This is a genomic window from Lentzea sp. NPDC004789, from assembly GCF_053601075.1.
Genome location: NZ_JBSGBE010000003.1, coordinates 449436 through 561417 on the forward strand (window position 1 = coordinate 449436; position 111982 = coordinate 561417).

Genomic DNA, 111982 nt, shown 5'->3' on the forward strand with positions numbered 1-111982 from the left:
GCCCGTGAGCTCGGCGCCCTTCGGTGCGGAGGTCGCGGTGACGATCTCCTTGAGCTTGGCGCGCAGCACGCTCCAGACCGGCCGGCCCGCCTTGAGCAGCGGGTCGAGCGAGTCGCCCTGGACGTACTCGCTGCACTTGCCCAGCGCCAGGCTCTTGAGCAGCAGAGCCTGGTCGCCGACGCGGACGGCCACGCCCCCGTCGACGACGCCGTAGGGGAGGGTCTGCGGTCCGAACGGCTGGTCTTCGGTGAAGTTCGGGTCGCTGATCCAGCTCACAGCAGTCCAAGCTCCTCGAGGTCGGCGATCGGTTCGGCGAGCGAGCACGAGCCGTAGCTCGCGAAGACGCCGCGGACGGCGTGCGCGGCCTGGTCGCTGAGCGCCTTGGCCTCGGCGGTGAGCGCCTCCGCGTCGGTGCTCGCCAGTGCCTCGCGGACGTCGCGGCCGGAGAGGCTGCGCGCCGTGGCGACGAGGAGGTTGAGGAAGCCGTGGTGGGTGAAGTTCTGCTCGTCGGTGTAGCGGACGGCCTTGTGCAGGCCCGCGGTCGCCTTGAACGCGACGCCGCCACCGCTGACGACGGACAGGAAGTCCGCGACCTCGTCGACGCTGGGGAAGTTCTCGGTGCTGAGGCCACCGCAGCGCAGCTTGGGCCAGCTGCCGTGCTCGATCACCCTGCGGACGCCGTCGAGCCACTCGGGCCCGCCGCGGCGTGGTTCCACGACGCGGATGACGTCCTCGGGCACGAACTCGGACACGCGCTCCAGCCACACCTCGTCCACATCGGACGGTGCGGGCATCTCGACCATGCGCAGCGCCAGGAGCTCGCTTCGGCTCTCGACGATGGACACGGCCTTCGGCACACCGCCGAGGCCCGTGTCGATCACGAGGCTCAGCGCGATCGGCTTCGGCGGCTTGACCTTGATCAGCTCGGTGATCAGCTCGGCGAGACGGGACGCGGGACACAGGAAGAGGCCCATGACGCCGGACCACTCGCCGACCCGTCCGTCCAGGTGGCCGCGCACCGCGTCGGGCATCGACGCGTTCCCCGGAGGGAAGAGCGCGGCATCGTCCACAAGCCTCGCGAGCAGGGGCGGAGTACCGCGCGGACCGGGCGCACGGAGTTCGACAGCGCTTGACACGGCTGACACGCTAGCTGGGTATCGGTAAGTGAACAAAGATGTCCGATAGTCGAACGCCTCAAGAATGGTTCCGGAGACGTCATGGCCTACTACCGCCAGGTCGGGGAGATCCCCCGAAAGCGCCACACCCAGTTCCGCAAACCGGACGGTGGGCTCTACGCGGAAGAGCTGATGGGGGTCGAGGGGTTCTCGTCCGACTCGGCCCTGCTCTACCACCGGTACCTGCCGACCGCGATCGTGAACGCGGAGACGGTGAAGGACGAACGCGGGACCGTCGCGCCGAACCTGCCGCTGAAGCCGCGGCACTTCAAGACCCAGGACCTGACCTGGGCTTCTGACGAGGTCGACGCGGTCACCGGTCGTCGCCGGTTGTTCGGCAACCCGGACGTGACCATTGGTTTTGTCGTCGCTTCCGCGCCTTCTCCGTTGTACCGCAACGCTTTCGGTGACGAGCTGCTGTACGTGCAGTCCGGTGCCGGGGTCGTCGAGACGATCTACGGGGCGTTGTCCGTCGGTGACGGCGACTACGTGGTGATCCCGACCTCGTGCACCTACCGGGTGGTGCCGTCGTCGCCGATGTCGTTGCTGGTGCTGGAGGCGACCGGGCACATCGGGCCGCCGCGCCGGTACCTGTCGGCGAAGGGCCAGTTCCTTGAGCACTCGCCGTACTGCGAGCGGGACATCCGCGGCCCCGCCGAGCCGTTGTTGGTCGACGGTGAGGACGTCGATGTGCTCGTGCGGCACCGTGCGGGGCTGACGCGCTTCACCTACGCCAACCACCCGTTCGACGTCGTCGGCTGGGACGGGTGCCTGTACCCGTGGGCGTTCAACATCCGCGACTTCGAACCGATCACCGGCCGCGTGCACCAGCCGCCGCCCGTGCACCAGACGTTCGAGGGCCCGAACTTCGTGGTGTGCTCGTTCTGCCCGCGCAAGGTCGACTACCACCCGCTCGCCGTGCCGGTGCCGTACAACCACGCGAACGTCGACTCGGACGAGCTGATGTTCTACGTCGGCGGCAACTACGAGGCGCGCAAGGGTTCCGGCATCGGCATCGGCTCGATGTCGTTGCACCCGTCGGGCTGCACGCACGGCCCGCAGCCCGGTGCGGTCGAGGCGTCGCTGGGCGTGGACTACTTCGACGAGACCGCGGTCATGGTCGACACGTTCCGCCCGCTGGAGCTGGGCGAGGCCGCGGAGGCCTGCGAGGACCCGTCCTACGCCTGGACGTGGGCCCGCCGCGGTCCGGCCTGATTTTTTGTCAGGGGTCCTCGCTACCGTTGGTTCCTGTGAGGACACGAGCCGTTCCGACGCGCTGGCAGGGCCTGGGCAAGGCCCTGCCGGTGCTGTGGGGCCTCTACACCGGTTCGGGCTCGGTGCCGTACCGCGTGTGCGTCGACCTGGCGGCCGGCTCCGCGAAGTGCACGTGCCCGTCCCGCAAGTTCCCCTGCAAGCACGCCGTGGGCCTGCAGGAGCTCGACCTCCCGGACGCCCTGCCGCCGGACTGGGTGCAGGAGTGGACCACCCGCCGCGCGGCCCGCGAGCTCGACACCTCCCCGGAAGCCGTGGCCCGTCGCTTGCGGGCGCGGGAGAAAACGGCCGACCGCAGGGCCGCCGCGATGTCCGCGGGCATCGACGGCCTGCGCGACTGGCTGCGCGACGTGGCGTCCGCCGGCGTGGCGTCGCTACCGGGCCGTCCCGCGTCCTGGTGGCAGTCCTTCGCGGCCCGCATGATCGACGCCCAAGTGCCCGGCGTCGCCGCCGCGGTGACCGAGATCCAGGAGATCGTCGCCCGCTCCGGCCCCCGCTGGACCTCCGACGTGGCCGACCGCCTGGGCGGCCTGCACCTGCTGTGCGCCGTCCAACCGCGCACCCGCCTGGGCGTGACGATCCCCGAGGAGACCGTCCGAGCCGCACCTGGAATCACCGACCACTGGGTGGCGCTGCTCCGCCTGGAAACCGACGACGGCCGAGTCCGCACCGTCCGCCAGTGGTGCCGGGGCCGCCAGACCGACCGCTGGGTGGTCGCCATCCGCCACTCGGCCGTCGGCGCCCCCGTCCCGCTCCTCCCGCACGGCCAGGAGTCCTCGGCCCTGGTCCACCCGTACCCCGGCTCCGACCGAGTGGCCCTCGGCGAGCTCTTCGGCTCCCGCACCCCCGACCCGCTGCCGGCCCCCGAGTCCTGGCGCGCCTCCCTGGCAACGCTGGAACCGATGCTGATGGCCGACCCGTGGCAACGCCTCTTCCCGCTCGGCTGCCGAGCCGTCCGCCTCCACGGCACCGCCCTGACCGACCGGTCCGGCCACGGCCTCCCGGTCCGCGACGACAGCGGCCTCGACCTGGCCCTGGCCCTGACCGGCGGCGCCCCGTTCGACGCGTGGGGCCTCTGGGACGGCCACGCCCTCCGCCTGGGCGCGGTAGCGGTCGACGGCACCCTTGAGGTGGTCACGTGACCACAACGCCTCCACGGCCCGCTCAGCGTCCCGCGCACGCCGCCGCAGCCCGGCCCGCACGCGCCGCCGTGGCTCGCCCCGCACACGCCGCGGAAGCACGGCCTGCGCACGCCACATCGGCCTCACTCGCGTCCGCCGGCCGTCCCGCGTCCGCCGGCCGTCCCGCGACCGCCAACGCCTCCGCAGTCGCCGACCATTCGGCAATCAGTGGCCACCCGTTGACCGCAGCCCATTCCGCGGTCGCAAGCCACTCGACAGCGGCCCGGTTCGTCCGCCACGCCAAGCCCGCGCAGCCGACCCAGCCCCACCCGCCCGCCACAGCCGCGCTGCTAGCCCGCATCCCCGAAAGCTCGCGCTCAGCCCCGTCTCCCGCAGGCTCCCGGCCCGCCCTCCACCGGCCCGCCCTCCACCAGCCCGCCGAGCCCGGCGGCACCCCCGAACAGGCCTCCACCTCCCAGGAGGCGGCGGCATGAAGGCCGACTGGTCCAAGACCGTCCAAGACCTCCTCATCGGCACCACGAGAGGCGGCGGCGACCCGACCGCCCTGCTGGCCGACTGCGCCGCCCTGGGCGTGGCCGCGTTCGGCGCCACCCTCCCCCAGGAGGTGACCGCCGACCCGCTGCCCCCGGCCCCGCCCGAGCCGGCCGCCTTCCCGCGCCCCGCCGCCAGGGCCGTGCTCGAAGCGATCATGAGCGTCGACGACGAGGTGCTGCTCACCGAGTGGTGTGCCCTCGCCAAGGCCAACCACGTCGTCGCCGAGCACCGCGTGCTCCCCGCTCTGCTGGCCATGGGCACCGCCCGCCCCGGGCTGCGTGCCGCCGTGGTCGAGGTGCTCGGCACCCGCGGCCGCTGGCTCGCCACCACTCGCGCGGGTTGGTCCTGGGCTTCGGGGGCCGCGCCGCTGGTGGACGAGGTTCCGCTGGCCGAGGTGCTCGACCTGCCCAGCGCGCAACGGGTTCGGGCCCTCCGTCGCAGGCGCAGGACCGATCCGGTCGGGACCAGGGCCTTCATCGCCGCCGAGTTCGAGGCCTCGCGGCGGTCTGCCGACCGGCAGGTGCTGATCAGCGCGCTCGAAACGGCGCTGAGTCCCGCCGACGAGGACATCCTCGAAGCCGCTCTCGACGACAGGGCCGCGGCCGTCCACGACGAGGCGCTCCGCCTCCTGCGCAAGCTCCCGGCCTCGGCGCTGGCGGTGAGGGCGGCCGAACGGCTGGGGCAAGGCCTTTGGCTCACCGACGAGGGCTTCGACGTCCAGTCCGACGAGCTCTGGACCGCGCAGCCGACCGCGGAAGAGCAGCGCGACCTCATGCGCGACGGCTCCGAGAAGGGCGTGGCCGGCCGCATCCGGGCCGCGGCGGCCAGCGTCGCGCCCGAGTACTGGACCGCTCGTCTGCAGACCGACGACAGAGGGGCGGCCCGCGTTCTCCGGCGCGGGCCCTGGGCGGGTGCTCTGCTGCGGGGCGTCGCCGACCAGTTGGCCGCCGCCACCGATGCCCGGCCGTGGGCGGTGGCCGCCGCCGAGACCCTCACCGGCATGGAACAGCTGGAGATGCTCGCGGCCCTGCCCGCCTCCGTGGCCGAGCAGGCGGTCGTGGCGGTGTCGGTGAACTGGCACTACGACCTCCTCGACCACGCCTGCGCCCAGCTTCCGGCGCCGTGGTCGCCGGAGACCACCCGTGCGCTGCTGCACCGGTATGCCGCGCTGCCGGATCCGCGGTGGCGCGCTGGGCGGCCGCCGGCGGTGTTGCTGGCGAGAGGGGACGCGGACCTGCTCGGCGCCAACTGGGAGGGGCTCACCCGCCGGTGGCCGGAGAACTCGCTGGAGCTGGAGGTGCTCCGGCTCCGCATCCGCCTGCGCGAGTCGTTCGCCCCACCCGCCGGCGACCTCCCGTGACCGGGCACACTTCGAACCAAGGCAACGCAATCCGGGAGGCCCAGTGACCGCCGTGCTCAGGCCGACGGCCGAACAGCAGTACGCCGCCGAGCTGGCAGCCGTCGCGGCCCAGGACGACCGTCAGCGGCCGCCCAACTGGAACCTGTCCCCGCAGGCCGTCGTCACCTACGTCCTCGGTGGCACGCTGCCCGACGGCACCGTCATCACGCCGAAGTACGTGGGCGCCAGAAGGCTCGTCGAGGTCGCGGTGGGCACGCTCGTCACGGACCGCGCGCTGCTGCTCGTCGGGGTGCCCGGCACGGCGAAGTCGTGGCTGTCGGAGCACCTCGCCGCGGCGATCAGCGGTGACTCCACGCTCGTCGTGCAGGGCACGGCGGGCACCAGCGAGGACCAGGTCCGCTACGGCTGGAACTACGCCCGCCTCATCGCCGAAGGGCCGAGCGAGAAGGCGCTCGTGCCGAGCCCGGTGCTCAAGGCGATGCAGCAGGGCGCTGTCGTGCGGGTCGAGGAGCTGACCCGCATGCCGTCCGAGGTCCAGGACTCGTTCATCACGATCCTGAGCGAGAAGTCGCTGCCGGTCCCCGAGCTCAACACGCAGGTGCAGGCCGTTCCCGGCTTCACCGTCATCGCCACGGCCAACGACCGCGACCGCGGCGTGAACCAGATGTCGTCAGCGCTCGCCCGGCGCTTCAACACCGTCGTGCTGCCGCCGCCCGCGACCGAGGACGCCGAGGTCGAGATCGTCGTGACGCGCGCCCAGCAGCTCGGCAAGGCGCTGCAGCTGCCCGCCGAGCCGCCCGCGCTCGACGAGGTGCGCCGGGTCGTGCGGATCTTCCGCGAGCTGCGCAACGGTTCCACTGTGGACGGTCGTACGCAGCTGAAGAAGCCCAGCGGCAGCCTGTCCACGGCGGAGGCGATCTCGGTGATCGCCAACGGCATGGCGCTCGCCGGCCACTTCGGCGACGGCACGCTGGGCGCGGACGAGCTGGCGAGCGGGCTCATCGGGTCGATCATCAAGGACCGCGTGTCGGACGCGACGGTGTGGCAGGAGTACCTGGAGACGGTGCTGAAGGAGCGCGCCGAGTGGCGTGACCTCTACCGGGCCTGCCTGGACGTGAGCGGTGCCTAGAAATGGACACTGACCCGGTCCTGCTGGGCATCCGGCACCACGGCCCCGGCTCGGCCCGGATGGTCCGCCGGGCGCTCGAACAGACCCGGCCCGCGCTCATCCTGATCGAAGGGCCGCCGGAGGCCGACGTGCTGCTCGACCACGTCCACGCCCTCACCCCGCCGGTGGCGATCCTGCTGCACGACGAGGCGGAGCCGGAGAACGCCGCCTTCTGGCCGTTCGCCGAGTTCTCCCCGGAGTGGCAGGCTCTCCGCTACGCCAGCGAGAACGGCGTCCCGGCGCGGTTCTTCGACCTCCCGGCGGCCGCCTCGATCGGTGACGACGGCCCGAGCGGCAACGTCGACCCCATCGGGCTGCTGGCCGAGGCCGCGGGCTTCGACGACCCGGAACGCTGGTGGGAGGACGTCGTCGAGCACAGCGCGAGCGACCCGATCGACCTGGCCGGCGCCATCGCCGAGGCCATGGTCGCCGTGCGCGACGAGTTCGAGGACGAGGTCGGCGAGCGCACGTTGCGGCGAGAAGCGTTCATGCGGCAGACGATCCGCAAGGCGCGCAAGGAAACCGACGGCCCGATAGCGGTGGTCTGCGGCGCCTGGCACGTCCCCGCGCTGCTCGCCAAGCCCACGGTCGCCGCCGACACCGCACTGCTCAAAGGCCTGCCCCGCCGCAAGATCTCCGGCACCTGGGTGCCGTGGAGCCACGGCCAGCTGGCGGCGGAGTCCGGCTACGGCGCGGGCGTCGACTCGCCCGGCTGGTACGCGCATCTCTGGCAGCATCAGCACGACGTCGTTCCGCGCTGGTTCGCCAAAGCCGCGGCCGTGCTGCGCGAAGAAGACCTCCCGGCCTCCACGGCGAGCGCGGTGGAAGCCGTCCGTCTCGCGGAAACCCTTGCGGCGCTGAGGGAACGCCCGTCCGCGGGCCTGAGTGAGGTCAACGAGGCGGCGCTGGCCGTCCTCTGCGGCGGCGACGAGGTTCCGCTGCAACTGGTGCACCGCAAACTGGTCGTGGGCGAACGCCTCGGCGAGGTCGGCGAAGCCGTTCCGCGCTCGCCGCTGGCCGCCGATCTCCAACGGCTGCAGCGAAAGCTCCGCCTCCCCGCGGACGTCCAGCCCAAGCAGCTCAGGCTGGACCTCCGCAAGGACACCGACCGCGAACGCTCGAAACTGCTGCAGCGGCTGGAGGTCCTGGGCGTGCCCTGGGGCAAGCCGGACCGCTCCAACTCGCTCGGCACCTTCGCCGAGGTCTGGCAGCTCCGCTGGGACCCGGTCTTCGCGGTGTCCGTGGCGGTGGCGGCCCGCCACGGCACCACCGTCCACACGGCAGCAGAGAACGTCCTCACGCAGGCGGCCCGGGACGCGACCCGAGTGGCCACGGCCGCGGCCACCCTGAGCAAGGTGGTCGGCTGCGAGCTCCCGAAAGCCGTCATCGAGTCCCGCGACGCCCTGGACCGTTGCGCCGCAATGGCCACCGACGCGCTGGAGCTCCTCGCGGCCCTCCCGGACCTGGCCAGAACGGTCCGTTACGGCTCGGTCCGCGGCACCGATCCGGAGCTGCTGCGCGTGGCTCTGCACGGTCTGCTGACGCGAGGCTCGGTGGGCCTCCCGCTCGCCTGCCGCAACGTCGACGACGAAACCGCCGAGAACGCGCTCGCGATCGTCGACGGCGCCCACGAGGCCACCCGTCTCGCCGCCGACGAGGACCACCAGAAGACCTGGTGGCGGGCCCTGCACGCGCTTGTGAAGGCGGAGGCGCACGGCCTCCCGACCGGCAGGGCCACCCGCCTGCTCTGGGAAGCGGGCGAGCTGACCAGCGACGACGTGGCCGCCAAACTGCACAGAAGCGTCGCCACGGCCTTCGTCGCCGGCTTCCTGCGAGGTTCGGCCACCCTGCTCGCCGCCGACCCGAGGCTGTTCGGCCTCATCGACGAGTGGCTGACGGGCCTGCGCGGAGAGGCGTTCGACGACGCCCTGCCGCTGCTCCGCCGCGCCATCACCGACTTCACGCCCGCCGAGCGGCGCCTGCTCGGTGAACGCGTCGTCGCGGGCGAGACCCCTCAGCCCGCCTCCGACGACGAGTGGGACTCTCAGATCGCGGAACGCCTCGCCGCCCACGTCCGGAGCCTGCTGGCGTGAGTTTGGCGATCGGCGAATCCGCCGATCCTCCAGCCGTGACCGCACCGGACGAACAGCGCCTCGACGAGTCCCAAGAGCTCATCGACGAGGCCAAGAAGATCGCCCGCGACCTCCGCGAGGAGGTCCCGGACACCGAATCGGAGCCCCCGGAAGAGGGCTCGCCGGCGAACTAGCTAGAGCGACCAGGGCGGCGTGACCGTGGTCCCGTCGGCCAGCGTCCCGATGATCCCGACCGAGGTCGCCACCAGCACCCGCGCCGGCCCACCGGTCAGCGACAGCTCGGTGTTCGGCTGCACCACGATCGCGTCACCGGGTCCCGCCGTCTGCCCCTGGATCGTCACCGATCCGGACAGCACGTAGAACACCTCCTCCTTCGACGCGGTGTGCGTCTTGCCGTCGCCGCCTTCCGGCACGTCAACGGTCCACAGCGCGATCTCGGTGCTGCCGCGCGACGGCACGGCCAGCGGCCTGAACTCGAACCCGCCGAACTCGTACGGCTCGACGGAATCCCCCGTAACCAGCAAGACAACCTCCAAAGTAGTCAACCAGGTTGTCTAACAATAGAATGTAGTCAACCCAGTTGTCTAGTAGGAGGTGCGGATGGAACCGGTGCCGATGTTGCTGGTGATGACCTACCGCGCCATGGGAGACCAGTTCCACGACCGCCTGAGGCAGATCGGCCTGGAACCGCTGAGGCCCGCGCACGGCTACGTCTTCCGGTTCCTCAAGGAGAAGCGCGCCACGACCGTCGACATCGGACAGCACCTCGGCGTCACCAAGCAGGCGGCCGCGAAGATCGTCAACGAGCTCGACGAGTGGGGCTACGTCCTGCGCGAGCCGCACCCCACCGACAAGCGCGCGCAGTACGTCACGCTGACCACGAAGGGCCGCGACTACCTGAAGTTCGCGGACAACCTGTGGTCAGACCTGGAGGGGGAGATGGCCGAGGCGATCGGCAAGCCGACCGTGGACGCCATCAAGACCGGCCTCACCGCCTACCTGCAGCACGTGCACGGCGACGACCAGCCGGGAATTCGCCCGGTCTGGTAGCCCTCAGAAGACCTGGGTCAGCGCGATCACGCCGAAGACCGCGAAGATCACCCCGGCCGCCCGCTGGATCCAGTGCGTCGGCAACCGTCCGGCGAGCTTGCGCCCCACCAGCACGGCCAGTCCGGCCACGGCGACCAGCGCCAGCCAGGCGCCGAGCCCGACCGCCAACGGCGCCCCGTACCGGGCCGTGATCCCCGCCGTCGCGAGCTGCGACGCGTCACCCCACTCCGCGGCGAACAGCACGCCGAACGACGTCAGGGCCGCCCGCCAGAACGGCACGTCGGTGCGCACGCCGGCCTCGTCGGCGGAGTCGGCGTCACGCGAGAAGCCCTCGCGGAGCAGCATGAACGCGCCCACACCGAACAGCAGGGCGACCACGCCGGCGACCAGGCGGTCCGGCAGCAGGGTGATGGCCGAGCCGAACGCCGCGCCGACCACGGTCTGCACGGCGAAGGCGGCCACGACGCCGACGAACACCGGCCAGGCGCGGTAGCGCGTGGTCAGCACCAGGGTCGCGACCATGGTCTTGTCGGGGAGCTCGACGAGGAACACCACCGCGAAGGCGGTGATGAAGGCGAGCAATGAGGTGGCCAAGAGTCCTCCACGTCCGATTACGAGCCCGGACGGAGGCGCAACAGACCCCGACCAGGCGTGCTGCAGCCTGGCCGGAGGTCTCGTTCGCCCGCTAAACGGGTGTGGGACCGGATCTGCTCGAAGGCGGATCAGTATGTCGATCACCACGCCACCGGTCGAAAACTCCGGTGGGAACTACTCCCCTCTGGCGCATTCATCGTAACCGACGCATGTCACCCGAAAGGCGTGACTTCGCGCACGGGACCTTGGTCCCGAGCCGGGACGGGACCGTCGTACCTGATAGGGGTCATGATCCGCACATAGGCTCGTTGACGTGGACGTACTCGAACTCGCGCGGTGGCAGTTCGGCATCACCACCGTCTACCACTTCCTGATGGTGCCGCTGACGATCGGCCTCTCCCTGCTGGTCGCGGGGATGCAGACCGCGTGGGTGCGCACGGGCGACGAGCGCTACTACAAGATGACGAAGTTCTGGGGGAAGCTCCTCCTGATCAACTTCGCCATGGGTGTCGTGACGGGCATCGTGCAGGAGTTCCAGTTCGGCATGGCCTGGAGCGCCTACTCGCGGTTCGTCGGTGACGTGTTCGGCGCTCCGCTCGCGATGGAGGGCATCGTCGCGTTCTTCGTCGAGTCGACGTTCCTCGGCCTGTGGATCTTCGGCTGGGACAAGCTGCCGAAGAAGGTCCACCTCGCCTGCGCCTGGGCGTTCTCCCTCGCCACGATGGCCAGCGCGTACTTCATCCTCGCCGCCAACTCGTGGATGCAGCACCCGGTCGGCATCGAGCTGCACGACGGACGGCCGCGGCTGACCTCGATCTGGGCCGTGCTGACCAACAACACGGTGCTCGCCGCCTTCCCGCACACCATCGCGGGCGCGTTCGCGGTGTCGGGCTCCTTCCTCGTCGGCATCGCCGCCTGGCACCTGTACCGGAAGTCCGAAGAGGACCGGGTCTGGCGCGGCTCGCTCAAGCTCGGCACCTGGGTCGGCGTGGTCGCGTTCGCGGCCCTGAGCATCAGCGGTGACCTGCAGGGCAAGCTGATGTTCGAGCAGCAGCCGATGAAGATGGCCGCCGCGGAAGCGTTGTGCCACACCGAACAGCCGGCGAGCTTCTCGGTCTTCGCGATCGGTGACGTCACCCGGCCGGACTGCGAGAACGTCAAGAGCATCACCGTGCCCGCACTGCTGAGCTTCCTGGCGCACAACGACTTCAGCAGCGAGGTCAAGGGCATCCAGGACCTCGTGCCGCTCTACCAGCAGAAGTACGGTACGAACTACCCGGTCGACGAACGGCTCGGCGAGCTCAGCGGCAAGCCGATCGACTACGTGCCCGCGCTGCCCGTGACGTACTGGGGCTTCCGGTTGATGATCGGGTTCGGTGGGATCGCGGCCGGTCTGGGTGTCTTCATGCTGTGGCTGACGCGCAAGAACCGGACGCCCACCGGATGGTGGTTCCCGGCCCTGGGCCTCGCCGGCATCGCGACCCCGTTCCTCGCCAACAGCTTCGGCTGGATCTTCACCGAGATGGGGCGGCAGCCGTTCGTGGTCGTGCCCAATCCGACCGGGGTGGACGGCGTCTGGATGTTCACCGCGCAGGCGGTCAGCAACAGCGCGCCCGGCGAGATCCTGACCTCGCTCGTCGCGTTGACCGCGGTCTACAGCGTGCTGGCGGTCGTGGAGTTCTACCTGATCCGCAAGTACGTCAGAGGCGGGATTCCGGGCGTGTTGCCGCAGAAGACCGACAACGGCGCCCTGGCGTTCGCGTACTAGGGGAGAGGCGACGTGGAAACGCTCTGGTTCGTGCTCATCGCCGTGCTGTGGCTCGGCTACCTGTTCCTCGAAGGTTTCGACTTCGGCGTCGGCATGCTGCTGCCCGTGCTCGGGCGCACCAACGCCGAACGCCGGGTCATGATCAACACCATCGGGCCGGTGTGGGACGGCAACGAGGTGTGGCTCATCGTCGCGATCGGTGCCACGTTCGCGGCCTTCCCGGGCTGGTACGCGGCGCTGCTGAGCGCCGTGTACCTGCCACTCACGTTGTTCCTCATCGCGTTGATCGGGCGCGGGGTCGCGTTCGACTACCGCGGCAAGGTCGAGTCGGACCGCTGGCGCAAGGCGTGGGACACCGTGATCATCGCCGGCTCGTGGACCGCGACGCTGTGCGTGGGCCTGCTGATCTCGACCACGGTGCTGGGCCTGCCGATCGACGCGAACGGCGACCGCGTCGGCTCGGTGTTCGCCGCGTTCCGGCTCGACACGGTCGTCGGCGCGCTGGCGTTCGCCGGCTACGCGCTGGTGCACGGCGCGGTCTTCACCGCGTTGAAGACCGAAGGCGAGATCCGCGACCGGGCCCGCCACATCGCGCTCATGCTGGCGCCCGTGGCGCTCCTTCCGCTGGTCGCCCTGCTGGCGATCGTCGCGGGCCTGTGGGCGGGCGCGGTCGTGCTGGTCCTCGTGGTGGCGATGTGGCGGCTGGCGGCGAACCGCGACGGCCAGTCGTTCGCGTTGATGGGGCTGGCGATCGCGGCGAGCGTCGCGATCCTGTTCGGCTCGCTCTACCCGAACGTCCTGCCGTCGACGCTCAACGACGCGTGGTCGCTCACGATCGCCAACACCGCGTCGAGCCCGTACACGCTGAAGGTCATGACGTGGGTGGCGGCGTTCGGCACGCCCGCGGTGCTCGTCTACCAGGGCTGGACCTACTGGGTGTTCCGCAAGCGCATCGGCGTGCGGCACATCCCGGTGCACTGAGATGAACCGAGGCCCGCTGGGAGCTCTGCCCCAGCTCTCGAAGAACGCCAGGCGCGCCCTCGTCGGGGTGGGCGCGCTGGCGTTCCTCAACGCTCTCGCGCTCGTCGCCCAGGCCGTCGCGCTGGCCAGCGTGATCACCACCCGCGAAGGACTGCCGCTGCTCGCCGTGGCGATCGTGGCGCGCGCAGGTCTGTCGTGGGCAACGGAATCTGCCGCCGCCCGCGCCGCCGCCGGTGCGAAGGAGGAGCTGCGCACGAAGCTGCTCGCCAAGGCGTTCGAGCGCGGTCCCGGCTGGATCGCCGACCGCGGCACGGCCGAACTGTCGGTGCTCGCGACCAAGGGCCTCGACGCGCTCGACGCCTACTTCACCCGCTACCTGCCCGCGCTGGTCACCGCGGTGATCGTGCCGCCGCTGGTGGGCGCGTGGATCCTCTTCACCGACTGGCCGTCGGCGGTGCTGATCGCGATCACCGTGCCGTTGATCCCGGTCTTCGCCGCGTTGATCGGCTGGTACACCGAGAAGCGCGTGCAGAAGGCCGCCGACGTCACCGAGCTGTTGAGCGCCCAGCTCCTCGAACTGCTGCGCGCGCTCCCGGTCCTGACGGTCTTCGGTCGCGCCGAGCAGCAGGCGGCGGCGGTCCGCCAGATCGGCGAGCAGCACCGCAAGGCCACGATGGGCACGCTCAAGATCGCGTTCCTGTCCGCGCTCGTGCTGGAGATCGCCGCCAGCTTGTCGGTCGCCCTGATCGCGGTGGGCATCGGCATCCGGCTGGTGGGCGGCGACCTGACGCTGATGACCGCGCTGGTCGTGTTGATCCTGGCGCCGGAGTGCTACCTGCCGTTGCGCGCGGCCGGTGCCGCCCACCACGCCAGCGAGGACGGCCTGGAAGCCGTCCGCCGAGTCGCCGCCGTCGTTGACGGATCGCACGCGGGGACCTTGCGTGCGCCAGGAGAGTACGAAAGCTCCCCGCGTGCGCTCAGCGGACGGGTATTTGTCGACAATTTGAGAGTGCTTCGGCGTGGGGGGTTCGCGCCGGACGGTCTCAGCTTCGACGTCCGGCCCGGTGAGATCCACCGGCTCGAAGGTGCGAGCGGCGCGGGCAAGTCCACGACGTTCCAGGTGCTCCTGGGCTTCCTGGAGCCGACGGACGGCACCGCGTTCGTCGCCGGGGACATCGCGTACGTGCCGCAGCGGCCGGCGTTCGCCGCGGCCACCCCGCGGGCCGAACTGGAGCTGACGGTTCCCGGGGCGGAGGACGTCGAGGAAGTCGCGCGTGAGGTCGTGGCCGAGCATCTGCTCGATCGGCGGATCACGGACCTTTCGACCGGTGAACGCCAACGCGTTGCAGTCGCGCGCGCCCTGCTGAGGGTTCGTCACGGCGCCACGGTTCTGCTGCTCGACGAACCGACCGCGCACCTCGACCCGGTGACAAGTCGCAAAGTCGACAAAGCGATCAAGAAAGCCAGTGCCACGGCCGCCGTCGTCCTCGCGTCGCACCGCGAGAAGGAAGCGACGGAGGAGGAGACGTTCAGCAGGGTCGTCACTGAGGAGACGCAGCAGGAACGCCCGAAGCGCCTGCCGATCCCGTGGAAGGGCGCCGGGCTGGGGGTGCTCGCGACGGTCGCGGGCATCGCGCTGACCGCGCTCGCCGCCCACCTGATCGCCCGTGCCGCCGAGATGCCGCCGATCCTGACGCTGTCTGTGCTGGTCGTGGGCGTGCGGACGTTCGCGCTGAGCAAGGGCGTGCTGCGCTACGTCGAGCGCCTGGTCACGCACCACGAGGCGTTCCGGCTCGCGACCGATCTGCGCGCCGAACTGTGGTTGCGGCTCGTTCGCACACAACGCCGCGATGGCTTGCAACGGCTCGTGGAGGACACGGACACCGTTCGCGATCTGGTGCCGCGTGTGTTGGTGCCGCCCGTTGTGGCGATCGGCGCGGGCATCGCGACGACGATCCTGTTCGCGTTCATCGACCCGGTGGCCGCGCTGACTCTGGGCGGTCTGCTGCTGGCGGCCGGTCTTGCCGCACCGGCCGTTGCCGTGTGGACCGAACGCCGGGCCAGCACGAAGCTCGCCAGGGGCCGCCGCAAGGTCGCCGCCGACACGATCAACGCGCTGGCCGCGGCACCGGACCTCATCGCGCACGACGCCCACCACCGCCTGCTGGCGCAGCTCCACGCCGAGGACGTCGAGCTGGCGGCACAGACCCGCAAGCAAGCGTTTGGCACGGGCGCGGCCACCGCGATCGTCCTGCTCGCGACCGGTGTGGCTGCCCTCGTCTGCGCCACGACCGGCAACCCGGTGCTCGGCCTGGTCCCGCTCGCGCTGGCCGAACCGCTGGCCGCTCTGCCGCTCGCCGCCCAGCAGCGCAAGGCGCTCCAGGAGGCGAGCGCGCGGCTGCAGTTCGACGCGCCGGAACGCCAGGAGCCGCCCAGGGGCAAGCGGATCAGGCTGGAGAACGTCGACGTCCGCTGGCCCGGGGCGACCGAGCCGACGTTGCGCGACCTCCGCCTCAACATCGAGCCGGGCACGCACGTCGCGATCGTCGGGCCGTCGGGCAGTGGCAAGTCGACGCTGTTCGCGCTGCTCCTGGGCTTCCTGCCGCCGGAACGCGGGATCGTGGAGCTGCCCAACGTGACCTGGTGCCCGCAGGAACCGATGCTGGTCAGCACGACCGTGCGGGAGAACCTGCGGATGTCGGGCCCGCACGACGACGAGCAGCTGCGGGAGGCGCTGGAACTGGCCTGCCTGCCGGAGTGGACCGACCGGCTCGACACGGTGATCCGTCCCGACCAGGTGTCGGGTGGCGAGGCGCAAAGGCTTGCGCTGGCCAGGGCGTTGCTGCACCCCGCCGACGTGGTGCTGCTCGACGAGCCCACGGCCCACCTCGACGAACCGACCGCGCGCAAGCTCCTGGACCGGCTGCGGCAGGACAAGCGCACGATCCTGCACATCACCCACCGCCCTGACGAGGCGGCGAGGGCGGACCTCGTGCTGGACCTCGGCACGCCCGCATACCGTTGAGGACCATGGACCCCTCCCTGGCGCGGCGCGTGCTCGTCGCGTCCACCGAGATCACGTCGGCGGCGCTGGAAGACCCGGAGAACGTGCTGCGGCTCGTGGTGGAGGCGGCCGCGGAGATCGCGGACGCCGACCTCGGGCTCGCCATGCTCGCCACCGGGGACGACGACGGCACGCTCACGGTCGAGGCGTCCAGCGGCGAACCGGTGGTGGCGACGCTGAGCCCGCGCAGTGCCGCCGCGAAGGCCGCGCGCACCGGGGTGCCGGTGATGGCCGACGACGTCACGAGCGACCCGCGCACGGCCCCGTACGTGCCGCAGGCGTTGCGGAGCTACGGGCCGTTCGCGGTGGCGCCGTTCGGCACCTCGGACCGCAAGATCGGTGCTCTGGCGGTTTATCGCCGTAGAGACAAATCGCCGTTCACGCAGGAGACGGTGGACGTGCTGACGGCGTTCGCGGCCCAGGCAGGCCTCGCCGTCGTGCTCGCCGAGGGCTTCACGGCACGGCAGCGCGTCGCGGTCTACGAAGAGCGCGAACGGATCGCCCGCGACCTGCACGACGTGATCATCCAGCGGCTCTACGGCGCCGGCGTGCAGCTCAGCCTGCTGGAACGGCGTCTGGGCAAGAAGCTCGACGCCTCGCAGCGCGCCCGCATCGAGGAGGCCGTCGAGCTGGTCGACGAGACGATCGCCGAGGTCCGCGCGACCGTCCGCAAGCTGCGCAACACCGATCCCGCCGACTCGGCCGACCTGCTCGACTCGATCAACGCCGAGGTCCGCACGGCCGGCGAGCTGCTCGGATTTTCGCCGCGCCTGCACGTCGCGGGCGATCTGGCGAACGTGCCGCGGCGGCACGCCGACGACGCACGGGCGGCGTTGCGCGAGGCGTTGTCGAACGTCGTGCGGCACTCAGGAGCCACGCACGTGCAGATCGACGTACGGCGTGACGAGAAGCATCTGCTGCTGCGGGTCGCGGACAACGGGTGCGGCATCCCGTCCGGGGTTACTCAGCGCGGATTGCGGCACCTCGCCGAGCGGGCGAAGTCCGCGAGTGGCGATTTCCGCGTCGCGAGTTCACCGAACGGGACGACGCTCACCTGGTCCGTCCCCGTTTAGCCACCCAGGCGGCGGCTTGCGTGCGCCGTTCCATGCCGAGTTTGGCGAGCACGGACGTCACGTAGTTCTTCACGGTCTTCTCCGCGAGGAAGAGCCGTTCACCGATTTGGCGGTTCGTCAGGCCCTCGCCGATCAGCTCCAGCACGCGCTGTTCCTGATCGGTGAGGCCGACCGGGGCGGGATTGCGCATCCGTTCGAGCACGCGCGCCGTCGTGGCGGGGTCCAGAAGGGACCGTCCAGCCGCGACTTCGCGCACGGCCGTGACGACGTCCTGGCCCCGCACCTGCTTGAGCAGATAGCCGGACGCGCCGGCCATGATGGCCCCCACCAGCGCCTCCTCGTCGTCGAACGCGGTCAGCACGAGGCAGCGGATGCCGAGATCGCGCAGCGACCGGCAGAGGTCGACGCCGCTGCCGTCGGGCAGCTGAACGTCCACGACGGCCACATCGGGCGGGGTGTTCTGGGCGCCGGTCACCGCCTCGTTCACCGATCCGGCTTCGGCTATGACCGAGATGTCCGACTCGTCGTCCAACATCTCGCGCAGCCCCCTGCGCACCACTTCGTGATCGTCAACCAACAAAACGCGCACTGGCACGAATCCACCGTACGTCGAATGGCTGTTCCTGAGTACGCCTCGTATTGGCAAAGTTCTTGTCATGGCAGAAGGCTCGGTACGACCGGTCGAGGAAGCAGATCGCATAGTTGTCGCCCGATTGGTACTCGAGCTATGGGGAGCACACACAGCCGTCGCGCACGGCGAAGTGTTCTTCCCGGCGAGTCTGCCGGGCTTCCTCGTGGAGAAGCAGGGCCACGTGCTCGGCCTGCTGACCTACGCGGTGGCGAACCACCAGCTGGAGATAGTGACGATCGACGCGCTGCGGCGGGGCCGCGGCGTCGGCACCGCGCTGGTCGACGCCGCGGTTCGCCAGGCGCGCGCACTCGGGTGCACTCGGGTGCGGCTGACGACCACGAACGACAACCTCGACGCGTTGCGGTTCTACCAGCGGCGCGGCTTCAAGCTGGCGGCGTTGAGACCGGACGCGGTGCGCGAGGCGCGCAAGCTCAAGCCGGAGATCCCCGCGGTTGGGGATTACGGCATCCCCATCACAGATGAGGTCGACCTGGAACGATGGGTCGCACCCCGCCAGTAGTCCACAGGTGTCCACAGCTCTGTCCACAGGGTTGTGCACAAGTCAGACGTGCAGCGGGTTGAACGCCTCGTCCCACGCGGCCGCGACCTGATGCGCGCACGTGGACGGCGCGACGCCGCCCACCCCGGTGCCGAGCCCCGGCATCGCGATGGTGTGGACGGCGTCGCGCACCGGCGTGCCGTCGTCGAGGCGGCCTTCGAGCCAGAGCCTGAGCACCGCCCGCGCCGCCAGGTACGGGTGGACGGTGTCGATCGGCAGCCGCTCACCGGGCCGCCGCATGGTCGGCGCGCTGATGAGCCACGCCGGTTCGGTCTCGCCGGTCGCCACGACCTGCGCCTCGCCCACCGGCAGCTCACCGCCGTGCAGCGCGAGGACCGCGCTGCGGACGTTGTTCTCGACCTGGGGGAACGCCGTGGCGTAGACGGCGTCGATGCCGCCGCGCATCCAGCCCTGCGAGTTGGCCGGGCTGACGACGGCCTGCGCGCGGATGTCCAACACGGACCCGCGATGCACCCGCACTCCGGTGCGTCCGTCCGCGACGGCACGCCAGGCGTTCGCCATCGGTTCGTCGACCGCGCACAACACGAGTTCAGGCGCTAGAGCGGGCACGCCCCAAGCATTCCAGTTCGCACGGTCCCGGCGGAACCCAGGTTTGGCCGCTGACACAGGCGTGATTCGCGCCTCTAGGCTGACTCGGTGCCTCGCATTGCGTACTTCGGACCACAGGGGACCTTCACCGAGCAGGCCGCGCTCCGGTTCGGCTCCGATCTCGTCCCCTACGAAACGATCCCGCTCGCCGTCACCGCCGTGCGCAAGGGCGAGACCGACTTCGCGTGCGTGCCGATCGAGAACTCCGTCGAGGGCGCCGTGCCCGCGACGCTCGACGTGCTGATCCGCGACGAGCCGGTGGTCGCCGTCGCCGAGACGGTGCTGGACGTCCGGTTCAGCGTCCTGGTCCGGCCGGGGACGACGGAGATCAGGACCGTCGCCTCGCACCCGCACGCGCTGGCCCAGGTGCGCGACTGGATCGCCGCGGAGCTGCCCGGCGTCACCTCGATCGCGACCTCGTCCACCGCCGCCGCCGCGGCCGCCGTGGAGCGCGGCGAGTTCGACGCCGCCGTGACCGCTCCGGTGGCCGTGAACCACTACAAGCTCGACGAGTACGCCACTGACGTCCTCGACGTGGCCGACGCCCGCACCCGCTTCCTGCTGCTGCGCCGTCCCGGCGCGCTGCCGGAGCCGACCGGCGCGGACCGCACCAGCGTCGTCGTGACCACCCCGAACCGCGTGGGCGTGCTGTCGGAGCTGCTCACCGAGTTGGCGTTGCGTGGGATCAATCTCACCGGCCTCGAATCACGCCCCACGAAGGGCAAACTGGGGGAGTACCGCTTCTACATCGACGTCGAGGGGCACATCGCAGAACCGAGGATCGGTGACGCGCTGGCCGCGCTGCACCGACACTCGCGCGAGATCCGGTTCCTCGGGTCCTTCCCGAAGGCCGACCACGAGCCCGCAGAGGCTCACAACGACGAGTTCGCCGCAGCAGCCGCTTGGGTCGATGCTGTCAGAAAGGGCGAGCGCGGGTGAAGTTGCTGCTGGTCAGGCACGGTGAAACGGCGTCGAACATCGACCGCAAGCTGGACACGGCCATGCCGGGTCCCCCGCTCACCGAGCTCGGCCACAAGCAGGCCCGCGAACTGGCCGACACCCTCGCCGGCGAGAACCTCGTGGCCGTCTACGCCAGCATCGGCCTGCGCGCCCAGCAGACCGCCCTGCCCACCGCCGAACGCTTCGGCCTGCCGGTGCAGATCCTCCAGGGCGTCCACGAGATCCAGGTGGGCTCCCTGGAAGGCCGCAACGACACCGAGGCCTACAAGGCCTACCTCGACACCGTCATCCGCTGGGCCGAGGGCGAGCTCGACCTGCCGTTCCCCGGTGGCGGTGAGACCGGGCAGCAGGTGCTGGACCGCTTCCTCGGCGCCATCGAGTCGATCCGGCAGGACGGCACGGTCATGGTCGTGACGCACGGCGGCGCGGGACGGATGGGCGCGCTGGCGCTGGCGTCGAACGTGCCGGTGGAGCTGGCCGAGAACCTGCTGCCGAACACCGGCGTCGTGGTGCTGGAGAGCGAGGGCGACGGCTGGGTGTGCCGGTCGTGGGCCGGCGTCGAGGTCTAGCCCGGCTTCAGGGCTGGTTGCGAGGCCGCTAACCCCAGCCCAGTTCGTGCAGGCGCGCGTCGTCCACCCCGAAGTGGTGGGCGATCTCGTGCACCACGGTGATCGTCACCTCCTCGACGACGTCCTCCTCGGAGTCGCAGATGTCGAGGATCGCCTCGCGGTAGATGAAGATGTGGTCGGGCAGCGCACCGCCGTAGTCGCTGTTGCGCTCGGTCAGCGCGATCCCCTGGTACAGCCCGAGCAGTGACGGCTCGTCCGGGTTGCGGTCCTCGACCAGCACGACCACGTTGTTCATCGCGTGCGTGAACTCCGGCGGGAGCAGGTCCAGCGCTTCGGAGACCAGCTCGTCGAAGCGAGCCCGGGTCATCTCGACGGTCATCGGTTCTCGGTGGTCGTGGTGGGCGCGCTCGACGACGAGGGCTTGTCCGGCTTGCCGGAGTCCGAGGGCTTGGCCGACTCCGACGGGGGCTTGCCCGACTCGGAGTGCAGCGGGGCGCCGGTGGGCTCGTCCTGCGGCTTGACCGCGGTGGTCTGCGGTGGGTTCGCGGTGGTCAGCGGGGCGCCGTTGGGGTTGCGGACGCTGCCGCTCCACGCGACCAGGTTGTTGCCCTGGGGGACGGCGCCGATCTTGCAGTTGGCCTTGCGGGAGCCGACGGCCCAGCTCTTCTCGGAGCGGGTGTCCCAGGTGACGAGCAGGCTCTTGGCCTTGAGGTCGGCGCCGCCGGTGTACTCGTTGGCGATCGCGGCGCACTTCTCGGACATGGCGGCGTCCTGCTTCTCCACCGTCAGGAACTCGCCCTCGGGGTGCTGGACGACGCCGATGATCTCGAACGCGTGCGGCTGGGCGCAGTCGACCGGGTCACCGACCGTGTTGTTCTCGCCGAGCGCGAGGCAGACGCCGGGGTCGTAGACGTTCGACTGGTCCTGGGTCCTGGCGCTGCCGAACGACGGCAGGGCCGCGCCGGACGGTGCGGTGACCTGCAGGCCGCACCGGATCTGGCGGTAGCCGTCCGACCAGCGGTGCTCGTCCGGGTTCAGCGTGCTGACGCCGTACTTGCCCTCCGGGTCGAGCTTGCCGGACATGTAGCTGTTGCCGGTCTGCGCGCACTGCTCCTCCGCGATCTTCTCCCAGGCCTGCGCGTTCGGGAACGGCGCTTCCTTGGGGTACTTCGCGGTGATGTCGGCGGTGCCGGTGACCTCGAACCGGTGCGCGGCGGAGCAGTCGACCTTCTGCGCGTCGGAGAGGTCCTTGCGCTCCCAGTTCAGGCACTCGCCCGCGACCGCCTGGTAGGCGGCGTTGACCAGTTCGCGCTTGGAGCCCAGCGGGCCTCCTGCCAGCACGGACGTGAACGCGGACAACATCAGCAGCACGAACGCGCCCAGGAATGCCCCGAGCATCACAAGCCGCGTGTCGCGGATGTGACCAGCTCGACTCAACCAACGGGCGCTCGGAGACATCTCATCCATGATGCCCGTGCTGTGTGAGACGGCTGTGCGCCGGGTTGGGTGGAGTGTTGCTATTAGGACACTCGTCACTCAATCGGCCGTGTTTCAGCTGCTTCGCTCGGTACCTTGCCCGCGGGAGTGGTGATGACTGACAACAACTTGCCAGAACCTGGCCAGCCGACGCCCCAGCCTGGGCCACCGCCGGCGCAGTCCGGCGAACCTCTGCAGCCGCCGCCGTACCAGTCGGCGCCGGCGCCGCAGCCGGGCCCGCCCGTCAAGGGCCGCATCCGGCAGCAGCAGGCCGGCGTGACGCAGCCGCGCCCGCCGTCGGTGGCCGAGCAGCGCGCCCGTGCCGCCGCGGTGAAGGCGCAGGAGGAGCGGTTCGCCGCCGAGTCCGCCGCGTTCGAGAAGAAGCGCAAGACGCGCAAGCGCCTGCTCATCGGTGGCGGTGTCACCGTGGGCATCGTGGCGCTGGTCGCGATCTGGTACGCGGCCGCCAGCCCGTCGAACGTGACGGCGCAGTGCACCGACCAGAACAACGTGATCGTCGACGACGACTACTGCTCCGACAGCTACTACCGCAGCCACGGCGGGTACAGCAGCGGCGGCTTCATCTACATCGGCGGCAGCTCGTACCGCTACAACTACGGCGGCTCCGGTGTGGTCGGGCAGAAGGTCACCGGCGGCAGCTACACGATTCCCAAGGGCGCCAACGTCGCCACGAAGTCGGGCACGTCGATCCAGCGCGGCGGCTTCGGCATCAGCAGCGGCTCGTCCAGCAGCGGAGGCTGACCCAGTTGCGTCGTGAAACCTCCCAGCCGCGACCGAACTGGCAGCGCACGGTCTCGGACCAGGGCCTGGTCTTCGGCCTGCCCGCCAAGTACGCGAACGGCACCGACCGGCCCTACTGGGACGAGTCCGTGCACTACGTGTTCGAGATGAGCGAGGTCCTCTCGCTCGAAGCCGACGTCGAGCTCCTCCACTCCATGTGCCTCGACGCGGTCGACAACGTCGTACTCACCGAGCGCTACCGGGACTTCGGCATCCCCGAGTGGGTGTGGCCGCACATCGCCGAGTCGTGGCGGCGCCGCGACCCGCACGTCTACGGCCGCTTCGACCTGCGCTACGACGGTTCCGGCCCGGCGAAGCTGCTCGAGTACAACGCGGACACCCCCACGTCACTGCTGGAGGCCGCGTACATCCAGTGGTACTGGAAGACCGACGCCTTCCCGGACGACGACCAGTGGAACTCGCTGCACGAGCGCCTGGTCGAGCGCTGGACCGAGATCGGCGCCAAGCTGCCGTCCGGTGAGCTGCACTTCAGCTGGTCGAGCGCCGACCCGTCCGGTGAGGACCACCTCACCGCCGCGTGCCTGCAGGAGACGGCCGCCGAGGCCGGCCTGAACACCGTGGGCATCGCGATGGAGGACATCGGCTGGGACACCCTGCTCAACCGGTTCGTCGACCTCGAAGAGGCCCCGATGAACACGGTGTTCAAGCTCTACCCGTGGGAGTGGGTGATCGAGGAGCAGTTCGGCCGTCACGCCGTCGAGTCGCTGCCCGGCACCCTGTGGATCGAGCCGCTGTGGAAGATGCTGCTCTCCAACAAGGCGCTGCTCGCGATCCTGTGGGAGATGTACCCCGGCCACCCGAACCTGCTCCCGGCCTACCTGAACAACCCCGGCATGCTCACCGAGTACGTGCGCAAGCCGCTGCTCGGCCGTGAGGGGTCGAACATCCAGATCGTCGCCCCCGGCTACGAGACGCAGACCGGTGGTGTGTACGGCAAGGAAGGGTTCGTGTACCAGCTGTTCGACCCGCTTCCGGAGTTCGACGGCTACCGCCCCGCGTTGGGCGCCTGGGTCGTCGGCGACACGTCGGCAGGCCTCGGCATCCGGGAAACGGTCGGTCTCGTGACCGACGATGGCGCGGCGTTCGTGCCGCATCGAATTGTTGAGTAAGTCTCCGAAAGGGAACAGCACATGACGACCACGCTGCTGGCGTTGGATCCCGGCTTCGGCGCGACCCTTGGCCGGAACATCGGCGCGATCGCGCTGTACGCCGTCGTGGGTCTCGTCCTCATGGTGTTCGGCTTCTACGCGATCGACTGGACGACGCCGGGCAAGCTGTCGGCCCTCGTCCGCAACGGCTGCCCGAACGCCGTCATCGTGACCGCCTCCGGTCTGCTGTCGATGGCCTTCATCGTGGTCGTCGCGATCACCAGCTCGGTCGGCAAGCTCGACGAGGGCCTGCTGTCGGCGCTGATCTACGGCCTGGTCGGCATCATCGTGCAGGTCGCGGCCGTGCGGCTGCTGGAGTGGGTGACCAAGCTCGACATCGGTTCGATCATCGAGTCGGACCGGTTCGCGCCCGCCTCGGTCGTGGTCGCCGCGGCGCACGTCGCGCTCGGTCTCGTGGTCGCCGTCGCCATCAGCTAGTTCGCCCGCAACGCGAGGAGTCCCCGCCCGCGCCACCTTCCGGATATCCGGATGAGAGGTGGAACGGGCGGGGACTACCCTTTTCAGGGTGATTGACCTCAAGGTGTTGCGCGAGAACCCGGAGATCGTGCGCGCTTCGCAGCGTGCCCGCGGCGAGGACGAGGGTGTCGTCGACTCCCTGCTGTCCGCGGACGAACGCCGGCGGACCGCCATCTCCCGCGCGGACACCCTGCGCGCCGAGCAGAAGGTGCTCGGCAAGGAGGTCGGCAAGGCCAAGGGCGACGAGCGCGCCGCGCTGCTGGCGAAGGCCAAGGACCTGGCCGCCGAGGTGAAGGCCGCCGAGGCCGAGCAGAACGCCACCGCCGCCGAGGTCGACGAGCTGCTCGCCAAGATCCCGAACCTGGTGCACCCGGACGCGCCGGTCGGCGGCGAGGACGACTTCGTGGTCGTCAAGACCGTCGGCGAGCCGCGCGAGTTCGACTTCGAGCCGCAGGACCACCTGGACCTGGGCACCAAGCTCGGCGCGATCGACATGGAGCGCGGCGCCAAGGTCGGCGGCAGCAGGTTCTACTTCCTCAAGGGCGTCGGTGCGCAGCTGGAGCTCGCGCTGCTCAACATGGCGGCGCAGCAGGCCACGGCCAACGGCTTCCAGCTCATGATCACGCCGACGCTGGTGCGGCCGGAGATCATGGCGGGCACCGGGTTCCTCGGTGCGCACTCCAGCGAGATCTACCACCTGCCCAACGACGACCTGTACCTCGTCGGCACGTCGGAGGTGCCGCTCGCGGGCTACCACGCCGACGAGATCCTCGACGGCGAGCGCCGGTACGCGGGCTGGTCGTCGTGCTACCGGCGCGAGGCCGGGTCGTACGGCAAGGACACCCGCGGCATCATCCGCGTGCACCAGTTCAACAAGGTCGAGATGTTCTCCTACGTGAAGCCGGAGGACGCCGAGGCCGAGCACGCCCGGCTCCTCGCGTGGGAGGAGGAGATGCTCGCCAAGATCGAGGTGCCCTACCGCGTCATCGACACGGCGACCGGTGACCTCGGCATGTCGGCGCACCGCAAGTTCGACTGCGAGGCGTGGGTGCCGACGCAGCAGAAGTACCGCGAGCTGACCTCGACGTCGAACTGCACCACGTTCCAGGCGCGGCGGTTGAACGTGCGCTACCGGGACGAGAACGGCAAGTCGCAGATCGCGGCGACGCTCAACGGCACGCTGGCGACCACGCGGTGGATCGTCGCGATCCTGGAGAACCACCAGAACGCCGACGGCTCGGTCAACGTTCCGGTGGCGATGAGGCCGTTCATGGGCGGCCTCGACGTGCTCAGGCCGAACTAGTCGCGAGCTCGGGCTGCTGCGGCTCCACCACGGCGGCAGCCCGGGCCTTCTTCCTGTCGTTCAGCTTCTTGATGAGCGTCCGGCCGACGTTGATCATCGGCTGCTCGACCCAGCGGTACAGCAGGTCCGCGGCGAGGATGCAGCCGATGGTCACCACGACGCCGGTGAGCGTGCGGTGGGCGGCGAGCGCGGGGATCGCCAGCGCGACGACCCAGCCCACGAGGCCCTGGATCAGGTAGATCGAGTACGACCGCTCGCCGAGGAAGACCATCGGCCGCGTCGACAGCGCCCAGCTCACCGGGCCGCGGCTCAGCGTCGCCACCACGAACAGGGCGACCGCCAGGCCGTAGAGGGCGACCGGCACCATGCCCTTCGTGCCGCCCTCGACGAGTGCGGCGTCGATCTGGTCGATGTTCATCTGCACGGCGACGACGATGATGCCGATGGGGAACGCGGCCAGCGGGTGAGTCAGCGGCCGCAGCAGCGCGAAGCCCTTCGGGTTGTGCAGCACGAGCGCGAGCAGGCAGCCGAAGATGATCATGTAGTAGGCGGCGGACGAGAGCTGGCCCGGCATCGTGAACTGGCCGATGAAGGCCAGCACCAGCAGGGCGAGCGTCATCGGCAGGCGCCGCTTCAGCGTGAACGCGCCGATCGTGAACATCAGCGCCGGCCACACCAGGTAGAACTTCTGCTCCACGCCCAGCGTCCAGGTGTGGCCGTACATCATGCCCGGCGGCACCCACTCGTTCATGAACGTCAGGTACTTCACCAGCACGGTGTCCAGGGCCATGGCGCGGTACTCGCCGCGCAGCCAGGCGAACCCGATCACCAGGAACAGCACGACGTAGTAGACCGGCATGATCCGGAAGATCCGGCGCAGGTAGAAGTCGCGCAGCGAGATCTTGCCGTTGCGGGCTTCCTCGCGCAGCGCCAGCGTGGTGATCAGGTAGCCGGAGAGCACGAAGAACAGGTGCACGCCGATCCACCCGTTGAGGCGCGCGTAGGCGGGGCCCGCGAAGTGGAAGACCACCACCATGACGGCGGCGAGCGCACGGATGCCGTCGAGAGCGGGGAACCGCTTCATCCCCAGATACTCAGCGTGCGTGATTGTGCGCATGTTGGCAGATCCCCAATGGGCTAACGGCTGCACCGGACCCGAAGGAGTATGTCAGCCGTCCGTGTTGATCTACGGCGTGGTGTCACCCAACCGAGCGATCGAGGACATTTGCGACATACTTCGCGATCTCCAGTGAACCCGTCGCCGCTGGTGACGGAGCGTTCAGCACGTGCACCTGACGGGGACCGGTCTCGATCAGGAAGTCGTCGACGAGCGAGCCGTCCGGCAGCATCGCCTGCGCCCGCACCCCGCTCTCCGCGCGCACCAGGTCGTCCTCGCGCACGGCCGGCACGAGCCGTGCGAGAGAGGCGGCGAAGCGTTTGCGCGACAGCGACCTGAGCACCTCGTCGACGCCGGTCCGCGCGTACTTGCGCGCCAGCCGCCACGCGCCGGGGAAGCGCGCCACCTCGGCGAGGTCGGTCAGCGACACGTCGCTCCACCGGTAGCCCTCGCGCCGCAGCGCCAGCACCGCGTTCGGCCCGCAGTGCACCGACCCGTCGAGCATCCGGGTCAGGTGCACGCCGAGGAACGGCAGCGTCGGGTCCGGCACCGGGTAGATCAGCCCGCGGACCAGGTCGGTGCGCCGCAGCTCGTAGTACTCACCGCGGAACGGCACGATCCGCGCCGCCGGGTGCAGGCCGGCCAGCCGCGCGATCCGGTCGCTCTGCAGGCCCGCGCAGTTGACCAGGGCATCGGCGCGGACGACCCCCTGCGGCGTCGCCACCTCGACCGACGAGCCCACCGTCCGGATCGCCAGCGCGGGGGACTGCAGCCGCAGGTCGTGGCCGTCGAGCGAGCGCACCAGCGCCGCGCAGACCGCGGGGTAGTCGATGATCCCGGTGCTCTCCACGCGCAGAGCGGCCACGCAGGCCACCTCCGGCTCGTACTCGCGCGCCTCACCGGCGGAGACGAGCTTCGCGGGCACCCCGTTGGCCTCGGCGCGCGCGGCCAGGTCGTGCAGCCTGGGCAGTTCGTCCTCGGAAGTGGCGACCACGAGCTTGCCGCACACCTCGACCGGAACGCCGTGCTCCTGCGCGAACGCGACCATCGACGCGTTGCCGGCCACGGACATGCGGGCCTTCAGCGAACCGGGCTTGTAGTACAGCCCCGCGTGCACGACGTTCGAGTTGTGGCCGGTCTGGTGAGCGCCCCAGCGCTTCTCCTTCTCCAGCACCGTCACCCGAGCACCGCGCGAGGCCAGCTCGGCCGCCACCGCGAGCCCGACGATTCCGCCACCGATCACCACAACAGAGCGCACAGTGACGAAATCTAGTGATCGGCGGCCGGTCGTTACAGGTGCCGGTCGAGCGTGGGCAGCACGTCCGCGGCGACGTCCTCGACGACCTGCTCGCTGCCGGAGTAGATGCCGTCGTGCCGCGGCCAGTGCGCCACCACGTCGGTGAAGCCCAGCTCAGCCGCCCTGCCGACGGCGTCGACGAAGCACTCGACGCTCGACAGCGAGTACACCGGCGCCGAGTCGAGGTTCAGGTACCGGTTCACCCGCGCCGTGCGACCGTGCGTGGCCAACGTCTCAGTGAACCGCGCGGAGAGCTCCGCCACGCCCCGCCACCACGCCTCGTGGTCCTCCGTGGGCGGTCCGGTGGTGACCCAGCCCTGGCCGAACCTGGCCGCCACGGCCATCGCCTTCGGGCCGTTCGCGGCGACCACGAACGGCAGCCGCGGCCGTTGCACGCAACCGGGTGCGCTGCGGGCCTCCTCGGCCGAGTAGAACTCGCCGTGCCACGACGTGCGGTCCTTGACCAGCAGCTGGTCGAGCAGCTGCACGAACTCGCTGAAACGCGCCGTCCGGTCGCGCGGCAGCAACGGCTTCGCGCCGGTCACGACCGTGTCATACCCCGCCCCACCTGCACCGACGCCGAGCGTGAACCGGCCGTCGGAGATGTCGTCGATCGTCAGCAGCTCCCGCGCGAACGGCACCGGGTGCCGGAAGTTGGGGCTCGCGACGAACGTGCCGAGCCGGATGCGCGAGGTGACCAGCGCGGCCGCTGTCAGGGTCGGCACGGCGCCGAACCAGGGACCGTCGACCAGGGTGCGCCAGCCGAGGTGGTCGTAGGTCCACGCGTGGTGGAACCCGTACTCCTCGGCCGCGCGCCACTTGGGTTCGGCGATCCACCATCGGTGCTCCGGGAGAATCACGATGCCTACGCGCACCCACGTACGGTAACCAGCTGTTCAGCTGCTTACGAACTTGGCTCGCGTAGTTGAGGAGGCAAGATGTCGGTGTGGAACAGCCGCGCCTGGTCGCCTCCGACGTCGACGGAACCCTGCTCAACCCTCTGGAGAGCGTGAGCCCGCGCACCGCGCAGGTGGTCGCCCGCGTGCTCGCGGCAGGCGTGCCGTTCGTGCTGGCCACCGGCAGGCCGCCGCGCTGGATCCCGCGCATCGCCGCCGAGGCCGGTCTCGACGGTCTCGCCGTGTGCGCGAACGGTGCCGTGCTCTACGACATCGGCCGTGACGAGATCGTCTGGGCGCGCACGCTCAGCCCCGTGCAGCTGCAGGACATCGCGAGCGCCGTCGACAGCGTGCTGGACGACTGCACGTACGCGGTGGAGCTCGTCGGCACGCCGAAGGACGACCGGACGTTCGTCGCGGAGCTCAGCTACACGCACCCGTGGCCGGAGGGCCCGCACAGCGGCCTCACGCGCGCGGAGACGCTCGGGCACCCGGCGACCAAGCTGCTGATCAGGCACCACTCGCTGACCAGCGCGGAGATGGTGGCGGCGATCGGCGAGGTGCTGCACGGCGAGGTCGACCTGACCTACTCCACCGACCACGGCCTGATCGAGGTCTCGGTCCACGGCGTCACGAAGGCGTCCGGGCTGGCCGACGTCGCGGAGCGGTTCGGCGTCGACCGCGAGCACGTCATCGCGTTCGGGGACATGCCGAACGACGTCGAGATGCTGACGTGGGCCGGGCACGGCGTGGCGATGGCCAACGGCCACGAGGCCGCCCGTGCCGCCGCGGACGAGGTCACCGGACCGAACTCCGAGGACGGCGTCGCGATGGTCCTCGAACGCTGGTTCTGACACCGCGGAAAAGCCCACGCGAGCCGGACGGGTACCGTGAAGCGCTCGCGATACAGGTCATGAGCGCGCCGCGGTGCGGATTCCCCCGGCGTCAGCCCGTAGAACCGAGGGAACGACTTTCAGATGAGTGCACTGGTAATCCTGGCGTTCTGGCTGCCAGGTCTCGTCGTCGGCTACGCGCTGCGGCTCAGGGGATGGGCGCTCTTCGGCGGTGCCCCCGTGCTCACGGCCGGCACGATCGCGGTCGGCACGGTGACGCTGGGCGGCCTCGGCATCCGCTGGAACCTGCTGAGCGTGCTGCTGTGGACGCTGGTGCTGGCCGTCGCGTTCGGCGTCCTCACCTGGCTGGTGCGGCGCAGGAACAACGCGGACGACCCGATCAAGGACCCGCAGCGCACGCTCGGTGAGCACCTGATGATCGGTGCCGGTGTCGTGGCCGGCGCGGCGGTCGGTGTCGTCACCTACCTGCGCGGCCTCAACTTCCGGCTCGACACGATCAACCAGGACTGGGACGCCCCGTACCACGGCAACGCCATCCGCTGGATCGCCGAGCACGGCTCCTCGCTGCCGTCGTCGCTGGCGCCGATCGCGAACCTGCCCGAGGGCTCGACGTACTTCTACCCGAACACGTACCACTCGCTGCTGGCGCCGTTGCTCGACACGGTCGCGCCGATGCCGAACCTGCTGAACCTCGCCGCCATCGCGGTCATCCTGGCGTGGGTGGCGGGTGTCGCGGCGCTCGCGGCCACCTGGCGCATGCCGGTCATCGCGGTCACGGCCGCGGCGGCCACCGCGACGTGGTTCACGGCGTTCCCGTACGACTCGCTGTGGCGCGGACCGTTGTGGCCCTACGTCGCCGGCATCGCCATGATCCCCGGTGCCCTCGCGATCGCCCGCAAGATCCTCACCAACAAGGGCCTCACCGGCCCGCTCGGCCTCGGTCTGGCGTTCGCCGGTCTCGCCGGTCTGCACACCAGCCTCGCGTTCGTGGCCGTGCTGTACGGCCTCGCGCTGCTGACGGCGTTCGTGTTCAAGCTGGAGCCGATCGACTGGCGCAACGCGCGCAAGCGCCTCATCGCCACGGCCGCGTGGGCGGTGGCCTGCATCGTGCCCGTGATGCTGCCCGCGCTCTCGCAGTCCGCCGGCGTGACCTCCGCGCAGTGGCCCGAGTTCGCCTCGCCCGCGGAGGGGCTCGGCCAGGTGCTGCTGTTCTCGCCGACGATCCAGTTCCCGCAGTGGACCCTCGGCGTCGCCGCCATCATCGGCATCGCGCTGATGATCAAGCACCGCCGGCTGGTCTGGATCGTGGGCGCGTGGGCCGTGTTCGGTGCGCTCTACGCCGCGTGCGCGTCGCTGAACAACGCCGTCATCAACATCCTTTCCGGACCGTTCTACAACGACGCCTGGCGCTTCGCCGCGCTGCTGCCGCTCGCGGGCGTGCTCGCGATCGGTGAGCTGACGTGGACGATCTCCAACTGGGCCACCGGGAAGCTCGGTTCGCGCGTCTCGACGCCGCGGGCCGCGTTCGCCGTGCCGGTGCTCGTGGCGCTGGTCTTCGGCCTGCTGCTGGGCGTCTCGGGCAAGGGGGCGTGGGTCGTCCGCAACTCGGATCGCCTGAAGATCAACAACTTCGAGGGTGCCACCGTCATGCGCGGCGAGCGCGACGCCTACCAGTGGCTCGCGCAGCACTCCAAGGACCACCCGGTGATGAACGACCGCTCGGACGGCTCCGTCTGGATGTACGCGCTGGCCGGGGTGACGCCGGTGGAGTGGACGTTCTACGGCGCGGCGGAGGACACCCCCAAGGGGCAGCTCACCCGGCACCTGATGGAGATCGACAAGGACCCGTCGGTCCGCAAGACCGTGGACGAGCTGGGTGTGCGCTACGTCCTGTACGGCAAGGGATACGTGCGGCCCTGGTCGGTGCCGGCGCCCGGCCTGCAGGGCCTGGAGAAGGTCTCCTCGCTGAAGAAGGTCTACGAGAATCCGGACGCGACCGTGTACGAGATCCTCCCGGCCGGTGCCGGCGGACGTTCTTAGGCAGCAACGCAGAAGGGCTCGACCTCAGCGGAGGTCGAGCCCTTCTGCGTTGGTACGGCTCAGACGTAGCCGAGCTGCTGCAGCGTGTCGGCGATGATCTCGCTGGGGTGGTACTTGTCCAGAGTGGACGGACGGCGCAGCGCCTCGTGGTTGTCCAGGAAGTGCTCCAGCTTGGCGGTCTCCATGCCGGTGAGCACGATGTTGGAGCCGATGCCCTGCTGCCGCTCGGTGTGCGTGCGGTGGATGGCCGCGGGCATGCCGATGTAGGAGCACTCCTCCTGCAGGCCGCCGGAGTCCGTGACCACGAACTTGGCGCGCGCCAGGATCGGCAGGAACTTCAGGTAGCGGCGCTTGTGCTGCAGGATGAACCGCTCGCCGTCGAACAGGTCGTGCCACTTGAACCGCTCGATCCGCTCCCGCTCCGGCGCGCCGGCGAGGTAGAGGATCGGGGTCTTCCGCGACGCCTTCTTGAGCAGTTCGAGGACCTCGCGGTACTTCTCCGGCCGCGACAGCAGCTCGAAGCGGTGCAGCGTGGCGAGACCGAACTCCTCGGGGAGGTCCTCGGTCGTCGTCGAGTTGATGGCCAGCCGCATGGCGTCGATGACCGTGTTGGCCTCGGTGTTCACCACGACACCGCGCGCCTTGCGGAGGTTGTGGACCTCCACCTGGGTCGGTGCGAAGTGGACGTCGGTGACCACCGTCGCGATGCGGCGGTTGATCTCCTCGGGGAACGGCGACGCCAGGCTGCCCGAGCGCAGGCCCGCTTCGACGTGCGCGACGCGGGCGCCCAGCAGGCGCTTGCCGACGAGGCTGCCGAACGGGGTCGTGAACGTGTCGCCGTGCACGATGACCAGGCCCGGCTTGCCGTCCGCGGTGAGGGAGGCGCGCAGCTGCTTGCGCTGGCCGAACACCGTGCGCGTGATGGCGGTGGCCCAGGCGGGAACCTGCTTGGGCGTCTCCAGGTTGCGGGCCTTGCCGCGCGGGACGAGCCACAGGTCCGGCTCGGGGAGCTGGAGGTCTTCCAGCACGTCGGCTACCTCGTCCACGTGCTGTGCGGTGAACCACAGCAGCGGCTTCGTGCCGCGGGCGACGAGAGCGTGGTAAACGGGCGCCACCTTGATGAGTTCAGCGGTGGTACCAGCGATAAAGGCGATCACGGGAAGGACCCCTGAAGCTCGGGATCAACGGACCGCCTGGATACTGTCAGGTGTGACGAGCAGGAGCAAATCCCTCGACAACCTCCCCACCCTGAGCATTGTGATCCCGGTCTACAACGAACAGGACTGGATCGGCCGCTCGGTGGGAGCACTCCGCACCGCCCTGGCCCGCGCCGAATGGCCCGCCCAGATCGTGGTCGTCGACGACGGCAGCACCGACGAGACGCCGAAGCGGCTCGCGGAGCTCGGTGGCGTCACCGTCGTCTCCCAGACCAACAGCGGCCGGTTCGCCGCACGCCTCAACGGCCTGCAGGCGGCGGACGGCGAGCTCGTCTTCCTGGTCGACAGCCGCGTCATCGTCGACGAGGACGCGTTCCGGTTCCTGCGCGACCAGCTCGCGGAGCACCCCGACCGGCGGGTGTGGACCGGTCACATCAACATCGACACCAAGGGCAACCCGTACGCGGGCTTCATGCAGGGCCTCGTCTCCGTCGGCTGGCGCCGCTACACCGCGAACCCGCGGCTGGTGTCGTTCGGCGCAGAGGACTTCGACGCGTACCCCAAGGGCGCCGGCGCCTTCCTCGCCCCGCGCGAGACGTTGCTGCGCGCCGCGAAGTCGTTCGAGTCGCTCTTCGACGACCCGCGCCTGGCCAGCGACGACACCCGCATGCTGCGCTCGATCGCCGAGGAGCAGCGGATCTGGCTCGCCCCCGGTTTCGCGGCCCGGTACAACAGCCGCGACTCGCTGCAGAAGTTCGTGCGGCACGTGTACTTCCGCGGCACCACGTTCGTCGACAGCTACCTCGACACGCCAGGCCCGGTCCGCAACGCCCTGTTCGGCGCCGGTGTGCTCGGCGTCGTGGGGCTGTTCGTCCTCGCCAAGTTCCCGAAGATCGGTCTGCTGCTGGGGATCACGGGCTGGGCGGCCGCCGGTGTGGTGGCGCGCAGGTCCGGTGCCACCAGGGACCAGTCGTTCGCCGTGGTGCGCCTGCTGCCGCTGTTCGCGGCGGTGTTCGGTGCCGGTGTGGTGCGGGGGCTGGCGCTGGCCGCGAAGAAGGCTGTCCGCAAATGACCGGGCAGACCGAGCGGACGGCGGGCCGTTCGCTCGGCATCGTCGGCATCGCGCTGCTGGTGTCGGCGGCCCTGGGCTATCCCGTCCTGATCGTCGTCGCCCGGCTGCTGAGCCCGGCCGACAACGCGATCTTCCTGGCGTTCTGGGGCATCGTGTTCGGCGTCGGCAGCTCGCTGAGCCCGGTCGAGCAGGAGGTGTCGCGGCTCTCCGCGCACGCGGGCCTGCGCGGTGAGAGGGTCGGTCCCACGGCCCTGCGCACGGTCGCCGTCGCCGCGGTGACGGTGGGTGTGCTCGCCGCGGTGCTCGCGCTGCCTCCGGTCGCCGAACGGCTGTACGGCGCCGAGAACTCCTCCCTCGGGCTGGTCGCGCTCGCGGCGGCGGTGGCGTTCGCGCTGCAGTTCGGCACCCGAGGCGTGCTCATCGGGTTCGGCCAGGTCAAGCCGTACGGCGGTCTGCTGGTGTCCGAGGCTGCCGTGCGGATCCTGCTGATCGGCGTGTTCCTGGTCATGGGCGCGGCGAACCTGATGCCGATCTCCATCTCGGTGGCGCTCGGCTCGTTCGTGTTCCTGCCGTTCCTGTTCACCGCGCGCAAGCACGTCGACTTCGTCGGTGCCGCGGAGCCGTGGGGTGTGGTGGCTCGCCGCACGTTGCTGCTCATGCTGAGCGCGGGGCTCACCGCGACCGTCCTCACCGGCTACCCGGCGGTGGCCAAGTTCTTCGCCGTCGAGGACGACCTCGACGCGCTGGGCAGCCTGTTCCTGGCGGTGAGCCTGGCTCGCGTGCCGTTGCTGCTGCTCTCGCCGGTGCAGGCGATGGCGGTGCCGACGGTGGTGCGGTTGCTGCAGGAGGAGGACGGGCACCGCAGGCTGGTGGCCCTGTTGACCAAGGGCACGCTGGCGGCGTTCGGGCTGGCGGGCCTCGGTGGGCTGGTCGGCTGGCTCATCGGCCCGTGGGCCGTGCAGCTGCTGTTCGGTGAGAAGCACGTGGTCGAGAGCTGGGCCGTGGCCGGTCTGGTGTGGTCGTCGGTGCTGCTGGGCGCGGTGCTGCTGCTGGCCGCCGTGCTGGTGGCCCGTGAGCAGCCGGGACGCGTGCTGCTGACGTGGGCCGTGGTGGCCGCGCTGAGCGTGCTGGTGCTGGCGTTCGCACCGGGTGACATGGTGTTGCGCAGCGTATTGGGCCTGGTCATCGCACCTACGGTGGGTGTTTTCGTGGCCCTTGGCCTGGTTCTTCGGGCTGGTTCCCGTGACGCCTCCGTGACTGGTTAGGCTGACCCACGTGGCTGACTCGGTCGACTACCGGCGAGTGCTGATCGTTCTGCCGGCTCTCAACGAAGAGCAGAACATCGAAAAGATCATCGCTGAGGTGAAGGCAACCCTGCCCGGCGTCGGCGTGCTCGTCGTCGACGACGGCTCGACCGACCGCACCTCGCAGCGTGCGCGGGAGAGCGGTGCCCAGGTGGCGCGGCTCGCCGTGAACCTCGGCGTCGGTGGTGCGATGCGCACCGGTTTCCGCTACGCGGTCCGCAACGACTTCGACGTCGTCGTGCAGGTCGACGCGGACGGCCAGCACAACCCGGCCGACGTGCCCGACCTGCTGCGCAAGCTCGACAGCGCCGACCTCGTGATCGGCGCCCGCTTCGCCGGCAAGGGCGACTACAAGGCCAGCGGCCCGCGCAAGTGGGCGATGACGGTGTTCGCGCTCGTGCTGTCGGCGTTGTCGAAGGAGAAGCTCACCGACGTGACGTCGGGCTTCAAGGCGGCCGGTCCTCGCGCGGTGCGGCTCTTCGCCCAGCACTACCCGGCGGAGTACCTCGGCGACACGCTGGAGTCGCTGGTGATGGCGGTCCGGGCCGATCTGAAGATCACGCAGGTGCCGGTGGCGATGCGGGTGCGGGCAGGCGGCACGCCCTCCACGTCCCCGGTGAAGTCCGCTGTCTACCTGATGCGGGCCACGCTGGCACTCGTGCTCGCCATCGTGCGGCGCAAGCCCAAGACCACCGTCGTCGAAGCCGCCTGAGGGGTTTGCGGTGTCCGAGTTCCGATTGTTCGCGGTGTTGATCGCGGCGTTCGTGTTCATCGTCGTGATCGAAATGCTTCGGCGTCGAAAGCTTCGCGAGAAGTACGCGGCGTTGTGGCTGATCGTCAGCCTCGGCATCGTCGCGCTGGGTGTCATCCCCGGCCTTCCGACGTGGCTCTCCGGATTGACCGGCATCCAGCTCGCCGCGAACTTCGTGCTGGCTGCCGCCGCGTTCGTGCTGCTCTTCGTCGTGTTGCAGCTCTCCAGCGAGGTGGGTCACCTCGAAGAGGAAGTGCGCACGACGGTGGAGGAAATCGCATTGCTGCGCTGCGAACTGGAAGACGTTCGGGCAAAGCTCGAAGAGCGTGTGACCAGCGCCGAAGAACAGCTTCTGCGCGGCCGGCCCTGATTCGGCCGGTACCATCTGTCCTGTTCGGCTCCCCGATTTCCGCGGTGAGCGCCGACCCGACCCCCTCGAAGAGACGTGACGGACAAGCCAAGTAACCAGAAGCCGACAGCTGTGTTCGAGGTCCTCGACGACAGCGGTGTCGGACTGAGCGACGGCGAAGCCCTGCTCGACGACCGGGAGCGCCGCCTGGTCGAGGGCGCCGCCAACTTCTACGCGCTGGCAGGACCAGGGCAGACCTTCCGCCTGACGGTTCTCCGCGGCCCCGCGGGCACGATGCCCGCGCTCACCGACGAAGAGCGCACGACGATCGAGTGGGAGGACGACCACGAGGTCGTCGGCTCCCTGGTCGTCCGCAGCCTCATGCACACGATCGTCGACCACCCGCCGTCGGACGGCCTGGTCGACATCGCCGTCGACATCGGCGGCCCGCCCGCCATGATCAACGCCTACGACCAGCTCACGGGCGTGCTCGGCAAGGCGCGCAAGGCCGTGCGGTTCCTCGCACCGGTCCAGTTCGACGCGCTGCGCCAGTTCCGCACGGACATGGTCGAGCGCAAGGGCCGCGACGTGCCGCGCAAGGCACCCGTCCGGCTCTCCCGCGGCGCCACGGCGACCCCGCACGGCGAGACGCCGGCGATCCTCTTCGGCCTGCACTGGCTGGAGCTGGGCGGTGCCGAGCGCTGGGCGATCGACACGATCCGCCTGGCGCGGGAGGCGGGCTTCCTGCCGATCGTGGTCACCGACCGCGACTCCGCGCACGAGTGGATCACCCGCCCCGAGCTCGACGGCGCGCTGGTCGTGCCGCTGACCCTGCCGATGGACCCGAAGCAGGAGTCGGCGTTCCTCAACGGCGTGCTGTCGGCGTACGACGTGCGCGGCATCCACCTGCACCACTGCACGTGGCTCTACGACAAGCTGCCGTGGATCAAGTCGGTCCGCCCGGACATCCCGGTCGTCGACTCGCTGCACGTGCTCGAATGGCGGACCGGCGGGTTCGTCGACATCTCCGTGCGGCTGTCGAACATGATCGACCAGCACCACGTGATCTCGCCGCAGCTGCGCGACTACCTGATCGGCAAGCACGGGCTGGAGGCCGACAAGGTCGTCCTCGCCACGCTCGCCGGTCTCACCACCGGCGGCATCGCGGTCGGCGCGGACGACACCGCCGAGAACAACCCGTTCACCGTGGCGTTCGTCGGCCGGTTCACCCAGCAGAAGCGCCCGTACCTGTTCCTGCAGCTCGCGGCCGAGCTGAAGAAGAACTCGCCGCGCGACGTGCGGTTCATCATCCACGGCCACGGCGAGCTGGCCGCCGAGGTGAACAGCCTGCGCGCCCGCCTGGGCGACGTGGTCGAGCTGCGCGGCCCGGACCGTCCGGTCAGCGACACGTTCCGCGACTCGGACGTGCTCGTCGTCTCATCGGACAACGAAGGCCTGACTCTCACGTCCTTCGAAGCGACGGCGGCGGGCGTGCCCGTCGTGTCCGCCGACGTCGGCTCGCAGTCGTCGCTCATCGCCGACGACCTGCTGTGCCCGCGTCACCCCTACGCGTTCATCCAGGCCGCCGCGGCCCGGATCCGCACCATGATGACCTCTCCCGACCAGCGCAAGACCTGGCTCGACGAGCAGGCCGCCAAGGCCGAGGCCTTCGCGAAGCTGCCGCGTGCCGAGGACTGGACGCGTGACCTCTACCAAGGATGGCTCAAGTGAGCACTGTCGCCGCCGTTGTCGTCACCTACAACCGCAAGGACAAGCTCACAACGGTCCTCGACCACGTCCTCGCGCAGACCCGCCGTCCCGAGTGGATCGTCGTCGTCGACAACGCCTCCACCGACGGCACCGACCAGGTGCTCAAGGAGTACGAGCAGATCGACGGCGTCGTCGTCGTGCGGCTCAAGGAGAACACCGGTGGTGCCGGCGGTTTCGCGACCGGCATGAACAAGAGCTACGAGCTCGGCGCGGACTTCATCTGGATCATGGATGACGACTGCTACGCCAACTCGGACGCGCTCGAGGAGCTCCTCAACGGGCACGCCAAGGCCGAGGAGGCCATGGGCATGCCGCTGCCGTACGCGTGCTCGCTGGTCAAGTGGGTCGACGGCAACATCTGCGAGATGAACAACCCCGGCACCACCTGGGACTGGGGCAAGCTGATCGCCAAGGGCCAGGAGAACGTCCTGGTCACGCACTGCTCGTTCGTCTCGGTGCTGTTCCCGCGCTGGACGCTCACCAAGTTCGGCCTGCCGCTCACCGAGTACTTCATCTGGTTCGACGACCAGGAGTACACCCTGCGCATCACCAAGGCCGGCCCCGGCGTGCAGGTGCTGCGCAGCGTCGTGGTGCACGACCTCGGCGTGAACCGCGGCGTGAACTTCGGCGACGCGAACGCCTCGAACCTGTGGAAGTTCGAACACGGCGCCCGCAACGAGTCGTCCTACCGCCTGCACCACGAGAACCCGATGTCCTGGCTGAAGTTCGTGATCCGCCTCGCGCAGGGCACGCGCGGCGGGAACGTGCCGTGGTCGATCCGCGCGAAGCTGTTCCGCAAGGTGATCGAGGGCATCACGTTCAACCCGAAGCCGAAGATGCCGCGCTCGGTTCTCTGACGCTAGATCAATTGTGTGCCAAGGCCCCTCGGCGAATTCCGCGCCGAGGGGCCCTTGTAATCTGCAGGCGTGAACTTCGCGGGTTATGACCTGATTGTCGTCGGCTCTGGTTTCTACGGCCTGACCGTCGCCGAACGCGCCGCCGCCACGCTGGACAAGCGGGTGCTGGTGATCGAGCGACGCGACCACATCGGTGGTAACGCCTACTCCGAGCAGGAGCCGGAGACAGGCATCGAGGTGCACCGCTACGGTGCGCACCTGTTCCACACGTCCAACAAGCGCGTGTGGGACTACGTCAACCAGTTCACCGAGTTCACCGGCTACCAGCACCGCGTGTTCGCGATGCACGGCGGCCAGGCCTACCAGTTCCCGATGGGTCTGGGCCTGCTGTCGCAGTTCGTCGGCCGCTACATGTCGCCGGAGGACGCCAAGGCGTGGGTCGCCGAGCACGCCTCCGAGATCGACACCAAGGACGCGACGAACCTCGAGGAGAAGGCGATCTCCCTGGTCGGTCGCCCCCTGTACGAGGCGTTCATCCGCGACTACACCGCGAAGCAGTGGCAGACGGACCCGAAGGAGCTGCCCGCGGCGGTCATCGCGCGCCTCCCGGTCCGCTACAACTTCGACAACCGCTACTTCAACGACACCTACGAGGGTCTGCCGGTCGACGGCTACACCGCGTGGCTGGAGAAGATGGCGGAGCACCCGAACATCACCGTCGCGCTGTCCACGGACTACTTCGAGGTCCGCGACGAGATCCCGGCGGGCACCCCGGTCGTCTACACCGGCCCGCTGGACCGCTACTTCGACTACTCCGAGGGCTGGCTCGGCTGGCGCACGCTCGACTTCGAGCAGGAAGTCCTGCCGATCGGCGACTTCCAGGGCACGCCGGTCATGAACTACAACGACGCGGACGTCCCGTACACCCGCATCCACGAGTTCCGCCACTTCCACCCGGAGCGCGAGTACCCGAAGGACAAGACGGTCATCGTCCGCGAGTTCTCCCGTGCCGCGGAGAAGGACGACGAGCCGTACTACCCGATCAACACGGCCGAGGACCGCGCCAAGCTGGAGCGCTACCGCGAGCTCGCGAAGGCGGAGGCCGCCGAGCGCAACGTGATCTTCGGTGGCCGTCTGGGCACCTACAAGTACCTCGACATGCACATGGCGATCGGTTCCGCGCTGACCGTGTTCGAGAACAAGATCGCGCCGTTCTTCACCGACGGCACCCCGCTCAACGGTTCGCTGGACGACTGATCCACGACAGCTGAAAGGCCCGGCTCACCCCCAAGGGAGCCGGGCCTCGTGACCATTCGCGATCAGCTCGTGGTCAGGCTCGTCGTCGCGACGTCGTTGGCCAGGTTCGGGTCGGAGTTGCGGAACACGCCCTTCCACGCCTCGTACTTGATCTCGGCGGCGTTCAGCGGCTTCTCGACGACGACGCGGGCGCCCACCCACTCGGGCAGGCTGGCGGCCTTGCGGTCGTAGAAGTAGCCCGTGACCTTGCCCGCGGGCTCGGTCTCGTAGAACTTCGGCATGCCGCCGAGCCGTTCGACGACGCGCAGGCCCTCCGGCAGCGTCAGCTGGCCGCCGAACTGGTCGTACACGTTGCCGTTGTTGACGGTCGAACCGACGATGTCGATCGTGTCGCCGACCTTCGGGTTCGGGTTGCTGACGAAGAGCTGCCACACCTTGGTGTCGACCACGGCGGTGACGAACCCGCTGTTGAGCATCCCGTAGTGCTGGCCGGCCTCCAGCTGCACCGGGCTGGTCAGCTTGCCGGTGGCCGGGCTGAACCGCGAGTCGGCGTACTGCTTGGTCCACCCCTGGCCGTGCGAGAGCGAACGGTCGGCCGAACCGACGACGTAGCTGCCCGCCGCGAGACCGGTGATCTCGTAGCGGCCGTCGGCGTCGGTCTGCGCGGCCTTGCCGGTGCCGTCGATGTACATCCAGTGCCCGGCGATCGGTGCCTCGCCGACCTCGCGAACGCCGTTGTTGTTCGCGTCGTCCCACACGTAGCCGTAGATCGAGGCGGTGTCGTCGGCGTGTGCCGTGCCGGCGAGGGTGAGCGGTGCGGAGACGGCGAGAACAAGAGCGGCGAGGCGAGTAAGGGTCTTCATCTTGGTTCCCCCCAAGAAGTCGGTGTCTGACAGTGAGAACTCTGCCGGGCCGACCTCCAAGAAACCTGCAAACCACCTGCAAGGCCTCTGCAGGGTGCCCTCACCCCTTGATTCCGGTCTCCGTCACCCCGCGGACCAGCAGTCTCTGCAGCGCGACGAACACGACCACGAGCGGCATGATCGAGACCGCCGCGGCGAGGAACAGCTGCACCACGTCGACCGACTGGGCCGTGAGGAACGTCGACAGCGCCACCTGCACCGTCCACGAGTCCTGGTCCTGCGCGATCACCAACGGCCAGAGGAACTGGTTCCAGCTGGTCACGAACGCGATGACGCCCAACGCGGCGAAGAACCCCTTCGAGTTCGGCACCACGACCCGCCAGTACGTGCCCCAGTGGCCGAGCCCGTCGATGCGCGCGGCCTCCTCCAGCTCGCGCGGGAAGTTCAGGAAGTACTGCCGGAACAGGAACGCGGTGAACCCGCTGAAGAGGCCCGGGATCACCAGTCCGCGCAGGTCGGACACCCAGCCCAGGGTCGACACCACCACGAACGTCGGTACGAACGTCACCGCCGCCGGGATCATCAGCGTCGCGATGACGAAGTACAGCACCACGTTCGCGTACCGGTACGGGATCCGCGCCAGCCCGTAGCCCGCCAGGCCGCACAACAACAACTGCCCGACCGTCTGCAGCACGGCGACGACGAGAGAGTTGACCATGCTGCGCACGATCGGCACGGACGGGTTGTCGAACAGCGCGGCGAAGTTCTCCCAGTGGATCTGGCTCGGCCAGAACGTCCACGACGACGCGGTGATCTCCTGCTCGGTCGCCAGACCGTTGCGCAGGACCAGGTAGAACGGGATCAGGAACAGCACCGCCGCCATCGACAGCGCCAGGTACCGCAGCGCCCTCATCGCGTGATCACCCGTCCCTGCAGCAACGTCACGCCCGCGATCAGCAGCGTGAGGATCACCGCGCCGGCGCTGCCGTGCCCGAAGTCCTGACCGCCCGACCCGAGCGCGGTGTAGTAGAGGTAGATCAACGGCGGCCGCGCGAAGGGCGGGTAGCCGCGGTCGGTCCCCAGCACGTTGTAGAACTCGTCGAACGCCTGGTACGCCGCGATGAGCAGCAACAGCACCACCGCCACCGACGTGGTTCGCAGCTGCGGCAAGGTGATGTACCGCAGCGTCTGCCAGCCGGGCCGGGCTCCGTCGATCCACGCCGCCTCGTAGAGGTGCCGCGGAATCCGTTGCAGCCCGGCGATGAAGAGGATCAGGTAGAAGCCGAGCTGCAGCCACAGCCGCAACGTCACGAGCACCAGCCAGTACCAGGGCGGCGACGTCGACACCGTCCACGCGACCGGCTCCGCGCCGAACCACCCCAGCACCGTGTTGGCGAGCCCGAAGCGCACACCGTTGAAGATCGACAGCTTCCACACCAGCGACGCCACGACGTACGAGCACGCCGTCGGCAGGAAGAACACCGACCGGAAGAACCCCTGCAGGAAGCTGATCTGGTTGACCAGCAACGCGAGCGCCAGCGCGAGCACGAACGTCAGCGGCACGATGAACGCGGCGAACAGGCTGAACGTGCCCAGGCTCGCCAGGAACGGCGCGTCGGTCAGCATGTCCGCGTAGTTGCGCAGCCCCACGAAGTCGGTGGGCGTCACCGTGTTGCGGGCGTCGAAGAACGACAGCAGCACGCTCCACCCGATCGGCACGTACACGAACACGACCAGCCCGATCGCGAACGGCCCGACGAACAGCCAGAACGCACGCCCGTTGCTCATCCGTACAGGCGCTTCAGCTCGTCCCGCACCTTGCCCGCGGCGGCGCGCAGCTCCTCCTCGGCTGACGCGCCGTCGCGCACCACGCGTGACACGGCGTCGCTGAACGCCGTGCGCATCACCGACGTCCAGTCCGGCGGGTTGGACGCCTTCGCGTTGTCCCGCACGAACTTCACGGCGTCGGCGGCCGCACCGGACGTCAGCTTCGACGCCTTCTCTGCGATGCTCCGGCGCGGCGGGATGTGGAACCCGTAACCGAGGTTGAAGTCCTCCTGGTAGTCGGTCTTCTCGATCCACAGCCAGCGCACGAAGTCCTTGGCCTCGTCGATCCGCTTCGACTTGGCGTTGACCATCGCCCCGAACGCGCCGACGGGCACGCTCGGCCTGCCGCTGTCGCCGAGCTTCGGGAACGGCAGCACCCCGAAGTCGTCACCCAGCGCCTTCTGCACGGCGGGAACCGCCCACAGACCGGTCCACTGCATCGCGACGAGACCCTGGGTGAACGCGTCCGGCTCCGCCCAGTCCTTCACCGCGCCGAGCAGGAGACCGCCGCCGGTGTACAGCTCGCGCAGCTTGCCGATCGCCTGTGCCGCAAGGGGGTCGTCGAACCCGACCTGGTGGTCCCGCACGTAGTCGAGCCCCGCCGACCACAGCGCGGGACCGCCCAGCACCGCGGCGCCACCGTCGTTGCCGGCGAACAGCCCCTTGACCCCGTTGCGCGTCAGCCGCTTCGAGGCGTCGACCAGCTCGTCCACAGTGGACGGCGGTTGCACACCCGCGGCCGCGAGCATGCTCTTGCGGTAGAACAACATCTGCATGTCCACGGCCTGCGGGACGCCGTAGACCTTCCCGTCAACGGTGTGCGTCTCGAGAATCGAGGCGGAGAAATCGCTCCTGGCGGCGCCGAAGACGTCGTCGAGCGGCACGACCTGACCCGCCCTCACCGAGCTGATCTGCAGGGTGGACTCGAAGACGTCCGGTCCGCCGTCGGACAGCAGGCTCGTCGCGAGCTTGGAGTCGTAGTCGCCGGGGTTCCACTGCACGTCGACCGGGGTTTTCGAGTACGCCTTGGCGTACCTCTCCACGGCCTGCTGCACGCCGGGCTCGCCGTAGGCGTGGTACCACTGCTTCAGGGCCTGGCCGTTGCCGCCCCTGCCGGTGTTCGAACCGCACGCCGCGAGCAATGCGGACGCGCCCGCCAAAGAGAGAAGTCTGCGTCGGGAGATCACCCATCACGTCTTACTCCGATCACCTCGGGTGCGCGAGCGGTTACTCGAAGTGCGCTACCACGACGTTGGAGAAGTTCACGACGTACTCACGGCCGTCCGGACCCGCGATCGGCTGCGTGTGGCCGTTTCGGACGATCTGGGTCAGCCTGGGCGCGAGGTCTTCCCGGGTCTGGGCGGTGACCGGGAGGGTGATGGGGTTCGGGTTCGCGGCGAGGAACAGCACAAGTCGGCTCATGCCTTGCAGCAAACCGCGTTCCGCAGGTGTGCTGAGGGCGGTTCCGCTACCAGCGATTCCGCCCTCAGCAGATCACTTGCGGAAGAAGCGCTCGCGCTGACCGAGGCGCACGAGCTTGAGCCACTCGACGAACGCCTTCGGGTCCCGCTTCACGGCGAGGAAGTACAGGCCGAACCGGAACACCTCCAGCGCGCCCAGCTTCCGCATGCCCGGCTGCGACAGCAGGTAGCCGCGGTTGCGGTAGGTGTAGTAGCGCTTGACCGGGTTCTCCGGGTCCTGGGCGTGGAACTTGCCGCCCAGCATCGGCTTGAACTCGTCGGAGCCGTCCGGGTGCACGTACGCGACCCGCAGCGACGTGCCGAACGGCAGACCGGAGCGGACCAGCCGGCGGTGGATCTCCACCTCGTCGCCGCGGAAGAACAACCGGTAGTCCGGCACGCCGATGACGTCCAGCGTGGACGCGCGGAACAGCGCGCCGTTGAACAGCGAGGCGATGCCGGGCAGGAAGCTCGTGCCGAGCTCGGCCGCCGAGCGCTTCCACGTCAGCCCGCGCCGCAGCGGGAACGCGAGCTTGTCCGGGCTGTCGATGTTCGTGACGACCGGCGAGATCTCCGCGAGCTTGCGGCGGTCGGCCTCTTCGAGCAGCACGGCCAGCACGTTCTCGTCCGCGGGACGGCCGTCGTCGTCGGCCAGCCACACCCAGTCCGCGCCCAGCGAGAGCGCGTGCAGGATGCCGAGCGCGAAACCGCCGGCGCCGCCGAGGTTGCGGTGCGACGGCAGGTAGGTCGTGGGAAGCGGGCACTGCTCGACGAGGTCGTCGACCGGCTGGTCAGGGCCGTTGTCGACGACGACCAGGTGGTCGGGGACACGGGTCTGGGTCGCGAGCGCCTTGAGCGACTCGGCCAGCAGCTCGCGGCGGTGGCGGGTGACCACCACCGCGACGACGGAGCCCTTGGGCAGTGCCTGGAGGTTCACGGTCTATTCGCCGCCATTTCCGCTGAGGACGGGGGAGGAGTAGCCGAGCCTGGCCAGCTGGTCCGCGCTCATCCGCTCGAACGGGTCGTGGCCCTTGTACTCGGTGAGCACCTCGCGCAGGCCGCCGTGCATCTTCACGCGGCCCTCGTCCATCCAGATCGCGCTGTCGCAGAAGTCGAGCAGCGTCTCGTCGGAGTGGTTCGCGAACACGAGCAGACCGGACCGCTTCACGAGGTCCTTGAGGCGGTCGCGGGCCTTCGCCATGAACGCCGCGTCGACTGCGCCGATGCCCTCGTCGAGCAGCAGGATCTCCGGGTCGATGGAGGTGACCACGCCGAGCGCGAGGCGCACGCGCATACCCGTCGAGTACGTGCGCAGCGGCATCTGCAGGTAGTCGCCGAGCTCGGTGAACTCCGCGATGTCGTCGACCCGCTTCTCCATCTCCTTGCGGGTCATGCCCAGGAAGAGGCCGCGGATCATGATGTTCTCGTAGCCGGAGATCTCCGGGTCCATGCCGACGCCGAGGTCGAAGACCGGCGCGACCTTGCCGACGATGCGCTGGCTGCCGCGGGTCGGCTCGTAGATGCCCGCGAGCAGGCGCAGCAGCGTCGACTTGCCGGCGCCGTTGTGGCCGACGAGGCCGACGCGGTCGCCGTGCTTGAGCGACAGCGTGATGTCGTGCAGTGCCTCGATGATCGGGACGCGGCCCTCCGAGCCGATCTTGCCGCCGACCTTGCCGAGCGCGAGCTTCTTCAGCGACCTCGACTTCGCGTCGAAGATCGGGAAGTCGACGGAGGCGTTCCAGACGTCGATGCTGACCATGTTCTGCCGACCTCCTCTTAGACCCAGTACGAGACGCGAGCGCGCCAGTTGCGCAGTGCCACGAGTGCGAGTGCCCAGCCGACGACCGTGAGGACGCCGACAACGGCCCAGTGGTGCCAGTCGACGACGTGACCGAGCAGGGGCGCCCGGACGATCTCGACGTAGTGGTAGATCGGGTTCAGCTCGGCGATCAGGACCCGCCAGTTGCCGCCCTGCTCACCCGCGACCTTGTTGAGCACACCCGCGTGCCAGACGATCGGCGTCATGAAGAACACCAGGTTGATGAAGCTGTGCACGACCGGCGGGATGTCGCGGAACCTGGTGCTGATGATGCCGAACAGCAGCGCGATCCACACGCCGTTGACGGCCAGCAGCAAAAAGCCCGGGATCGCGAGCAGGATCTCCCAGCTGATGCCCGGCTTGATCTGGGGGTCGTTGGACATCGTGTAGGGCTGGCTGAGCGTCGGGAAGTAGATCGCCAGCACGATGAGGTAGACGACGAGGTTGTGCGCGAAGAACAGCGTCTGCCGCCACACCAGCCGCAGCACGTGCACCGTGATCGGCGCCGGGAGGTGCTTGATGATCCCCTCGTTGGCGATGAAGACGTCTGTGCCTTCGTTCACACAACCGAGGATGAAGCCCCAGATGACGAACCCGACCGTGACGTACGGGAGGAACGTCGGCACGTTCTCGTGGAACAGCTGCGAGTACAGCAGGCCGAGGGCCAGCGCTGTGGTGCCCATCGAAATGGTGATCCACAACGGGCCGATGACCGACCGGCGGTAGCGCTGCTTGATGTCCTGCCAGCCCAGATGGCCCCACAGCTCGCGGTGCTTCCAGGCCGTCGTGATGTCCTCGAAGGCGCGGCCGAACGTCCTGGAGTTCGCGGCGGGGGGTGCCTCAGGATGGTCGAGCGTACTGGTGGCTTGCACGAGGACTGAGCGTACCGGCGAGTTCTGAACGACCTCGCCCCCGGTCGGTCACGGCGAGGTCAACGTTCCCGTTCGGCCGGAACACCGGTGATCTTCACGATCACCTGCTCGTGATCGACCGAATACCCTTCGTAGCTGAAGGTGATGCCGGTCTGCGCCACGTACTCCATCCACGCCTTGTGCTCGTGGTCGCGCCAGCCCTGGTAGTTGAAGTACTCGTCGAACAGCACGACCGAGCCGGTCCGCAGCCGCGGCCCGACCAGTTCCAGCACGGTCTTGGTGGAGGAGTACAGGTCGCAGTCGACGTGCAGGAACGCGACCGGACCGGGGTGCTCGGCCACGAAACCGGGCAGCGTGTCGTCGAACCAGCCGGCGATGAGCTCCGCACCCGGCACGTCCGGCAGCTGCTCGACGCCGAACGCGCCCGCCGAGAACCCGGTGCGCCAGTCCTCCGGCAGCCCGGTGAAGGAGTCGAAGCCGTAGACCTCGCGGCCGGCGGAGGCGTTGGCGATGATCTTCAGCGTGGTGCCGGTGTAGACGCCGAACTCCAGCACCATGCCGTCGACGTCCATGAGACTGAGCGCGTGGTGCAGCGTGGCGTGCGGGTCGGGGAACTGCGGCGCGGTCGGCATGTGCTCCAGCGCGAACTTCGCGCTGTCCGCCGCGGCGTCGCGTTCGGCGGCGAACAGCAGGTCGCGGCGCTGCCGGTGCTCGTAGTTCGCGGTGAGCTCCGCGAGCCGGTCGCCCTGGTACCGGATCGCCTCGTTGAGCTGGTGCTGCAGGTCGTCGATGCGTCCCTGCTGGACCTCGTGGTACGGCCGCACCACGTCGTCGATCGCCCGCATCAGCTTGTCGCGGAAGGCCTTGCGGAAGTAGCCGGGTTCTAGGCTCCGGCGAACTCGGTCGAGCACGTTCGACTCCTCACACGACTCAGCTGTGGGCCGCATGGTAGGCCCACGAACGGGTCAGAGGTACTGCCCAGTCCCCTTACCGGTCGGGCCGCCGTCGTGACCGTCTCCGCTGCCTGCCGGAAGGGCGCGGCCGCGCATCTGTTCGAGCTGTGCCCGTGCGGCCATCTGCTGCGCGAACAGAGCCGTCTGGATGCCGTGGAACAGGCCTTCCAGCCAGCCGACGAGCTGCGCCTGCGCGATCCGCAGCTCGGCGTCGCTCGGCGTGCCCTCCTCGGTGAACGGCAGCGAGAGGCGCTCCAGCTCGTCGCGCAGCTCCGGCGCCAGGCCGTCCTCCAGCTCCTCGATGGACCGCTTGTGGATCTCCTTGAGGCGGTTGCGGCTCGCCTCGTCCAGAGGTGCCGCCCGCACCTCCTCAAGCAGCTGCTTGATCATCGTGCCGATCCGCATGACCTTCGCCGGCTGCTCGACCATGTCGGTGATGTCACCGTCCTGGCCGCCGACGATGACGACTGGCTGCTCCTGGTTCATGGTCTCCATCCTGGCCTTCCTCGGTGCGCGGAGGTTATCCGGGTGGGGGCTGGCCGACACCGTGTTTGCCTTCATACGTACGGTGTGGGGCATGGCGTTCGACGTCGCACGGGTACGAGGGCTCTTCCCCGCGCTCGGCGACGGCTGGGTCCACCTCGACGCACCGGCCGGCATGCAGGTGCCCGAGCAGGTCGCCACCGCCGTCTCCACCGCGCTGCGCGCCCCGGTCTCCGGACCGGGCGGTATTTTCCCCGCCTCGCAACGGGCACAGGGCATCGTGGACGCTGCCCGCAGGGCCGTCGCGGACCTCGTCGGCGGTGATCCGGCGGGGGTGGTGCTCGGTCCGTCGTCCGCGGTGCTGCTGCAACGGCTCGCCGACGCGATGACCGACGACTGGTTCATGGGCGACGAGGTGCTCGTCTCCCGGCTGGACCACCCGGCGAACATCGCGCCGTGGCTGCGCGCGACCCAGCGCACCGGCAGCGCGGTCAAATGGGCAGAAGTGGACATCGAGACCTGCGAGCTGCCGAGCTGGCAGTACGACGAGCTGGTCACGGACCGCACCAAGCTGATCGCGATCACCGCGGCGTCCGGTGTCGTCGGCACCCGGCCGGACCTCGGCAAGATCTCCGCGGTGGCCCACGCGCACGGGTCGATGATGGTGGTGGACGCGTCCGCGGCCGCGCCGTTCGTGCCGCTGGACATCGTTGGCATGGGTGCCGACGTGGTGGCTCTTTCCGCTGGTCAGTGGGGTGGTCCGCCGGTCGGCGCGCTGGTGTTCCGCGACCCGTCGGTGCTGGAGCGGCTGCCGTCGTGCTCGGTCGACCCCACGGCGCGCGGTCCCGAGCGGCTGGAGCTCGGCCCGCACGCCTACCCGATGCTCGCCGGGCTCGTCGCGTCCGTGGAGTACCTCGCGGACCTGGACGACGCGGCGTCGGGCACGCGCCGTGAGCGGCTCGTCACGTCGCTGAGCTCGGTGAAGGCGTACCAGGCGGGGCTGCTCGCTAATCTCATCAACGAACTGCGTTCGCTGCGACACGTGATGGTGATCGGCGACGCCATGCGCAGGGTTCCGGCGCTGGCGTTCACGATCGCCGGGGTCAAGGCGGAGGACGGCGTGGAACACCTCGCGTCACGAGGCGTCTGCGCGTTCGCCGATCCCGGTCAGCACGGGGTGTTCTCGGTGCTGGGCGTCGGCGAGGTCGGCGGCGCCATCCGCGTCGGGCTCGCCCACTACACGAACGCCGTCGAGGTCGATGACCTGGTGAGGGCGGTGTCCGAGCTGGGCTGAGGGACATGGGAGATCTTGCTTGGACGACTCGCTGGCTCGCGAGCTCGCCGATCTCTCGGCCCTGCAGCGCATCGGATCGCTCAACACCGAGTACCTGCCGCAGCTCTCCGGCGACCTGCGTCCGGCGGCACTGGTCGCGGTGATGGACGAGGTCGTCCTCGGCGCCAGGACGGTCCTGGTGGAGCTCGGGTGCGGCAGCTCGTCGGTCCTGCTGGCGCGGTTGCTGCGGCAGCGCGGGTTCGGACACCTGCTGTCGATCGAGCACGACGAGCGCGTGGCCGCGTTCGTGGCCTCGCAGCTGCGGCGCGAGGGGCTGGGATCGGTCGCGCGCGTGGTGCACGCGCCGTTGACGCGGCATCCGGCGGCGTTGTCGCGCCACGGCCAGTGGTACGCGCCGCAGCTCGTGCACGACGAGGTGCTCGGGTACGTCGAACGGTTCGGGCTGGTGGACCTGCTGCTCGTGGACGGGCCGGGGTTCGGCGACTCGCGCTATCCGGCGCTGCCGGTGCTGCGGGCCGTGCTGGCGCCCGGCGCGACCGTGCTGGTCGACGACGTGGACCGGCCGGACGAACAGGCCGTGCTCGCGCGGTGGTCCGAGGAGTTCGGGCTGGCGTTCCGCACCGCTCCCCGGACCTCGCTCGCCGGTGCTACCGCTCTCGCCTGAGCAGCACCTTCCCGAAGACGTCGCCCCCGTCCAGCAACCGGTGCGCCGCGGCCGCGTCCGGCATCGGCACCGTCGCGCCGACGACCGGCTTGACCGCGCCGCTCTCGATCAACGGCCAGAGGTGCTCGCGCACCTGCGCCACGATCGCGCCCTTGCTCTCGACGGACCGGCCGCGCAACCCGGTCGCCATCACGGACGCCCGTTTGGCGAGGAGCTTGCCGATGGGCAGCTCACCCTTCACGCCGCCCTGCATGCCGATGATCATCAACCGGCCGTCGGGCGCGAGGACGTCGATGTTGCGGGGCAGGTAGGAGGCGCCCATGTTGTCGAGGACGACGTCGGCCTGCTTCACCTCGGCCACGAAGTCCTGGGTCTTGTAGTTGACCGTGATGTCCGCGCCGAGCTCGGCGCACCTGCGCAGCCGTTCGTCGGAGCCCGCCGTCACCGCGACGGTCGCGCCGAGCGCCTTGGCGACCTGGACGGCGTGCGTGCCGATGCCGCCCGCGCCGCCGTGCACGAGGAACGTCTCGCCGAGCTTGAGCCGGCCGTCCATCACGACGTTCGACCACACCGTGCACGCCACCTCGGGCAGTGCCGCGGCCGTGACGACGTCGACGCCCCGCGGCAGCGGGAGGACCTGCGGTGCCGGGACCACGACCTTCTCCGCGTAGCCGCCACCGGCCAGCAGCGCACACACCTCGTCACCGACGTGCCAGTCCGTCACGCCCTCGCCGAGCGCCGCGATCGTGCCGGAGCACTCCAGCCCGATGATGTCCGGCGCACCGGGCGGCGGCGGGTAGAAACCCTGGCGCTGCAGCAGATCCGCGCGGTTGACCGCACTCGCCGCGATGTCGATGAGGACCTCGCCCCTGCCCGCCACGGGATCGGGAACCTCGGTCCACTCGAGCACTTCCGGGCCGCCGGGTTCACGAACGGTGATGGCACGCATGCGACCGACCGTAATACCGTTCGACACGTCCGGCACCATCGGATCATGGACGCCTGGCCACTACGACATCTGGTCCTCCGCACCCCGCGCCTGGAACTGCGCCCGGACGACGACGAGGGTCTGTTCGAGCTCGTCGAGGTGGCGAAGGAGGGCGTGCACGACCCGGCGGAGATGCCGTTCCTCGTGCCGTGGACCGACACGCTTGCGGACGACCACGGTTTCGGGACGCTGCAGTTCTACTGGGGCAAGCGCGCGGCGTTCGCGCCGAAGGACTGGTCGATCAACTTCCTGGTGCGGGTCGACGGCGCGGTCATCGGCACGCAGGAGATCGGCGCGCGCGACTTCGGCGTGCTGCGCGAGGTGAACACCGGTTCGTGGATCGGCCAGAAGTTCCAGGGCAACGGGTTCGGCACCGAGATGCGCATCGCCGTGCTGCAGTTCGCGTTCGACCACCTGGACGCACGCATCGCACGTTCGGCGGCGTGGCTGGGCAACCACGCGTCCAACCGCGTCAGCGCGAAGCTCGGCTACGTGCAGGACGGCACTGTCGGCGCCGCACCGCGCGGTGAACGCCTTGAGCACGTTCGACTTCGTCTGGACGCGGCGAACTTCGTGCGCCCGCAGTGGAACGTCGAGGTCGACGGCCTGGCCGAGTGCCTTCCGCTGCTCACGAGCTGAGATACCGACGACCGACGGATTGTGGCCCAGGTCTCTTCTTTGTGAGGGTTCAGCGAGTCTCGAACGAAGGGGAACGTTCATGTCTGGCAGATCCAAGCTGGCGACTCTGCTTGCCGTTTCGGCACTGGTCGCCGCCCCAACCGCCACCGCGTCCGCCGCAACTGAACCAGATGGCCCCGCACTCGCCAAGAAGCTCGCCAAGAAGGTGACCGCCGAGGGGATCAACCGGCACCTCATCGCGTTGCAGCGCATCGGTGACCGCAACAACGGCACCCGCGCCGCCCTCACCCCCGGCTACGACGCGAGCGTCGACTACGTCGCGGGCAAGCTCCGCGACGAGGGTTTCATCGTCTCCACGCCCACGTTCAGCTTCGACGTCCCGGTCACCGACGCCGACACCGCCCGTGTCGACGGCACGACCTACCAGGCCCTGATCATGACCGCTTCGCCGCAGACCCCGGTCGGCGGCGTGACCGGCCCGCTGCGCGTCGTCCCGGAGGACGCCACCACGGGCTGCGAGGCGTCCGACTTCGCGGGCCAGGACTTCACCGGCTCCATCGCCCTGATCCGCCGCGGCGGCTGCACGTTCGCGCAGAAGCACCTCAACGCGTTCGCCGCGGGTGCCATCGCCGTGCTGGTCTCGAACAACGTCGCAGGCCCGCTGCAGAACGTGACGCTGACCAACCCCGGCAAGATCCCGGTCGGCGGCGTCTCCCAGGCCGACGGCACCGCGCTGATCGCGAAGGCCGGCGCCGCCATCACCGTCGACATGCGCTTCCACAACGAGACCCGCACCCAGCGCAACGTCGTCGCCCAGACCCGCACGGGCCGCACCAACAACGTCGTGATGGCGGGCTCGCACCTCGACTCCGTCGAAGCCGGCCCCGGCATCAACGACAACGGCTCCGGCTCGGCCACCCTGCTGGAAACCGCCCTGCAGCTGGGCGCCAGCCCGAAGGTCGACAACGCGATCCGGTTCGCCTGGTGGGGCGCCGAGGAGCGCGGCCTGATCGGCTCGACCGAGTACGTCCGCTCGCTGACGTTCGAGCAGCAGCTGGACATCGCCCTGTACCTGAACTTCGACATGGTCGCCTCGCCGAACGCCGCCTACTTCATCTACGACGGCGACGACTCCGACGCCGTGGGCGCGGGCCCCGGCCCGTACGGCTCGGCGCAGATCGAGAAGGCCTTCGCCGACTACTTCGCGGCCAAGGGCGTCCCGACCGAGGGCACGGACTTCTCCGGCCGCTCCGACTACGGCGAGTTCATCGCGCAGGGCATCCCGGCCGGTGGCCTCTTCACCGGCGCGGAAGGCGTGAAGACCGCGGCCCAGGCGGCCAAGTGGGGCGGCACCGCAGGTACCGCCTACGACCCCTGCTACCACTCGAAGTGCGACAACCTCGGCAACATCGACCGCGTCGCGCTCGGCCGCAACGCCGGCGCCATCGCGTTCGTGACCGCGGCCTACGGTGTGTCCACTGAGGACGTCAACGGCGTGCCGCCGCGCTCGAAGCGCGCCGACGCCCGTGGCTCGGCGAAGATGTCGCTGGCCGTGCACGACGACCACGACCACCTGGCAGCCTCGTAGGTCCTTGACGCAGAAGGCCGGGTCTCCCTCGCGGAGGCCCGGCCTTTCGCGTTCGGAGTCGTCAGCCCAGGTTGTTCGTGTCGAACGTGTTGCAGCGGGCCGGATCCCCGGTCTGCAGCCCGGTCGTGAACCACTTCTGCCGCTGCGCCGAGCTGCCGTGGCTGAACTTGGTCGTGTCGACCTTCCCGCCGCCGAGCTCGCGCTGGATGAAGTCGTCACCGATGCGCGACGCCGCGTCGAGCGCCGCGTTCACGTCGTCCTGGGTGATGTTCGTGATGAGGGGCTTGCCGTTGGACGCCGGGGTCGTCGTCGCGTGGTTGCCCCAGGCGCCCGCGTAGCAGTCGGCCTGCAGCTCCAGCCGCACCGAGCCGGACGTGGGACCGGTGCCCGAGCCGACCCGGTCGGAGGTGCCCAGCAGGTTCTGGATGTGGTGGCCGTACTCGTGGGCCAGCACGTACGCCTCGACGAACGGGCCACCCTGCGCGCCGAACTTGGTGCGCAGCTCGTTGAAGAAGTCCAGGTCGATGTACACCTGGGAGTCGGCCGGGCAGTAGAACGGGCCGACCGCGGAGGTGGCGTTGCCGCAGCGGGTGTTCACGCTGTTGCGGAAGAAGTTGGTCTTGGTGACCTGGTAGCTCTTGCCGGAGCGCTTGAACTGGTCGGTCCAGTAGCCCTGGATGGAGTTGATGATGGCGACGACCCGGCAGTCGCTGTCCTTGTTCGCGTCGGCGCCGGTCTTGCACTTCTCGGCCAGCTGGCTGGACTCCACCTGCGAGTTCGGGCTGAGGCCGCCGCTCTCCAGGCCGCCCGCGGGCAGCTGGATGCCGGTGAACTGCTGGATGAGGAAGTAGACGATCAGGCCGACCACGCCGAGGCCGCCGCCGACGCCGGCGACGCGTCCGCCCACGCCCCGCTGGTCCGAAACCTGGGAAAGATCGAGATCCGCGCCTTCGTTGAACTGCACCGCAATCCTCCTGTTAAGGACCCCATGGGTGCCGCAAACGATAAAGCACCAAACACGCCTCGGTGCGGAGCCCGACGTCGGGGCACCGCACCGAGGCTTTCCCATTTGGTTGTGACGACTACGGCCCACGGAGGTTGGCGTGGCGCTCAGCCGGTGGCGCCGTGAGACGACACCGAAGCCGAGCTCAACAGCGTCGAAGTGCGCCGAGCGACGCCGATGGCGCCTGGGCACCCGAAACCTCGTGCCCGTCGCTACACAGTCGCGACCGGACCGTTCACGTCCGATCCACTCGCGGGGATGCGACAGACCGCGTTTCGCCACAGCGAGGAGTTACCTGCACGGCACCACCTACCCCTTCTGGGCGTGGCTTCCGGTGGTCTAGTTCAGTCACCTTCCGGTTGCCAGCTCGTTATCGAGCATGCGCTTGATCACCGCATATCTCAACACCTCACCCGGAACCTGAATTGGTGAAGTCAGACGGGTGACCTGCGGAGATCGACTGTGCGGACAGCAATCGCCCGGCGAGAACGCGCTCGCCGGGCGATTGTGAGAATGAATCAGTTTCTGGGATTCAGGCGTTGGAACGGCGGCGCGCGCCACGACGCGCCAGCACGCCTGCGGTCATCAGTCCGAGACCGGTCAGCAGGAACTCCAGCGGGTCCGCGCCGGTCTTCGACAGGTTCGGGATCTGGGCCGCCTGGAGCGACGTCTTGGTGCCCGTCTGCGGGATGCCGGCACCCGAGTCGTCACCGCTGTTGCTGCCCCCGCCGGGGTTGTTGTTGTCGCCGCCGTTGCCACCGCCGGGCTGCTCGCCACCCGGCTGACCCGGCTGGCCGGGCTGACCCGGCTGACCCGGTCCCGGCTGCTCAGGCTGCGGCTGGGGCTGGGGCACCTCCGGCTGCGGCTCCTCCGGCACGTCGGTCTTGCCGCAGTCACCGCTCGCGGTGCCGAGCACGGCCGCGCTGGTGCCGCAGACCGTCACCGGGGCCTCGACGGTGCCGTTGGGCTTCTCCGGCTTGGTGTCGCCGCAGCTGCCGGAGCCGCCACCGGCCACGCCGACCGCGTTGCCGCACACCGTGACCGGCGCGGAGATGAGGGCCTTGTCGGTCTGGGTGCGCGCGGCGGGCTTCTCCTCGCACGTGGCGTCGCTGGTGCCCAGCACGTTGACCGCGTTGCCGCAGACCTTGACCGGGATGCTCACCAGGTTGCCGACGCGGACCTCGTCGTCGACGTTGACCGGCAGCGGAACGGCCTGGGCGAATCCGGCGGTCGCGACCATGATGCCGCCGGTCAGGAGGGCGGCGGACATGGTTCGGTTGAGGTTCTTGCGCATGACTGTTCTCCCTGAGGTGGAATGACGGATCCCTTGCACGGCTTGGTGGGCCGAGGGATCAGTCGGGGGAGTACGTCGGTTCCTCCGCGCGCACGGTGCGCGGCGCGTGTTGCTGTTCGGTGGTGACGAGAGACGTTGTGGTGGTGGGCGGCCGCATCGCGCACGGCAGCGTGCCCACCGGAATCTGACCGCCTGAGGAGGCCCCCGCGCCGCTCTGCGGGAGCGTGCCGGTCATCGGCGGCTCCGCGTGCGGTTGCGGCGGCTGCGGGGAGGGAGCGGGGTCCGCGGGCCCTGTCGTCGACGGTGGCGGCGCGGGCGGTTGCTGGTGCTGTGACGGCGCCTCGGCGTGGACGGGCACGTCCACGACCGGCTGAGGTTGCGGCGGCACAGGTGGTTCCGGGGGCTCTGTGCGGGGGTCCGGCGCCGGAGGCGGCGGTGCTTCGGGCTGCTTCGCCGGCACCAGCCCGGTCTCGACCTCGAGTCCGACGTCGGCGGCGACGGGGAGCCGAACCTCGATCTTGAGGTGGTCGATCTCGACCTTGACGTCGGCGTTCGCCTCGCCCGCGCCGCCCAGCAGCCAGGCGCCGGTCACCAGACCGGCGAGCAGCAGTAGCCGACGCAACCAGGACATCGGCCCTCACCTTAGATCAAATGGAGCAGCCGGACACGCGAAAAAGGCCATCTCGGCGACTTTCGTCGCCGAGATGGCCTTCAGCCGCGTTCTGCGGTTACGGCTGGCGCGTGATGCGGTCGAGCGCCGGGGGCTGCTGACCGGGGTGCGCCGTCAGGTACTTCGAGAAGGCGTCCAGGTCGATGCCGCCACCGGTGATGGCGGTGCCCTTGGTGAACTCGCTGAAACCGTCACCGCCGCCCTGCAGGAAGCTGTTCACCGTCACGCGGTAGCTCGCGTTCGGGTCCAGCGGTGCGCCGTTGAGCGTGATGCCGGAGACCCGTGAGCCGAACGGTGCGGACGCGGTCCACGTGTACTTCAGGCCGGACGAGGGCTGCAGCACGAACGTCCTGGCCGCGGTGAACTGCTGCTCCAGCACGTTCTTGATGTTCGCGCCGGTCAGCGTGATCGTCTGCAGGATGTTGCTGAACGGCTGCACCGTGAACGCCTCGCCGTAGGTGGCCACACCGTTGCCCTCGCCCTCGGGGGAGCTGGCGTAGGTGAGGTCCGCGCGCACGCCACCGGGGTTCATCAGCGCGAGCACCGCGCCGTTGCCCTTGGTGGCTTCCAGCTGCGAGTCGGCGATCAGGTCGCCCAGCGGCGACTCGCCGGCGGGGTTCTGCGCCTTCACGATGTCCGCGGCGATGGTGCCGACCGGACGGTTCGCGATCGGGCGGACCTTCGTCTTCGCGAGGTCGACCAGGGCCTGGATCTCCGGGTCCGGCGTGACCGTGCGGGTGACGATCTTGTTCTCCGCCTTGGTCTCGCCGCGGATGACGTCGCGCGTCCTGCGGTCGATCTTGAGGTCGAGGACGCTGAGCTCACGCCCGAACGCGAGACCCTCGATGAACGGACGCGGGTTGCCCGCGGGGTCCTTGACCACGCAGTTGTAGTGCTGGTGGCTGTGGCCGGACAGCACCGCGTCGATCTTCGGGCTGACGTTCGCCGCGATGTAGCTGCCGGGGTTCTCCGGCGCCACGTTGCACGCGTTGGGGCCGCCGCCCGGCGAGGTCACCTGGTCGCCCTGGTGCACGAGCAGGACGATCGACTTCACGCCGATCGCGTCGAGGAAGTTTGCGTACCTGTTGGCCGCCTTGACCTCGTCACCGAACTGCAGCTCCTTGATGCCGTTCGGGTCGACCAGGATCGGCACGTCCTTGAGCGGCATGCCGATGAAGCCGATCGGGATCCCGTCGCGGATCTCGACCCAGAACGGCGGCAGCGCGGGCAGCCCGTTCTTGGCCTTCGTGACGTTGGCACCGAGGATCGGGAAGTTCGCGCCGGGGTAGGTGTCGCGCCACTGGCAGCCGTCCGTCGGGTGGCAGCCACCGCGCTGCATGCGCAGAAGCTCCTTGTAGCCCTCGTCGAACTCGTGGTTGCCCGCCGCGGTCGTGTCCATGCCGACCTTGTTGAGCACCTCGATCGTCGGCTCGTCGTGGAACAACGCCGACACCAGCGGCGACGCGCCGATCAGGTCACCCTGCCCGACGACCACCGAGTTCTTGACCTCCTTCTGGAGGTTCTTGATGTGCGTGGCGTTGTACGCGGCACCACCGGCGTCGACGGTCGTCCCGTCGGCCAGCGTGACCCGCCCGGACGACCCGGTCGGCGGCTCGATGTTGCCGTGCAGGTCGTTGATGCCGATCAGGCGCACGTCAACCGTGCCCCGACCGCGCAGTGACTGGACATCGGCCTGGGCAGGCCCGGTAGCGCTGATGACAGTGGCCGCGGCGGCGGTGATCGCCAGAACGGAAAGCCGTCTGAACGAACTCATGGGTGAGAGCCCTCTCGAAGGCGAGGTTAACGCGCGTGTACGGCGCAGCAGTCTGCCTCCCGGACGCGACGTTTGCCAGAGGAATGACTCGATCGTCATGCTCGGGTTTAGCCTTGTTCGCGTGACGTCTAGTGAGCAGGAGCCGCGCTGGCTCGACGAGGGCGAGATGCGTGCGTGGCGCACCTACGTGAACGGTTCCTCCATGCTCATGGACCGCCTGCACCGAGAGCTGCAGGACACGCACGGTGTGTCACTGGCCGACTACGAGATCCTCGTACGCCTGTCCGAACAGCCCAACCACCGCATGCGCATGACCCAGCTGGCAGAAGACGTGGCCTCCTCCAAGTCCCGCGTCTCCCACCAGGTGGCCCGCATGGAAAAGGCAGGCCTCGTCCTGCGCCGCGAGTGCACCGAGGACGGCCGCGGCGTCCTCGCCGAACTAACCCAGAAGGGCATGGCCCAACTGGTCGAAGCCGCCCCGACCCACCTGCGCGGCGTCCGCGCCCACATCGTCGACCTCCTCACCCCGGAGGAAGGCGAAGTGCTCGCGAAGGTGTTCGACCGGGTCATGACACACCTCCGCGAGTCGAACGGCTAGGCTTCTCGGCTGACGCCGGTGGCGTCGGGGAAGCGTGGCAGAGCGGCCGAATGCACCCGCCTTGAAAGCGGGAGACGGGCAACCGTCCGGGGGTTCAAATCCCTCCGCTTCCGCAGCTCAGAGGAGGTGTGACCGGCCGTTGAGGCTGGTCACACCTCCTCTGGTGTAGCAACGGGTGTAGCAACGGCTCGGTCGCACAAGGTGATCCTGACCCGGCTAAGTTTCGCGTCCTGATGACTGGCCCTCGCTGCGGACGATTTCAGTCTCGTCTCCTGAACCAGGGCACGCTCGCCAGCCGTTAGGCCAACTCGTAACTTGCCCGGGTCGAGTTTTTAATCTTGCTTCGCTGAAGTCGAATCCGGGCGATGGCCAACCTTCTTCTGCCATCTTGAATTCGCCGTAATGATCAGTGGTTAGCGTGCAATCATCAAACTCGACATCTCCACCGAAGGATGCTTCAGTGAAGGTGGCCAGACTTCCTAGTGTAACGCCAATAAATGCAAAAGTACCCTCGAAGCGAGCTTGGTGAGCCCATAGTGTGCCGGGCACTAGGCACCTCGTGAAAGCCACCTGATCGAGAAAGGTCGATGCTTCGAGGTCAATGGCGATATCAAAGTCTGCCTCATAGAACCATACGTCTCGGCGAAATACCGTCTCACGGATATGTGGCGTCGAAACAAACTTGGCGTGCGCGAAATCCGCTCGACCGATGTGACACCTGCGTAGTTCTAGCCCGACAAGTACCGCACCTCTCAAGCTTATGTCATACACATCTTTGCAATCACACGTATTCAAGGGGTGGGATTCGTCAGCGCGGAGTAGGCTTTGCAGAATCCTTTGTGCGGTTAAGCGAACCTGCAACTCCTCGTACGGATACAGCTCATCTTTTGTCTTTCCTTCCAGTATCGAAGGGGGTGCTGACTGGTAGTAGTTCGGCTCTGTATCCACAGGCAGGTGGTAGGGCATCCGAAGATACGCGCACAGGATGTTGATGATCGTCTGGCAATGATCGGCGTTTCCATGAGCGAGACGCTCGAGTGCATATAGGCCGCCAAGGCGCACAGGGGCTTTCTCTGACCCAAGCTGCTCAACCGCTTTTGTGTACAGGTCGGTTATGCGCCGTTCCCTGGTGTCGAACTCGCTTGACTCGGCAATCCTCTCTTGGTGCCTCTTGGTCTCTTCTGCGATACGAGAACTCTCAACGATCTGTATCTCGGTTGATCTCTGCTTCCGTGCTGTGAGCCAAAGCGCGAAAGCTCCGCCTGTTCCGATGGCAAGGCTGAGAGCTGTGCGAATAGCGTCAAGGTTGGCCCGAGCGCGTTCGACATCGCCGAGTGCTTGCGTGTACTTAAGAAGGACAAACAGGCCGCCGCCCGTGACTGCAAGAGTGAGCAGTCCTACCAGCCCAACCCATCGCCATTGCAGGACGGGTAGCCTTGAGTAAATTTGTGGTGAGCGACGGTCTGATTCTGTCATCCAATCAGTCTGAGGCATTTTGCGCATCGTGGCTAGCGCTACTAGCCCAGTAGATCGCCCAACTTACTTAAGGCCTCTCGCTTGTCCTCTAGAGACACGGATGCATAGATCATCATCGTCACTTCGATGTTCGAGTGGCCGACGATGTCCCGGACGATGTGCGGCGGCACTCCCAGCCTCAGGAGCAGCGTCACGCACGAGTGGCGGATGTCATGGAAGCGCACGCTGTCCAGGCCCGCCCGCTCCCGGATCGGATACCAACTGGCCCGGAGGTAGGTCGGATCGATCGGCCCACCGGTAAGCGTGGTGAAGATCAATCCTGACTCCTCCCACTTGTCGCCCGCCGCGTCCGCTTCGTCGTCCTGGAGGTCCCAGTGGTCGACCAGCGCCCAGGCAACGAGGAGCGGTAGCGGCATGACCCGCTCCGATCGATCCGTCTTCGGCGGGACGAACACGAGCTTCGTGCCGACCCGTTGAAGCGTCTGCCGGATCTGCAACGTGGGGAAGTGCTGCTCCGCACAGTCCTCACAGAACTCGTCCGCATGCTCCTGACACGGCTCGTCCCACCCGTCCCAGTCGATGTCCTTCCACCTCAGGCCGAGCAATTCACCTCGCCGCATTCCGAGGTAGAGCGCCAGGACGTACAGCGCCTTCAGCCGGTCGTTTTCCGCCGCCTTGAGCAAGGCCTTCGCCTGATCGGCGGTCAGGCCTCGGTTGACGTCGTACCGAGGCGATTTGACCTGCACAAGCTTGGCCACGTTCCGCGGGATGACTTCCTCCCGCATCGCGTGAGCCAGGGCGTTCCGCAGGACGGCGTGGATCTGCTGAATGGTCCGGTCGGACAGCACCGTCTTGCAGCACTTGCCCTTGGCGCAGCAGCGCTGAGCGTCCTTCGGCCGGTTGGCGTCGATCTTCTCCGCGCAGCACTGGCAGTCGTGGCGTAGTCGCGTGATGAACGTCCGGACGTCCTGCGCCCGGGATGCGACCCACAGGCCGGGACGCGTCCCGACCAGTACCGCACTGACGCTTGCAGGACAGGCACTCGAAGCCTTCAGCCTGTGCCTGCGTGAGGTCGAGGCTGGCGAGTTCCCCGTTCTCCAGCATCACGGCGAACGTCGAAACAGTCTGTTTGCTGGCGATCAGCCGATCCCAGCGTTGTTGTTTCAGGGCCTTGTCTGGCGCACAGGTACGCCCAGGCTCTACGCTCATCATCGTTCACTCCCACGTTGGATGGACAAGCGCAGGAGCGGCATGGTTGGTAGCCGGTTTCCGCTTCTGCGCCCACGTTTCCCTTGTGCCGCAAAAAGACATGCGGCATCGCCACATGACCCCGCAGAGTCATGCGCTCGTCTAAATAGGACTGTCTAGGCCTTCGACGACCTGTTGCCGTCAAGCTCCCGATCGATCGCTTCCGCCTTCTCTCGCTCGCGGTTGGCCCAGTAGATCGCTTCGTGGTGGTGCGCCCGATCCACCTCAGCGATCCGGGCGTACACAGCCGCGGAGCGCCGGTAGAAGTCCCGCATCACCTTGGGCGAGGCGTTCGGCGCAGGCATCAGCTTGCCCACGACGTCATGCGCCTCCATCAGCGTGCGAGCCTCCTGCGCAGGCACCCACTGCTCCGACTTCGCCATGCTCATTCCTCGTCCTGATCAGCCAAGGCAACCCTCGACTGCTCGACCCGCGCCCGGCGTTCGAATTCCTCTGCCGCAATCGAGCAGGCATGCCGAGCCCATAGGGGCACCGCCAGGTCAGCGGCCAAGATCCGCCATGCCTGCGCCACTGCCGAATATCCGAGAGCGAGACGGAGCACTGCCCGTGCATCCCCGATGCTGGAAGCGGCGAACAGCGCCGCCGTCTGCTCTGCGTACGCGGTGTTCCAGCGGGCGACCGTCTCCCGCGACGGCCGCGCCACCGTCAGGCCGCCGTCTTCTGCTCGCTCTGACCCTGCTGACCAGTAGGCTTGCTCTCGCGCTTCGGTGGCGTGCCGACCTGCGGCGAGGCGAAGCCCGTAGCCCGGATCGTGAAGCCCTGGTACTTGAATCGGTCACCCATGACGCGCGGCTCGACCGTCAGCCCCTCGAACGCGACCGGCCGAACTTCGACGCCGGGCATTACCTGCACCGCGTGCGGTGGGACGGGCTGGGCGTCCGCGAGCACGGTCACGGTGACCGACGCGTCCCGCTCCTTCTCCGCCGACGGGTCGGTGACGACGACCTTCCACTGCCGCTTGCCCGAGCGTTCGTCGATCTTCTGCTTGGCCTGCTTACCGCGGGCCTTGTCCTCCTGACTCATGTACTCCATGTCCGGAGCGACCTCACCCACCATCAGCGCACCCATCGGAAAGACCTGGTCAAACGCAGCTTCGAAGCGCGTGCCGTACGGGACCGCCATGACAACCTCCCTAGCCTCGCTAGGTCGCCTGTACGACCTAGGCAAGTTATAAGCTAGCTAGGTTGTCTAGCCAAGTCAAGCAGGCTGACGTTTCCGCAGGTGAGCTAGCTCCCTAGGCGGGCTAGACAAGTCGCTCTAGACTGTTCTAGGACGCACTAGCGCACCGACAGGTGTTCGCGCACTAGTGCGGGCCAGCTCCAGCAGGAACCTGGTGGAGCTCAAGACCGAGAGGAAGTCATGGCACTGGACCCGGACGACCCGCGCCCGCCATACGTGCAGGTAGCGAACGCTCTGCGTGCAGCAATCCTGACGAAGGTCTTCAAGGCCGGCGACAAGCTGCCTTCGCGCGCCGAACTGGCGAAGAAGTACGAAGTCGCGCCGATGACGGTGCAGAACGCGCTACGCGAGCTGCGCGATGAAGGCCTGATCGTCTCCCGACAGGGCAGCGGCGTCTTCGTCCGCGAGCGCACTGAGCGCCCGGTCGGTCTGCGTCCGCACATCGAGCGCGCCTTCGAGGCTGAGCACGTCACCATCGACTTTGCCGGCTTCTCCGGCGAGACACTGCAAGGCGTCATGCAGGAACCGCTGGACAAGATCCGAATCGGCCGGCTGACACCCGCCTCGATCAACATCCGCATGCTCGTCCCGGACACGTCTCAGCCGTGGGCGATCCCGTGCCAGGTCGAGGACCTGCAGGACAGCCCAGGCTTCCGCAAGCGCATGGACGAGATCATGCGGCGCCACACCCTCGCGATCGTGGACAGCGTCCAGGAGCTCGGCGACCTCGGCTTGGTCAAGGACGTCTCTGTCGAGATCAAGGCCCACCGCGCCGCACCGCTATTCAAGCTCTACCTGCTCAACAACGAGGAAGCCTTCTTCGGCTTCTACCCAGTGCGCGAGCACGTGATCCGCTTCGACGGCGAACCTAAGCCGATCTACGACCTAGTGGGAAAGGAAGCGATCCTCTTCCACCACAGCGTCACCGATGACGACACCAGTACCGGCAGTCAGTACGTCGAGCAGGCACGCATGTGGTTCGACTCCATGTGGCAGACAGTTTCGACGGAGTACGCACGGTGACGAATGAGAGCACGCCGTGCGATGAGCCCGCGATCTTGGCGAGGCTGCTAAGTGATGCAGATGTTCTGCTCCTCGATTTCGATGGACCAGTGTGCTCGGTGTTTGCAGGCTTTCCAGCTCCGGTAGTTGCGGATCAACTTCGCGACGTCCTTAAGGATGGGTGGGATCTGGAGCTGCCGCCTCGCATCGCGAAGGAAGATGATCCCTTCGAGGTCTTCAGGTACGCGGCGACATTGGGAGAAGACCATGGCCGGTTCGTTGAGGCTGCGCTCACTGCACACGAGGTCGAGGCAGTAGCCACCGCCGAGCCAACACCATGGGCTCATGATCTTGTGCGGGCGTGGCACCGCAGCGGGCGACTGGCAGCCATCGTCAGTAACAACAGCAGCCGCGCTGTTGAGACCTACCTTGGACGTCACGATCTTGCTGGATGCATCGCTTATGTTTCTGGCCGCAGGGCACCTGACCCCCGCCTGCTGAAGCCGCACCCGCATCTCATGCACGAAGTGCTCACCGGCCTCCGGGTTGGGGCCGCGCAGTGTCTTCTTGTGGGCGACTCGGACACCGACGTCATTGCCGCAAGCGCATCATCTGTACCCGTGATCGGCTACGCGAACAAACCAGCCAAGATCGCAATATTGTCCTCAGCGCATCCAGAGCTGGTCGTAACAGAATTCCACCAAAGTGCGATGAACTGGCTCGCTCAGCACGCATGACAACGGTCAGGTCACGAACCGACCCAAAATAGTACTCCAAACGGGTGCACTAGCCTGGTGTGGCGAGCACTGCTAGTTACCATTGCGACATGCCCACACAGTATGTGCCAATCAACGGAGAGGTGCTGCAGTGGGCGCTGGACCAGTCAGGACTGCGGCTAGATCAACTCGCCGGCCAGGTGAACGTCCCGCCAGCCGAGCTAGAAGACTGGATCAACGGCGATTCGAAGCCGAGCAAGACCAAGTTCAATGATCTTGCTAAGGCTCTTCATCGGTCTCCATCCTTTCTTCTGCGGCCACGCGTTCCCGTTCAGGCGGAGACAAGGGTTTCACTGCGTATTCCGTACGGCGCAACCGGCCGACGAGAACCTACGCCCGTAGAGCGCCTCGAAATACGCAAAGCTCAAAGGCGTCAAAAAATCGCCCGGTGGGCCGCAGCTCAGAAGGTGGATTTCACTCCGCCTAACCTGCCTCAACCTGGAAGTTCACCAGAGTTGTCTGCAGAGGTTGCCCGAGGTTGGCTGAACTGGACGGTTAAGGATCAGTTAGGTGCCGCGAATAAATCTGCGGTAACCAAAGATATTAGGCTTCGGCTAGAGCAGCACGGCATTCTCGTCCTTCAGCTGTCTATGGGCGTCAATTCGTGCCGTGGATTTTCGCTCTACGACAACGCGGTGCCGTTGATTGCGGTAAACGGGCAAGGGCAAATCGCTTCCGCGCGATCTTTTACGCTCCTTCACGAACTTGCACATCTCATGTTCCGCGAGCAGGCAGTTTGCGACTCATCCGATGAAGCGCATGAACGTTGGTGTGACAGGTTCGCTGCTGCATTTCTGATGCCCGCCGATGATCTGTGGTGGTACGTCAAGAGCGTCCTTCGCCTAAGCTATGTCGGGCCAAAGGACATTGACTCGATTGGAAAGCTTTCGGAGCACTATAAGGTTAGTTACCTGAGCGTTGCTCTTCGTTTGTGGGCTTTGAACCTGGCCGATTTCGCACTGTATGAATACGTCCGTGCGGAAGGTTGGAAGAAGGAGGACGGGAGCGCTTGGGGCAGAGGTGGGCAAACCACGCCTGTTGTGAGGTTGCGCCAGTATGGCACGCTCTACCCTAAGCTTCTTCTGGACTGCTATCGGTCTGGAATCGTAAGTGAGATTGACGTACGCAAGCATCTCGAAGTCAACGGCAGTCAACTGAAAGAACTTGTCAGTCTGCTCGCAGGAGCTGAGTAGGTTGACCGAGCAGCCTATTTATGTGATTGATTCGCATGCACTGATTGAACTGCAGCGAGTCCCTTGCTTGCCAGCGCGACTGAACCTCGTTTTCGACTCCATGACGGATATGGTGCATGCCTCTCGGTTGAACTTCCCGGCTCCTGTAGTTCGTGAGTGTAAGGAGTACGCCGAGGGCGAGCCGGTTCACACCTGGGTGAAAGCAATTTCGGTAGGTCGACGTATCATCGCCCCAGACGCCGAGTACCAGGTCGTAGTGTTGGATGCGTGCGAAAATATTGCAGATCCTGACGACGACGAAGAGTCAGTCCCGCTGTTTGTTGCGGCGCTCGCACTGCAACTTCGTGACCAAAATGGCTCGGAACCTTTTGTAGTCACCGAGGATCGTCGTTCTCACCCTGTTCGCGCGAGTCTATTGGAAGCGTGCTCGGCGCTGGGTCTGCAATCGGTGACTCTGATGCAATTCCTGGACACCGAAGGACTGCTTGACATCATGGCTGCTTGATGGTGAGCAGCCGAAGATCCCGTGCGGTTCCGGTCAAGTAGTTTTGCAGAAATGGCTTACTAACAGAGCTTCGCTCGCTGAGGAAAGCGAGAAGTTGCTCACAGAAGAGAAGCAGTGCACGTCCAGGCTCGCAGATGTACCTACTCCTGTCGCTTTGTGAAAGTGCGGTGACAGGGTATGTAAACCCGTTGCGCACTACTTTCTTGCTGCCCTTCTCGTGTTCTTCAAGTTCGCTCCACTCCATAGCGCGCCGGGCGCCGTCACCGTCGAGTTTATGGAGAGGCGTCAGTCCGGCCGTGTACGCGCCAGTTCCAGCGCCCGGATCTCCAGCCGTGAGGCCCTTTCCTGCAATAAGGCCGGGATTCAGGACACAAAGGAGATCTGGTCTCATCTCTTCGGGGATCTTGGAGACCTTATCCATGAGGGCCTGCGGGAGCAGGCTTGCCGCGTAACCCATGAGAAAGTATCCAGGCTTCGAGCCTTCAGTTGTTGACTTCAGCGAGTCGAGAGCCTTCTTGCTCGCGGAGCACGTTTGTAGCTCCTCTTCACTCAAAGTGGTCTTCACTTCGATCGCCATGAATACAGTCTCTACTGGGAACAGCAGCTGGGTTGTTTGGCCAAGAATCTGCGGCTGACTCGCGCGATCATAGATGATGATGTCGATTTGCTTACTTGCCTTGTTGGTTGAGTCGATTACTATGCCTGTTCCAACTCCCACGTCCGCTGGCAGTAGCGACTCGACCAGTCGAGCCAAAGTCAGTTCGTTGGCCCGTCCTTGCTCTCCCCTGTGTGGCACAAGCCGATTTAGAACGTCAACCTCGGCCTGAAGTCGCTGGACGACGCCGGACCAGTACGTCTCTACGTAGTTCGTTCGCGCCTCAGGCATGCACTGAACCATAGCCATTGTTTTGCAGAACTTGGCTCTATGGGATCAAGGCGCGCCGCCGACGGCGGCGCGCACGGGGCCTGTCACGTTGGCACCGGCTCCCCATCCATCCCGGCACGCCGGGCTCCCGCTTCGCTCCGCCCGTCGGCCGTGCGGCGCGGCCGGCGTCCATCCACGGCAGCGCGCCGCCGACGGCGACACCCAGGAGCTCCCAGCGCCCAAGCTCCAGGACGATCGCGCGATCCAAGGCCTGACCGAGCCGGGCACGGCGATCGACGGCCGCCAACGCTTCGCGACGACGGCCACCGGACACGCCAAAGTCGCCCCACTGAGAGAAGCCAGCGGGACGGGACAGCAACAAGGACAGCGACCAGTTCGAGGTGTAGCTACGGGTGTAGCAACGGTCCGGGACGGGTTGGGACGGGACAGCACCCCTGACCAGGCAACACCGACAGCCGCGGACTACCCCGAACACGCCTGGACAGCCGGATGCAGCCTTGAAAGCGGGAGACGGGCAACCGTCCGGGGGTTCAAATCCCTCCGCTTCCGCTCATGGGTGACGTGTGTCGACGGAGAGCGTCGACCGCGCCTCGCTCCAGGTGCCTTCTGGGGGCCGAGCCCCCAGACCCCCAGCCGGGGCTGCGCCCCGGACCCCCTTCGGGGCTTCGCCCTCGGGGTTCACCGCTCGGCGCGGGGGCTTGAGAAGCGGATGTTGCCGAGTTCCCCCAGGTGGTCAACGCCATTCCAGTCCGGACGTGGTGACCTGCATTGGGACTGGTTTTCCTCATTGCGAGCGCTGATCAGATAAACCTCGTCGTTGTTGCGGTGTCGCGTTTGCCGAAGTCCTGGAGCCCGCACATTGATGCAGAGGCGACCGCCAGACGTGGTGCTCCTGTCTCGTGAACTCCGCAAGCCCCCTGAACCCGAAGAACAACAGCCCGGTCGTCGAGCGAGCGCGTTCGGCGGCTGCTCCCGTAGCCGAGAAGTGGTTCTACCGCTCGGTGGCGCGGGGGCTTGAGAAGCGGATCATGTTGCCGGACGGGTCGCGGAATGCGCAGTCGCGGACGCCGTAGAACTGGTCGATCGGTTCTTGCAGGACTTCGCCGCCGGCCGCGCGGACCTGTTCGAACTTGGTGTCCACGTCGTCGACCTCGAAGATGAGGCCGTGCAGGGATCCCTTGGCCAGCAACGCGTTCAGGGCTTCGTGGTCGGTGGGTGGGACGGGTGGGCCGATGAGTGCCAGGCCGATCTCCAGGTCCGGCTGGCCTGCCGGGGCCACGGTCAGCCAGCGGTAGTCCTCGACGGTCTCGTCGGTGCGGACTTCGAGGCCGATGACGTCGCGGTAGAACTTCAGGGCGGTGTCCTGGTCGTGGACGAAGAGGAACGTGTGCGAGAGCTTCATGGGAAGCGACCCTAGGGACGCCGCGGGCGCGACGCTTCTCGAAACCTGCTCGGTCTGGTCAGGCCCTTCAGGTGGCATCCCGGCACTGCGGCCAGTGCGGTGTGGGAGCGTGCGCGGTAGGCGGACGGGGTTTCGCCGACCAGTTCGGTGAAGCGGGCCGAGAAGGAGCCGAGCGAGGTGCAGCCGACCTCGACGCAGACCTCGGTGACCGAGAGGGTGCCCAGGCGCAGCAACGCCTTGGCGCGCTCGATTCGTCGGGTCATGAGGTAGCCGTACGGGGTTTCGCCGTAGGCCGCGCGGAACTGGCGGGCGAAGTGCGACGGGGACATCAGGGCGGCGCGGGCCATCGCGGGGACGTTCAGCGGCTGGGCGTAGTCGCGGTCCATCAGGTCGCGTGCCCGGCGCAGGTGGGCGAGGTCCTCCGGTGTCACGCGCCCAGCATGCCACCGGGGCACAGTTGTCGGCGCTGTGCTCACGCCTTTCCCGGCCCCTCGGTTGCCTTCGCGCGCGGAAAATCCTGAACGTTTTTTCGTGACCTCTTGACGCTTCCGCGAGCAGTGTGCGTGCGGTACTTTTCGGACGTCTTGCGGGCGGGTGCGGGGGCTCTGACGTCGCCAGACGGGATTTGTCACGGGGTCTTTGGGGGATTCTGTTGTCCGAGAGATCGGTGCCGCGCGCTCTGCTCAGGTTCGGTGCACTGGCCGCCGCCGCGGTGATGGCGTTCGGTTCGGCTGCGGCGTTCGCGCAGGAGGAGCCCGCGAGCACTCCCGCGGAGACGCCGAGTGCCGCGCCGCCTCCCGTGCAGAAGACCACCGGTGACGTGAGCGGTGTCCTCTACGCCGACAAGAACGGCAACGGGCAGAAGGACCTCGGAGAGGCCATCACGGGCAAGGTCACGATCTTCGGTGGCGGGGACGGCTCCGAGCACACGGCGATCAGCGACGACGAGGGCCGGTTCGTCTTCCACGACCTCGCGCCCGGCGCCTACCAGCCGACCTACGAGCTGGCCGACGGCTGGGTCTTCCACCACACGAAGGCCGGTGGTGACCTGATCACCGTCGCCGCGAACACCACGACCGAGGTGACGGCACGCGCCGAGCGGCCCTTCTCCGAGCAGCTCAGGGTGACCGCGACGCTCGACCGCGAGAGCTACCGCCATCCGGCGAACGCGACGATCAAGCTGAACCTCACCAACACCACCGACCACCGGATCAGCGGCCTCCAGGCCGCCTGCAACCGCGAGGACGCCGCGAACGCGCTCGGCCGCGCCGACGGGTGGAACGTGCTCAAGGGCAACGGGCTCGCGCTGGAGGCCGGTGAGCAGCGCACGATCTTCATCGTCGAGGAGATCCCGGCCGCCGCCCGCGAGAGGGGCTCGGTGGCGCTGAACTGCGACTTCGCCCCGCTCTCCAGCTGGAACACCGACGGGCCGTCCGTGCACGACGAGGCTGCCGTCACGGGTGGCACCGGCGGCTACACGATGGTGGTGGGCTACGACTGGAACGCCGACTCGCGCATCGACCCCGCCGAGGCCGTCCAAGGCGCGGAGGTCGTCCTGCTGCACCCGCAGACCGGCGCGCAGGTCGCCGCGGGGCGCAGCGACGAGACCGGGAAGATCGAGTTCACCGGTCTGGGCGTCGGCGACTACCGGGCCGTGGTGCTCGGCGGGTGGGCGTTCCGCGACGCCGGTCAGGACCTGGTGCACATCACCGACCAGGCCGGGTTCGGCTACCGGATCCTCAAGTACCTGAAGCCCGCGGACCTGCGCGGCACGGTGAAGTTCGACAAGGACCGCTACGAGTCGCACGAGACGGTGCGCATGTGGATGACCGTCACGAACGTCGGCGGGCAGACTGCCGAGCAGGCCCGTCTCGACTGGTCGGTCAGCGAACTGGACATCCCGGCCGAGCAGTGGGGCGACTTCCGCGCCGACGGTCCGGGCATCCAGATCCCCGCCGGCGAGTCCCGCACGTTCGAGGTCACCGGCAAGATGCGCCAGATCGACAACGGCAGGCTGGTGGTCTGGGGCAGCTTCGCCTACCTCGGCCGGCCCAACCCGCACCAGTCCGGCTACCACGGTGAGGTCGAGGTCGTACAGACCAAGGGCGACGTCGCCGGCGTCGTCTACACCGACGGCAACGCCAACGGGCAGCAGGACGCGGGCGAGGCCGCGGCGGGCGTCGTGGTCGAGGCCAACGGCGGCGCGCCCTACGGGTACTTCAAGACGACCACGGACGCCTTCGGCCGCTTCTCGTTCAAGGACATCCCGTCCGGGGACTACACGGTCAGGTACACGCTGGCCGACGGGTGGATCGTGCACGTCGAGGGCGACGCCCCGCAGAGCCGGGTGCAGCCCGGCGCGGCCGTCCAGCTCACGGCACGGGCGGAACGTCCGTACCGCGAGACGCTCAGGGCGAGCGTGGTGCTCGACAAGGCCAGCTACGCGATCGGTGAGATCGCCAAGATCACCGTCAAGCTGACGAACACCGGCAACCGCGAGGTCAGCGGCATCAAGGCGGCGTGCAACCGGATCGGCGACCCCAACCAGCTCGGCGGCAGCGCCGAGGACCCGATGACCGGCTGGGGCGACCTCAGCTACTGGAGCAAGGGCGTGACGCTCGGCCCCGGCGAGACGAAGACGATCGTCGCCACCGAGAAGGTGCCCAAGGCGGCCCGCAGCAGTCGCCGGGTGATCGTGGCCTGCGACTTCGCGCCGAACGCCGGCTCCAACGACGACGGTCCGTACGGCTTCGACTGGGCCAGCGTGCCCGGCGGCACCGGTGGGCTCACGGGCCCGCTCTACTACGACCGCAACAACAACCACAAGGTCGACCCTGGCGAGACCATCGCCGACACCCGCATCCTGCTGCTCACCGACAAGGAGGACGGCCTCACCGTCGCCGAGACGGTCTCGGACGCGCAGGGCAACGTGCGCTTCGACCAGGTTCCGCCGGGTGACTTCTGGGCGTGGGTCGACGGGCCGTGGCGGTTCGAGGGCGAGTACGGCGGCCACGTGCAGGTCTTCGGTGACACCGTGGGGAACTACGACTTCCCGGTCGTGCCGGGCCCGGCACCGGAGCCCAAGCCCGGTGATCGCGGCACCGGCGAACCGGTCGCCACCGCCGGTGGTGGCACGGGTGGTGCGCTCGCCAAGACGGGGGCCAGCGTGCTCGGACTGGGCGTGCTCGCCGTGCTCCTCGTCGCGTTCGGCCTCGGCGCTCGCGTCGCCGGCCGCCGCAGGACTTCCTGATCTCATTCGCACTACTCCTGGGGAACCCGATGTCCGACAGACCGGCCAGAAGAGGCCTGCTCAGATTCACCGCTCTCGCCACGGCCGCGGTCCTGACGCTCGGCGGAGCGTCCACCGCGCTCGCACAGGAAGACCCGACGAGCGCCACGCCGACGCCGACCTCGTCGTCGTCGACCGCCACGGCGACGGAAACGACAACGACAACGACGACAACGCCACCACCACCGTCGTCGAGCACTCCTGAGCCCACGCCGTCGTCGTCGACCGAGCCGTCCGGCCCGGCCACGCCCGTCGCCCCACCTGCCGCGACGGTCGAGCCCGCGAAGCCGGACGAGAAGAAGGTCCAGACCGAGCAGGCCGCGCCGGACCTCCAGCTCTCCGTGCGGTTCGACCGCCCCGAGTACTCCCAGGGCCAGCCGCTCGGCCTCACGGTGACCGTCCGCAACGCCGGTGACGCGCCCGCGAACCAGATCCGGTTCGCGAGCGAGCTCTTCTCGATGTACCTGACCACCGGCGTCGACGAGCTGGTCTCCCGCCCGAGCCTGGCGCCCGGCGAGTCGAAGACGATCAAGCTCGGTGCCACGACCGAGTCGCAGGTCGGTGACAGGGTCGAGATCACCGTGCGGGCCTACGTCGAAGGCGTCACCGACAAGACGCCGAGCGACAACCAGGCGCGGGCCGAGACGAAGATCGTCAAGACCGTGGGTCGCCTGTCCGGCGTCGTGTACGAGGACAAGAACGGCAACGGCGTCGCCGACCCCGGCGAGGGCCTGACCAACTACCAGCAGCTCAAGCTGACCGGTGGCCCCGACTTCCCCGGTTCGACGTTCACCGTCTACGACGGGAAGTTCTCGATCTGGGAGGTCCCCGCCGGCACCTACCAGGCCCGGATGTCCAGCGGGTACAACTCCGACCGGATCGCGGTCAAACCCGGCCAGTTCATCGTCGTGAAGAACGGCGAGAGCACCGAGGTCGCACTCCAGGTCGGACCGGCGCTGTCCCGTTCGCTGCAGGTCTCCGGGGCCACCTTCGACAAGACCAGGTACGCCAAGGGCGACCCGATCTCGGTGACCGTCAGCCTGAAGAACTTCGGCACGGCGCCGATCTCCAAGCTGGTCGCGGTGTGCGACCCGGAGAACGACCCGGCGACGCTCGACGGCACCGGCGAGGGCTGGGGCGAGCTGCGGCCGGACCGCGGCGGCATCACGATCGCGCCCGGTGAGACGAAGGCCGTCACGGTCACCGACGTCGTGCCCGACGTCGACTACCCGACCGGCAAGGTGTACTTCGCCTGCCTGTTCAGCGTCGACGGCCGCAACATCGACGGCCGGACCGAGTGGATCGGCAGGCCCGGTGTCGCGGACCCCGGTCTCACCGTCGGCGCCGACGTCGCCGGCACCATCGGCCGGGTGTCCGGGCGGGTGCTGAGCAACGGTTCGCCCGTCAGCACGCCGCCGGTCAAGGTCGTCGCGTTCAACGCGGCGAACAACCGGATCGTGGGCGACGGCCAGACCTACGACATCACCGGCAAGTGGTCGATCTCGGGCGTGCCGCAGGGCAAGATCGCGCTGAAGGTCGTCGGCCGCTGGCGGTTCGCCGACGGCAGCACCCAGCGGCTCGTCGACGTCGTCGGTGACCAGGACGTCAGCGTGGACCTCGACGTCGAGGCCGGTCCGGAGGTGAAGGACCCGACGGTCTTCGCCCCTGACCTGAAGGTCTCGGTCAGCTTCGACAAGGAGCACTACGACATCTCCGACCCGGTGCGCATGACGCTCAAGGTCGAGAACGTGGGCACCGGCAAGAGCCCCGCGCGGGGTGACTGGCGCAACCCGTACAACGAGGAACAGCCGTACTTCGACTACCAGCAGTACCGCAGGTTCGTGGACACCCCGATCGAGCTGTGGCCGGGTGAGAGCGAGCAGGTCACCCTGGTCGCCAAGGCACGCGACGGCGGCATGGACCCGGAGAAGCTCCGCACGGTGCGGTTCACCGCCGAGGTCGGCACGCAGTCGGGCGACCCGAACCAGGAGAACAACAAGGCCGAGGCGCGGGCGACGGTCGGCTGGGGCACCGGCTCGGCCGAGGTCTTCGTCTACGGCGACCTCAACCTGAACGGGAAGCCGGACGCGGGCGAGGAACTCGCGAACCGCAAGGTGCGCCTCGGCGGCGGCAGGCCGTGGGTGAACCTGAACGGCAGGACCGACGCGTCCGGCCGGGTCCGCTTCACCAGCGTGCCCGCGGGCAGCTACAGCGCGTCGGACGAGTACGACCGCGAGTCCGGCTGGATCGAGGCGTACAGCAACACCGACCCGCGGCAGGGCGCCGTGGTGAACCCCGGTGACGAGGGCACCGTCGTGGTCCGGCTGGTCCGGCCGCTGTCGGACAAGCTGAAAGCGACGCTGAAGTTCGACCAGCCGTCCTACCCGGCGGGTGCCGCGGTCGGCGTCACCGCGACGATCACGAACAACACCGACAAGCCGATCCTGGTCAAGGCGGACTGCGGTGGCTCATTCGGCAACTACATCGGCAACGACACCGATGGCTGGGGTGCGCTGAAGACCGGCGGACCCGGTGTGGAGGTCGCGGTCGGTGCGACCTACACCCACCGCGTCACGGCCCCGATGCCCGCGGTGGCGCCGGACTACGGCTTCATCGGACTCAGCTGCTCGTTCGGCCCGGAAGGCAACTTCGGCAACCCCTGGGTGAGCGCGCGGACCAGGGTGCCCGGTGCGACGCAGACGTTCCGCGGCCTGGTCGTCACCGGCCAGTACCCGGACCAGCAGCCGGTGCCGAACGTGAAGCTGGTGCTGCTCGACCCCGACACCGCCCAGCCGGTCGCGAGCACCACCACGGACGCCGACGGCAAGTGGGTCTTCCCGGACCTGGCGGTCGGCCCGTACCGGCCGGTGGTGGTCGGACCGTGGCGGGTCATGGACGAGATGTGGCAGGAGGGCGAGGGCTTCGGCAACGTCCGCGGCCGCGACTACCCGTCGTGGATCTGGGTCGAACCCGGGCCTGACGTCGCCGACCCGATGGGCGTGGGCGCTCCCGGCGGTGGCGGCACCACCACCACCGTGAAGAAGATCAAGAACACCGCCGCGCTCGCGAACACCGGCGTGAGCGTGCTCGGCCTCGTCCTCTTCGGCGGGCTGCTCGTGCTCGCCGGTGCGGCGATGCGGCGCAGGACCGCGCCGCGGTAGCGCGTTACACCTGAGGCCGACCTCACACGCTCCTCCACAGTGGAGCGTGTGAGGTCGGTAAACGGTTTCACCTGCGGTTTTTCTGAGGTAGCTTGACGCTGTTCTGCCTTACTGGGGTCTTTGGGGGATTCCTTTGTCCGAGAAGTCGGTCAGCCGTGCCCTGCTCAGGATCGGGGCCTTGACCACCGCTGCCGCGCTCGCGTTCGGCGGCGCCACGACCGGCGCGCTCGCGCAGGAGCCGGAGACGCCGAGCTCCAGCGCCGAGCCGACGCCCACGTCCACCTCCACGCCTGCGCCGACGACCGAGCCGAGCACGTCTCCGTCCACCTCGGAGCAGCCGTCGCCGACGCCCTCGACGGAGCCGAGCACGCCGGCACCGTCCACTCCGGACACGAAGCCGGTGCAGGAGGAGCGCAAGATCGCTCCGCCGCCGCTTCCGGCGACCATGAACGAGAAGCTGCCGGACCTCTCCGTGCGGGTCGCTCCGGACAAGCCCGACTTCCTGCCCGGCGACGACATCGGCCTCACGCTCACCGTGACCAACAAGGGCGAGGCCCCGGCGCTGAACATCCGGCTGGGCCACGAGAGCACCAGGGCCTGGCTGGTGAGCGGTGCCGACGAGCTGAGCTCGCGGCCGTCGCTCCCGCCGGGCGGCCAGAAGGTCTTCCGGGTCGTGCTGCGGCCGTCGTCGGCGACCGATGACGCCGTGCCGTTCCTGTTCCGCGCGACCGTGGACGGCGTGGCCGACCCGACGCCGGGCGACAACGGCACGAACCTGAACATCAAGGTGCGCCAGGACAAGGGCACCGCGTCCGGCGTCCTCTACGTCGACAAGAACGGCAACGGCCGCTTCGACGACGGCGAGGGCCTGGCGAACGCCTCGGTCGAGATCAACGGCGGCACGCCGAAGACCTCGGCCTCCGCCTTCACCAACGACAAGGGCGAGTTCGTCACCCGGAGCGTGCCCACCGGCAGGTATTCCGTGCGGTACTCCGGTTCGGGCGGCTACGTCGTGCAGCCCGGCCGCAGCGACTTCGTGGTCGAGCAGAACAGGGACACCCGCCTCGACGTGCCGCTGGTGGCACCGGTCAGCAACGCGCTGTCCGCCTCGGTCGCGTTCGACAAGCCGTCGTACACGCCGGCCGAGGAGGTCGGGCTCAACGTCACGCTGACCAACCGCGGCAGCGTGCCGCTCACCGGCGTCGTCGCGGTCTGCACTACCGGCACGGGCTACCTCGCCGGCACCGGCGAGGGCTGGAAGGCGCTGCGCCCCGACGGCGCGGGGGTCGCGCTGGCAGCCGGTGAGACGAAGGTCGTGCGGGTCACCGACAGCGTGCCGAAGGACCTGTCGTTCCAGACCTTCTACGCGAGCTGCTCGTTCGGCAACAACGGCGCCAACCGCGACGGTTACGCCTACGCGGGCACGGCGTACGCGTCCGTGCGCGGCGTGTTCGGCACGGTCAACCTCCACCTGGTCAACGACGCGAAGGGCGAGCCGGTCCGCGGCGCCAACGTCGCCGTGCTCGACGCGGCCACGCGCCACCCGCTCAAGGACGTCACGTCCAACTCCAACGGCGACGCGTGGATCTACGACGCGCCGGCCGGCAAGGTCGTGCTGGTCGTCTCGGGCAAGTGGAAGCCGAGCGACGGCAAGGAGTTCACCCTCGACGTCCGCCCGGACCAGCGCAACGACCTCGACCTGCGGCTCACGCCGAGCGACGTCGAGGTGCCGGCGCCCGCCGCGGACCGGCCCGACTTCGAGGTGACCGCGAAGTTCGACAAGGACACCTACGACATCGCCGAGCCGATGCGGGTCAACGTCACCGTCAAGAACGTCGGCACCGGCTACGCCCACGAGGTGTACCTGCGGACCGGGCTGGTCACCGGCGGTCAGCTGGACTTCGACCAGTCGCAGTTCGGAGACCTCAACTACGACCGCAAGGTCAGCCTCTGGCCGGGGGAGAGCAAGACGATCACCCTGCTCGGACGGGCGCCGTACTACCTCCAGGACGGCAAGGTCTGGCTGAAGCTGGAAACCGTGTCGTACGGGGACGTCAACGGCGCCAACAACTCCGCGACCGCGAGTGCTCCCGTGACCTACCTCAGCGGTGACGCGGCGGTCGTCGTGTACGCCGACCGCAACGGCAACAAGCAGCGGGACGCGGGTGAGGACCTGCCGAACGTCAACGTCCTGGTCTCCGGTGGCACGCGTCCCTTCGACGCTCAGCAGGGCAAGACCGACGCGTCGGGCCGGGTGGCGTTCAAGAACCTCCCCGTCGGCGTCTTCAAGGTGTGGATCTGGGGCGGTGACGAGGGCTGGGTGCGCAACGAGCTGGACCAGCTCACCGTCAGCGCCGGCGCCGAGTCGGTGCTGGAGATCGGCACGGTGCGTCCGTTGTCCGACAAGCTCTTCGCGACGCTGAGCTTCGTGAAGCACGAGTACGCGCCCGGTGAGAACTACGAGCTCGACATCACGCTGGAGAACCGCACGGGCGCGGACCTGCCGTCGGTGAAGGCGCTCTGCTACAGCGGGGACCCCGGCGACGTGCGCAACTCCGGTCCCGGCTGGGGCGAGCTGGTGTCCGGCGGCGCGGGTGTGCCGCTGAAGAACGGCGAGAAGCGGACGTGGCGGGTGTCCGGCGAGCAGCCGAAGGACGCCGTGTCCATCGGCTACGCGACGGCCAGCTGCTACTTCGCTCCCGACACGTCCGACCGCGGTGCCGCCTACTCGCACGCCGAGTTCCGGGTGCCCGGCCAGCGCAACGACGCCCTCGGCAAGCTCGTGCAGGGCGCGGAGCAGAGCCCGGTCGCCGGCGCGGTCGTGGTGCTGGTCGACCACATGTCCAAGAAGATCGCCGCTCGCACGATCACCGACGAGACCGGCCTGTTCAAGGTCACCGACCTGCCGCTCGGCCGGTACGAGATCGTCCTGGAAGGGCCGTGGCAGGTCGACTACCGGCGGCTCGCCAACCAGTTCTTCCTGGTGACGGCGGGGGAGCCCAAGGTCCAGGTGATGCTGCGGGTGCCGGGCCCCGAGGCGCAGGACCCCGGCTACCCGCTGCCGGAGGACCAGCAGCCGGGCGCGAACGTCCCGCCGGTCAGGGCCGCCGCGGGCGGAAGCGGTGAGGCGCTCGCGAAGACCGGTGCCAGCGTGCTCGGCCTCGGCCTGGTCGGTGCGCTACTGGTGGCGTTCGGCTTCGGCGCCAGCGTGATCGGGCGCCGTCGCAGGGCATAGCTGATGATCAACAGGGCCCGCACCCGCACCGGGTGCGGGCCCTGTTGTCGTCAGCGCCACACTTCGCCGTCCCGAGTGGAGTGTTAGCGTCGCTAACCATCGGGTACCTGGGGGTGACATGACGGTCTGGGAAGCAATCGCCGTGGTCATCGCGGGTGTGTTCGCGGGCGGCATCAACACCGTCGTCGGCAGCGGCACGCTCGTGACGTTCCCCGTGCTCCTCGCCGTCGGCTATCCGCCCGTGGTCGCGAACGTCTCCAACAGCCTGGGGCTCGTGCCCGGCTCGCTCTCGGGTGCCTGGGGCTACCGCGAGGAGCTCAAGGGGCAGAGGTCGCGCATCGCGAAGCTGCTGCCGGCGTCGATCCTGGGCGGCATCCTCGGCGCGATCCTGCTGGTGACGCTGCCCGCGAAGGCGTTCCAGGCGATCGTGCCGGTGCTGATCGTGATCGCGCTGGTCCTCGTGGTGATCCAGCCGTGGCTCAACCGCAAGCTCTCGCACCGCAGGAGCGACAACGACGGCGGCGTGCTGCTGTGGCTCGGGGTCTTCGCCGCGGGCATCTACGGCGGCTACTTCGGTGCCGCGCAGGGCGTGCTGGTCATGGGCATCATGGGCGTGCTCGTCAACGAGCACCTGCAGCGGATGAACGCGCTGAAGAACCTGCTGACCGCGTTCGTGAACCTGATCGCCGGCGTGCTGTTCATCTTCATCGCCGACGTGGCGTGGGAGGCCGTGCTGCTGCTCGCCGTCGGTTCCGTGGTCGGCGGCCAGATCGGGGCCAAGATCGGCCGCAAACTCCCACCGGCCGTGCTGCGCGGCGTCATCGTGGTGGTGGGAGTCGCGGCGATCGTTCAGCTGCTCATGAAGTGAACGCGCGGGCGGCGGCCAGGAAGGCGTCGTTCTCGTCCGGCTCACCGATCGTCACGCGGGCACCCTCGCCCGCGAACGCGCGCACGACGACCTTGTGCGCCAGGCAGTGCTCGTTGAACGCGGCCGTGCGCTCGCCCAGCGGCAGCCACACGAAGTTCGCCTGGGTCTCCGGCACCTCGTAGCCCATCGCGAGCAGTTCGCCGCGGACGCGGGTGCGCTCGGCCACGATCGCGCGGCAGCGGACCATCAGCTCGTCCTCGGCGTCCAGCGACGCCATGGCGGCGACCTGGGCGAGAGCGTTCACCGAGAACGGCACGTAGACCTTGCGCAGCGCGTCGGCGACGACCGGCGGTGCGACCGCGTAACCGACCCGCAGGCCCGCGAGGCCGTACGCCTTGGAGAACGTCCGCAGCACCGCCACGTTGTCGTGGCCCGCCGCCCACTGCTGCTTGGCGAGCTCGACGCCGTCCGGCACGTGCGCGTCGTCGACGAACTCCTTGTAGGCCTCGTCGAGCACCACGAGCACGTCGCGCGGCACCTTCGCGATGAACGCCTCGATCTCCTCGGTGCGCAGCGCGGTGCCGGTCGGGTTGTTCGGGTTGCAGACGAAGACCATCCGGGTGTTCGGCGTGATCGCCGCGGCCATCGCGTCCAGGTCGTGCACGTGCTCGGAGGTCAACGGCACGCGGATCTGCCGCGCGCCGGCCACGTGCGTGACGATCGGGTAGGCCTCGAACGACCGCCACGCGAACAGCACCTCGTCGTTCTCGGTGCACGTCGCCTGGACGAGCTGCTGGCACAGGGTCACCGAGCCGCAGCCGAGGGCGAGGTGGTCCGCGGGGACGCCGAGCTTGTCGGCGAGCCGGCCGGTGAGTTCGGTGCAGCCCGAGTCGGGGTACCTGTTGACAGCGGTCGCCGCCTCGGCGATCGCTTTGACGACGCTCGGGAGCGGTCCGGCGGACACCTCGTTGCTCGCGAGCTTGATGGCGCCCGGGATGGTCCTGCCGGGCACGTAGGACGGCAGGGACGCCAGGTCAGCACGAGTTCGCACGGTCATGCCACCGATCCTCGCATTGCTCCGTCCGACTGGTCACGTTGACTGGAGTTCACCCCGGCGTGGAAGGGTAAGAAACATGACCACTACCCGCATCGAGACGCTTTCCCTCACCGACGGCCGTGAGCTGCGGGTGACGATCGCCGAACCCGACAGCGCCGTGCGCGGCGGGCTCGTGGTGCTGCATGAGGCCCGTGGCATGACCGAGGGCGTTCGCTCGCTGGTCAGCAGCCTGGCCGCGGAGGGCTGGCTCGCGATCGCACCGCACCTCTACGACGCGGACCGCGTGCACGGCGACGACATCAGGGACCAGGTCAGCAAGCTCTCCGGCGACCGCCTGCTGGAGGACACCGACGTCGCGTTCGTCTGGCTGGGCCAGCAGGGCGTGAGCGCGGACCGCATGGGTGTCGTCGGCTTCGACATCGGCGGCACGGTGGCGATGGTGGTCGCGGCGAGTCGCACGATCGGGGCGGCCGTCACCGTTGCGGGGCCCGGCATTCTCGAACCGCTGTCGGACGGGCTGCCCGCGCTGGTGGACGTCGCAGCGGACCTCACCTGCCCGTGGCTCGGCATCTACCGCGACGACGACTCCGAAGAGGTGAGCAAGCTCCGGGATGCGGTGATCAGCTCGGAAACCGCGTCGGATGTGGTCCGTTTCGACGTTTCCAGTGACGAAGCGTGGGCTCGTGCGTTGAACTGGTTCGACGCACACATGAGGTAAGAGTCTTTACGGCGGATTGGAACCGAACCGTCATCCAGGTACATCTAAGGGATGCTTCGGACGGCTGACTGGGTGTAGCTGTGAGTAACACTCAGTGCTGCGGTGACGAGTAAGCAGTGCAGGGGGTTATGAGGATGGCTGAAGGCACTGGGACAGGCACGGGAACGCCCGCGGTCTCGACGGCGACCACCACGCCGATCACCGCGGAGCAGCTGGCGGCGGTGAAACCTGTTCTCCAGCAACAGATGCTGGTGGACAAGGCGGAGGCGAGCCATGCCGCGGCCAAGCTGGATCAGGCCGCGGACAACGGGAAGCTGACGCTCGACGAGGACGCCGCCGACGCGTTGATCAAGGCGGTCGAGCACGCGCGGGACCAGGTGATGGACCTGTGGAAGCGCACGAGCGACCAGCTGGCGACGCCGCTGCAGTTCGGTGAGAACCCGGTGGCGAAGGCGATCAGCGCGCGGTTCTCCGAGCTCGCCGTCGGCGAGGACTCGGGCGCGGCGAAGGCGTTGCTGGACCTGTTCAAGGTCCTCGACGACATCAGCGCCGCGTTGAACAAGAACCGCGAGAACGCCCGCAATGCCGACGAGGAAGCCAAACAGGGCTTCAACAAGGCCGGGGGGTCCTGGTGACTCAGCCATCGCACGACAACAAGGGCAACGGCAACAGCGGCAAGGACAAGCCGCAGCCCTACGACGACCACAGATACGACCGCGAGAAGCTGCACGAGCCGATCGACTGGATGGTCTACTCGCACGAGGACCTCTACAACATGGTGCACAACGGCGTGAACCTCGCCGGTGCCCAGGCCGCTGCGACGAACTGGCAGAAGATCGGCGAGGACATCGCCGGCGTGCGCGAGCACCTGCTCAAGGCCGTGGAGGACTCCACGGTCGGCTGGGACAGCGAGTCCGCCCGGCTCGCCCGTGACGGCCTGACCGAGGTCACCAACTGGGTCGACGACACGTCGAACTACGCGCACAAGGTGGCCGCCGCGATCACGACCGAGACCAACAACGTCGAGGCCGCCCGTGCCGCGATGCCGCCGCCCCCGGCCAAGGTCGAGTCGCCGGCCACGGTGACGGCGACGGCTCCGGCGGTTCCGCTGCGACCCACGCTCGTGCGGGACCGGCTGAACATGATGGACTCGGCCGCGGGCCTCATGGGCATCGAGACCGACCACGCCGCGCTGCTGCGCCAGCAGCTCACCACGTCCCCCACCACGTCCACCGCCTTCCAGGGCTTCGAGACCCTCGGCACCAGCCCGGTCGAGACCCTCGCGGCCAACGACGCCTCTCACCGCCGCGCGGCGGACGTGATGGCGGCGTTCCAGCGCAACTCGGCCGCGGTCGACCAGACCGTGCCCGCGCAGTTCACGCCTCCGGTGAACCCGGTCAACCCCAACCCGACGCTGGGCGGCGGTGACCTCGCGGCCCGCAACAACACGACCGCGGACGGCGGTGCCGGTGGCGCCGGCGCTCCGGTCGCGACCACGGCCGCCGGTGCGAACCGCGGCACCACGAACGCCACGTCGTCGCGCAACTACGGCGGTGGCGCCGGTGTCCGCGGTGGCGGCAGCGGTGGTGGCGGTGGCGGTGGGTTCGGCGGCATGGGCGTGGGCATGTCCCGTCCGTTCAACTCCGGCTCAGGCAACCAGAGCGGCCCTGCCGGTGGCGGCGGTGCCGGTGGTCCTTCCGGTGGGGGCGGGCTGGCGGGCGTGAACGAGCGTTCCGCCGCCGGAGCCGCGTCTGCGGCCGCGTCGTCGTCGACCGGTGGCCAGACCAAGGCGTTCCAGAACCCGCTCGCGATGGGCGGCGCGCCGATGGCCGGTGCCCCGGGGGCGGGTCAGGGCCGTGACGACGCGCGCGAGCACAAGAGCGCGAGCTACCTGGAAGAGGACGACAACGTCTTCGGCCTGGACCGCAAGGCGGCCCCGCCGGTGATCGGTCAGTGAACGAACGCCAGTTCACGGTGAGCTCGCAGGAGTTCTTCCTGCTGTGGCAAGCCGTGCACGGCGAAGATCGCGTCGTGCCGCTCGGCACGCCCCACGTGGGCGCCACCCGAGCGGCGCGGCAGCGTCTCGTCGAGGAGAGCTCGCAGTCGCTGCACGCCCGCGGGCTCGGCACCGTGCACCGGCCGGACCCGGACCTGCGTGCGCTGGTGAGCGGCCTGGGCGAGTTCGACCGCGCGCTGGAGATCGCGTACTTCAAGGGAGCGGAACTGGCCCGCGGCATCGCCTGCGCGGGCTGGGGCGGCGCGTTCGCCGCGCGGGTCAACGACGACGTGCACCTGTTCCCGTTCCGCCCCACCTCGCTGGCCTCCGCCACCGTGTCGTCGTTACCCGGCCTCGCGCCCGGCACCGGCCGTGCCGTGAACGTGCGCTGGGACGACTACGTTCGGGCGGGCAAGGCGGGCGAGCAGGACGGCAAGCAGGCGTTCCTGGACGTCCTGCGCGACGCCGGCATCCGCGAACCCGAGGCGCACACGTTGCTGCGCATCGTGACGTCCCGGATCGGCGGCGGCGAACTCGGCCTCACCGCCCGCAACCGCGACGGCGTACCGCGCCCCACGGGCCGTTCGGTGTCGTGGATCGACACCCGCGAGGGCCGCTACCTCCTCCGCAAGCAGGACGGCTGGCTCGTGCTGGCCCCCGCCGACGCGGCACGGCTGACCAGCGCGGTCGACGAGCTGCTGGCCGCGGGGTAGTTCCACACCGATGGTGGACGTCGTGTCCGCCAATCACACATGGACGTGCGGTTCCGCCTCAACTAGACATGGGGCATGACCGACACCGACGCCGAACTGCTGTGGCGCCCCGACCCCACGAGGGACAACGGGATGACCGCCTTCCGGTCATGGCTCCGCTCGGAGCGTGACCGCGACTTCCCCGACTACGAGTCGCTGTGGGAGTGGTCCGTCTCAGACCTGGAGGGGTTCTGGGGCGCCATCGCCTCGTACTTCGACGTCAGGTTCCACACCCCCTTCGACCGGGTGCTGGGCTCGGCGGAGATGCCGGGCGCCCAGTGGTTCCCGGGTTCGACGCTGAACTACGCCGAGCACGCGCTGCGCCGCGGCGCCGACGACGACCTCGCCGTGATCTTCCACCGCGAGGACGGCGCCGCCTCGACCCTGACGTTCGGCGCCCTGCGCTCCCGGGTGGCCGCTTTCCGGGCCGCATTGGCCTCTCTGGGCGTCACCGCCGGCGACCGGGTGGTAGCCCTCGTCCCGAACGCCCCGGAGGCCCTGATCGCCTTCCTGGCGGCCGCCTCGCTGGGCGCCACGTGGTCGTCCTGCTCCCCGGACTTCGGCGCCCGCGCGGTCGCCGACCGCTTCACCCAGATCTCGCCGGTCGTGTTCGTCGCCGTCTCCGGCTACGTCTACAACGGACGGTCCTTCGACTGCCGCCCGGTCGTCGAGGAGATCCGCTCGCAGATCCCGTCGCTGCGCGCCACGATCCTGATCGACTACCTGGACAACGGCGCCACGCTGCCGGACACCCACTCCTTCACCGAACTGGTCGGCTCCTTCGCCGGCGCCGCGCTGGAGTTCACGCCGGTGCCGTTCGACCACCCGCTGTGGGTGCTCTACTCGTCCGGCACCACGGGCCTGCCCAAGGGCATCGTGCAGGGCCACGGCGGCATCGTCCTGGAGCACCTGAAGATGCTCGCCCTGCACAGCGACCTCGGCCCCGGCGACCGCTTCTTCTGGTTCACCACCACCGGCTGGATGATGTGGAACTTCCTGGTCGGCGGCCTGCTGGTCGGCACCACGATCGTCCTGTACGACGGCAGCCCGGCCTACCCGTCGCTGGACACGTTGTGGCACTTGGCAGAACAGCACCGCGTCACCTACTTCGGCACCTCGGCCCCGTACGTCCAGTCGTGCCTGAAGGAGGGCCTCACCCCGTCCACCCGCTACGACCTGACGGGCCTGCGCGTGGTCGGCTCGACCGGCGCCCCCCTGACCCCGGAAGGCTTCCGCTGGATCGCCGAGGCCGTCGGCAAGGACGTCCAGATCGCCTCGGTCTCCGGCGGCACCGACCTGTGCACGGCCTTCGTCGCCGCCTCCCCGGACCGCCCGGTCTGGCTCGGCGAGCTCTCCTGTCGAGCCCTGGGCGCGTCCGTCCTCGCGTTCGACGAGGAGGGCAACGCCCTGGACGACGCCGTCGGCGAGCTCGTGATCACCAAGCCCATGCCGTCCATGCCGGTCTTCTTCTGGGGCGACGCGGACGGCTCCCGCCTGCGCGACGCGTACTTCGACACCTATCCCGGAATCTGGCGCCACGGCGACTGGATCCGCATCACCCCGCGAGGCTCGGCCGTGATCTACGGCCGCTCCGACTCGACCCTGAACCGGGGCGGCGTCCGCATGGGCACCTCGGAGTTCTACCGCGTGGTCGAGTCCATCCCGGGCGTCGTCGACTCACTGGTGATCGACACCTCCGGCGTCACCGAGGGCGAACTGCTCTGCTTCGTGGTCCTCGACGGCGTCTCGTTGGCGGACGTGGAACCGTTGCTGCGAAAGGAGCTGCGCTCCTCCCTGTCCCCGCGCCACGTCCCGAACCGCTTCGTTGCCGTCGCCGAGATCCCCAGAACGCTGAACGGCAAGAAGTGCGAGGTCCCGGTGAAGAAGATCCTCGCCGGCGCCGACCCGGAGAAGGCCGTCAGCCGCGGCGCGCTCCGCAATCCCGAGTCCCTCCAACCGTTCCTGGAACTCGCCTCGGGATGATCTAGATCACTCCGTCTCGCGCGAACAGGCGTTTAACGCCCCTCTCAAGCCCTCTGCACGTGCTCTGACCAGCACGTTTCGGGGTTAGAGGGGGGCGTTTTGCAACTCGGTCGCGGACCTGTGTAACCTATGCGTCGTGGCCAAGGATGGTCCCGGGAGGCTTCGCCTAGTCTGGTCTATGGCGCCGCACTGCTAATGCGGTTTGGGGTAACCCCCCATCCCGGGTTCAAATCCCGGAGCCTCCGCAAGGCCGAGCCTCTAGGGGATCGGTTATAATTGAAGACCTGCGCTCGTAGCTCAACGGATAGAGCATCTGACTACGGATCAGAAGGTTACAGGTTCGAATCCTGTCGAGCGCGCTCGATCGTCGGAGCCCCTTGTTTGCGGAATGCGCAAACAAGGGGCTCTCTCGTTGTCTTCTGGGGCCGAGCCCCCAGACCCCAGCCGGGGGCTTCGCGCCTACATGACCCACCTATTGCGTTCAGCAGGTGTCGCCGGGGGCGTTGCCGATTTGGATGAGTGTGCCGTTGACCGGTCCGGTGACCACGTTGGTGATGTAGAGGGCGGGAGGTGTGGAGTCCGGCGGCGCCGCGGCTTCGTCGGTGATCGTCTGCAGCGTGGCGACGAGGTCGTGGAGCAGTTCTGCCCACTCGCGGTCGACCTCGGTGGCCGTGGTCAGGGCGGAAACGAGCTTTTTCCTGGTGCGCGGGCGCAGTTCCGTCGTCTGGCTGACCTCGGCCCGCACGCGAGAGATCAGTGAGTCGTCGAGCTTCTCGGTCACGGCGCGGGCGAGCTCTTCCAGGCGCCGGTCGATCTCCTGGTTCCGGGACCGCTCCGAGTCGCGGATGATCCACGTGATGAGGAATCCGGCCACGGTGTTCACGTCGTCCAGGTTGATCACCGCCTTCCTCAGCGTTCGAGCGTAGCGTGCAGGATGGCTTCATGGTGGAGATCGACTTCTTGGCCGAGGCCGACCGTGACAGCTGGGAACCGCTGATCCGCGGCAAGGACGCCCACTTCGGGACCGAGCGCACCGACGAGGACTACGAGCGCACCTGGCGGCGCCTGCTCGGCGGGGAGACGCGCGGAATCGGAGCGTGGCTCGACGGCAGGATGGTCGGCGTCGCCCACTACGTGTTCCACGCGAGCGTCTGGGGTGTCTCCGGGCGTTGCTACCTGGCCGACCTGTTCGTCGACCCCGCGGTGCGGCGCCGAGGCGTTGCCACGGCCATGATCAGGTGGGTGGCGCGGGACGCCGAGGAGCACGGTTTTCGCGGCCTCTACTGGAACACGCTGGAGGACGCCGAGGCCCGCTCGCTCTACGACAAGCTGGGCACGTACTTCCCGGGCTTCGTCCACTACAGCTACCGGCGCTGACGATAACGCGTCGACAGGTGAACCGTCGCAGAGGCAGCATCGCCGCATGCGCACGCTGCGGGTGATCAAGGGGGACGCGACGAGCCTCCAGGCCAAAGGGCCGAAGATCATCGCGCACGTCTGCAACGACCTGGGCGGGTGGGGCAAGGGGTTCGTGCTGGCCCTGTCGAAGCGGTGGCCGGAGCCGGAACGGGCCTACCGCGAATGGCATCGGGGGCGCGCGGGCAACGACTTCGGGCTCGGCGCGACGCAGCTGGTTCAGGTCAAGCCCGACATCTGGGTCGCGAACATGGTCGGGCAGCGCGGCACTCGCACGGGCAGCAACGGACCGCCGGTCCGGTACGAGGCGATCGAGCGGTGTCTGGTGGCGCTGGCCGGGCACGCCAAGCGTCTGGGTGCGAGCGTGCACATGCCGCGCATCGGTTGCGGGCTGGCCGGCGGGCGGTGGGAGCGGGTCGAGCCGATCATCGCGGAGACTCTCCTGAAGCAGGATGTCGACACCGTCGTGTACGACTTCGATTAGCGCACCTTCTACTGAGGACGAACCCGCGCAGCAATCGATTCCACAGTGGTTGATCTGCGGAAACCGGTTGAGAAATCCGGCTGACCGGTCGTCGTTCCAAGTACGCCGTTCGGCGCGGACAGCGGCCACTCGCCGACCTGACTGACCGCTCAGTGAGCACGTTTGGCCACACTCGAAGTATGGCGATTCTGGCGGGCAAGGCCGTGGTGGTCACCGGTGCCGGGCAGGGTTTGGGGCGGGCGTTCGCCACCCACGCGGCCAACAGCGGGGCCGCTGTGGTGATCAACGACGTGGACGAGCCCCTTGCCAGGCAGGTTGCGGAGCTGATCACCCTCAAGGGCGGGCGGGCGGTCGTCAGTGCCGGCAGCGTCACGGATCCCGAGCAGGCGCAGGCCGCGGTGGACACCTGCACGGCCGCGTTCGGGCGGATCGACGGGCTCGTCAACAACGCCGGCATCCGCTACCAGGCCGTGATCGGCCAGGACGATCCCGCGAAGATGCGTCAGCTCATCGAGGTCAACGTGCTGGGCACGCTCTACTGCACCAACGCGGCCGTGCAGAGCATGCGGCGGGGCTCGATCGTCAACCTCGGCTCGGTCGCCATGGCCGGGCAGCCGACGGCGCTGGCCTACAGCGCGTCCCAGGGTGCCGTCGCGAGCATCACGGCCGGTGCGGCGAACGAGCTGCAAGACAAGGGGATCCGGGTCAACGCCGTGTGCCCGGTCGCCTGGACGCGGATGGCGGCGGCGGACAGCCAGGCCGTCCCCGGTGGGCCGCCCGAAACGATCGCGCCGTTGGTCACGTACCTGCTCAGCGACCGGGCGGCGAAGGTCACCGGGCAGCTGATCCGGTTCGCCAACGGGCGGTTGCACGTCATGGGGCAGACGAGCCCGAAGGAGCCGGTGATCGAGCAGGCGGAGTGGGACGTCGAGTCGATCGCGGAGGCCTTCGAACGGCAGCTCGTCCCCGAGGACCCCGCATGGGTGCGCTGGGGTGTCGCGCGGTGACCCGACAGGGCAGAGTTGGCGTGTGGACCAGCGGGAGATCATGCAGCGGGCGCTCGGCGTCCTGACGCTCACCTACGACGCCGACGAGTCGGGCGACTACCTGCGCACGGCCCTCAAGTCGTTGCAGGAGGGCGTGTTCAGCTACGAGGTCAAGGTCGACGGGGACCTGAACGAGGCCGGCGCCCAGGCGCTCAAGCAGGCCATGGACCAGGTGCTCGGGCAGTTCGGCTGGTTCACCGCGGGACTGCTCTACGCCTTCCACGGCGTCGCGCAGGCGTACGAGAACGACTGCGAGGACGCCGACGTGAAGGAGGTGCTCCGGCAGCTCGCGCTCAGGCTCGCTGACTGAGCTCCGCGCGGACGCCGTCGGAGAACGGCGTCCACGCCTCGACCGCCCACGGGCCGAAACGCAGGTCCGTCAACGCCACGCAGGCCGCGGAAATGTCCGGGTCGACCCAGAGGAAAGTGCCGGACTGGCCGAAGTGCCCGAACGTCCGCGGCGAGAAGGAAAGCCCGGTCCAGTGCGGTGACTTGCCGTCCCGGATTTCGAAGCCGAGACCCCAGTCGTTCGGCTTCTGCATGCCGTAACCAGGCAGGACGCCGTTCAGTCCGGGAAAGACGACCGAGGTCGCCTCGCGCACAAGCTCCGACGAGACCAGCTTCGGCGACAGCAGCTCGGCCGCGAACAAAGCCAAATCGGCGGCACACGACTCGGCGCCCGCGCCGGCCGAACCGACCAGGGCCGAGGAATTCATCCCCAACGGCGCGAAGACGGCCTCGTGCAGATAAGTCGCGAACGGCATCTCGCAGGCGTCCGAAACGAAATCGGCCAGCACGTCGAAGCCCGCGTTCGAGTAGATGCGGCGGGTGCCCGGCGCGGCCTGCACCTCGGGCTTGTCGAACGCGTACCCGGCCGTGTGCGCGATCAGGTGCCGCACGGTCGCGCCGGGAGGACCGGCCGGCTGGTCCCACTCGACCGCGCCCTCCTCGACGGCCACCAGCACCGCGTAGGCCGTGAGCAGCTTCGTGACCGACGCGAGCGGGAACACGCGCTGCTGATCGCCCAACGAGCCCACGACGGCACCGCCGGACACCACGGCCACCGCGACGTTCGAGGCGGGCCACGACGCCGCCACTTCCACGCTCTGCATGGGACAGACGTTAACGTCAGGGGGTGACAGTCCGGGAACTGATCGTCCTGGGAACGGCCAGCCAGGTTCCCACGCGCCAGCGCAACCACAACGGCTATCTGCTGAGGTGGGACGGCGAGGGCTTCCTCTTCGACCCCGGTGACGGCTCCCAGCGGCAGCTGCTGCGCTCGGGCGCGGCTGCGAGCGACATCACCCGGATCTGCCTCACGCACTTCCACGGCGACCACTGCCTGGGCGTGCCCGGCATCGTGCAACGGCTCAGCCTCGACCGGGTCCCGCACACCGTCCACGCCCACTACCCGCGCAGCGGCGCCCATTTCTTCGAACGCCTCCGCTACGCCAGCGCCTTCTACGACGCCGCGGACATCGCGGAAGTGCCGGTCGACGGCGACGGCGAGATCGCGAACGGCAAGTTCGGCTCGCTGCAGGCTTACCGGCTCGACCACGGCATCGACAGCTTCGGCTACCGGCTGGTCGAGCCCGACGGCCACCGCATGCTCCCCGAGAAGCTCAGAGAGCACGGCATCGGGGGCCCGCAGGTCCGCGTGCTCCAGCAGCAGGGCGAGCTCGGCGGCGTCAAGCTCGAAGACGTCAGCGAACCCCGCAGGGGCCAGAAGTTCGCGTTCGTCATGGACACCCGCCTGTGCGACAACGTCTACGAGCTCGCCGACCAGGCGGACCTGCTGGTGATCGAGTCGACCTACCTCGCCCGCGACGCGAAGCTGGCGGGCGACCACGGCCACCTCACCGCCCAGCAGGCGGCCCGCGTCGCGAGGGAGACGGGCGTCCGCAAGCTGGTGCTGACCCACTTCTCCCAGCGCTACGAGGATCCCGCCGAGTTCCACGCCGAGGCGGCGCGGGAGTTCGACGGCGAGATCGTCATCGCGAAGGACCTCGACCGGGTACCGGTGCCGAAGCGAGCCACTGGTCCTTGACGATGTCGGTGAGCGCCGAGTGCGAGGGCCGCCAGCCCAGCGCTCGCAGTCGTGCCACGTCCGCCCGCTGCACGCGCACCTCGCCGGGATGCGCCGGCCGCCACGTCACGTCCACCTCCCGTCCGCTCACCTCGGCGACGGCGGCGAGCACGTCCCGGATGGACGCCGGCGTGGCGCCGACGTTGTAGACCGAGGACTCGCCGACCGAACAGGCCTCCAGAGCGATCACGAACGCCGAAGCGACGTCCCGCACGTGCACGAAGTCGCGCACGGCCGTTCCGTCGCCGTAGACCTCCATGCCGGCCACGGTCCCGGCGGCCGCGGCCACGGCACGCGTGATCACCCGAGTGGTGTCGGTGTCACCACCTCCAGCGACGTTGAACAAACGCAGCGTGGTCGCCCCGATGCGTCCGGACCGTGCCGCCCACGCCACGAGGTCCTCGGCGGCGGCCTTGGTGGCGGCGTACGGCGAGGAGGGTTCCCGGACCGAGTCCTCGATCAGCGGTGCATCGGACGGCCGGTACACCCCGGCAGTCGACGCGAGGAGGAATCGCTGTCCCTCCAACGCTTTCAGCAGATTCAGTGTCCCGCCCACGTTCACCGCGTAGTACTGGAGCGGGTCTTCGAACGACTCCCGGACGCGGGCGGCACCGGCCAGGTGGATGACCGCGTCGGCGTCGATCGGCCCGAACGGCTCGGAGAGGCGCTGGCGCGACAAAATCGGTTCATGTCCGTGAACCTGCAGCTCGCGCACCACAGCACGGCCGACGTACCCAGTGGCGCCGGTCACCATAACTCGCACAAGTTGACCCTAAAGGTCGACCCTCACTGCGCCGATAACACACGAGTGAGTTACCCCCATCGCGCTGTGCACACGAGCATCGCCGGACTCCTGCACGACGTAGCCGTGCACGAGTTCAAGCGGCAGGAGTTCCTGCGCAACGTGGCCGAGATCGTGGGAGCCGCACCCACGCCCGGTCCAGCAGAGCTCACCGCACCGCTGCCCGCGATCAACCCCAAGCGCAGCTTCCTCAACCGCGTTGACCAGGTCCTTCGGGACGCGGCACGCGCCTAGGGCGCACATAGATCATCGACTGATCCACTTGTCGAAGGGCCTGTTCGGACAGGCCCGTCGCAAGATTCATCCGGCCGTTGCCGGACCGTGCTTCGACACACATACCGGGTGGCTCTACGCTACGCGTCACCCGGCGATCGCCGGTCGCATCCTTCTGCTTCTTCTCAAAGCGGGTTCTCGGCGATGGATCATGTCTTCGCAGCGCTCAACGAGCGCTTGGGCAGGTTGTTCGGTGACCGGTTGGTCGTGCTGGCCGGTGGCACGCGTCTGGCGAAACGTGCGCATGAGCTTCATGCGCTCGGTGCTCGCCATACGCTCGTGCTGGATACCGACGACCATGCCCCGCTGCATGATTCGGAGATCGCCCGCTGGGTGTCGCTGGGCATCAAGGGCGGCTTCGTCGCGGTGGAGCAGCGTCGCCTGGGCAAGCTGCTGACCAAGCCCTCGGCGCAGGTCCGCAAGATCCTCGGGGAGTTCGACCCCGCGGCCGAGGCCCTCGTGATCAGCACGCCGTACAACGAGATCGGCACCTTCCAGGGCCGTCCCGTGCTCAACGCGCGTGAGCACAAGTGGGCCGAGCTGGAGAACAAGACCACCATCGACGCGCTGTGGGACGAGCTGTCCGCTCGCCGCGCGCCCGCGATGGTGTTCGACCTCGACTTCGAACGCCTCTGGGGCGCCTCGGAGATCCTCGACCGCGGCGCCGGCGTCGTCTGGTCGGGTGACGGCCCCGCGATCAACGGTGGTGCCAACTTCGTGCGCCGCGTGCGGTCGTACGAGGAGGCCAAGGAGGCCTTCGACGTGCTCGCGCCCAAGTGCGAGCAGGTGCGCGTCATGCCGTTCCTGGAAGGCATTCCGGTGAGCGTGCACGGCATCGTGTTCCCCGACGGCACCGCGGTGCTGCGTCCGATCGAGATGGTCGTGCCGCGCCGCCAGGGCCAGGCCAAGTTCCTCTACGCGGGCTGCGCGTCGTACTACGACCCGCCCGTGTGGATCCGCGACGAGATGCGCAACCTGGCCCGCCGGGTCGGCGAGCACCTGCGCGAGACCGTCGGTTACCGCGGCACGTTCACGCTGGACGGCATCGCGACCGAGGACGGCTTCCTGCCGACCGAGATCAACACCCGCTACGGCGGCGCGATGGTGTGCTTCGAGGACGCCGTTCCGTCGCTGCCGCTCGCGCTCGTGCAGGTCGCCCTGGTCGCAGGCTGGGACCTCGGCATCTCCTCCATGCAGTTCGAGGAGCTCGTCCTGCAGGCGGCGGACAACCTGCGTTCGGGTGCGGTGGGCGCCAACGTCCGTGCCGTGCAACCGACCCAGGTCGACGAGCGCCGGGTGATCTTCACCGGCTGGGCGTGCCGGCTGGCGCACCCCGACGAGCCCGCGCACGCGACGCTGCGGCTGAGCCCGTCGCCGATCGGCGGCCGCCTGGACCTCGACCTGCACCGCGAGAACATGCCCGTCGGGGCGCCCGTGGCCGCGCTGACGGTCGCCGCGTTCGCGCTGGCGGACCAGGAGTGGGGGACGGGCCTCGGCGCCCTGGAACCCGCGATCGCGGTCGAGGACGAGGCCCAGGTCGAGCAGCCGATCATCGAAGAGGCCGTGATCGCCTGAGAGGTCCTACCAGGCGCCCTCGTCGCCGTACGCGGAGATGAGGGCGAACCGGTAGCCCATCAGGGCCGCGGCGACCTCGCGGGGCTGGTGCGCCGGACGCACCAGCCCTTCGCCGAGCACCTTCGGCCGCGGCAGGTCCACGCCCAGTAATTCCGGCGACTGCTTGAGCAGCGCCACGGCGATCTCGGCGGCGTCGGCGAGCATCTCCTCGCCGGGCAGGTCGGTCATGTCCTGGATCAGCCCGACGACGAACGACGGCAGCTTCTCCGGCACGGCACAGGCCAGCGCGACGAGGCACGCCACCCGTTCCGACGCGAGCGCCTCGAAGATCTTCGCCGCGCCCTGGGCCACGGCGTGCCTGGTCTGCGTCAGCCAATCGGGTGCCGTGCGGGGGAGTTCGCGGCCGAGCGCGTTCCACCGGCGGTGCGTGCGCCGGCCGTCCTCGGTGAACCCCTTGCCCGCCAACGCCATGGCGGCCAGCAGGAAGATCACCCGGTCGCGCACGTCGCCCGCGACCTTGTACGACGCCCCCAGCTCCACCAGGAACGGCACGGCGCAGAACGAGGCCTCGGAGACCGTGTCGTCGGTCAGCAGCCGGTCCGCCAACGAGCTGAGCGCGTCCAGCCGCACGTCGGCGCAGGGGTCCATGAGCGAGCGGAGCAGACGCGGCACGCGACCGGCGCCACCCCGGCCGTCGTAGACCTCGACCCAGGAAATCCTGTCGAGTCCACGCAACGGATCAGGCCGTTGCCACGCACGCGGCAGCTCCATAGAGCGGAAAGGTACGGGATGTCACGGAAGGCTCCTCGGAGCCTCGCCCGTACGATCTCGTGGTGTCCTTTTCGGTGGCCGACATCTTCTCGGGTGCGGGCGGCATGAGCTTCGGCTTCCACGCCCACCGCGACTTCCGGGTCGTCGGTGCCGCCGACGCGCAGATCGGCAAGCCGTCATCCCGCCTGGGTTCGTTGCGCTGCAACGACACGTACCGCGCGAACATCGGCGTCGACCCGCTGGAGGTCGACCTCTCGAAGGTGTCGCCGGCGGCGTTGCGCGAGGTCTGGGGCCTGCGCCGCGGTGAACTGGACGTGCTGCTGGCCTGCCCGCCGTGCTCGGGTTTCAGCCGCATCACCGCCCAGAACCACCTGCGCGACGACCCTCGCAACTCTCTCGTGGGCCGCATCGCCGTCTACGCGCAGGAGTTGCGCCCGAAGGTCGTGCTGGTCGAGAACGCCCGCGAGCTCGTGAAGGGCAAGCAGCGCCACCACTTCGACAGCCTCGCCGAGGAACTCACCCGAATCGGTTACGCGGTCGCGGGCGGCACGCACATGCTGTCCAAGTTCGGCCTGCCGCAGCTGCGCGAGCGCACGCTGATGGTCGCGGTCGACGAGGGCCTGCCGTTGCTCACCATGGAAGACCTGTGGGAGGGCCGGGTCGTCCGCCCGTCCGCGATCACGGTCCGGCGCGCGATCGGCAAGCTGCCGCGGATCGAGGCGGGTCTGGCCGATCCGGAAGACCCCATTCACGTGTCGCCGACGTTTTCTCAGGACCGCAGCCTGGAACGAATGCGTGCAATTCCCGCGAACGGCGGTTCGTGGGCGGATCTGCTCCGGTCGCCGGAGACCGCTGAGTTGCTGAACCCGGCCCAGCGCAAGATCGTCGAACAGCAGAACTGGGGTTCGCACCCGGACGTCTACGGCCGCATGTGGTGGGACGAACCGGCGCGGACGATCAAGCGCGAATGCGGCCACGTCGGCAACGGGCGTTATGCCCACCCCGAGCAGCACCGCCTGTGCACGGTCCGGGAGATGGCGCTGCTGCAGGGCTTTCCGCGGCAGTTCCGGTTCGACGTGTCGATTCTCGGCAACGCCTACCGGCACGTCGGCGACGCCGTTCCGCCGCTCATCGCCTACCAGCTGGCCGGGCTCACCCGGTGGATTCTCACCGGCCGCCGCCCGGAGCCCCGCGAGATGTGTCTGCGCGGCACTTCACTGCGTCCCGGCGACATTCGACCGGTGGAAGTTACCGAATTGGTGGCATGAGGCCTGAACCGCTGCCGCAGATCAGCCGTAGCAAACGCCTCAATTGATAACTGTTCGGCAACGAATCTAACGTCACCTGACAAATCTTATGCATCGCGGGCCTATCCACTGTGGACACCGTGAGTAGCTTTTCGCTGGTCACGACCGGTTTGTAGTGGCCCTCATACCTCACCCCATCGGGTGTCGCTCGATCGGCTAGTGTCGCCGTCGCTTCCTGTCGGTTCAGTGTCGATCACCGCACATCGACCGTTCTGACGGGCCACTACTTCCCCGCGTTCGGGCTAACTTCAGCGAGCAAGGAGACCCATGGCTTCCCGGTTGAGGATCGGCGCGGCGCTGCTGGGCGCCACCGCCCTTATGTCCATGTCGACGCTGGCGGCGTCCGCCGACGTGGTCGTCAAGCCCGTCGAGCCGGACCCCTACAAGAAGTTCGGGTACTCGGTCACCATCGACAAGAAGACCCTGCCGCAGGGTGCGCGTGACGAGAAGGAGTACGGCACCAAGCTCATCCCGCTCAAGCTGCAGGAGGACGGCAAGGACAGCCTGGTCTTCTCGTACTGCGTCGAGCTGCCGACCGACCTGGACAAGAACAAGGGTCTCAAGGAAGTCGACTGGGACAAGCACCCCAACCCGAACACCAAGTTCAAGGAGAACGCGGGCAAGGTCCTCTGGATCCTGACCAACTCCTTCCCGTCGAAGAGCACGAACGAGCTCGACAAGCTGTACGACGGTGACTACGACTCGGAAGAGGCGATCGCCGCCACGCAGGCCGCGATCTGGCACTTCAGCGACGGCATCGAGATCACCGGCGCGACGTCCGGCCACAAGGAAGCGGACGCCGACGTCGTCAAGCTCTACAAGAAGCTGATCGAGCAGGCTCAGGACCTCAAGACGCAGCCCAAGCCGACGCTGGAGATCGAGCCGACCTCCCAGTCCGGCAAGTCCGGCCAGAAGATCGGCCCGTTCAAGGTCACCACGTCCGCGAACGAGCTGAAGCTGACCGCGGAGCTCCCTGACGGCGTGGCCATCACCGACGCCGACGGCAAGCCGCTCAACGTCGAGAAGAAGGGCGGCAAGTCCGAGCTGACCGCCAAGGCCGAGGGCGACAAGGTCTCCGAGTTCTTCGTCAACGTGCCGGAAGGCGCCCCCAAGGGCGAGGCGAAGATGAACGTCTCCGCCGAGGCCACGCTGCACGCCGGCCGCCTGTTCGTCGCCATGGACTCCAGCTACCGCACGCAGTCGCTGGTCATCGCGCAGGACTCGAAGGTCAAGGTCGCCAAGGACGCCAAGGCCGACTGGGTCGTCGGTGAGAAGCAGACCACGACGACCACCACGACCACGACCACGACGACCACCACGGCGCCGACCACCACCACGACGACCAACAACCCGGCTCCGGGTGGCAGCACCGACGACAACCTGGCTTACACCGGTGCGTCGATCCTGTGGCCGCTCGTCGGCGGTCTGGCGCTCGTCGGTGCCGGTATCGGTGCCCTGTTCTTCGTGCGCCGCAAGAAGGCCGGTGCTGCTGAGTAATCAGCACCTCTGAGACGAACGCCCCCAGGACCCGCGCCGGTCCTGGGGGCGTTTGCCGTTCGGCACGCGGGGCCCTCTCGTACTCCAGGAGAGTACGAAAGCTCCCCGCGTGCCTGTTACCGGCGGGTAAGGCCGGCCACGCTGATGTCGCCGTCGGCGATCGAGACGTCTCGGTCGGAGGAGGCGCCCGAGAAGATCGCGCGGGCCGGGTCGCGGAAGTTCGTCACGACCTCGACGCGCTGCACCGGCTTGGCCGTCGGGATGACGGTCTCCGGGGCCCACGTGCGGCCGAGGCGGACCAGATAGGTGTTCACGTTCGGCTTGCCGTCCTCGGTGGCGTAGACGCGCCAGGTGAACGGGTCGAGCTGCTCCATGTCACGGGTGCGCAGACCGCGTGCGATCTCCTTGGTCTCCCACGCGCGACCGTTCCAGGTGGACAGGTAGTCGTGCAGCGGTCCCTTGGCGTCGTCACCGGTGAACCACAGCACGAACGGCCGGCCCAGCGTGGTGCCCACGAGCTGGATGTAGTCGGGGGACTTCACGCCGTTCGGCAGGGTCAACGGGGTGTCCGCGATCTTGAGGTACGTCTCCTGGTCGGCGTCGTCGATCTGGGTGCCCAGATCCCGGCCGGCCGCCGAGTAGAAGTGCAGGTTCCTCGGGTCGAACCACGTGTAGTACATGTTGCGGTGGTAGCGGTCGTGCAGGTGCCCTTCCGGGCCACCACCCGCGAGCGTGTACGCGATCCGCACCCGGCCGTTGTCCTCCTGCCGCAGCTGACCGATGTAGATCTCGTTCATGTTGTCCGCGCGGGAGGTCGAGCCGATCGCGAACCGGTCACCGGTCAGTTCGGTGGAGGTCTTCCACGTCCTGCCGTTGTCCTTGGACACCACGTAGAGCATCGGACGCGTGTCCACCGGCGACACGTGGTCGAGGTCGCGGCTCGTCTCGCGGTAGAAGACGTAGATCGTGCCGTCGCGCGTGACGAACGGCATCGGGTACGTGGCAGCGTTCTTCGAGATCAGCGTCTCTTCCCAGACTCCGTCGGCCGAGTTCGCCTGGGGCGAGCGGGACATGCGCAGCTCGACGTTGTGCATGCCGCGGAAGATCAGCAGGTGCCCGTCCCGGGCCTGGACCATGGTCGGGTAGTTGTGCGAGTCCTTGTCCCCGTCCGCCACCCGGTTGGGTGCGGACCAGGCGGCCTTGCGGTGGTCGTACGTCTGGACGTAGCTGTCCTCGTACTGACCGGCCCACGAGATGAAGGTCTTTCCGGCTTTGCGGTCGTAGACCCCGCCCGCGACGGGCCTGCGGTCGCTGCGGGCCGCGACGCTCGTGGCCGTGTTCGTCACCGTGAACTCGGCTTTGCCCAGGTCAGAGCTCTGCGTGTCGGCTGTGGCGTGGGCCGACGAGACAACGACGAGCGGCAACAGCAGTGCTGCGGACATAACTCCACGCAGGAGCCGTGTCATGTGGCGTGTCCTCCTGGTTCTGGCCGCGACGGCGGCCGACCAGGCGGCGGCGGGGCCATCATCCGTGTCGCCGAGCCGACTTGTCCAGGCGGAGTTAGCGTGATCGCGGCTATCAACACGCGGGGCCCACTCGGGTACCCTGCGTCAGGAGCGGAGGAGCACCACATGAACTTCGACGAGATCAAGAACAAGGCCCTCGACCTGGCCGAGCAGCACCACGAGCAGGTCGACAAGGGCGTTGACGCCGCGGCGGATTTCGTCGCAGGCAAGTTCGGTCACGAAGAGCAGGTCGACTCGGTCGCCGAGAAGATCAAAGACATCCTTCCGGGTGGAGAGTGAACTCCTTCAACGCCACTGACGCCGGGCGGGTCGCCTCGAACGCGGAGACCCGCTCTCCTTCTGCCCGCAGGCCGGAGATGATCACCTGGCAGGGCATCCACCAGCCCCGGCTGGAACAGGTGCGCCTGCTCCTGTCGAGCGACCAGCGCCTGCGCGCCTCGGGCAGGATGGTCGCCGCCGGCCCCGACGAGCAGTTCAACGCCTCCTTCGAGGTCTCCGTCGGCGAGAGCGGCCAGGTCAACCGGCTCCTGCTGCGCACGGCCACGGTCCTGGAGGAGCGCCAGTGCTCCCTGTCGAGGACCGAGGACGGTGCCTGGCTCGTCGACCACGGCCAGGGCGCCAAGCGCGAGACGTTCAACGACGCCCTCGACGTCGACGTCCAGTTCGCCGTCCTGTTCAACACCATCCCGATCAGGCGCCTCAACCTGCACCGCGAGCCGGGCGAGCACAGCCTGCCGGTCGTGTGGGTGTCGCTGCCCGAGCTGACGGTGAAGGCCGTGACGCAGACCTACAAGACGGTGTCGGTCGGCGACGAGCAGTCGGTGGTGCGCTTCAAGAGCGGCGGCTTCGAGCAGAACATCAAGGTCGACCCCAACGGCCTCGTCGTCGAGTACCCGCTCATCTCGAAGCGGATTTAGAACCCGTCCAAGAAGTACTTCCTTCGTGGCGAGTCGCCTCCGAACGATGGAAGCGGACCGGGTTCGCCTCCTAGCGTCCTGGCATGCCGAAACGAACTTCGAGCGTGGTGGGGCGCTCGTTCGGTGATGGTGTCCGCGACGCCATCCGGGGCTCGGGGATGACCCAGCGCCGACTCGCTGAACGCCTCGACTGGGAAGAGGCCAAGGTCTCCGACCTGGTCAAGGGCAAGGGCGGGGTCACCGAGGTCGAACTCGCCCTGTTGCTGGGGATGTGCGGCACCCCGCCGGACGAGACCCGCCGCCTGCTGGCGCTGTTCAGGGAGACCCGCGAAAAGGGCTACCTGGAGTTCGACGAAGACGGCGTCCCCAACCAGCTGCGCACCTTGATCGACCAGGAACGCCTCGCCAACGAGATCTTCGTGTGGGCGATGAACCTCATCCCCGGCCTCCTGCAGGTTCCGTCGTACTCGACTGAGGTGGTGCGAGCGGCGGCGACCGTCAAGCCTGAGCAGGTAGAAGAGATCGTCGCTGCCAAGATGGGGCGGAGAGCGATCTTCCATCGAAGCCGGAAGTTCGTCTTCTACATCCACGAGCAGGCTTTGCGACTCCAGGTCGGCAGCCCCGAGCTGATGGCGGAGCAGCTGCACGACCTGCTGCGCATGTCGGTGCGGCCGTACATCAGCGTGAGGGTCGTCCCTCTCTCGATTGGTGTACACGCCGGGTTGGCAGGCTCGTTCACGAAGCTCGAGTACGAGAAGTTCGAGCCGGTGGTCTACCTGGAAAGCCACAACTCCCACTTGTTCCTGGAGGACAAGGGCTCGATCGCCGTCTACGACGAGGTGCTGGAGGCACTCGCCGCCCAGGCCTTGGATGAGGAACAATCGAGGGAGTTGATCACCAGCTTGCTGACGTGAGGGGACGCGCATGACGGCCTGGCGCAAGAGCAGCTACAGCGGCACTTCCAGTGACTGCGTCGAGGTCGGTCGTGGTGTCGGCATCCGGGACAGCAAGGCGCCGACCACGCACCTGCCCCTCTCGGACAAGGCGTGGTCGGCGTTCCTCACCTACATCATCTCGCCGAGCACCTCCGGGTCGATCGCGATCGGCGAGGGCCGGTAGGCCGGCGGCTCCACCCCCATCAGCGAGCGCACCAGGAAGTCCCAGCAGCGCGTCCGCACGTAGGCGAGCCGGTCGAGGTACAGGTGCTCGGCGCCCGGCACGATGAACATCTCGAAGTCCTTGCCGGCGGCGATCAACGCGTCGGCCAGCCGCAGCGTGTGGTCCGGGTGGACGGTGTCGTCGAGCTCGCCGTGCACGAGCAACAGCTTGCCCTGCAACCGGTCCGCGAGTTCGGTGTTGGACGCGCGGAGCCAGGCCTCCGGGTTGTCCGCGCCGTCGCACGACTCCGCCCAGCCCAGTCCGATGCAACGGGCGTCGTGCGAGCCCGACAGCGCGACGCCGGCGTGGTAGGTCTCCGGGAAGGCGAGCATCGCCCGTCCCGCCGCGAACCCACCGCCGGAGTGGCCCATGACGCCCACCCGGGACAGGTCCATCCACGGCCTTGAAGCAGCCAGCTGGTGCAGGGCCGCGACGTGGTCGTCGAGGCTGCCCGCGTCGGCCAGCCGGCCGTACGAGACGTCGAGGAAGGCCTTGCTGCGGCCCGGCGTGCCGCGGCCGTCCAACGCCACCACCACGAAACCGAGTGCCGCCAACGGTTCTGCGTCCAGACCCATGCCGCCGGGGTCGAAGCACGGGTCGACGCGCGTGACCTGCGGGCCGGGGTAGACGCTGTCCACGACCGGGTAGGAAGCAGACGGGTCGAAACCGCGTGGCTTGTACAGCACGCCGTAGATGTCGGTGACACCGTCGGCTGCCTTGACGCAGAAGCGTTCCGGTGCCGCCCAACCGGTGTCGAGCAACCGGCTGATGTCGGCGCGCTCCAGCGAAACCAGCACGCGGCCCGACCAGTCGCGCACGGACGTCACCGGCGGAGTGTCCACAGTGGAGGCGGAGTCGACGAAGTACTGACCGGAAGGGGTCACGGTGACGATGTGGTCGAGCGTGTCGTCGGTGACGAGCCGGAACCCGGTGCCGTCCAAGCCGATCGAGCACACCGTGCGGCGGTAGGGATCGTCCGCGACCAGGCCGGAAGCGGTGAAGTGGACGACGCGCGCGGCCTCGTCGACGTGCAGGATCTCGCGGACCAGCCAGGAACCGGACGTGACCTGGCCGAGCAACGCGCCGGTGTGCAGGTCGTAGCGGTAGAGGTGGCCCCAGCCGTCGCGCTGCGAGAACCACAGCACCTCGTCGGCCAGCACCCGCACGATCGGCGGGCCGTACATGAACTGGTTGGGGCCGACGCGGGTGTCGCCGGTCTCGGTCAGCACGACGGTGACCTCGCCGGTGGCGGCGTCGAGGCGGTTCAGGGTGAGGGTGTGCAGGTCGCGGGTGCGGCGGAGGAAGTACACCGCCGAGCTGTCGGAGGCCCACCACGCCCAGCCCGTCGTGATCGGTGAGAACTCCGGCATCAGCAGTGGCTCGCACTGGGCGCGAACCGTCGTGCCGGCGGCCACGTCGAAGACGACCAGTTCGGCGAGTGGCATGTCGGTGTCGCCGGGGTAGGCGTAGCGCTGGGTGCGCAGGGCAGGGGTGGGGCCGGACTCCAGCAGCCAGGTCTGCCGGGTGGTGCGCTGGTCGGTCCGGTGGGCCAGGACCTTCGTGGCGTCGGGGGACCAGGCGAGGGCGGGAGGCAGGTGCGGCAGGCCGAACTTGCTCATCAACGTGCCGTAGCTGCCGGAGTCCGGGCCGTAGCCGTAACCGTGGTCGTCCGCGCCGTCGGTGGTCAGGGCCCACTCGCGGTCGCCGGAGCGCGCCCAGAGGTCCTGGCCGCGGCGCGAGACCGCGAACTTGCCGTCCGGGGACGGGATTTCCAGCGGATTGCCCGGCGGAGCGATGAAGGGTGTGGGGTCGAAATCCGGCTCACGGGTGCCCGCGGCCGGGTCGACGACGTGGAACCTGCGGTCGGCGCCGTCGCGGATCTGGTACCAGAAGCGGGCACCACCGTCGATCCACTGTGGACGGACCTTGTCTCCGACGACGAGCTCGCCGGGGGTGGCCGGACGGCGGAGGAGCTTTTCCGCGGCCTGGTAGTTCTCGGTGGTGCTCATGGTGTGTTCGTCTCCCCAGTGGAAGTGGTCAGAGGCTGGCGGCGGTGATGTCGCCGTAGGCCGTGGTGGCGCGGATGGTGAGGTCGGGGGTGTCGTTGTTCTTGAGGGAGTTGTGGATGCGGCCGTAGGTGGTGCCGGCGTCCAGTGCGGCGGAAAGGCCCGCGGCGACGGCGACCTCGATGTCGCCCTTCTGCGTGCTGATCTCCGCGGAACCGGTGAGGCGGCCCACGAACACGTCACCGGCCTGGGTGGTCAGGTGGACGCGCGCGGCCTCGTCGATCTTGATGTCGCTCTGCGCGGCCTCGAAGGCGATGTCCCCGAGGCGGCCGACGCCGCGGAACTCCGCGCTGGCGGCCTTCGCCTCGACGCGGGAACCGGCGGGCAGCTGCACGGTGATCTCGACCGAGCCGGACGGGCCGAGGATCTGGTTGCCGGTCTTGCCCGTGATGCGCAGGACACCGTCGGCGAACTCGACCTCGGTCCGCTCGGCGGCCTGCACGTCGCGGCTCTTCGCGGCGTTCGAGGGGCGGACCTCGACGGCGGTGTCGGTCCGGTCGGCGGCGATGAACTGCACGAGGCCCGCGGGGATGTCGAGAACGGCGGCGATCGGGGCGGGGGTGGTGAACTTCTGCATTGGTCTCAGCTCCAGTGCCTGTTGTTTCTGACACCGGAAACGCTACGTTGCGTTCACGAAATAGGGCAACGAACTTCGTTGCGCCCAAGCTGAGTTTATGCAGCTAGAAGGCCTGAAACTGTTGCAATGGACTTGAAATCTAACGCAACGATCATGGCGTGGAGCGTTGCAATGAGTTAAGTTGAACGCTATGCCAGGAGGACGACTCACCCAGCAGGAACGCCGTCAGATCGCCATCGGGCTCGCGGACGGCCTCGCGTACGCGGAGATCGCGAGGAACCTGGACCGCCCCACCTCGACGATCACGCGCGAGGTCCTGCGCAACGGCGGTCCGACGGGCTACAAGGCCGACATCGCCCAGTTCGCCACCGAACGCCGCGCGCAACGGCGCAAGCAGGCCGCGCCGCGCGGCCGGCAGGTGCCGGAGCGGTCCGACGGGCGCGACCCGGAGGCGGTGCGGGAGTTCGAGGAGTCGTTCGCGGAGATCTTCGTGTCCCAGGGCCTGCCCAAGATGACGGCGCGGGCGCTCGCCAGCCTCTACGCCACCGACTCCGGCAGCCTCAGCGCCGCGGAACTGGTCGGGCACCTGCAGATCAGTCCGGCCTCGGTGTCGAAAGCCGTGGCGTACCTGGAAAGTCAGGGTCTGATCGGCCGCGTGCGCGACGAACGCCGCCGTGAACGCTATGTCGTGGACGACGGCGACATCTGGTACCAGTCGATGATCGCCAGCGCGGCCGGCACCGCCACGCTCGCGGAGGCCGCACGGCAGGGCGTCAGCGTGCTGGGTCCCGGCACCCCGGCGGCCACGCGGCTGGAGAACATCGCGCGGTTCCTCGACTTCGTCAGCGAAAGCATCGTGCGGGCCGCCGAACAGGCCCGCGAGATCCTGCACTCGAAGGCATAGGGTGCGTCACTTGATCTGGTCGATCGCCCACTCCGCCCAGTCGCGCTGCATCGCCGAGAACCGCTTGCCCCACTCCAGGACCAGGCGTCCGTAGAACGACTCGTTGCTCTCGTCCCAGTCGACCGAGGACTCCACCTCCGCCAGCCGTTCCTCGCGTTCCTTCGCCACCTCTCCCATCGTCGCGAGGTAGCCGCGGGCCTGGTCCGGTGAGACCGAGCCGAGGAAGTAGACGCGCAGCAGGCTGCCGCTGCGCGGTGCGGAGCGCGGGTCGACTTCGAGCAGCCAGTGCCGCAGTTCGTCGAGCCCGGTGTCGGTGATCTCGTACTCCTTGCGCCCGCGCGGGCCCTCGGCGTGCACGCGGATCATGCCCGCGGCCTCGAGCTTGCCGAGCTCGCCGTAGAGCTGGCTCTGGGTTGCGGACCAGACGTTGCCCATCGCCCGTTCGAAGCGTTTGAGCAGGTCGTAGCCGCTTCCGGGCTCGTCGGCCAGCATTCCGAGCACCGCGTGTCGAAGGCTCATGACGTCATCATGACATTCCACTATTGACATGTCCACGCAGGAGCTTCTAACTTCGACATGTCACAGTTGGAAGGTCGAGAAAGGGATCGCCGTGAACTACCTCAAGAGCCTCGCTCCGTGGATCGCCTTCGCCGTCGTCGCGACGCAGTTCGACTGGCGCTGGTCCGCACTGGCGGGCCTGGTCATCTCCGCGGTGACGGTCCTGCTCGCCCGCCGTGAAGGCCGCAAGGCGGACACGTTGATCATCGAGCTGAGCGGGTTGGTGTTCTTCACGCTGCTCACCGCAGTCGCGTTCAGCTTCCCGGCCTCGCCGCTGAAGACCTACACCGGCGCGCTCACCGACGCCTGGCTGGCGCTCACCGCCTGGGGCTCGATCGCCATCGGCAAGCCGTTCACCCTCGGCATCGCCCGCACGACCACGCCGGAGAAGTTCTGGGACAACCCGGTCTTCAAGCGGATCAACCTGATCATCACGCTCGCCTGGGCGATCAGCTTCACCGTCGGCGGCATCGTGGGCATCGCGCTGCTGAACTACGCGCCGCACGCCACTCTCGCGCTGATCGCGCTCAAGGTCCTCGGCTTCGGCGTCCCGGTGGCCTTCACCATCCTCTACCCGCGCAAGGCCCGCGCTCGTGCCCAGCAGGCCGGCTGATCAGACGCGCACCGCCACGGCCACACCTTGACCCACGCCAACGCAAGCAGCCGCGATGCCGATGCCACCACCACGTGCCCGCAGATGCCGCGCCACATCGATGATCACGCGCGGCATCGAGGCGCCGAGCGGATGCCCGTACGCGATCGCGCCACCGTGCACGTTGACCTTCTCGCGGTCGATCTCCGGCAGGTGGTGCAGCACCGACAGCGCCATGGCGGCGAACGCCTCGTTGATCTCCCACAGGTCGACCTGAGAGGCCTCGATGTGCAGGCGCTTCAACAACTTCCGGATCGCCGAGACCGGCGCGACGGTGAACCGGTGCGGCTCCTCGCCGGTCGTCGCGGACCCGAGCACCTCGCCCAACGGCTCGACGCCCAGCTCGGCGGCCATGGCCTCGGTGCCCATCAACGCGGCCAAAGCACCGTCGTTCAACGGGGACGCGTTGCCGGCGGTCACTGAACCGTTCTCGGAGAAGGCCGGCTTCAGCTTGGCCAGCTTCTCGACGCTCGTGTCCGCGCGGACGTTCTCGTCGCGCCGCACCGCAGTGCCGTCCGGCAGCTGCACGGCGAATGCGAAGCCCTCGTGCACACCGGCGTCCCACGCAGCAGCGGCACGCCTGTGCGACCGCAGCGCGAAGTTGTCCATCTCGGCGCGGGTGATGCCCAGTTCGTGCGCCACGTTCTCGGCGGCCAGGCCCAGCGGAACGGTGTAGTGCTTGGGCATCCGCGGGTTGACCAGCCGCCAGCCGAGCGCGGTCGACACGGTCTCCATCCGGTCCGGGAACGCCTTGTCCGGCCGTGCCGTCACGAACGGCGCCCGCGACATTCCCTCGACGCCACCGACGATCAGCAGGTCCGCGTCGCCCGCGAGCAAGGCCCGCGCGCCCTGGACGACCGACTCACCACCGGACGCGCACAGGCGGTTCAGCGTCACGCCCGGCACGGAGACCGGCAGGCCCGCGAGCAGCGCGGCCATGCGGGCGACGTTGCGGTTGTCCTCTCCGGCACCGTTCGCGTCACCCAGCAGCACGTCGTCGATGCGCGCCAGGTCCAAACCGGGATAGCGGCGCAGCAGGTCGACGATGGGCAACGCGGCGAGGTCGTCCACCCGGATGCCGGAGAGACCTCCGCGGTACCTGCCGAACGGCGTGCGGGCTGCGTCGAGGATCAGTGCGCGGGCCATGGCCCCATCTTGCGCCAATCAGGGCTTCAGCAGGAACGGGACGTAACCCGTTTCGGGAGGCACGTCTGAATCGGTGCTGAACGCCTTCACCTCGATCGCGTGCGCGCCCGCGCTCAGCGCGCTCGTGTTCAGTGAGATCCGCCATCGGCCCGCGGCGCCGGGTCCGTCCGCCGTGGTGGGGACGGTCGCGACGTGGTTGCCGTCGAGCCTGATCTCGTACCCGGCGAGACCCGCGACCGCGGCGTGCAGGGCGTCGACGCGGACCTCCAGGACCACCCGCCCCCTGGTGAACGCGGCACCGTTCTCGATCGGCTGACCGCTCGCGTCCAGCATCTCGGGGACGGGGTCGGCGAGCACCGGACGAGCGTCGACGAGCGGGGTGCCGGACTGGCGTTGCGGCGGGCTCTTGGGGCCGGTCAGCTCCACGTCGGTGTGGGTGACCTGGACGCGTTCCTGGGTGACCAGCCCGACGTTGAGGTTGTCGGTGAAGGCTTCCTTCGGCAGGTCCGCGACCGCGGGGTACTCGGCACCGGGCTTCCACGGCGTGCCCGGCACCGCGGGTCTCAGCGGCACCTCGACACCGTTGATCCTCACCGCCGTGACGGGGTCGCTCTCGCGCGACGGGATCAGGGAGATCCGCAGCTGGCCCGCGGTGACGTCCTGGATCGGGTTGGCGCTGCTCACCGGGCTGTCGATGCGGACCTGAGGGGTCGGCGCGGCGGGAGGCGCGTCGGATTTGGCAGTCCGGTAGCCGATGAGGTCGACGCCGGCGCGGATGCGGTCGCCCGCGAGCGCCGCGACGCCGAACAACGCGGTCGCCTCACGCCACTGCGGCACGAACGGGCTGGTCGCGACGATGTCGCCGTCCCTGGTGACCTGGGTGCCCTTGCTGGTCAGGACGATCTCCCAGCGCACGGTCACGCCCGGCACCGCGGGCGGGATCGGCTTGGTCGCGGTGCCGTCCGGCACGAGCTCGACGATGGAGTTGCCGACGACGTCCGTTGACACCGTCGCGCGGATGGCGCCCGGTAGCACCGGGTCGCCCTGGACGCTGACCGGGCCCGGCACGAGGTCCAGCAGCAGCTTGCCGCCGGTGCTCGGGGCGTCGGTCTCGATCACCAGGCGGCTGTCGTCGTCGGTGCGGACGAACGGCGTGCGCGACCTCAACGTCACCGCACGCGTGCCGCAGCTGCTGCTGATGATCAACCGGTCGTGGTCGGCGTCGTCGCCGGAGGTGGCACGGGCGCAGTCGGTGCGCTTGGCGAGGCGCCAGCGCTGCAGGTCGGGCTCGTCCGGCTGGTCGAAGCGGTCGACGAACGTGTACGGGGCGTTGTCGGCGCGTGGGGTCGCCCTGGTCCTGGCAGGTTCGGAGCGCTGGCCGAACGAGTCGACCGCGCGGATCTCGATCTGCTGCTCGCGGTCGTTGTCCAGGCCGTTGAGCTGGGTGCCGGGCCTGGTCACGAGCTTGGTCCGGTCGCCCCACCGCACCTCGTAGGAGGGCGCGTCGCCGGTCCAGTTGAGCTGGATCTTGTGGTGCCCGCCGCGCGCCACCACGTTGGCCGGTGTCGCCGGTCGCCCCTGCGGGCTGGGCACGAGCACCTGCTCCGCCACGTACGGCTTGAGCTTCGTCGGCGGAGGGGGAGCCGTGGGCAGCGTCGAATTGCCCCCGTCGGTGTCGCGCAGGAGGATCACTCCCACCACCAACGCGAGGCCCGCGACAGCGAAGGCGACCCGCTTCATGCGGGTCACGCTAGGGCGTTGCCGCCAGCTCGAACACGGTTTCGGTGGTAACGGGTTCGCCATGGTCCGCCGGAAGGACGCTGAGCTTGAGCCGAGCGTGCGACCCCGGCTCCAGGTTCTTCGCCTCCAGCCAGAACTCGTGCCTTCCCGGCACCGCCGCGCCCTGCTCGTCGGTCGGCAACGAGACGACCCGCCTGCCGTTGAGTTCGAGCTCGATCCCGCGATGACCGATGGCGTTGATCTCGGCCGTGACCAGGATCCGGCCGCGGTGCGGGAGGACCTGCGGCGGCTTGGTGCCGTCCTCGTGCACGACGTGCAGCCTGGGACCGCCGGTCTTGATGCCGCCCGGCCGGTCCGGGAGCCTCGGCAACGCGCCGGGGCGGCTCTCCGGCTTGCGGATCACCACGAGCCGGGCCGGTTCGGCGGCCGCGATCCTGCCCGCGCCGACCGGCACCTCGGTGACCCTGATCTGGTTACCCGGCTCGGGCGTGACGATCTTGGCGGCCACCGCGTCCTGCGGCACCTCGGTGTCCGGGCCGATCGGGACGACCTCGGTGGGCACGACCCGTTCCGGCACGCCACCGACGCCGAACGCGTCCAGGAAGCCGCCGCCGTCGATCCGGATCCGCGGGTGGAGCAGCGGCGTCGTGATCGTGACGGGCTCGTAGGCGACGACGACGCCGTCCCGCAGCGCCAGCACGGCGTCCGGCAGCACCCGCATCTCCCAGCGGTGCCGCACGCCCGCGACGAGGCCGGTCAGCGGCGCGTCACCGAGCTGCACCTGCTTGCCGGTGCGGGGGAGGTCCGGGTCGGCGATGATCCGCGTGCCCTGGGTCGTGACGTCCAGGCTGACCGCGTCGCGCGGCTGGGCGTCCTTCTCGCCGAGGTACTGCCAGGGGTCCGGCAGCAGCGTCAGCCGCACGTGACTCGACTCGACCGCCCCGGCCACGCTGATGATCGCCCGCGCGATGGCGCCGTCACTCGCCGGCACGCCGAGCCTGATGGGCGTGTTCGACTGGAACGCGGCCGTCTGGCAGTCGACGTCGACGCGCTTGCCCGGCCCGAACGGGCGGAGCCCCAGGCACTCCGGTTCCGCGTCGACCCGCCACTTGCGCGGATCGAGCGACTCCGGTCCGTCGAACCTGTCGACCTGGCCGACGAGCTGGTCGTCCCACTTGTCGTCGTAGACGTCCGCGGGCGTCGCGGTGATCTTGAGCGGCTCCGAGCGCCTGCCGGTCGCGTTGACCGCCCGGATCTCGACCTCGACCTGCTCCTCCGGGCTCAACCCGGGGATCTCCACCTCGGGTCCCGGCACGAGCTGCTCGTTGCCGTTCCACCGCACCTCGTACGCCGGCGCCGAGCCGTTCCACGAGATCTGCAGCGCGTCCGCGTCGAGCGCCTGCGCCCGCGCGTTGGTCGGCTTCACCGGTTCCTGCTGCTGCACGACCTCGACGGAGGCGTCGATCTCCCGCTTCAACGTGTCCGGCGCGTCGCTCGTGCGCAGCGCCACGACGGCGGCGATGACGAGCGCCAGTCCACCGAGCCCGCCGGCGAGCGTCCGTCGATCCACCCGGCGACCCTACGACGTTTCCGCTGTGGCGGTGCTGCCGTTCAGCCCAACCACACGTCCGCCGCGCGACCCCAGGTTGCGCAGTGCCGCCAGTGCTCCCGGCTTGGTCAGATCGATCGTGACGGGGGTGCGGTTAGGCTGGTTGACCAGCGCGTTTCGTCCTTCATGGCCTGCCTCGATGGTCTTGGCGAGGCCGCCGGTGGACGCGAGTGATCCGCGTGCCGCGCCCAGCCGTCCGAGAGCGTCGTCCACGGCCATCAGCAGTGCGTCCCGGTTGCCCTCGCACATGGCGCGGACCAGTTCCGGCCTGCTGCCCGCGACCCGCGTGCCGTCGCTGAAGCTGCCTGCCGCGAGCGCCATCGCGAGCGGTCCGCCGTCCGCGCCCACCGCGGCCAGGATCGCGGCCATCACGTGCGGCAGGTGGCTGATCCGCGCGACCGCCTCGTCGTGCTCCTCCGGCGTGGTCGGCACGACGTGCGCGCCGAGGTCGAGGGCGAGCTGGATGACGTCGTTGAGGTGGTCGTCGGCCTCCTCCGGCGTGACGACCCAGGCGGCGTTCCGGAAGAGGTCCGCGCTGCCCGCGTCCCAGCCGCTGCGGCTCGTGCCGGCCATCGGGTGCCCGCCGACGAACCGGACGTTCTTGGCGTACCGGTGCACGGCGTCGTGCACCGGGCCCTTGACGCTGGTCACGTCGGTGAGGCGGGTGCCGGCGGGGATCTTGCGGAGGAGGTCCGGCAGCGCGGGCAGCGGCACGGCGAGCACGACGAGCGCCTCGGGGTCGCGGCCGAGGGCCTCGTCGATCCCGGTGACGTCGAAGCCCTCGGCGCGCGCCCTGTTCGCGTCTTCCCTGCTCGCCGTCGCACCCCACACCGTGCGCCCGGCAGCCTTGGCGGCCCGCAGCACCGAGCCGCCGATCAGTCCCAGTCCGATCACGCACACGTCTCGCACGCGCACATCATTCCGTGCGACGCGTGCTCGGAACTACCGGAGGGCGTCCAGCGCGAACGCCGCGTACGTCGCCACCCCGTGCTCCATCGCGGCCTCGTCGAACAGCACCCGGTTCGAGTGGTTGGGCGCGGCGTCGTCCAGGTCGATCCCGCGCGGGCACGCGCCGAGGAACGCGAGCGCGCCCGGCACCCGTTGCAGCACGTAGGAGAAGTCCTCCGCGCCCATCAGCGGGTCCTGCATCGGCTCGCTCCACGACGGCCCCATCAGCTGCGCCGCCAGGTCGACCACGTGCTGCCCGACGGCGTCGTCGTTCACCGTCACCGGGTAGCCCGGCACGATGCTGACCTCCGCGTGGCACCCGTACGCGGCCGCCGTGTGCTTCACGACCTGCTTGAGCTCCTTGTGCACGAGCTTGCGGGTCTCCTCCGACAACGTCCGGATCGTCCCGTCGAGCGTCGCCGTCTCCGGGATGATGTTCGTCGTCGTACCGGCCTTGATCTGCGCGACCGTCACCACCGCCGGCTGGTGGACGCTGATCCGGCGGCCGATCATCGTCTGCAACGCCCCGACCATCGCCGCGGCGGCAGGCACCGGGTCGAGCGCGTTGTGCGGCATCGCGCCGTGGCCGCCACGACCCTTCACGTGGATGTGGAACGTGTCCGCGGACGCCATCATCGGCCCCGGCCGGCACGTCACCACGCCCGACTTCATCGTCGAGGTGACGTGCAACGCGAACGCCTTCTCCACGCCGCCGTCCAGCAGGCCTTCCTCGATCATGTACCGGGCGCCGTGGTAGCCCTCCTCGCCCGGCTGGAACATGAACACGACCCGTCCGCTCAGCGCGTCCCTGCGGTCGGCCAGCAGCCGGGCCGAACTCG

109 protein-coding genes and 3 tRNA genes (2 of these 112 only partly in view) are annotated in these 111982 nt (G+C 68.7%); 63 read left to right on the plus strand and 49 right to left on the minus strand.

The genetic code is table 11. The features are described 5' to 3' along the window. Positions 1-276, minus strand: the beginning of a protein-coding gene (locus tag ACWEIJ_RS09845) for a fumarylacetoacetate hydrolase family protein (protein ID WP_449836749.1). The gene continues 888 nt to the left of window position 1, outside the view; only the first 276 of its 1164 coding nucleotides appear in the window; it begins with the start codon at positions 274-276; its stop codon lies off the left edge, out of view. Further along, positions 273-1136 carry a hypothetical protein gene (locus ACWEIJ_RS09850; RefSeq protein ID WP_355446243.1) on the minus strand — a complete coding sequence of 288 codons (864 nt, stop codon included), beginning with the start codon at positions 1134-1136 and terminating at the stop codon, positions 273-275. Before ACWEIJ_RS09850 ends, ACWEIJ_RS09845 begins: the two co-directional genes overlap by 4 nt. 81 nt (positions 1137-1217) lie before the next feature. Here ACWEIJ_RS09850 and ACWEIJ_RS09855 point away from each other — a divergent pair, with 81 nt between their 5' ends. From ACWEIJ_RS09855 to ACWEIJ_RS09880, 6 genes are all read left to right on the plus strand, one after another. Next, the gene (locus tag ACWEIJ_RS09855) at positions 1218-2390 is read left to right on the plus strand and encodes a homogentisate 1,2-dioxygenase (protein ID WP_449836750.1); all 1173 of its coding nucleotides are present in this window, start codon (positions 1218-1220) and stop codon (positions 2388-2390) included. Between the two features lie 35 nt (positions 2391-2425). Continuing rightward, positions 2426-3589, plus strand: a complete 1164-nt coding sequence (locus ACWEIJ_RS09860; protein ID WP_449836751.1) for an SWIM zinc finger family protein — start codon at positions 2426-2428, stop codon at positions 3587-3589. A gap of 469 nt (positions 3590-4058) precedes the next feature. Next, positions 4059-5483, plus strand: coding sequence for a DUF5691 domain-containing protein (locus tag ACWEIJ_RS09865; RefSeq protein ID WP_449836752.1), 1425 nt, complete (start codon positions 4059-4061; stop codon positions 5481-5483). 43 nt (positions 5484-5526) lie between these two features. Further along, positions 5527-6612 carry an ATP-binding protein gene (locus tag ACWEIJ_RS09870; protein WP_449836753.1) on the plus strand — a complete coding sequence of 362 codons (1086 nt, stop codon included), beginning with the start codon at positions 5527-5529 and terminating at the stop codon, positions 6610-6612. Between the two features lie 2 nt (positions 6613-6614). After that, a complete protein-coding gene (locus ACWEIJ_RS09875) occupies positions 6615-8744 on the plus strand; it encodes a DUF5682 family protein (RefSeq protein ID WP_449836754.1) in 2130 nt (709 codons plus the stop codon). Between the two features lie 35 nt (positions 8745-8779). Beyond that, a complete protein-coding gene (locus ACWEIJ_RS09880; RefSeq protein WP_449836755.1) occupies positions 8780-8917 on the plus strand; it encodes a hypothetical protein in 138 nt (45 codons plus the stop codon). On the opposite strand, the gene ACWEIJ_RS09885 is transcribed toward ACWEIJ_RS09880, so the two are convergent. Beyond that, positions 8918-9268, minus strand: a complete 351-nt coding sequence (locus tag ACWEIJ_RS09885) for a cupin domain-containing protein (protein WP_449836756.1) — start codon at positions 9266-9268, stop codon at positions 8918-8920. Positions 9269-9344: 76 nt separating this feature from the next. On the opposite strand from ACWEIJ_RS09885, the gene ACWEIJ_RS09890 reads away from it, so the two are divergent. Further along, on the plus strand, positions 9345-9794 hold the full coding sequence (locus tag ACWEIJ_RS09890; protein WP_449836757.1) for a MarR family winged helix-turn-helix transcriptional regulator: 450 nt from the start codon (positions 9345-9347) through the stop codon (positions 9792-9794). A 3-nt stretch (positions 9795-9797) separates the two neighbouring features. Here ACWEIJ_RS09890 and ACWEIJ_RS09895 read toward each other — a convergent pair whose 3' ends face one another. Beyond that, positions 9798-10376, minus strand: a complete 579-nt coding sequence (locus tag ACWEIJ_RS09895; protein WP_449836872.1) for a TMEM165/GDT1 family protein — start codon at positions 10374-10376, stop codon at positions 9798-9800. A 325-nt stretch (positions 10377-10701) separates the two neighbouring features. Between ACWEIJ_RS09895 and ACWEIJ_RS09900 the strand changes: the two genes are divergently transcribed. Genes ACWEIJ_RS09900 through ACWEIJ_RS09915 form a run of 4 tightly spaced genes read left to right on the plus strand, consistent with a single transcriptional unit; the run spans position 10702 to position 17274 of the window. Further along, on the plus strand, positions 10702-12156 hold the full coding sequence (locus tag ACWEIJ_RS09900; RefSeq protein ID WP_449836758.1) for a cytochrome ubiquinol oxidase subunit I: 1455 nt from the start codon (positions 10702-10704) through the stop codon (positions 12154-12156). Between the two features lie 12 nt (positions 12157-12168). Beyond that, positions 12169-13137: a cytochrome d ubiquinol oxidase subunit II gene (cydB, locus tag ACWEIJ_RS09905; protein WP_449836759.1), complete on the plus strand. Its 969-nt coding sequence runs from the start codon at positions 12169-12171 to the stop codon at positions 13135-13137. Between the two features lies 1 nt (position 13138). Further along, a complete protein-coding gene (gene cydD, locus ACWEIJ_RS09910) occupies positions 13139-16162 on the plus strand; it encodes a thiol reductant ABC exporter subunit CydD (protein ID WP_449836760.1) in 3024 nt (1007 codons plus the stop codon). A gap of 5 nt (positions 16163-16167) precedes the next feature. After that, positions 16168-17274 carry a GAF domain-containing sensor histidine kinase gene (locus ACWEIJ_RS09915; protein WP_449836761.1) on the plus strand — a complete coding sequence of 369 codons (1107 nt, stop codon included), beginning with the start codon at positions 16168-16170 and terminating at the stop codon, positions 17272-17274. Here the strand turns inward: ACWEIJ_RS09915 and ACWEIJ_RS09920 are convergent. Beyond that, positions 17252-17869: a response regulator gene (locus tag ACWEIJ_RS09920; protein ID WP_449836873.1), complete on the minus strand. Its 618-nt coding sequence runs from the start codon at positions 17867-17869 to the stop codon at positions 17252-17254. The two genes, ACWEIJ_RS09915 and ACWEIJ_RS09920, sit on opposite strands and share 23 nt — an antisense overlap. 118 nt (positions 17870-17987) lie before the next feature. Here ACWEIJ_RS09920 and ACWEIJ_RS09925 point away from each other — a divergent pair, with 118 nt between their 5' ends. Next, positions 17988-18425 carry a GNAT family N-acetyltransferase gene (locus tag ACWEIJ_RS09925; RefSeq protein WP_449836762.1) on the plus strand — a complete coding sequence of 146 codons (438 nt, stop codon included), beginning with the start codon at positions 17988-17990 and terminating at the stop codon, positions 18423-18425. A gap of 42 nt (positions 18426-18467) precedes the next feature. Here ACWEIJ_RS09925 and ACWEIJ_RS09930 read toward each other — a convergent pair whose 3' ends face one another. After that, on the minus strand, positions 18468-18986 hold the full coding sequence (locus ACWEIJ_RS09930; RefSeq protein ID WP_449836874.1) for a macro domain-containing protein: 519 nt from the start codon (positions 18984-18986) through the stop codon (positions 18468-18470). Positions 18987-19121: 135 nt separating this feature from the next. Here ACWEIJ_RS09930 and pheA point away from each other — a divergent pair, with 135 nt between their 5' ends. Then, complete coding sequence (gene pheA / locus ACWEIJ_RS09935) at positions 19122-20012, plus strand: prephenate dehydratase (RefSeq protein WP_449836763.1); 891 nt, start codon at positions 19122-19124, stop codon at positions 20010-20012. Beyond that, positions 20009-20602 (plus strand): histidine phosphatase family protein, encoded by a 594-nt coding sequence (locus ACWEIJ_RS09940; RefSeq protein ID WP_449836764.1) that lies wholly within the window; start codon positions 20009-20011, stop codon positions 20600-20602. Before pheA ends, ACWEIJ_RS09940 begins: the two co-directional genes overlap by 4 nt. A 28-nt stretch (positions 20603-20630) precedes the next feature. Here ACWEIJ_RS09940 and ACWEIJ_RS09945 read toward each other — a convergent pair whose 3' ends face one another. Both ACWEIJ_RS09945 and ACWEIJ_RS09950 read right to left on the minus strand, forming a co-directional pair. Beyond that, on the minus strand, positions 20631-20981 hold the full coding sequence (locus ACWEIJ_RS09945; protein ID WP_449836765.1) for a metallopeptidase family protein: 351 nt from the start codon (positions 20979-20981) through the stop codon (positions 20631-20633). Continuing rightward, complete coding sequence (locus tag ACWEIJ_RS09950; RefSeq protein WP_449836766.1) at positions 20978-22000, minus strand: septum formation family protein; 1023 nt, start codon at positions 21998-22000, stop codon at positions 20978-20980. The genes ACWEIJ_RS09945 and ACWEIJ_RS09950 overlap by 4 nt, the downstream gene beginning before the upstream one ends. Positions 22001-22192: 192 nt before the next feature. Between ACWEIJ_RS09950 and ACWEIJ_RS09955 the strand changes: the two genes are divergently transcribed. The 4 genes from ACWEIJ_RS09955 (at position 22193) to serS (ending at position 25828) form a co-directional block, all read left to right on the plus strand. Continuing rightward, a complete protein-coding gene (locus ACWEIJ_RS09955; protein WP_449836767.1) occupies positions 22193-22840 on the plus strand; it encodes a hypothetical protein in 648 nt (215 codons plus the stop codon). A gap of 5 nt (positions 22841-22845) precedes the next feature. Next, positions 22846-24009, plus strand: a complete 1164-nt coding sequence (locus ACWEIJ_RS09960; protein ID WP_449836768.1) for a glutathionylspermidine synthase family protein — start codon at positions 22846-22848, stop codon at positions 24007-24009. Positions 24010-24030: 21 nt separating this feature from the next. Continuing rightward, complete coding sequence (locus ACWEIJ_RS09965) at positions 24031-24486, plus strand: DUF350 domain-containing protein (protein ID WP_449836769.1); 456 nt, start codon at positions 24031-24033, stop codon at positions 24484-24486. Positions 24487-24574: 88 nt separating this feature from the next. After that, positions 24575-25828 (plus strand): serine--tRNA ligase, encoded by a 1254-nt coding sequence (gene serS / locus ACWEIJ_RS09970; RefSeq protein WP_449836770.1) that lies wholly within the window; start codon positions 24575-24577, stop codon positions 25826-25828. On the opposite strand, the gene ACWEIJ_RS09975 is transcribed toward serS, so the two are convergent. The 3 genes from ACWEIJ_RS09975 to ACWEIJ_RS09985 form a co-directional block, all read right to left on the minus strand. Next, the gene (locus tag ACWEIJ_RS09975) at positions 25815-26912 is read right to left on the minus strand and encodes an acyltransferase family protein (RefSeq protein WP_449836771.1); all 1098 of its coding nucleotides are present in this window, start codon (positions 26910-26912) and stop codon (positions 25815-25817) included. The two genes, serS and ACWEIJ_RS09975, sit on opposite strands and share 14 nt — an antisense overlap. Before the next feature lie 115 nt (positions 26913-27027). Next, positions 27028-28203 carry an L-2-hydroxyglutarate oxidase gene (gene lhgO / locus ACWEIJ_RS09980; RefSeq protein WP_449836772.1) on the minus strand — a complete coding sequence of 392 codons (1176 nt, stop codon included), beginning with the start codon at positions 28201-28203 and terminating at the stop codon, positions 27028-27030. Between the two features lie 32 nt (positions 28204-28235). Then, the gene (locus tag ACWEIJ_RS09985) at positions 28236-29117 is read right to left on the minus strand and encodes an LLM class flavin-dependent oxidoreductase (RefSeq protein ID WP_449836773.1); all 882 of its coding nucleotides are present in this window, start codon (positions 29115-29117) and stop codon (positions 28236-28238) included. Positions 29118-29188: 71 nt separating this feature from the next. Between ACWEIJ_RS09985 and ACWEIJ_RS09990 the strand changes: the two genes are divergently transcribed. Both ACWEIJ_RS09990 and ACWEIJ_RS09995 read left to right on the plus strand, forming a co-directional pair. Then, positions 29189-29992, plus strand: a complete 804-nt coding sequence (locus ACWEIJ_RS09990; RefSeq protein WP_449836774.1) for an HAD family hydrolase — start codon at positions 29189-29191, stop codon at positions 29990-29992. Between the two features lie 123 nt (positions 29993-30115). Then, positions 30116-32032, plus strand: coding sequence for a DUF6541 family protein (locus ACWEIJ_RS09995; RefSeq protein ID WP_449836775.1), 1917 nt, complete (start codon positions 30116-30118; stop codon positions 32030-32032). A 59-nt stretch (positions 32033-32091) separates the two neighbouring features. Here ACWEIJ_RS09995 and ACWEIJ_RS10000 read toward each other — a convergent pair whose 3' ends face one another. Next, positions 32092-33189, minus strand: a complete 1098-nt coding sequence (locus ACWEIJ_RS10000) for a UDP-N-acetylglucosamine 2-epimerase (RefSeq protein ID WP_449836776.1) — start codon at positions 33187-33189, stop codon at positions 32092-32094. A 52-nt stretch (positions 33190-33241) separates the two neighbouring features. Between ACWEIJ_RS10000 and ACWEIJ_RS10005 the strand changes: the two genes are divergently transcribed. The 7 genes from ACWEIJ_RS10005 (at position 33242) to glf (ending at position 40549) form a co-directional block, all read left to right on the plus strand. After that, on the plus strand, positions 33242-34261 hold the full coding sequence (locus ACWEIJ_RS10005) for a glycosyltransferase family 2 protein (protein WP_449836777.1): 1020 nt from the start codon (positions 33242-33244) through the stop codon (positions 34259-34261). Next, the gene (locus ACWEIJ_RS10010) at positions 34258-35526 is read left to right on the plus strand and encodes a hypothetical protein (RefSeq protein ID WP_449836778.1); all 1269 of its coding nucleotides are present in this window, start codon (positions 34258-34260) and stop codon (positions 35524-35526) included. The genes ACWEIJ_RS10005 and ACWEIJ_RS10010 overlap by 4 nt, the downstream gene beginning before the upstream one ends. 1 nt (position 35527) lies before the next feature. Beyond that, positions 35528-36277 carry a glycosyltransferase family 2 protein gene (locus ACWEIJ_RS10015; protein ID WP_449836875.1) on the plus strand — a complete coding sequence of 250 codons (750 nt, stop codon included), beginning with the start codon at positions 35528-35530 and terminating at the stop codon, positions 36275-36277. Positions 36278-36287: 10 nt separating this feature from the next. Next, a complete protein-coding gene (locus ACWEIJ_RS10020) occupies positions 36288-36686 on the plus strand; it encodes a DUF2304 domain-containing protein (RefSeq protein ID WP_449836779.1) in 399 nt (132 codons plus the stop codon). Positions 36687-36761: 75 nt separating this feature from the next. After that, positions 36762-38396, plus strand: a complete 1635-nt coding sequence (locus tag ACWEIJ_RS10025) for a glycosyltransferase (RefSeq protein ID WP_449836780.1) — start codon at positions 36762-36764, stop codon at positions 38394-38396. Beyond that, the gene (locus tag ACWEIJ_RS10030; protein WP_449836781.1) at positions 38384-39292 is read left to right on the plus strand and encodes a glycosyltransferase; all 909 of its coding nucleotides are present in this window, start codon (positions 38384-38386) and stop codon (positions 39290-39292) included. The genes ACWEIJ_RS10025 and ACWEIJ_RS10030 overlap by 13 nt, the downstream gene beginning before the upstream one ends. 69 nt (positions 39293-39361) lie before the next feature. Further along, on the plus strand, positions 39362-40549 hold the full coding sequence (gene glf, locus ACWEIJ_RS10035) for a UDP-galactopyranose mutase (protein ID WP_449836782.1): 1188 nt from the start codon (positions 39362-39364) through the stop codon (positions 40547-40549). Positions 40550-40611: 62 nt separating this feature from the next. On the opposite strand, the gene ACWEIJ_RS10040 is transcribed toward glf, so the two are convergent. From ACWEIJ_RS10040 to ACWEIJ_RS10085, 10 genes are all read right to left on the minus strand, one after another. Next, positions 40612-41412 carry an SdrD B-like domain-containing protein gene (locus ACWEIJ_RS10040; protein WP_449836783.1) on the minus strand — a complete coding sequence of 267 codons (801 nt, stop codon included), beginning with the start codon at positions 41410-41412 and terminating at the stop codon, positions 40612-40614. Positions 41413-41512: 100 nt separating this feature from the next. Next, entirely contained in the window at positions 41513-42325 is an 813-nt protein-coding gene (locus ACWEIJ_RS10045) for a carbohydrate ABC transporter permease (protein ID WP_449836784.1), read from the minus strand. Further along, complete coding sequence (locus ACWEIJ_RS10050; RefSeq protein WP_449836785.1) at positions 42322-43200, minus strand: carbohydrate ABC transporter permease; 879 nt, start codon at positions 43198-43200, stop codon at positions 42322-42324. Before ACWEIJ_RS10050 ends, ACWEIJ_RS10045 begins: the two co-directional genes overlap by 4 nt. Further along, positions 43197-44399, minus strand: a complete 1203-nt coding sequence (locus tag ACWEIJ_RS10055; protein ID WP_449836786.1) for an ABC transporter substrate-binding protein — start codon at positions 44397-44399, stop codon at positions 43197-43199. The genes ACWEIJ_RS10050 and ACWEIJ_RS10055 overlap by 4 nt, the downstream gene beginning before the upstream one ends. A gap of 67 nt (positions 44400-44466) precedes the next feature. Beyond that, positions 44467-44661, minus strand: a complete 195-nt coding sequence (locus ACWEIJ_RS10060) for a hypothetical protein (protein WP_449836787.1) — start codon at positions 44659-44661, stop codon at positions 44467-44469. Between the two features lie 72 nt (positions 44662-44733). Beyond that, positions 44734-45636 carry a galactofuranosyltransferase GlfT1 gene (gene glfT1, locus ACWEIJ_RS10065; RefSeq protein WP_355446377.1) on the minus strand — a complete coding sequence of 301 codons (903 nt, stop codon included), beginning with the start codon at positions 45634-45636 and terminating at the stop codon, positions 44734-44736. Between the two features lie 3 nt (positions 45637-45639). After that, positions 45640-46458 carry a galactan export ABC transporter ATP-binding subunit Wzt/RfbE gene (gene wzt, locus ACWEIJ_RS10070; RefSeq protein WP_449836788.1) on the minus strand — a complete coding sequence of 273 codons (819 nt, stop codon included), beginning with the start codon at positions 46456-46458 and terminating at the stop codon, positions 45640-45642. 17 nt (positions 46459-46475) lie between these two features. Continuing rightward, the gene (wzm, locus tag ACWEIJ_RS10075; protein WP_449836789.1) at positions 46476-47390 is read right to left on the minus strand and encodes a galactan export ABC transporter permease subunit Wzm/RfbD; all 915 of its coding nucleotides are present in this window, start codon (positions 47388-47390) and stop codon (positions 46476-46478) included. A gap of 59 nt (positions 47391-47449) precedes the next feature. Then, positions 47450-48301, minus strand: a complete 852-nt coding sequence (locus tag ACWEIJ_RS10080) for a class I SAM-dependent methyltransferase (RefSeq protein ID WP_449836790.1) — start codon at positions 48299-48301, stop codon at positions 47450-47452. Positions 48302-48355: 54 nt separating this feature from the next. Beyond that, a complete protein-coding gene (locus ACWEIJ_RS10085; protein WP_449836791.1) occupies positions 48356-48838 on the minus strand; it encodes a bacterial proteasome activator family protein in 483 nt (160 codons plus the stop codon). Positions 48839-48920: 82 nt separating this feature from the next. Here ACWEIJ_RS10085 and ACWEIJ_RS10090 point away from each other — a divergent pair, with 82 nt between their 5' ends. Together ACWEIJ_RS10090 and ACWEIJ_RS10095 are read left to right on the plus strand one after the other, a co-directional pair. Further along, on the plus strand, positions 48921-50120 hold the full coding sequence (locus tag ACWEIJ_RS10090) for a cysteine desulfurase-like protein (protein WP_449836792.1): 1200 nt from the start codon (positions 48921-48923) through the stop codon (positions 50118-50120). A gap of 19 nt (positions 50121-50139) precedes the next feature. Further along, positions 50140-50784, plus strand: a complete 645-nt coding sequence (locus tag ACWEIJ_RS10095) for a class I SAM-dependent methyltransferase (RefSeq protein ID WP_449836793.1) — start codon at positions 50140-50142, stop codon at positions 50782-50784. Here ACWEIJ_RS10095 and ACWEIJ_RS10100 read toward each other — a convergent pair. Continuing rightward, entirely contained in the window at positions 50768-51733 is a 966-nt protein-coding gene (locus ACWEIJ_RS10100) for an NAD(P)H-quinone oxidoreductase (protein WP_449836794.1), read from the minus strand. The genes ACWEIJ_RS10095 and ACWEIJ_RS10100 overlap by 17 nt on opposite strands. 45 nt (positions 51734-51778) lie before the next feature. On the opposite strand from ACWEIJ_RS10100, the gene ACWEIJ_RS10105 reads away from it, so the two are divergent. Together ACWEIJ_RS10105 and ACWEIJ_RS10110 are read left to right on the plus strand one after the other, a co-directional pair. Further along, entirely contained in the window at positions 51779-52411 is a 633-nt protein-coding gene (locus tag ACWEIJ_RS10105; protein WP_449836795.1) for a GNAT family N-acetyltransferase, read from the plus strand. A gap of 79 nt (positions 52412-52490) precedes the next feature. Continuing rightward, positions 52491-53999, plus strand: coding sequence for a M28 family metallopeptidase (locus ACWEIJ_RS10110; RefSeq protein ID WP_449836796.1), 1509 nt, complete (start codon positions 52491-52493; stop codon positions 53997-53999). Positions 54000-54060: 61 nt separating this feature from the next. Here the strand turns inward: ACWEIJ_RS10110 and ypfJ are convergent, their stop codons facing one another. From ypfJ to ACWEIJ_RS10130, 4 genes are all read right to left on the minus strand, one after another. After that, positions 54061-54963, minus strand: coding sequence for a KPN_02809 family neutral zinc metallopeptidase (ypfJ, locus tag ACWEIJ_RS10115; RefSeq protein WP_449836797.1), 903 nt, complete (start codon positions 54961-54963; stop codon positions 54061-54063). Between the two features lie 571 nt (positions 54964-55534). Then, positions 55535-56296: a hypothetical protein gene (locus ACWEIJ_RS10120; protein WP_449836798.1), complete on the minus strand. Its 762-nt coding sequence runs from the start codon at positions 56294-56296 to the stop codon at positions 55535-55537. A gap of 58 nt (positions 56297-56354) precedes the next feature. Then, complete coding sequence (locus ACWEIJ_RS10125; RefSeq protein WP_449836799.1) at positions 56355-56927, minus strand: hypothetical protein; 573 nt, start codon at positions 56925-56927, stop codon at positions 56355-56357. Positions 56928-57024: 97 nt separating this feature from the next. Beyond that, positions 57025-58740, minus strand: a complete 1716-nt coding sequence (locus tag ACWEIJ_RS10130; RefSeq protein ID WP_449836800.1) for a bifunctional metallophosphatase/5'-nucleotidase — start codon at positions 58738-58740, stop codon at positions 57025-57027. A 166-nt stretch (positions 58741-58906) separates the two neighbouring features. On the opposite strand from ACWEIJ_RS10130, the gene ACWEIJ_RS10135 reads away from it, so the two are divergent. Both ACWEIJ_RS10135 and ACWEIJ_RS10140 read left to right on the plus strand, forming a co-directional pair. Continuing rightward, on the plus strand, positions 58907-59338 hold the full coding sequence (locus ACWEIJ_RS10135; protein WP_109633015.1) for a MarR family winged helix-turn-helix transcriptional regulator: 432 nt from the start codon (positions 58907-58909) through the stop codon (positions 59336-59338). Positions 59339-59366: 28 nt separating this feature from the next. Next, positions 59367-59451 (plus strand) — tRNA-Ser (locus tag ACWEIJ_RS10140). Positions 59452-59554: 103 nt separating this feature from the next. Here the strand turns inward: ACWEIJ_RS10140 and ACWEIJ_RS10145 are convergent. The 4 genes from ACWEIJ_RS10145 to ACWEIJ_RS10160 all read right to left on the minus strand — a co-directional run bounded on the left by ACWEIJ_RS10145 (position 59555) and on the right by ACWEIJ_RS10160 (position 63205). Next, on the minus strand, positions 59555-60814 hold the full coding sequence (locus ACWEIJ_RS10145) for a pentapeptide repeat-containing protein (protein WP_449836801.1): 1260 nt from the start codon (positions 60812-60814) through the stop codon (positions 59555-59557). A 41-nt stretch (positions 60815-60855) separates the two neighbouring features. Then, entirely contained in the window at positions 60856-61662 is an 807-nt protein-coding gene (locus tag ACWEIJ_RS10150; protein WP_449836802.1) for a tyrosine-type recombinase/integrase, read from the minus strand. 516 nt (positions 61663-62178) lie between these two features. Continuing rightward, entirely contained in the window at positions 62179-62445 is a 267-nt protein-coding gene (locus ACWEIJ_RS10155) for an AMED_5909 family protein (protein WP_449836803.1), read from the minus strand. A gap of 283 nt (positions 62446-62728) precedes the next feature. Then, a complete protein-coding gene (locus ACWEIJ_RS10160) occupies positions 62729-63205 on the minus strand; it encodes a hypothetical protein (protein ID WP_449836804.1) in 477 nt (158 codons plus the stop codon). Between the two features lie 237 nt (positions 63206-63442). Between ACWEIJ_RS10160 and ACWEIJ_RS10165 the strand changes: the two genes are divergently transcribed. The 4 genes from ACWEIJ_RS10165 to ACWEIJ_RS10180 all read left to right on the plus strand — a co-directional run bounded on the left by ACWEIJ_RS10165 (position 63443) and on the right by ACWEIJ_RS10180 (position 66738). Beyond that, positions 63443-64285 carry a GntR family transcriptional regulator gene (locus ACWEIJ_RS10165; protein ID WP_449836805.1) on the plus strand — a complete coding sequence of 281 codons (843 nt, stop codon included), beginning with the start codon at positions 63443-63445 and terminating at the stop codon, positions 64283-64285. Next, positions 64282-65001 carry an HAD family hydrolase gene (locus tag ACWEIJ_RS10170; RefSeq protein WP_449836806.1) on the plus strand — a complete coding sequence of 240 codons (720 nt, stop codon included), beginning with the start codon at positions 64282-64284 and terminating at the stop codon, positions 64999-65001. Before ACWEIJ_RS10165 ends, ACWEIJ_RS10170 begins: the two co-directional genes overlap by 4 nt. Positions 65002-65090: 89 nt before the next feature. Next, complete coding sequence (locus ACWEIJ_RS10175) at positions 65091-66233, plus strand: ImmA/IrrE family metallo-endopeptidase (RefSeq protein WP_449836807.1); 1143 nt, start codon at positions 65091-65093, stop codon at positions 66231-66233. 1 nt (position 66234) lies between these two features. Next, entirely contained in the window at positions 66235-66738 is a 504-nt protein-coding gene (locus tag ACWEIJ_RS10180; RefSeq protein WP_449836808.1) for a DUF4411 family protein, read from the plus strand. Here the strand turns inward: ACWEIJ_RS10180 and ACWEIJ_RS10185 are convergent. From ACWEIJ_RS10185 to ACWEIJ_RS10195, 3 genes are all read right to left on the minus strand, one after another. After that, positions 66725-67624 (minus strand): DUF6602 domain-containing protein, encoded by a 900-nt coding sequence (locus tag ACWEIJ_RS10185; RefSeq protein ID WP_449836809.1) that lies wholly within the window; start codon positions 67622-67624, stop codon positions 66725-66727. The genes ACWEIJ_RS10180 and ACWEIJ_RS10185 overlap by 14 nt on opposite strands. 991 nt (positions 67625-68615) lie before the next feature. After that, the gene (locus tag ACWEIJ_RS10190; protein WP_449836810.1) at positions 68616-69026 is read right to left on the minus strand and encodes a VOC family protein; all 411 of its coding nucleotides are present in this window, start codon (positions 69024-69026) and stop codon (positions 68616-68618) included. A gap of 11 nt (positions 69027-69037) precedes the next feature. After that, positions 69038-69457 carry a helix-turn-helix transcriptional regulator gene (locus ACWEIJ_RS10195; protein WP_449836811.1) on the minus strand — a complete coding sequence of 140 codons (420 nt, stop codon included), beginning with the start codon at positions 69455-69457 and terminating at the stop codon, positions 69038-69040. A gap of 221 nt (positions 69458-69678) precedes the next feature. Here ACWEIJ_RS10195 and ACWEIJ_RS10200 point away from each other — a divergent pair, with 221 nt between their 5' ends. After that, on the plus strand, positions 69679-72276 hold the full coding sequence (locus tag ACWEIJ_RS10200; RefSeq protein ID WP_449836812.1) for an SdrD B-like domain-containing protein: 2598 nt from the start codon (positions 69679-69681) through the stop codon (positions 72274-72276). A gap of 29 nt (positions 72277-72305) precedes the next feature. Continuing rightward, positions 72306-75476, plus strand: a complete 3171-nt coding sequence (locus ACWEIJ_RS10205) for a hypothetical protein (protein WP_449836813.1) — start codon at positions 72306-72308, stop codon at positions 75474-75476. A gap of 108 nt (positions 75477-75584) precedes the next feature. On the opposite strand, the gene ACWEIJ_RS10210 is transcribed toward ACWEIJ_RS10205, so the two are convergent. After that, on the minus strand, positions 75585-75923 hold the full coding sequence (locus tag ACWEIJ_RS10210) for a hypothetical protein (RefSeq protein WP_449836814.1): 339 nt from the start codon (positions 75921-75923) through the stop codon (positions 75585-75587). Between ACWEIJ_RS10210 and ACWEIJ_RS10215 the strand changes: the two genes are divergently transcribed. Beyond that, positions 75922-78711 (plus strand): carboxypeptidase regulatory-like domain-containing protein, encoded by a 2790-nt coding sequence (locus ACWEIJ_RS10215; RefSeq protein ID WP_449836815.1) that lies wholly within the window; start codon positions 75922-75924, stop codon positions 78709-78711. The genes ACWEIJ_RS10210 and ACWEIJ_RS10215 overlap by 2 nt on opposite strands. Positions 78712-78829: 118 nt before the next feature. Then, positions 78830-79579 carry a sulfite exporter TauE/SafE family protein gene (locus ACWEIJ_RS10220; RefSeq protein WP_449836816.1) on the plus strand — a complete coding sequence of 250 codons (750 nt, stop codon included), beginning with the start codon at positions 78830-78832 and terminating at the stop codon, positions 79577-79579. Here ACWEIJ_RS10220 and hisC read toward each other — a convergent pair. Then, the gene (gene hisC, locus ACWEIJ_RS10225) at positions 79569-80636 is read right to left on the minus strand and encodes a histidinol-phosphate transaminase (RefSeq protein ID WP_449836817.1); all 1068 of its coding nucleotides are present in this window, start codon (positions 80634-80636) and stop codon (positions 79569-79571) included. The genes ACWEIJ_RS10220 and hisC overlap by 11 nt on opposite strands. Positions 80637-80712: 76 nt before the next feature. Here hisC and ACWEIJ_RS10230 point away from each other — a divergent pair, with 76 nt between their 5' ends. The 7 genes from ACWEIJ_RS10230 (at position 80713) to ACWEIJ_RS10260 (ending at position 86444) form a co-directional block, all read left to right on the plus strand. Then, positions 80713-81354, plus strand: coding sequence for a dienelactone hydrolase family protein (locus ACWEIJ_RS10230; RefSeq protein WP_449836818.1), 642 nt, complete (start codon positions 80713-80715; stop codon positions 81352-81354). Positions 81355-81488: 134 nt separating this feature from the next. Further along, positions 81489-81989, plus strand: coding sequence for a hypothetical protein (locus tag ACWEIJ_RS10235; RefSeq protein WP_449836819.1), 501 nt, complete (start codon positions 81489-81491; stop codon positions 81987-81989). Beyond that, a complete protein-coding gene (locus ACWEIJ_RS10240) occupies positions 81986-83311 on the plus strand; it encodes a PPE domain-containing protein (protein ID WP_449836820.1) in 1326 nt (441 codons plus the stop codon). The genes ACWEIJ_RS10235 and ACWEIJ_RS10240 overlap by 4 nt, the downstream gene beginning before the upstream one ends. After that, entirely contained in the window at positions 83308-84063 is a 756-nt protein-coding gene (locus tag ACWEIJ_RS10245) for an ESX secretion-associated protein EspG (RefSeq protein WP_449836821.1), read from the plus strand. Before ACWEIJ_RS10240 ends, ACWEIJ_RS10245 begins: the two co-directional genes overlap by 4 nt. Positions 84064-84138: 75 nt before the next feature. Next, complete coding sequence (locus ACWEIJ_RS10250; protein WP_449836822.1) at positions 84139-86085, plus strand: acetoacetate--CoA ligase; 1947 nt, start codon at positions 84139-84141, stop codon at positions 86083-86085. Between the two features lie 155 nt (positions 86086-86240). Continuing rightward, positions 86241-86330, plus strand: a tRNA-Ser gene (locus ACWEIJ_RS10255). A 41-nt stretch (positions 86331-86371) separates the two neighbouring features. Then, positions 86372-86444: transfer RNA gene (locus tag ACWEIJ_RS10260), tRNA-Arg, on the plus strand. A 122-nt stretch (positions 86445-86566) separates the two neighbouring features. Here ACWEIJ_RS10260 and ACWEIJ_RS10265 read toward each other — a convergent pair. Continuing rightward, a complete protein-coding gene (locus ACWEIJ_RS10265) occupies positions 86567-86986 on the minus strand; it encodes a hypothetical protein (protein WP_449836823.1) in 420 nt (139 codons plus the stop codon). A gap of 41 nt (positions 86987-87027) precedes the next feature. On the opposite strand from ACWEIJ_RS10265, the gene ACWEIJ_RS10270 reads away from it, so the two are divergent. From ACWEIJ_RS10270 to ACWEIJ_RS10285, 4 genes are all read left to right on the plus strand, one after another. Next, positions 87028-87462: an N-acetyltransferase family protein gene (locus ACWEIJ_RS10270; protein ID WP_449836824.1), complete on the plus strand. Its 435-nt coding sequence runs from the start codon at positions 87028-87030 to the stop codon at positions 87460-87462. A gap of 46 nt (positions 87463-87508) precedes the next feature. Continuing rightward, positions 87509-87985: a macro domain-containing protein gene (locus ACWEIJ_RS10275; RefSeq protein ID WP_449836825.1), complete on the plus strand. Its 477-nt coding sequence runs from the start codon at positions 87509-87511 to the stop codon at positions 87983-87985. Positions 87986-88164: 179 nt separating this feature from the next. Next, positions 88165-88992, plus strand: a complete 828-nt coding sequence (locus ACWEIJ_RS10280; RefSeq protein WP_449836826.1) for an SDR family NAD(P)-dependent oxidoreductase — start codon at positions 88165-88167, stop codon at positions 88990-88992. A gap of 22 nt (positions 88993-89014) precedes the next feature. Further along, complete coding sequence (locus ACWEIJ_RS10285; RefSeq protein WP_355446481.1) at positions 89015-89341, plus strand: hypothetical protein; 327 nt, start codon at positions 89015-89017, stop codon at positions 89339-89341. On the opposite strand, the gene ACWEIJ_RS10290 is transcribed toward ACWEIJ_RS10285, so the two are convergent. Beyond that, the gene (locus tag ACWEIJ_RS10290; protein ID WP_449836827.1) at positions 89325-90143 is read right to left on the minus strand and encodes a serine hydrolase domain-containing protein; all 819 of its coding nucleotides are present in this window, start codon (positions 90141-90143) and stop codon (positions 89325-89327) included. The genes ACWEIJ_RS10285 and ACWEIJ_RS10290 overlap by 17 nt on opposite strands. Before the next feature lie 23 nt (positions 90144-90166). Here ACWEIJ_RS10290 and ACWEIJ_RS10295 point away from each other — a divergent pair, with 23 nt between their 5' ends. Beyond that, the gene (locus tag ACWEIJ_RS10295; protein ID WP_449836828.1) at positions 90167-91078 is read left to right on the plus strand and encodes a ribonuclease Z; all 912 of its coding nucleotides are present in this window, start codon (positions 90167-90169) and stop codon (positions 91076-91078) included. Here ACWEIJ_RS10295 and ACWEIJ_RS10300 read toward each other — a convergent pair. After that, a complete protein-coding gene (locus tag ACWEIJ_RS10300) occupies positions 91023-91871 on the minus strand; it encodes an NAD-dependent epimerase/dehydratase family protein (protein ID WP_449836876.1) in 849 nt (282 codons plus the stop codon). The two genes, ACWEIJ_RS10295 and ACWEIJ_RS10300, sit on opposite strands and share 56 nt — an antisense overlap. A gap of 75 nt (positions 91872-91946) precedes the next feature. Here ACWEIJ_RS10300 and ACWEIJ_RS10305 point away from each other — a divergent pair, with 75 nt between their 5' ends. Further along, positions 91947-92153, plus strand: coding sequence for a hypothetical protein (locus ACWEIJ_RS10305; RefSeq protein WP_355446493.1), 207 nt, complete (start codon positions 91947-91949; stop codon positions 92151-92153). A 318-nt stretch (positions 92154-92471) separates the two neighbouring features. Continuing rightward, on the plus strand, positions 92472-93767 hold the full coding sequence (locus ACWEIJ_RS10310; protein ID WP_449836829.1) for a hypothetical protein: 1296 nt from the start codon (positions 92472-92474) through the stop codon (positions 93765-93767). A 6-nt stretch (positions 93768-93773) separates the two neighbouring features. Here ACWEIJ_RS10310 and ACWEIJ_RS10315 read toward each other — a convergent pair whose 3' ends face one another. Then, complete coding sequence (locus ACWEIJ_RS10315; protein ID WP_449836830.1) at positions 93774-94538, minus strand: hypothetical protein; 765 nt, start codon at positions 94536-94538, stop codon at positions 93774-93776. 62 nt (positions 94539-94600) lie between these two features. Between ACWEIJ_RS10315 and ACWEIJ_RS10320 the strand changes: the two genes are divergently transcribed. Next, positions 94601-95806, plus strand: coding sequence for a DNA cytosine methyltransferase (locus ACWEIJ_RS10320; RefSeq protein ID WP_449836831.1), 1206 nt, complete (start codon positions 94601-94603; stop codon positions 95804-95806). Between the two features lie 306 nt (positions 95807-96112). Beyond that, positions 96113-97342: a thioester domain-containing protein gene (locus ACWEIJ_RS10325; protein ID WP_449836832.1), complete on the plus strand. Its 1230-nt coding sequence runs from the start codon at positions 96113-96115 to the stop codon at positions 97340-97342. 116 nt (positions 97343-97458) lie between these two features. Here ACWEIJ_RS10325 and ACWEIJ_RS10330 read toward each other — a convergent pair whose 3' ends face one another. Beyond that, on the minus strand, positions 97459-98784 hold the full coding sequence (locus ACWEIJ_RS10330; RefSeq protein ID WP_449836833.1) for a BNR-4 repeat-containing protein: 1326 nt from the start codon (positions 98782-98784) through the stop codon (positions 97459-97461). A gap of 189 nt (positions 98785-98973) precedes the next feature. On the opposite strand from ACWEIJ_RS10330, the gene ACWEIJ_RS10335 reads away from it, so the two are divergent. The 4 genes from ACWEIJ_RS10335 to ACWEIJ_RS10350 all read left to right on the plus strand — a co-directional run bounded on the left by ACWEIJ_RS10335 (position 98974) and on the right by ACWEIJ_RS10350 (position 100904). Continuing rightward, a complete protein-coding gene (locus tag ACWEIJ_RS10335) occupies positions 98974-99147 on the plus strand; it encodes an antitoxin (protein WP_449836834.1) in 174 nt (57 codons plus the stop codon). Beyond that, positions 99144-99785 carry a putative glycolipid-binding domain-containing protein gene (locus ACWEIJ_RS10340; protein WP_449836835.1) on the plus strand — a complete coding sequence of 214 codons (642 nt, stop codon included), beginning with the start codon at positions 99144-99146 and terminating at the stop codon, positions 99783-99785. Before ACWEIJ_RS10335 ends, ACWEIJ_RS10340 begins: the two co-directional genes overlap by 4 nt. 83 nt (positions 99786-99868) lie before the next feature. Continuing rightward, a complete protein-coding gene (locus ACWEIJ_RS10345; protein ID WP_449836836.1) occupies positions 99869-100699 on the plus strand; it encodes a Scr1 family TA system antitoxin-like transcriptional regulator in 831 nt (276 codons plus the stop codon). A 10-nt stretch (positions 100700-100709) separates the two neighbouring features. Further along, positions 100710-100904 (plus strand): DUF397 domain-containing protein, encoded by a 195-nt coding sequence (locus ACWEIJ_RS10350; protein WP_449836837.1) that lies wholly within the window; start codon positions 100710-100712, stop codon positions 100902-100904. Here ACWEIJ_RS10350 and ACWEIJ_RS10355 read toward each other — a convergent pair. Continuing rightward, positions 100850-102952: a DPP IV N-terminal domain-containing protein gene (locus tag ACWEIJ_RS10355; RefSeq protein ID WP_449836838.1), complete on the minus strand. Its 2103-nt coding sequence runs from the start codon at positions 102950-102952 to the stop codon at positions 100850-100852. The two genes, ACWEIJ_RS10350 and ACWEIJ_RS10355, sit on opposite strands and share 55 nt — an antisense overlap. A 28-nt stretch (positions 102953-102980) precedes the next feature. After that, positions 102981-103586 carry a DUF4097 family beta strand repeat-containing protein gene (locus ACWEIJ_RS10360; protein ID WP_449836839.1) on the minus strand — a complete coding sequence of 202 codons (606 nt, stop codon included), beginning with the start codon at positions 103584-103586 and terminating at the stop codon, positions 102981-102983. A gap of 190 nt (positions 103587-103776) precedes the next feature. On the opposite strand from ACWEIJ_RS10360, the gene ACWEIJ_RS10365 reads away from it, so the two are divergent. Then, positions 103777-104490 carry a helix-turn-helix domain-containing protein gene (locus tag ACWEIJ_RS10365; RefSeq protein WP_449836840.1) on the plus strand — a complete coding sequence of 238 codons (714 nt, stop codon included), beginning with the start codon at positions 103777-103779 and terminating at the stop codon, positions 104488-104490. Positions 104491-104496: 6 nt separating this feature from the next. On the opposite strand, the gene ACWEIJ_RS10370 is transcribed toward ACWEIJ_RS10365, so the two are convergent. Then, on the minus strand, positions 104497-105009 hold the full coding sequence (locus tag ACWEIJ_RS10370; protein WP_449836841.1) for a PadR family transcriptional regulator: 513 nt from the start codon (positions 105007-105009) through the stop codon (positions 104497-104499). 91 nt (positions 105010-105100) lie between these two features. Here ACWEIJ_RS10370 and ACWEIJ_RS10375 point away from each other — a divergent pair, with 91 nt between their 5' ends. Beyond that, complete coding sequence (locus ACWEIJ_RS10375) at positions 105101-105661, plus strand: hypothetical protein (RefSeq protein WP_449836842.1); 561 nt, start codon at positions 105101-105103, stop codon at positions 105659-105661. Here ACWEIJ_RS10375 and ACWEIJ_RS10380 read toward each other — a convergent pair whose 3' ends face one another. The 5 genes in view from ACWEIJ_RS10380 to ACWEIJ_RS10400 are tightly spaced (at most 33 nt apart) and all read right to left on the minus strand, a layout consistent with a single transcriptional unit that may run on beyond the window. Then, complete coding sequence (locus ACWEIJ_RS10380; protein WP_449836843.1) at positions 105662-106846, minus strand: thiolase family protein; 1185 nt, start codon at positions 106844-106846, stop codon at positions 105662-105664. An 18-nt stretch (positions 106847-106864) separates the two neighbouring features. Then, positions 106865-108586, minus strand: a complete 1722-nt coding sequence (locus tag ACWEIJ_RS10385) for a hypothetical protein (RefSeq protein ID WP_449836844.1) — start codon at positions 108584-108586, stop codon at positions 106865-106867. A 10-nt stretch (positions 108587-108596) separates the two neighbouring features. Then, the gene (locus tag ACWEIJ_RS10390) at positions 108597-110156 is read right to left on the minus strand and encodes a fibronectin type III domain-containing protein (protein ID WP_449836845.1); all 1560 of its coding nucleotides are present in this window, start codon (positions 110154-110156) and stop codon (positions 108597-108599) included. Between the two features lie 9 nt (positions 110157-110165). Continuing rightward, positions 110166-111104: a prephenate dehydrogenase gene (locus ACWEIJ_RS10395; RefSeq protein ID WP_449836846.1), complete on the minus strand. Its 939-nt coding sequence runs from the start codon at positions 111102-111104 to the stop codon at positions 110166-110168. A 33-nt stretch (positions 111105-111137) separates the two neighbouring features. After that, positions 111138-111982, minus strand: partial view of a M20 metallopeptidase family protein gene (locus ACWEIJ_RS10400; protein WP_449836847.1) — the 3' portion only. Its footprint extends 361 nt past the window's final position; only the last 845 of its 1206 coding nucleotides appear in the window; its start codon lies beyond the right edge, outside the window; it ends in the stop codon at positions 111138-111140.

Excerpts from the sequence above, each read along its gene's own strand:
- ACWEIJ_RS09855 (WP_449836750.1), top strand. The coding sequence starts at position 1,218 with ATGGCCTACTACCGCCAGGTCGGGGAGATCCCCCGAAAGCGCCACACC.
- ACWEIJ_RS09865 (WP_449836752.1), top strand. The coding sequence starts at position 4,059 with ATGAAGGCCGACTGGTCCAAGACCGTCCAAGACCTCCTCATCGGCACC.
- ACWEIJ_RS09875 (WP_449836754.1), top strand. The coding sequence starts at position 6,615 with ATGGACACTGACCCGGTCCTGCTGGGCATCCGGCACCACGGCCCCGGC.
- ACWEIJ_RS09890 (WP_449836757.1), top strand. The coding sequence starts at position 9,345 with ATGGAACCGGTGCCGATGTTGCTGGTGATGACCTACCGCGCCATGGGA.
- cydD (WP_449836760.1), top strand. The coding sequence starts at position 13,139 with ATGAACCGAGGCCCGCTGGGAGCTCTGCCCCAGCTCTCGAAGAACGCC.
- ACWEIJ_RS09915 (WP_449836761.1), top strand. The coding sequence starts at position 16,168 with ATGGACCCCTCCCTGGCGCGGCGCGTGCTCGTCGCGTCCACCGAGATC.
- ACWEIJ_RS09930 (WP_449836874.1), bottom strand. The coding sequence starts at position 18,986 with ATGGCGAACGCCTGGCGTGCCGTCGCGGACGGACGCACCGGAGTGCGG.
- ACWEIJ_RS09945 (WP_449836765.1), bottom strand. The coding sequence starts at position 20,981 with ATGACCGTCGAGATGACCCGGGCTCGCTTCGACGAGCTGGTCTCCGAA.
- ACWEIJ_RS09950 (WP_449836766.1), bottom strand. The coding sequence starts at position 22,000 with ATGCTCGGGGCATTCCTGGGCGCGTTCGTGCTGCTGATGTTGTCCGCG.
- ACWEIJ_RS09955 (WP_449836767.1), top strand. The coding sequence starts at position 22,193 with ATGACTGACAACAACTTGCCAGAACCTGGCCAGCCGACGCCCCAGCCT.
- ACWEIJ_RS09965 (WP_449836769.1), top strand. The coding sequence starts at position 24,031 with ATGACGACCACGCTGCTGGCGTTGGATCCCGGCTTCGGCGCGACCCTT.
- ACWEIJ_RS09975 (WP_449836771.1), bottom strand. The coding sequence starts at position 26,912 with ATGAAGCGGTTCCCCGCTCTCGACGGCATCCGTGCGCTCGCCGCCGTC.
- ACWEIJ_RS09995 (WP_449836775.1), top strand. The coding sequence starts at position 30,116 with ATGAGTGCACTGGTAATCCTGGCGTTCTGGCTGCCAGGTCTCGTCGTC.
- ACWEIJ_RS10010 (WP_449836778.1), top strand. The coding sequence starts at position 34,258 with ATGACCGGGCAGACCGAGCGGACGGCGGGCCGTTCGCTCGGCATCGTC.
- ACWEIJ_RS10030 (WP_449836781.1), top strand. The coding sequence starts at position 38,384 with ATGGCTCAAGTGAGCACTGTCGCCGCCGTTGTCGTCACCTACAACCGC.
- ACWEIJ_RS10040 (WP_449836783.1), bottom strand. The coding sequence starts at position 41,412 with ATGAAGACCCTTACTCGCCTCGCCGCTCTTGTTCTCGCCGTCTCCGCA.
- ACWEIJ_RS10045 (WP_449836784.1), bottom strand. The coding sequence starts at position 42,325 with ATGAGGGCGCTGCGGTACCTGGCGCTGTCGATGGCGGCGGTGCTGTTC.
- ACWEIJ_RS10050 (WP_449836785.1), bottom strand. The coding sequence starts at position 43,200 with ATGAGCAACGGGCGTGCGTTCTGGCTGTTCGTCGGGCCGTTCGCGATC.
- ACWEIJ_RS10060 (WP_449836787.1), bottom strand. The coding sequence starts at position 44,661 with ATGAGCCGACTTGTGCTGTTCCTCGCCGCGAACCCGAACCCCATCACC.
- wzt (WP_449836788.1), bottom strand. The coding sequence starts at position 46,458 with ATGGTCAGCATCGACGTCTGGAACGCCTCCGTCGACTTCCCGATCTTC.
- ACWEIJ_RS10085 (WP_449836791.1), bottom strand. The coding sequence starts at position 48,838 with ATGGAGACCATGAACCAGGAGCAGCCAGTCGTCATCGTCGGCGGCCAG.
- ACWEIJ_RS10090 (WP_449836792.1), top strand. The coding sequence starts at position 48,921 with ATGGCGTTCGACGTCGCACGGGTACGAGGGCTCTTCCCCGCGCTCGGC.
- ACWEIJ_RS10100 (WP_449836794.1), bottom strand. The coding sequence starts at position 51,733 with ATGCGTGCCATCACCGTTCGTGAACCCGGCGGCCCGGAAGTGCTCGAG.
- ACWEIJ_RS10105 (WP_449836795.1), top strand. The coding sequence starts at position 51,779 with ATGGACGCCTGGCCACTACGACATCTGGTCCTCCGCACCCCGCGCCTG.
- ACWEIJ_RS10110 (WP_449836796.1), top strand. The coding sequence starts at position 52,491 with ATGTCTGGCAGATCCAAGCTGGCGACTCTGCTTGCCGTTTCGGCACTG.
- ACWEIJ_RS10120 (WP_449836798.1), bottom strand. The coding sequence starts at position 56,296 with ATGCGCAAGAACCTCAACCGAACCATGTCCGCCGCCCTCCTGACCGGC.
- ACWEIJ_RS10125 (WP_449836799.1), bottom strand. The coding sequence starts at position 56,927 with ATGTCCTGGTTGCGTCGGCTACTGCTGCTCGCCGGTCTGGTGACCGGC.
- ACWEIJ_RS10130 (WP_449836800.1), bottom strand. The coding sequence starts at position 58,740 with ATGAGTTCGTTCAGACGGCTTTCCGTTCTGGCGATCACCGCCGCCGCG.
- ACWEIJ_RS10135 (WP_109633015.1), top strand. The coding sequence starts at position 58,907 with ATGCGTGCGTGGCGCACCTACGTGAACGGTTCCTCCATGCTCATGGAC.
- ACWEIJ_RS10145 (WP_449836801.1), bottom strand. The coding sequence starts at position 60,814 with ATGACAGAATCAGACCGTCGCTCACCACAAATTTACTCAAGGCTACCC.
- ACWEIJ_RS10155 (WP_449836803.1), bottom strand. The coding sequence starts at position 62,445 with ATGGCGAAGTCGGAGCAGTGGGTGCCTGCGCAGGAGGCTCGCACGCTG.
- ACWEIJ_RS10160 (WP_449836804.1), bottom strand. The coding sequence starts at position 63,205 with ATGGCGGTCCCGTACGGCACGCGCTTCGAAGCTGCGTTTGACCAGGTC.
- ACWEIJ_RS10165 (WP_449836805.1), top strand. The coding sequence starts at position 63,443 with ATGGCACTGGACCCGGACGACCCGCGCCCGCCATACGTGCAGGTAGCG.
- ACWEIJ_RS10175 (WP_449836807.1), top strand. The coding sequence starts at position 65,091 with ATGCCCACACAGTATGTGCCAATCAACGGAGAGGTGCTGCAGTGGGCG.
- ACWEIJ_RS10185 (WP_449836809.1), bottom strand. The coding sequence starts at position 67,624 with ATGCCTGAGGCGCGAACGAACTACGTAGAGACGTACTGGTCCGGCGTC.
- ACWEIJ_RS10190 (WP_449836810.1), bottom strand. The coding sequence starts at position 69,026 with ATGAAGCTCTCGCACACGTTCCTCTTCGTCCACGACCAGGACACCGCC.
- ACWEIJ_RS10205 (WP_449836813.1), top strand. The coding sequence starts at position 72,306 with ATGTCCGACAGACCGGCCAGAAGAGGCCTGCTCAGATTCACCGCTCTC.
- ACWEIJ_RS10215 (WP_449836815.1), top strand. The coding sequence starts at position 75,922 with ATGAACGAGAAGCTGCCGGACCTCTCCGTGCGGGTCGCTCCGGACAAG.
- ACWEIJ_RS10210 (WP_449836814.1), bottom strand. The coding sequence starts at position 75,923 with ATGGTCGCCGGAAGCGGCGGCGGAGCGATCTTGCGCTCCTCCTGCACC.
- ACWEIJ_RS10220 (WP_449836816.1), top strand. The coding sequence starts at position 78,830 with ATGACGGTCTGGGAAGCAATCGCCGTGGTCATCGCGGGTGTGTTCGCG.
- hisC (WP_449836817.1), bottom strand. The coding sequence starts at position 80,636 with ATGACCGTGCGAACTCGTGCTGACCTGGCGTCCCTGCCGTCCTACGTG.
- ACWEIJ_RS10230 (WP_449836818.1), top strand. The coding sequence starts at position 80,713 with ATGACCACTACCCGCATCGAGACGCTTTCCCTCACCGACGGCCGTGAG.
- ACWEIJ_RS10235 (WP_449836819.1), top strand. The coding sequence starts at position 81,489 with ATGGCTGAAGGCACTGGGACAGGCACGGGAACGCCCGCGGTCTCGACG.
- ACWEIJ_RS10250 (WP_449836822.1), top strand. The coding sequence starts at position 84,139 with ATGACCGACACCGACGCCGAACTGCTGTGGCGCCCCGACCCCACGAGG.
- ACWEIJ_RS10270 (WP_449836824.1), top strand. The coding sequence starts at position 87,028 with ATGGTGGAGATCGACTTCTTGGCCGAGGCCGACCGTGACAGCTGGGAA.
- ACWEIJ_RS10275 (WP_449836825.1), top strand. The coding sequence starts at position 87,509 with ATGCGCACGCTGCGGGTGATCAAGGGGGACGCGACGAGCCTCCAGGCC.
- ACWEIJ_RS10280 (WP_449836826.1), top strand. The coding sequence starts at position 88,165 with ATGGCGATTCTGGCGGGCAAGGCCGTGGTGGTCACCGGTGCCGGGCAG.
- ACWEIJ_RS10290 (WP_449836827.1), bottom strand. The coding sequence starts at position 90,143 with ATGCAGAGCGTGGAAGTGGCGGCGTCGTGGCCCGCCTCGAACGTCGCG.
- ACWEIJ_RS10300 (WP_449836876.1), bottom strand. The coding sequence starts at position 91,871 with ATGGTGACCGGCGCCACTGGGTACGTCGGCCGTGCTGTGGTGCGCGAG.
- ACWEIJ_RS10315 (WP_449836830.1), bottom strand. The coding sequence starts at position 94,538 with ATGGAGCTGCCGCGTGCGTGGCAACGGCCTGATCCGTTGCGTGGACTC.
- ACWEIJ_RS10325 (WP_449836832.1), top strand. The coding sequence starts at position 96,113 with ATGGCTTCCCGGTTGAGGATCGGCGCGGCGCTGCTGGGCGCCACCGCC.
- ACWEIJ_RS10330 (WP_449836833.1), bottom strand. The coding sequence starts at position 98,784 with ATGTCCGCAGCACTGCTGTTGCCGCTCGTCGTTGTCTCGTCGGCCCAC.
- ACWEIJ_RS10335 (WP_449836834.1), top strand. The coding sequence starts at position 98,974 with ATGAACTTCGACGAGATCAAGAACAAGGCCCTCGACCTGGCCGAGCAG.
- ACWEIJ_RS10345 (WP_449836836.1), top strand. The coding sequence starts at position 99,869 with ATGCCGAAACGAACTTCGAGCGTGGTGGGGCGCTCGTTCGGTGATGGT.
- ACWEIJ_RS10350 (WP_449836837.1), top strand. The coding sequence starts at position 100,710 with ATGACGGCCTGGCGCAAGAGCAGCTACAGCGGCACTTCCAGTGACTGC.
- ACWEIJ_RS10355 (WP_449836838.1), bottom strand. The coding sequence starts at position 102,952 with ATGAGCACCACCGAGAACTACCAGGCCGCGGAAAAGCTCCTCCGCCGT.
- ACWEIJ_RS10360 (WP_449836839.1), bottom strand. The coding sequence starts at position 103,586 with ATGCAGAAGTTCACCACCCCCGCCCCGATCGCCGCCGTTCTCGACATC.
- ACWEIJ_RS10365 (WP_449836840.1), top strand. The coding sequence starts at position 103,777 with ATGCCAGGAGGACGACTCACCCAGCAGGAACGCCGTCAGATCGCCATC.
- ACWEIJ_RS10370 (WP_449836841.1), bottom strand. The coding sequence starts at position 105,009 with ATGAGCCTTCGACACGCGGTGCTCGGAATGCTGGCCGACGAGCCCGGA.
- ACWEIJ_RS10380 (WP_449836843.1), bottom strand. The coding sequence starts at position 106,846 with ATGGCCCGCGCACTGATCCTCGACGCAGCCCGCACGCCGTTCGGCAGG.
- ACWEIJ_RS10385 (WP_449836844.1), bottom strand. The coding sequence starts at position 108,586 with ATGAAGCGGGTCGCCTTCGCTGTCGCGGGCCTCGCGTTGGTGGTGGGA.